The organism is Bradyrhizobium guangxiense (genome assembly GCF_004114915.1).
GTDB lineage: Bacteria > Pseudomonadota > Alphaproteobacteria > Rhizobiales > Xanthobacteraceae > Bradyrhizobium > Bradyrhizobium guangxiense.
The window spans coordinates 1710367-1825709 of record NZ_CP022219.1 but is presented as its reverse complement, the minus strand read 5'-3'; the positions used below and the strand labels follow the sequence as shown (position 1 = coordinate 1825709).

101 protein-coding genes (2 of these 101 only partly in view) are annotated in these 115343 nt (G+C 64.9%); 40 read left to right on the top strand and 61 right to left on the bottom strand.

Annotated elements, in window-relative coordinates:
* From X268_RS08605 to X268_RS08595, 3 genes are all read left to right on the top strand, one after another.
* On the top strand, window positions 1–218 hold the 3' portion of the coding sequence (locus tag X268_RS08605) for a VOC family protein (protein ID WP_128929193.1). It extends 163 nt beyond the left edge of the window; 218 of the gene's 381 nt are visible here — the last part of the coding sequence; its start codon lies off the left edge, out of view; the stop codon is at window positions 216–218.
* 317 nt (window positions 219–535) lie between these two features.
* Window positions 536–1813 carry an acyl-CoA dehydrogenase family protein gene (locus X268_RS08600; RefSeq protein WP_128924533.1) on the top strand — a complete coding sequence of 426 codons (1278 nt, stop codon included), beginning with the start codon at window positions 536–538 and terminating at the stop codon, window positions 1811–1813.
* Window positions 1814–1926: 113 nt separating this feature from the next.
* Window positions 1927–2544 carry a flavin reductase family protein gene (locus X268_RS08595; RefSeq protein ID WP_128924532.1) on the top strand — a complete coding sequence of 206 codons (618 nt, stop codon included), beginning with the start codon at window positions 1927–1929 and terminating at the stop codon, window positions 2542–2544.
* Between the two features lie 188 nt (window positions 2545–2732).
* Here X268_RS08595 and X268_RS08590 read toward each other — a convergent pair whose 3' ends face one another.
* The 3 genes from X268_RS08590 to X268_RS08580 all read right to left on the bottom strand — a co-directional run bounded on the left by X268_RS08590 (window position 2733) and on the right by X268_RS08580 (window position 7078).
* Entirely contained in the window at window positions 2733–3704 is a 972-nt protein-coding gene (locus X268_RS08590) for an IS110 family RNA-guided transposase (protein WP_128923258.1), read from the bottom strand.
* Window positions 3705–4323: 619 nt separating this feature from the next.
* On the bottom strand, window positions 4324–5199 hold the full coding sequence (yghU, locus tag X268_RS08585) for a glutathione-dependent disulfide-bond oxidoreductase (protein WP_128924531.1): 876 nt from the start codon (window positions 5197–5199) through the stop codon (window positions 4324–4326).
* A gap of 223 nt (window positions 5200–5422) precedes the next feature.
* Window positions 5423–7078: a flavin-containing monooxygenase gene (locus X268_RS08580; protein ID WP_128924530.1), complete on the bottom strand. Its 1656-nt coding sequence runs from the start codon at window positions 7076–7078 to the stop codon at window positions 5423–5425.
* A gap of 256 nt (window positions 7079–7334) precedes the next feature.
* On the opposite strand from X268_RS08580, the gene X268_RS08575 reads away from it, so the two are divergent.
* Both X268_RS08575 and X268_RS08570 read left to right on the top strand, forming a co-directional pair.
* A complete protein-coding gene (locus X268_RS08575; protein ID WP_128924529.1) occupies window positions 7335–8468 on the top strand; it encodes a nitronate monooxygenase in 1134 nt (377 codons plus the stop codon).
* A 166-nt stretch (window positions 8469–8634) separates the two neighbouring features.
* The gene (locus tag X268_RS08570) at window positions 8635–10140 is read left to right on the top strand and encodes an acetyl-CoA acetyltransferase (protein ID WP_128924528.1); all 1506 of its coding nucleotides are present in this window, start codon (window positions 8635–8637) and stop codon (window positions 10138–10140) included.
* A gap of 114 nt (window positions 10141–10254) precedes the next feature.
* Here X268_RS08570 and X268_RS08565 read toward each other — a convergent pair whose 3' ends face one another.
* From X268_RS08565 to ltnD, 7 genes are all read right to left on the bottom strand, one after another.
* On the bottom strand, window positions 10255–11457 hold the full coding sequence (locus X268_RS08565; protein ID WP_128924527.1) for an efflux RND transporter periplasmic adaptor subunit: 1203 nt from the start codon (window positions 11455–11457) through the stop codon (window positions 10255–10257).
* A complete protein-coding gene (locus tag X268_RS08560) occupies window positions 11444–14623 on the bottom strand; it encodes an efflux RND transporter permease subunit (RefSeq protein WP_128924526.1) in 3180 nt (1059 codons plus the stop codon). The genes X268_RS08565 and X268_RS08560 overlap by 14 nt, the downstream gene beginning before the upstream one ends.
* A gap of 166 nt (window positions 14624–14789) precedes the next feature.
* Window positions 14790–16484, bottom strand: coding sequence for a methyl-accepting chemotaxis protein (locus tag X268_RS08555; protein WP_128924525.1), 1695 nt, complete (start codon window positions 16482–16484; stop codon window positions 14790–14792).
* Window positions 16485–16712: 228 nt separating this feature from the next.
* Window positions 16713–18404: a methyl-accepting chemotaxis protein gene (locus tag X268_RS08550; protein ID WP_128924524.1), complete on the bottom strand. Its 1692-nt coding sequence runs from the start codon at window positions 18402–18404 to the stop codon at window positions 16713–16715.
* 169 nt (window positions 18405–18573) lie between these two features.
* Window positions 18574–19848, bottom strand: a complete 1275-nt coding sequence (gene otnK / locus X268_RS08545; RefSeq protein ID WP_128924523.1) for a 3-oxo-tetronate kinase — start codon at window positions 19846–19848, stop codon at window positions 18574–18576.
* Complete coding sequence (gene otnI, locus X268_RS08540) at window positions 19845–20627, bottom strand: 2-oxo-tetronate isomerase (protein WP_128924522.1); 783 nt, start codon at window positions 20625–20627, stop codon at window positions 19845–19847. The genes otnK and otnI overlap by 4 nt, the downstream gene beginning before the upstream one ends.
* An 11-nt stretch (window positions 20628–20638) precedes the next feature.
* A complete protein-coding gene (gene ltnD / locus X268_RS08535) occupies window positions 20639–21556 on the bottom strand; it encodes an L-threonate dehydrogenase (RefSeq protein WP_128924521.1) in 918 nt (305 codons plus the stop codon).
* A gap of 104 nt (window positions 21557–21660) precedes the next feature.
* On the opposite strand from ltnD, the gene otnC reads away from it, so the two are divergent.
* A complete protein-coding gene (gene otnC / locus X268_RS08530; RefSeq protein ID WP_164937616.1) occupies window positions 21661–22353 on the top strand; it encodes a 3-oxo-tetronate 4-phosphate decarboxylase in 693 nt (230 codons plus the stop codon).
* 136 nt (window positions 22354–22489) lie between these two features.
* Here otnC and X268_RS08525 read toward each other — a convergent pair whose 3' ends face one another.
* The 6 genes from X268_RS08525 to X268_RS08500 all read right to left on the bottom strand — a co-directional run bounded on the left by X268_RS08525 (window position 22490) and on the right by X268_RS08500 (window position 28068).
* Window positions 22490–23194 carry an ABC transporter ATP-binding protein gene (locus X268_RS08525; protein ID WP_128924519.1) on the bottom strand — a complete coding sequence of 235 codons (705 nt, stop codon included), beginning with the start codon at window positions 23192–23194 and terminating at the stop codon, window positions 22490–22492.
* Window positions 23178–23909 (bottom strand): ABC transporter ATP-binding protein, encoded by a 732-nt coding sequence (locus X268_RS08520; protein ID WP_128924518.1) that lies wholly within the window; start codon window positions 23907–23909, stop codon window positions 23178–23180. The genes X268_RS08525 and X268_RS08520 overlap by 17 nt, the downstream gene beginning before the upstream one ends.
* Window positions 23906–24889, bottom strand: a complete 984-nt coding sequence (locus X268_RS08515; protein WP_128924517.1) for a branched-chain amino acid ABC transporter permease — start codon at window positions 24887–24889, stop codon at window positions 23906–23908. Before X268_RS08515 ends, X268_RS08520 begins: the two co-directional genes overlap by 4 nt.
* Entirely contained in the window at window positions 24889–25722 is an 834-nt protein-coding gene (locus X268_RS08510; RefSeq protein WP_245477937.1) for a branched-chain amino acid ABC transporter permease, read from the bottom strand. The genes X268_RS08515 and X268_RS08510 overlap by 1 nt, the downstream gene beginning before the upstream one ends.
* A gap of 196 nt (window positions 25723–25918) precedes the next feature.
* The gene (locus X268_RS08505; protein WP_128924515.1) at window positions 25919–27163 is read right to left on the bottom strand and encodes an ABC transporter substrate-binding protein; all 1245 of its coding nucleotides are present in this window, start codon (window positions 27161–27163) and stop codon (window positions 25919–25921) included.
* An 89-nt stretch (window positions 27164–27252) separates the two neighbouring features.
* The gene (locus tag X268_RS08500; RefSeq protein WP_128924514.1) at window positions 27253–28068 is read right to left on the bottom strand and encodes a putative hydro-lyase; all 816 of its coding nucleotides are present in this window, start codon (window positions 28066–28068) and stop codon (window positions 27253–27255) included.
* 120 nt (window positions 28069–28188) lie between these two features.
* Between X268_RS08500 and X268_RS08495 the strand changes: the two genes are divergently transcribed.
* From X268_RS08495 to X268_RS08480, 4 genes are all read left to right on the top strand, one after another.
* The gene (locus X268_RS08495) at window positions 28189–29106 is read left to right on the top strand and encodes a LysR family transcriptional regulator (protein ID WP_128924513.1); all 918 of its coding nucleotides are present in this window, start codon (window positions 28189–28191) and stop codon (window positions 29104–29106) included.
* A gap of 120 nt (window positions 29107–29226) precedes the next feature.
* Window positions 29227–30477: a Zn-dependent hydrolase gene (locus tag X268_RS08490; protein WP_128924512.1), complete on the top strand. Its 1251-nt coding sequence runs from the start codon at window positions 29227–29229 to the stop codon at window positions 30475–30477.
* Window positions 30478–30489: 12 nt separating this feature from the next.
* Window positions 30490–31401, top strand: a complete 912-nt coding sequence (locus X268_RS08485; protein WP_128924511.1) for an NAD(P)-dependent oxidoreductase — start codon at window positions 30490–30492, stop codon at window positions 31399–31401.
* 71 nt (window positions 31402–31472) lie between these two features.
* On the top strand, window positions 31473–32546 hold the full coding sequence (locus X268_RS08480; RefSeq protein WP_128924510.1) for a malate/lactate/ureidoglycolate dehydrogenase: 1074 nt from the start codon (window positions 31473–31475) through the stop codon (window positions 32544–32546).
* A 188-nt stretch (window positions 32547–32734) separates the two neighbouring features.
* On the opposite strand, the gene X268_RS08475 is transcribed toward X268_RS08480, so the two are convergent.
* Window positions 32735–33808 carry a tartrate dehydrogenase gene (locus tag X268_RS08475; RefSeq protein ID WP_128924509.1) on the bottom strand — a complete coding sequence of 358 codons (1074 nt, stop codon included), beginning with the start codon at window positions 33806–33808 and terminating at the stop codon, window positions 32735–32737.
* Window positions 33809–33964: 156 nt separating this feature from the next.
* Here X268_RS08475 and X268_RS08470 point away from each other — a divergent pair, with 156 nt between their 5' ends.
* Window positions 33965–34738, top strand: a complete 774-nt coding sequence (locus X268_RS08470) for an SDR family oxidoreductase (RefSeq protein WP_128924508.1) — start codon at window positions 33965–33967, stop codon at window positions 34736–34738.
* Window positions 34739–34871: 133 nt separating this feature from the next.
* The gene (locus tag X268_RS08465; protein WP_245477815.1) at window positions 34872–36287 is read left to right on the top strand and encodes an amidase; all 1416 of its coding nucleotides are present in this window, start codon (window positions 34872–34874) and stop codon (window positions 36285–36287) included.
* A gap of 174 nt (window positions 36288–36461) precedes the next feature.
* Here X268_RS08465 and X268_RS08460 read toward each other — a convergent pair whose 3' ends face one another.
* Entirely contained in the window at window positions 36462–37568 is a 1107-nt protein-coding gene (locus tag X268_RS08460) for an amino acid ABC transporter permease (protein WP_128924506.1), read from the bottom strand.
* A 2-nt stretch (window positions 37569–37570) separates the two neighbouring features.
* Entirely contained in the window at window positions 37571–38755 is a 1185-nt protein-coding gene (locus X268_RS08455) for an amino acid ABC transporter permease (protein WP_128924505.1), read from the bottom strand.
* A gap of 87 nt (window positions 38756–38842) precedes the next feature.
* Here X268_RS08455 and X268_RS08450 point away from each other — a divergent pair, with 87 nt between their 5' ends.
* The 4 genes from X268_RS08450 (at window position 38843) to X268_RS08435 (ending at window position 42809) form a co-directional block, all read left to right on the top strand.
* On the top strand, window positions 38843–39715 hold the full coding sequence (locus X268_RS08450) for a MurR/RpiR family transcriptional regulator (protein ID WP_128924504.1): 873 nt from the start codon (window positions 38843–38845) through the stop codon (window positions 39713–39715).
* Window positions 39716–39718: 3 nt separating this feature from the next.
* Window positions 39719–41068, top strand: coding sequence for an aspartate aminotransferase family protein (locus X268_RS08445; protein ID WP_128924503.1), 1350 nt, complete (start codon window positions 39719–39721; stop codon window positions 41066–41068).
* 10 nt (window positions 41069–41078) lie between these two features.
* A complete protein-coding gene (locus X268_RS08440; protein ID WP_128924502.1) occupies window positions 41079–42092 on the top strand; it encodes an amino acid ABC transporter substrate-binding protein in 1014 nt (337 codons plus the stop codon).
* A 66-nt stretch (window positions 42093–42158) separates the two neighbouring features.
* The gene (locus X268_RS08435; RefSeq protein WP_128924501.1) at window positions 42159–42809 is read left to right on the top strand and encodes an aspartate/glutamate racemase family protein; all 651 of its coding nucleotides are present in this window, start codon (window positions 42159–42161) and stop codon (window positions 42807–42809) included.
* Here X268_RS08435 and X268_RS08430 read toward each other — a convergent pair.
* A complete protein-coding gene (locus tag X268_RS08430) occupies window positions 42806–43453 on the bottom strand; it encodes a TetR/AcrR family transcriptional regulator (protein WP_128924500.1) in 648 nt (215 codons plus the stop codon). The two genes, X268_RS08435 and X268_RS08430, sit on opposite strands and share 4 nt — an antisense overlap.
* 158 nt (window positions 43454–43611) lie before the next feature.
* Between X268_RS08430 and X268_RS08425 the strand changes: the two genes are divergently transcribed.
* The 5 genes from X268_RS08425 to X268_RS08405 are packed head-to-tail and all read left to right on the top strand — an operon-like array spanning window position 43612 to window position 48367.
* A complete protein-coding gene (locus X268_RS08425; RefSeq protein ID WP_100181354.1) occupies window positions 43612–43821 on the top strand; it encodes a ferredoxin in 210 nt (69 codons plus the stop codon).
* Window positions 43822–43879: 58 nt separating this feature from the next.
* Window positions 43880–45100 carry a cytochrome P450 gene (locus tag X268_RS08420; RefSeq protein ID WP_128924499.1) on the top strand — a complete coding sequence of 407 codons (1221 nt, stop codon included), beginning with the start codon at window positions 43880–43882 and terminating at the stop codon, window positions 45098–45100.
* Window positions 45101–45128: 28 nt separating this feature from the next.
* The gene (locus X268_RS08415; RefSeq protein WP_128924498.1) at window positions 45129–46451 is read left to right on the top strand and encodes an MFS transporter; all 1323 of its coding nucleotides are present in this window, start codon (window positions 45129–45131) and stop codon (window positions 46449–46451) included.
* Between the two features lie 3 nt (window positions 46452–46454).
* A complete protein-coding gene (locus X268_RS08410) occupies window positions 46455–47117 on the top strand; it encodes a sulfite oxidase-like oxidoreductase (protein WP_128924497.1) in 663 nt (220 codons plus the stop codon).
* Window positions 47118–47143: 26 nt separating this feature from the next.
* Window positions 47144–48367 (top strand): bifunctional alpha/beta hydrolase/OsmC family protein, encoded by a 1224-nt coding sequence (locus X268_RS08405; protein ID WP_128924496.1) that lies wholly within the window; start codon window positions 47144–47146, stop codon window positions 48365–48367.
* A gap of 82 nt (window positions 48368–48449) precedes the next feature.
* On the opposite strand, the gene pdxR is transcribed toward X268_RS08405, so the two are convergent.
* A complete protein-coding gene (gene pdxR / locus X268_RS08400; RefSeq protein WP_128924495.1) occupies window positions 48450–49898 on the bottom strand; it encodes a MocR-like pyridoxine biosynthesis transcription factor PdxR in 1449 nt (482 codons plus the stop codon).
* 83 nt (window positions 49899–49981) lie between these two features.
* On the opposite strand from pdxR, the gene X268_RS08395 reads away from it, so the two are divergent.
* The gene (locus tag X268_RS08395; RefSeq protein ID WP_128924494.1) at window positions 49982–50896 is read left to right on the top strand and encodes a DMT family transporter; all 915 of its coding nucleotides are present in this window, start codon (window positions 49982–49984) and stop codon (window positions 50894–50896) included.
* Here the strand turns inward: X268_RS08395 and X268_RS08390 are convergent.
* The 16 genes from X268_RS08390 to X268_RS08315 form a co-directional block, all read right to left on the bottom strand.
* Window positions 50875–51933 (bottom strand): YeeE/YedE family protein, encoded by a 1059-nt coding sequence (locus tag X268_RS08390; protein ID WP_164937615.1) that lies wholly within the window; start codon window positions 51931–51933, stop codon window positions 50875–50877. The genes X268_RS08395 and X268_RS08390 overlap by 22 nt on opposite strands.
* Before the next feature lie 2 nt (window positions 51934–51935).
* Complete coding sequence (locus X268_RS08385; protein WP_128924492.1) at window positions 51936–52940, bottom strand: quinone oxidoreductase family protein; 1005 nt, start codon at window positions 52938–52940, stop codon at window positions 51936–51938.
* A gap of 102 nt (window positions 52941–53042) precedes the next feature.
* Window positions 53043–54374 (bottom strand): phenylacetate--CoA ligase PaaK, encoded by a 1332-nt coding sequence (gene paaK / locus X268_RS08380; protein ID WP_128924491.1) that lies wholly within the window; start codon window positions 54372–54374, stop codon window positions 53043–53045.
* 42 nt (window positions 54375–54416) lie between these two features.
* On the bottom strand, window positions 54417–54875 hold the full coding sequence (gene paaI / locus X268_RS08375; protein WP_164937614.1) for a hydroxyphenylacetyl-CoA thioesterase PaaI: 459 nt from the start codon (window positions 54873–54875) through the stop codon (window positions 54417–54419).
* 101 nt (window positions 54876–54976) lie between these two features.
* Window positions 54977–56059 carry a 1,2-phenylacetyl-CoA epoxidase subunit PaaE gene (paaE, locus tag X268_RS08370; protein WP_128924489.1) on the bottom strand — a complete coding sequence of 361 codons (1083 nt, stop codon included), beginning with the start codon at window positions 56057–56059 and terminating at the stop codon, window positions 54977–54979.
* Window positions 56060–56061: 2 nt separating this feature from the next.
* Complete coding sequence (paaD, locus tag X268_RS08365; RefSeq protein WP_128924488.1) at window positions 56062–56565, bottom strand: 1,2-phenylacetyl-CoA epoxidase subunit PaaD; 504 nt, start codon at window positions 56563–56565, stop codon at window positions 56062–56064.
* Complete coding sequence (gene paaC / locus X268_RS08360; RefSeq protein ID WP_164937613.1) at window positions 56559–57335, bottom strand: 1,2-phenylacetyl-CoA epoxidase subunit PaaC; 777 nt, start codon at window positions 57333–57335, stop codon at window positions 56559–56561. Before paaC ends, paaD begins: the two co-directional genes overlap by 7 nt.
* Complete coding sequence (paaB, locus tag X268_RS08355; protein WP_063196222.1) at window positions 57335–57622, bottom strand: 1,2-phenylacetyl-CoA epoxidase subunit PaaB; 288 nt, start codon at window positions 57620–57622, stop codon at window positions 57335–57337. The genes paaC and paaB overlap by 1 nt, the downstream gene beginning before the upstream one ends.
* Before the next feature lie 10 nt (window positions 57623–57632).
* Window positions 57633–58625 (bottom strand): 1,2-phenylacetyl-CoA epoxidase subunit PaaA, encoded by a 993-nt coding sequence (gene paaA, locus X268_RS08350; RefSeq protein WP_128924486.1) that lies wholly within the window; start codon window positions 58623–58625, stop codon window positions 57633–57635.
* 76 nt (window positions 58626–58701) lie between these two features.
* The gene (paaX, locus tag X268_RS08345) at window positions 58702–59568 is read right to left on the bottom strand and encodes a phenylacetic acid degradation operon negative regulatory protein PaaX (RefSeq protein WP_128924485.1); all 867 of its coding nucleotides are present in this window, start codon (window positions 59566–59568) and stop codon (window positions 58702–58704) included.
* An 86-nt stretch (window positions 59569–59654) separates the two neighbouring features.
* Entirely contained in the window at window positions 59655–60425 is a 771-nt protein-coding gene (locus tag X268_RS08340) for an esterase/lipase family protein (protein ID WP_128924484.1), read from the bottom strand.
* 187 nt (window positions 60426–60612) lie between these two features.
* Window positions 60613–61899, bottom strand: coding sequence for a DUF445 domain-containing protein (locus X268_RS08335; RefSeq protein WP_128924483.1), 1287 nt, complete (start codon window positions 61897–61899; stop codon window positions 60613–60615).
* A 192-nt stretch (window positions 61900–62091) separates the two neighbouring features.
* The gene (locus X268_RS08330; RefSeq protein ID WP_128924482.1) at window positions 62092–62547 is read right to left on the bottom strand and encodes a phasin; all 456 of its coding nucleotides are present in this window, start codon (window positions 62545–62547) and stop codon (window positions 62092–62094) included.
* Window positions 62548–62738: 191 nt separating this feature from the next.
* Window positions 62739–63332, bottom strand: a complete 594-nt coding sequence (locus X268_RS08325; protein WP_164937612.1) for a GNAT family N-acetyltransferase — start codon at window positions 63330–63332, stop codon at window positions 62739–62741.
* Window positions 63329–64411, bottom strand: coding sequence for a PHA/PHB synthase family protein (locus X268_RS08320; protein WP_128924480.1), 1083 nt, complete (start codon window positions 64409–64411; stop codon window positions 63329–63331). Before X268_RS08320 ends, X268_RS08325 begins: the two co-directional genes overlap by 4 nt.
* Window positions 64408–64791 carry a hypothetical protein gene (locus X268_RS08315; protein ID WP_128924479.1) on the bottom strand — a complete coding sequence of 128 codons (384 nt, stop codon included), beginning with the start codon at window positions 64789–64791 and terminating at the stop codon, window positions 64408–64410. The genes X268_RS08320 and X268_RS08315 overlap by 4 nt, the downstream gene beginning before the upstream one ends.
* A 164-nt stretch (window positions 64792–64955) precedes the next feature.
* Here X268_RS08315 and X268_RS08310 point away from each other — a divergent pair, with 164 nt between their 5' ends.
* The gene (locus tag X268_RS08310) at window positions 64956–65870 is read left to right on the top strand and encodes an alpha/beta fold hydrolase (protein ID WP_128924478.1); all 915 of its coding nucleotides are present in this window, start codon (window positions 64956–64958) and stop codon (window positions 65868–65870) included.
* Here the strand turns inward: X268_RS08310 and X268_RS08305 are convergent.
* From X268_RS08305 to X268_RS08280, 6 genes are all read right to left on the bottom strand, one after another.
* Complete coding sequence (locus X268_RS08305) at window positions 65867–66541, bottom strand: polyamine aminopropyltransferase (protein ID WP_128924477.1); 675 nt, start codon at window positions 66539–66541, stop codon at window positions 65867–65869. The genes X268_RS08310 and X268_RS08305 overlap by 4 nt on opposite strands.
* A gap of 124 nt (window positions 66542–66665) precedes the next feature.
* Window positions 66666–69905: a bifunctional cytochrome P450/NADPH--P450 reductase gene (locus X268_RS08300; protein WP_128924476.1), complete on the bottom strand. Its 3240-nt coding sequence runs from the start codon at window positions 69903–69905 to the stop codon at window positions 66666–66668.
* 114 nt (window positions 69906–70019) lie between these two features.
* The gene (locus X268_RS08295; protein WP_128924475.1) at window positions 70020–71015 is read right to left on the bottom strand and encodes an alpha/beta fold hydrolase; all 996 of its coding nucleotides are present in this window, start codon (window positions 71013–71015) and stop codon (window positions 70020–70022) included.
* A 10-nt stretch (window positions 71016–71025) separates the two neighbouring features.
* The gene (locus tag X268_RS08290) at window positions 71026–72576 is read right to left on the bottom strand and encodes a WS/DGAT/MGAT family O-acyltransferase (RefSeq protein ID WP_128924474.1); all 1551 of its coding nucleotides are present in this window, start codon (window positions 72574–72576) and stop codon (window positions 71026–71028) included.
* A gap of 46 nt (window positions 72577–72622) precedes the next feature.
* The gene (locus tag X268_RS08285; protein ID WP_128924473.1) at window positions 72623–73423 is read right to left on the bottom strand and encodes an esterase/lipase family protein; all 801 of its coding nucleotides are present in this window, start codon (window positions 73421–73423) and stop codon (window positions 72623–72625) included.
* Window positions 73423–73680 carry a DUF6489 family protein gene (locus tag X268_RS08280; RefSeq protein ID WP_028135213.1) on the bottom strand — a complete coding sequence of 86 codons (258 nt, stop codon included), beginning with the start codon at window positions 73678–73680 and terminating at the stop codon, window positions 73423–73425. Before X268_RS08280 ends, X268_RS08285 begins: the two co-directional genes overlap by 1 nt.
* 375 nt (window positions 73681–74055) lie before the next feature.
* On the opposite strand from X268_RS08280, the gene X268_RS08275 reads away from it, so the two are divergent.
* From X268_RS08275 to X268_RS08220, 12 genes are all read left to right on the top strand, one after another.
* A complete protein-coding gene (locus tag X268_RS08275) occupies window positions 74056–75654 on the top strand; it encodes an ABC transporter substrate-binding protein (RefSeq protein WP_128924472.1) in 1599 nt (532 codons plus the stop codon).
* Between the two features lie 117 nt (window positions 75655–75771).
* Window positions 75772–76752, top strand: coding sequence for an ABC transporter permease (locus X268_RS08270; protein ID WP_128924471.1), 981 nt, complete (start codon window positions 75772–75774; stop codon window positions 76750–76752).
* Window position 76753: 1 nt separating this feature from the next.
* Window positions 76754–77716, top strand: coding sequence for an ABC transporter permease (locus X268_RS08265; RefSeq protein WP_128924470.1), 963 nt, complete (start codon window positions 76754–76756; stop codon window positions 77714–77716).
* A gap of 13 nt (window positions 77717–77729) precedes the next feature.
* Window positions 77730–78716 carry an ABC transporter ATP-binding protein gene (locus X268_RS08260; protein WP_128924469.1) on the top strand — a complete coding sequence of 329 codons (987 nt, stop codon included), beginning with the start codon at window positions 77730–77732 and terminating at the stop codon, window positions 78714–78716.
* Window positions 78713–79702, top strand: coding sequence for an ABC transporter ATP-binding protein (locus X268_RS08255; RefSeq protein ID WP_128924468.1), 990 nt, complete (start codon window positions 78713–78715; stop codon window positions 79700–79702). Before X268_RS08260 ends, X268_RS08255 begins: the two co-directional genes overlap by 4 nt.
* 81 nt (window positions 79703–79783) lie before the next feature.
* Window positions 79784–81589 carry a gamma-glutamyltransferase family protein gene (locus X268_RS08250; protein ID WP_128924467.1) on the top strand — a complete coding sequence of 602 codons (1806 nt, stop codon included), beginning with the start codon at window positions 79784–79786 and terminating at the stop codon, window positions 81587–81589.
* Between the two features lie 10 nt (window positions 81590–81599).
* A complete protein-coding gene (locus tag X268_RS08245; RefSeq protein ID WP_128924466.1) occupies window positions 81600–82310 on the top strand; it encodes a DUF1028 domain-containing protein in 711 nt (236 codons plus the stop codon).
* Window positions 82307–83296 (top strand): ABC transporter ATP-binding protein, encoded by a 990-nt coding sequence (locus tag X268_RS08240; RefSeq protein WP_128924465.1) that lies wholly within the window; start codon window positions 82307–82309, stop codon window positions 83294–83296. Before X268_RS08245 ends, X268_RS08240 begins: the two co-directional genes overlap by 4 nt.
* A complete protein-coding gene (locus X268_RS08235) occupies window positions 83296–84402 on the top strand; it encodes an ABC transporter ATP-binding protein (protein WP_164937611.1) in 1107 nt (368 codons plus the stop codon). The genes X268_RS08240 and X268_RS08235 overlap by 1 nt, the downstream gene beginning before the upstream one ends.
* A 17-nt stretch (window positions 84403–84419) precedes the next feature.
* Window positions 84420–85943: an ABC transporter substrate-binding protein gene (locus X268_RS08230; RefSeq protein WP_128924463.1), complete on the top strand. Its 1524-nt coding sequence runs from the start codon at window positions 84420–84422 to the stop codon at window positions 85941–85943.
* A 31-nt stretch (window positions 85944–85974) separates the two neighbouring features.
* Entirely contained in the window at window positions 85975–86916 is a 942-nt protein-coding gene (locus X268_RS08225; protein WP_128924462.1) for an ABC transporter permease, read from the top strand.
* 4 nt (window positions 86917–86920) lie between these two features.
* Window positions 86921–87805: an ABC transporter permease gene (locus X268_RS08220; protein ID WP_128924461.1), complete on the top strand. Its 885-nt coding sequence runs from the start codon at window positions 86921–86923 to the stop codon at window positions 87803–87805.
* A gap of 63 nt (window positions 87806–87868) precedes the next feature.
* On the opposite strand, the gene cnbZ is transcribed toward X268_RS08220, so the two are convergent.
* The 9 genes from cnbZ to X268_RS08175 form a co-directional block, all read right to left on the bottom strand.
* Entirely contained in the window at window positions 87869–88612 is a 744-nt protein-coding gene (gene cnbZ / locus X268_RS08215; RefSeq protein WP_128924460.1) for a 2-amino-5-chloromuconate deaminase CnbZ, read from the bottom strand.
* A gap of 9 nt (window positions 88613–88621) precedes the next feature.
* On the bottom strand, window positions 88622–89872 hold the full coding sequence (locus X268_RS08210; RefSeq protein ID WP_128924459.1) for an adenylate/guanylate cyclase domain-containing protein: 1251 nt from the start codon (window positions 89870–89872) through the stop codon (window positions 88622–88624).
* Window positions 89869–90258, bottom strand: a complete 390-nt coding sequence (locus X268_RS08205) for a response regulator (RefSeq protein WP_097659480.1) — start codon at window positions 90256–90258, stop codon at window positions 89869–89871. The genes X268_RS08210 and X268_RS08205 overlap by 4 nt, the downstream gene beginning before the upstream one ends.
* Window positions 90255–92837 carry a sensor histidine kinase gene (locus X268_RS08200; protein ID WP_128924458.1) on the bottom strand — a complete coding sequence of 861 codons (2583 nt, stop codon included), beginning with the start codon at window positions 92835–92837 and terminating at the stop codon, window positions 90255–90257. The genes X268_RS08205 and X268_RS08200 overlap by 4 nt, the downstream gene beginning before the upstream one ends.
* Before the next feature lie 158 nt (window positions 92838–92995).
* On the bottom strand, window positions 92996–96091 hold the full coding sequence (locus X268_RS08195) for a MexW/MexI family multidrug efflux RND transporter permease subunit (RefSeq protein ID WP_128924457.1): 3096 nt from the start codon (window positions 96089–96091) through the stop codon (window positions 92996–92998).
* A gap of 68 nt (window positions 96092–96159) precedes the next feature.
* The gene (locus X268_RS08190) at window positions 96160–97353 is read right to left on the bottom strand and encodes an efflux RND transporter periplasmic adaptor subunit (protein ID WP_164937610.1); all 1194 of its coding nucleotides are present in this window, start codon (window positions 97351–97353) and stop codon (window positions 96160–96162) included.
* Between the two features lies 1 nt (window position 97354).
* A complete protein-coding gene (locus X268_RS08185) occupies window positions 97355–98056 on the bottom strand; it encodes a TetR/AcrR family transcriptional regulator (protein WP_128929192.1) in 702 nt (233 codons plus the stop codon).
* Window positions 98057–98203: 147 nt separating this feature from the next.
* Window positions 98204–98794, bottom strand: a complete 591-nt coding sequence (locus X268_RS08180) for a thiamine pyrophosphate-dependent enzyme (RefSeq protein WP_128924455.1) — start codon at window positions 98792–98794, stop codon at window positions 98204–98206.
* Window positions 98791–99333 (bottom strand): phosphonopyruvate decarboxylase, encoded by a 543-nt coding sequence (locus X268_RS08175; protein WP_128924454.1) that lies wholly within the window; start codon window positions 99331–99333, stop codon window positions 98791–98793. Before X268_RS08175 ends, X268_RS08180 begins: the two co-directional genes overlap by 4 nt.
* A 106-nt stretch (window positions 99334–99439) precedes the next feature.
* Here X268_RS08175 and X268_RS08170 point away from each other — a divergent pair, with 106 nt between their 5' ends.
* From X268_RS08170 to X268_RS08160, 3 genes are all read left to right on the top strand, one after another.
* On the top strand, window positions 99440–100660 hold the full coding sequence (locus X268_RS08170) for a cytochrome P450 (protein ID WP_128924453.1): 1221 nt from the start codon (window positions 99440–99442) through the stop codon (window positions 100658–100660).
* A gap of 192 nt (window positions 100661–100852) precedes the next feature.
* Window positions 100853–102067, top strand: a complete 1215-nt coding sequence (gene rocD, locus X268_RS08165; protein ID WP_128924452.1) for an ornithine--oxo-acid transaminase — start codon at window positions 100853–100855, stop codon at window positions 102065–102067.
* A gap of 463 nt (window positions 102068–102530) precedes the next feature.
* Window positions 102531–104018, top strand: a complete 1488-nt coding sequence (locus tag X268_RS08160) for a Spy/CpxP family protein refolding chaperone (protein ID WP_245477813.1) — start codon at window positions 102531–102533, stop codon at window positions 104016–104018.
* 18 nt (window positions 104019–104036) lie between these two features.
* On the opposite strand, the gene X268_RS08155 is transcribed toward X268_RS08160, so the two are convergent.
* The 9 genes from X268_RS08155 to X268_RS08115 all read right to left on the bottom strand — a co-directional run bounded on the left by X268_RS08155 (window position 104037) and on the right by X268_RS08115 (window position 113376).
* Window positions 104037–104900 carry a sugar phosphate isomerase/epimerase family protein gene (locus X268_RS08155; RefSeq protein ID WP_128924450.1) on the bottom strand — a complete coding sequence of 288 codons (864 nt, stop codon included), beginning with the start codon at window positions 104898–104900 and terminating at the stop codon, window positions 104037–104039.
* Window positions 104900–106090 (bottom strand): dihydrodipicolinate synthase family protein, encoded by a 1191-nt coding sequence (locus X268_RS08150; protein ID WP_128924449.1) that lies wholly within the window; start codon window positions 106088–106090, stop codon window positions 104900–104902. Before X268_RS08150 ends, X268_RS08155 begins: the two co-directional genes overlap by 1 nt.
* A 10-nt stretch (window positions 106091–106100) precedes the next feature.
* Window positions 106101–107252 (bottom strand): Gfo/Idh/MocA family protein, encoded by a 1152-nt coding sequence (locus tag X268_RS08145; protein WP_128924448.1) that lies wholly within the window; start codon window positions 107250–107252, stop codon window positions 106101–106103.
* Complete coding sequence (locus X268_RS08140) at window positions 107249–108646, bottom strand: enolase-like domain-containing protein (protein ID WP_128924447.1); 1398 nt, start codon at window positions 108644–108646, stop codon at window positions 107249–107251. Before X268_RS08140 ends, X268_RS08145 begins: the two co-directional genes overlap by 4 nt.
* 4 nt (window positions 108647–108650) lie before the next feature.
* A complete protein-coding gene (locus X268_RS08135; protein WP_128924446.1) occupies window positions 108651–109493 on the bottom strand; it encodes an ABC transporter ATP-binding protein in 843 nt (280 codons plus the stop codon).
* Window positions 109494–109614: 121 nt separating this feature from the next.
* Window positions 109615–110607: an ABC transporter substrate-binding protein gene (locus tag X268_RS08130; RefSeq protein WP_128924445.1), complete on the bottom strand. Its 993-nt coding sequence runs from the start codon at window positions 110605–110607 to the stop codon at window positions 109615–109617.
* A 53-nt stretch (window positions 110608–110660) separates the two neighbouring features.
* The gene (locus tag X268_RS08125; RefSeq protein WP_128924444.1) at window positions 110661–111470 is read right to left on the bottom strand and encodes an ABC transporter permease; all 810 of its coding nucleotides are present in this window, start codon (window positions 111468–111470) and stop codon (window positions 110661–110663) included.
* Window positions 111471–111639: 169 nt separating this feature from the next.
* On the bottom strand, window positions 111640–112347 hold the full coding sequence (locus tag X268_RS08120; RefSeq protein ID WP_208764430.1) for a TetR/AcrR family transcriptional regulator: 708 nt from the start codon (window positions 112345–112347) through the stop codon (window positions 111640–111642).
* Between the two features lie 180 nt (window positions 112348–112527).
* Window positions 112528–113376 carry a VOC family protein gene (locus X268_RS08115; RefSeq protein ID WP_128924443.1) on the bottom strand — a complete coding sequence of 283 codons (849 nt, stop codon included), beginning with the start codon at window positions 113374–113376 and terminating at the stop codon, window positions 112528–112530.
* A 223-nt stretch (window positions 113377–113599) separates the two neighbouring features.
* On the opposite strand from X268_RS08115, the gene X268_RS08110 reads away from it, so the two are divergent.
* Both X268_RS08110 and X268_RS08105 read left to right on the top strand, forming a co-directional pair.
* Entirely contained in the window at window positions 113600–114493 is an 894-nt protein-coding gene (locus tag X268_RS08110) for a sugar kinase (protein WP_128924442.1), read from the top strand.
* An 18-nt stretch (window positions 114494–114511) separates the two neighbouring features.
* Window positions 114512–115343, top strand: the 5' portion of a protein-coding gene (locus X268_RS08105) for a ribokinase (RefSeq protein ID WP_128924441.1). 86 nt of this gene lie beyond the right edge of the window; only the first 832 of its 918 coding nucleotides appear in the window; the start codon lies at window positions 114512–114514; the stop codon falls past the right edge of the window.

Below are 115343 nucleotides of genomic sequence, written 5' to 3'. Positions count from 1 at the left end.
GCGAGCCGGCGACCTGCGCGAATGGCGGCACGATCGGCTTTGCAGCCAATTCTCCGGAGCAGGTTGATGCATGGCACGCGGCGGGCATCGCGGCTGGCGGGAAGTCGATCGAGGATCCACCCGGCGTGCGTCAGGGCCCGGGCGGCAAGCTGTATCTGGCCTATCTGCGCGACCTCGACGGCAACAAGATCTGCGCGATGCATCGGATGGCGAGCTGATTTAGCCGCAACCACAACCGTCATGCCCCGGCTTGACCGGGCCATCCAGTACGCCGCGACTTCTCGGCCCAATCACTCCGGTCTCTGGAATACTGGATCGCCCGATCAAGTCGGGCGATGACAGCGGAGAGTGAGGCGCAAGCTGAGAACGACAGCTGGACGGAGTTTTCCTCTCCCTCCATTCAAACAACATTTCAAACGCTCTCGCGATATTCCATCGCGTGGCATGGCCCACGCGAGAAAATGCGCGCTCGCACTTTGGCCGCGCTGCGACTATTCTCATCCCCAGAACAATCTCAGCGTCTCCGGGAGGAACAATGACAAAACACACCTACATTCCCCGCACCACCAACTACACCCTCAATCCCGGCGACGAGCTCAACGACTTGCGGATGTCGGACCAGGTCCGGCCGCTCTACGATCACGTCAAGAAGTTCATCCGCGACCCCGTCGAGCCGATGTCGATCGAGTTCGCCAAGGCCGGCGAAGGCAAGGAAGATCGCTGGAGCTTCACGCCGAAGCAGCTCGAGGTGCTGGAGAAGGCCAAGAACAAGGCCAAGCAGGAAGGCCTCTGGAACTTCTTCCTGCCCGATGACGAGACCGGCCAGGGCCTGAAGAACCTCGACTACGCCTATATCGCGGCCGAACTCGGCAAGAGCCCGCTGGCGTCGGAAACCATGAACTGCTCGGCGCCGGACACCGGCAACATGGAGGTGCTGGAGCGCGTCGGCACCAAGGAGCAGAAAGAGAAGTGGCTGAAGCCGCTGCTTAACGGCGAGATCCGCTCGGCCTACGTCATGACGGAGCCGAACGTCGCCTCCTCCGACGCCAAGAATATATCGACGACCGCAAAGCTGGTCGGCGACGAATGGGTCATCAACGGCGAGAAGTACTACATCTCCGGTCTCGGCGATCCCCGCTGCAAAATCCTCATCGTGATGGTGAAGACCAATCCGGACGCGGCGCCGAGCAAGCAGCAGTCGCAGATCCTGGTGCCGCGCGACACGCCCGGCGTCGAGGTGCTGGGGCCCATGTACGTCTTCGGCCAGGACCACGCCCCGCGCGGCCATATGCACATGCGCTTCAACAATGTGCGCGTGCCGAAGGAGAACATGCTGCTCGGCGAAGGCCGCGGCTTCGAGATTTCGCAGCTCCGCCTCGGCCCCGGCCGCATCCATCACTGCATGCGCACCATCGGCAAGGCCGAGAAGGCGCTCGACCTGATGGTGCAGCGCGGCCTCACCCGAGAAGCCTTTGGCAAGAAGATCGCCCATCTCGGCGGCAACATGCAGATCATCGCGCAGGCCCGCTGCGAGATCGAGGCGATGCGGCTGATGGTACTGAAGGCGGCCAAGGCGATGGACGTGCTCGGCAACAAGGAGGCCCGTGTCTGGGTCTCCATGGTCAAGGCCATGGTGCCGGAACGCGCCTGCAAGATCATCGACCAGGCCATCCAGATGCACGGCGCCACCGGCATCTCGCACTGGACCCCGCTCGCCGAGATGTATCAGGACGTCCGCCACCTGCGCTTCGCCGACGGTCCGGACGAGGTGCACTGGATGGTGGTGGGACGGCACGAGCTGAGCATGGCGTGACCTCTCCTCGTCATGCGCGGGCTCGACCCGCGCATCCATCGAAGGGAACATTTCTTCGGGATTGATGGATTTCCGGGGCAAGCCCGGCAATGACGACTTGGCAAGGAGCCACCATGGACTATGCCGCCAGCGAGCTGACGCCACGCGAGCGCTACAAGGTGCTGACCTCCTTCATCCTGCCGCGACCGATCGCGTGGGTGACGACAGTCGGACCGACCGGCGTGGTCAACGCCGCCCCGTTCAGCTTCTTCAACGCCTTTTGCGAGGATCCGCCGCTCTGCATGTTCGCGGCCAACCGCAAACCGAATGGCGAGGACAAGGACACCTATCTCAACATCCAGCGCACCGGTGAGTTCGTGGTCAACCTTGCCGACGAACCGCTGGCGCGGGCCATGCACGAGAGCAGCGGCGATTTTCCGCCTGACATCGGCGAGCCCGACTATCTCGGCCTCAAGCTTGCGCCCTCGACGAAGGTCGCAGTGCCGCGGCTCGCCGACACGCCTTGGGCGATGGAGTGCAAGCTCTGGAAGTTGATCGACGTCAACGACGATCGCCGGCTGATCATGGGCGAAGGCCTCCACTTCCACATCCGCGACGAGCTGTGGGACGACACGGCGATGCGGGTGCATATGGATCGTTATCACCCGATCGGCCGCATGTTCGCCGACCGCTACTGCCGCACCGGTGACCGCGTGGTGTTTCCGGCGGCGGAAGGCGTTAAGAAATCGTAGCAACCATTAAAGCGCCCGATTGCCTTGAGCATGACGCCGCGCTTGCGACCGTCAAGGCGTGGCCTAGCGGCAGCGGGTGCTAGGCGAGAGCAGAGCGACGGCCAGCCTTGACGGCCGCCGCGCGCGGCGTCGTTGTGGCGGCAGGTCGGGACGAAGAAACGGTCGCCTGATCGAACAAAGAAACGCGGTCAGGCGGCGGGCAGCTTGGCGAGTTGAGGCACCTGGGCCACCCAGGGAGTTCCGCGGGCGACGACGGCGTTGATCGTGACGAGCAGCTTTCTGGCGCAGGCGACCAGCGCACATTTATGAGGTTTGCCGGCGGCGATCAGCCGACCATAGAGAGCCTTGATCTGCGGGTTCCAGCGGGATGATGCCGGAAGAGCCGCGTTGTAGAGCGCCCAACGCAAGCGCTCACGGCCACCTTCGATGTGACGGGCACCGGAGCGTTTGCCACTATCGTCGTCGTAAGGTGCCAGTCCACTGAGAGCTGAGGCTCGTTCGCGCGTGATGTTGCCGATCTCGGGCATTCTGATCAGGACGGCAGCCGCAGTCGGCAGGCCGCAGCCGGCGACGCTGTAGATCAGATCGAGCCGTGCGGCGAGATCGGAGTGGGTGCGGATCGCCGCCAGAAGCGCCTTGAACTCGGCTCGTTTGGACTTGGCTAGGAGCGCGATCTGCACCTTCCAAACCCCTTGAATCCGCTTGTCGCGGCAACTCTCAAGCCGGTTCTTCAGTCTTGCGATGTCTTCTGTGATCTGGTCGATCATGGTCAGATGCTCGGCAAAGGGCTGCAGCCGCGGATCTGGTGCAGGATGGATCGTCTTGACCGCGGCAGTGCACATCGCAATCAGCGCCGCGTCGATCTTGTCGTTCTTGGCCAGCAGCAGATGAAACGTGCCATAGGCGCGGACCTGCTTTGGCTGAAACAAGATGACGACGAACCGCTTGCGCCGCAGCTCGGCGACGACCGCCTGCTCGTAGCCTCCACTTGCCTCGATCCCGACTCTCTTCACCTTGCGGCACTTCAACCACTCCACCAGCGCCTGGTGGCCTCTTGCCGTGTTATCGACCCGCAACTGCTCGGTGGCGCCATCGACTGCCACGTCGAGCTTCTCTTTGCCGGTATCGATCCCGGCACAGATCGTGATACGCTTGGCCACCTTCCTCGACCCTCCCTTGTTATGCGAACCTGAAGTTCGTTCAACCATGCGGGTCCCGATGAAGTGCCGACCGCGATCTTGCTACGAAACGCAGCCCTAAAGGCTTCGGTGGGCATCGATCCGATCGATCGGCGGCCCAGCTTGGGCGGCCACCCAGGCTGGGCCATTCCTCACGGAACATGACCATCCTAACCCGGCGCGCTAATACAAGGGTGGGCAAAGGCGCGCAGCGCCGTGCCCACGTCTTTCTTGCGCATCAAGCCGATTGGTGGGCGCGCTTCGCTTTGCCCACCCTGCGAGACTGAGATCGCAGTGAGACCTGTACCTGCTCATCCGAATTCGATCTGCGATCGCATTCGACCTCTCCCCGCAAGCAGTAGGACAATCGCATATGACTCTTTGCGCGAGCTGAGCGCGCGCCTCGTCCTTCGAGACGACCGCTTCGCGGTCTCCTCAGGATGAGGCTAAGTGGCATCGGACCCCGTTGAAACCAGCGAAACGCACTCGGTCCTCATCCTGAGGGCCCGCCAACGGCGGGCGTCTCGAAGGATGGCCACAGGCGATATCACTCCCATATGCGATTGCCCTGCCGCAAGCGGGGAGAAGTGAAGAAAGCGCCCTACGCCGCAGGCGCGACCTTGTCCTGGGTCTTCGTTTCGAAATCACTCGCGTCGTGACGCTCGTGGAGCTGGCTGGCGGGATCGCCGGAGATGCGGTTGACCATGCGGCCGCGCTTCACGGCGGGGCGCTGCGCGATCTGGTCGGTCCAGCGCTGCACGTTCTTGTAGTCCTGCACCGAGAGGAATTCGCCGGCGCCGTAGACCAGCCCCTTGGCGAGCGCGCCGTACCAGGGCCACACCGCCATGTCGGCGATCGTATATTCCTTGCCCGCAAGATACTCGTTGTCGGCAAGGCGCCGGTCGAGCACATCGAGCTGGCGCTTGGTCTCCATCGCGAAGCGGTCGATGGCGTATTCGATCTTGAACGGCGCGTAGGCGTAGAAGTGGCCGAAGCCGCCGCCAAGATAGGGGGCGCTGCCCATCTGCCAGAACAGCCAGGACATCGCCTCGGTGCGGGTCTTGATGTCCTTCGGTAGGAAGGCGCCGAACTTCTCGGCGAGGTAGAACAGGATCGAGCCGGATTCGAACACCCGGATCGGCTCAGGTCCGGAGCGGTCCATCAGCGCCGGGATTTTCGAGTTCGGGTTGATGTCGACGAAGCCGCTGCCGAACTGGTCGCCGTTACCGATCTTGATCAGCCAAGCGTCATATTCCGCCCCCTTGTGACCGAGCGCCAGAAGCTCCTCCAGCATCACCGTGACCTTCACCCCGTTCGGCGTCGCCAGCGAATAGAGCTGAAGCGGATGCTTGCCGACCGGGAGCTCCTTGTCGTGGGTGGGGCCGGCAATCGGCCGGTTGATACTGGCGAACTGCCCGCCATTCTCCTTGTTCCAGGTCCAGACTTTCGGCGGCACGTAGGCGGGGGTGTCGGTCATGCGGGGGCTCCGGGAGAAAGATGCGCCTGCATTAATTAGACCCGGGATGGCCGATGACAAGGGCGGCGAATGCATTTCCGGGCGGGGCAGCTCGCCGTTTCGTCATGGCGGCCCCCTCGACCGGCGTCCGGAGGGCGAGCCCCGAATCGATCGGGCCGCAGCAATGCTCGGCAAAATGGATCCGGGTTCTCGCTGACGCGAGCCCCAGAATGACGGCGTCACCCTAGGACGCCGCCGCCATCCCCTGCTCCGCCGGCTCCATCGCAAACCCCTCATACCCCTTCGCCGCGACCTCGTCGCAGATCCGGCGGTAGACGCCGACGCCGCCGATATAGGGCATGAAGATGCGCGGCTTGCCGGGGATGTTGGCGCCCATGTACCAGGAATTGGCCTGCGGATAGAGCGTGCCGTGGGCGACTTCGTTGACATGGGCGACCCATTTGTCCTCGGCCTCCCTGCCCGCTTCCATGGTCGCAAGGCCCTGCTTGCGCATGTGGACGAGGCAATCGGCGATCCAGTCCACATGCTGCTCGATCGACACGATCATGTTGGACAGCACCGACGGGCTACCCGGACCAGTGATGATGAAGAGGTTCGGAAAGCCGGCGCTCATCAGGCCGAGATAGGTCTTCGGCCCCTCCGCCCATTTCCGGTTCAGCGTCTGCCCATTGCGGCCGGCAATATCGATCTTCGCGACCGATCCGGTCATGGCGTCGAAGCCGGTCGCCAGCACCAGCGCGTCGACCTCGTGGTCCTTCCCCGCAACGCGCACGGCGTTCGCGGTGATCTCTTGAATCGGATTGGCTTTGATGTCGACCAGCGAGACATTCGGCCGGTTGAAGGTCGCGAAATAATCGGTGTCGATGCAGATGCGCTTGGTGCCGATCGGATGGCTGCTCGGCTGGAGCAGCTTTGCGGTCTCGGGGTCCTTCACGATCTCGGCGATCTTGCCGCGCACGAAGTCTGCAGCGGTGTCGTTGGCCGTGCGGTCGAGGCCGAGGTTGTTGTAGGCGTACATGAAGGTGAGCCCGCCGCGCGCCCAGCGCTTCTCGTATTTGTCACGCCTGACATCGTCTGTGTCCTCGAGCGCGCCACGATCCGGCTGCTCGGCGTAGATGCCGTTGCGCGCGACCTCGCGGGCGAAGCGGCGGATCTCCGGGTACTTCCTGCGGAACGCATCGCGCTCCTCGTCGCTCAACGCGGCATTGCGCGCGGGAATCGAGAAGTTTGCTGTGCGCTGAAACACCGTGAGATGTTTCGCCTGCTCGGCGATGATCGGTGCCGACTGGATGCCTGACGATCCCGTACCGATCAGGCCGACGCGCAAGCCCGTGAAGTCGACCTCTTCGTGCGGCCAGCTGCCGGTGTGATAGACAGGACCCTCGAAGCTTTCGAGGCCCTTGATGCCGGGCTTGCGCGCATTCGACAGACATCCCGTTGCGAGCACGACGAACTGCGCTTGGACGGTGTCGCCGCCGGAGACCGTCACGCGCCAGCGCTTCGCACGCTCGTCGAACATTGCGCGCTCCACGCGGGTGTCGAACTGGATGTCGCGGCGCAGATCAAAGCGATCGGCGACGTGGTTGGCGTATTTCAAGATCTCTGCTTGCGGCGCGTAGCGCTCGCTCCAGTCCCATTCCTGCTGGAGCTCCTCCGAGAACGAATAGGAATATTGCATGCTCTCGACGTCGCAGCGCGCACCGGGATAGCGATTCCAGTACCAGGTGCCGCCGACACCGCCGCCCTGCTCGTAGACGCGCGCCGAGAAGCCCAGCCCACGCAGGCGATGCAGCATGTACATGCCGGCAAAGCCTGCGCCGACGACGACCACATCGTAGGCTTCCTCGACCTGAGCCGGACTTGGCTGCACTGGCGACATTGGTTGGCGCTCCCTGATTGTTTTCTGTTGTTGTCGGCCAGCATTCTCTCGACCTTGCCAAAGCGCAAGAGGTAAATCGGCGGGCTCTGATCTGCATATTTTGTGAAGCGGAATGGCCCGTGCGCCGCGCGGCGCCTGCACGCAAGATGCACCGCCGAATCCGGCGTGGCATCGACTGCAATGATGGGCTAGCGTCGAGGCGCCTTCGCAGGCAAGACAACAACAGCGACGCGAAGGTTGCCGCCGGGAGAGAGCCATGAAATCGCCGATCTGCGACATGCTGGGAATCGAGTTCCCGCTGCTAGCCTTCAGCCATTGCCGCGATGTCGTCGCTGCCGTCAGCCGCGCCGGCGGCTTCGGTGTGCTGGGTGCCACCGTGCACACGCCCGACACGCTCGAGCGCGAGCTGAAATGGATCGACGATCACGTCGACGGCAAACCCTACGGCATCGACGTGCTGATCCCCGAGAACATCTCGACGGCAGGCGAGAAAGACGTCACCTGGAAGAGCTTAGAGGCGCGCGTGCCGCGGGAGCACCGCACCTATACGCGTGACCTTCTAAAGAAGTACGACATCGAGCTGAAGACCACCGAGGTCGCAGCTGATCAACCCCAGCCGTTCGACGGAAAAACAGCGTTGGAGCTGCTTGAAGTCTCGTTCAATCATCCGATCCGGCTGATCGCCAATGCGCTGGGCGTGCCGCCGAAGGCGATGATCGAGATGGGCAAGAAGCACGGCGTGCCGGTCGCCGCCCTGGTCGGCGCCAAGGAGCACGCCCTGCGCCAGATCGCCGCCGGCGTCGACATCCTCGTGGTGCAGGGCACCGAGGCCGGCGGCCATTGCGGCGAGGTCTCGACCATGGTGCTGGTGCCGGAGGTGATCAAGGCGATCAAGAAGATCCGCGACGTGCCGGTGCTGGCGGCCGGCGGCATCATGACGGGTCGGCAGATGGCGGCCTGCATGGCGATGGGCGCGGCCGGCGCCTGGACCGGCTCGGTGTGGCTTGCGACGGTGGAAGCCGAGACCACGGAGATCTTTCGCGAGAAGATGATCGCGGCGTCCTCGCGCGACGCGGTGCGCTCGAAGGGCCGCACCGGCAAGCCGGCGCGGCAGCTCCGCTCGGTCTGGACCGACGCCTGGGACCGCGCGCCGGAAAGCCCCGGCGCACTGCCGATGCCGCTGCAGAGCATCATCAGCCGTGACGCCTTCAACGCGATCGACCGTGCCGCCGCGAGCGGCAACGCCAAGGCGCGCGATCTCGTCAGCTATTTCGTCGGCCAGGGCGTCGGCCTGATCGACAGCGTGAAGTCGGCGGGCGCGGTGGTGCAGGAATTCAAGGAAGATTTTGCCGAAGCCGTCGAGCACATGAATGCGCTGGTGGCGGAATAATTGCTCGTGGCCCATCCTTCGAGGCTCTTCAAGCGGCGCGATCGCCGCTTGAAGAGCACCTCAGGATGACGCCGTAACCGTAGCCGTCATCCTGAGGTGGCCGCCTCTTCAGCGGCCTTCGAAGGACGACGGCGTGCCCGAAATCTGAAACGTGAAGCAAGAAGAAATGAGCTATACCCCCGAAGACCGCATCCCCGTCATCGTCGGCGTCGGCGAGATCGTTGACCGTCCCAAGGAGATCACCGCAGGCCTCGAGCCGCTCGATCTCCTGGAGCAAGCACTGCAACGCGCCGAGGCGGACGCCGGTGCGAAACTCCTTGGTGAGGTGCAGTCGCTCGACGTCGTCAACTTCCTAAGCTGGCGCTATCGCGATCCGGAGCAGCTGCTGGCGCGGCGGCTCGGGGTTACGCCGGCGCATTGCTATTACGGCCCGGTCGGCGGCGAAAGCCCGATCCGTTACATCCACGAGGCGGCCAAGCGCATCGCGCGCGGCGAATGCACGGTCGCGGCCGTCTGCGGCGCGGAAGCGCAGTCGACCGCGACCAAGGCCGAGCGTGCCGGCGTCAAGCTGCCATGGACACCGTTCGCGCATGACGTCGAGGAGCCCAAGCGCGGCGCGGCGTTCCAAAAGTCCTTGGCGGTGACGCTCGGCGTGTTCCGGCCCGTCACGGTCTATCCGTTCTACGAGGCCGCCTCCTCCGCGCATTGGGGCCAGACGCCGCGCGAGGCCATGGCGGAGTCAGGCACGCTGTGGTCGCGCTATTCGGAGGCTGCCGCTCAGAATCCCAATGCCTGGCTGAAGCGGCGCTATCCGCCGGAGGAGATCACGACTCCGACCGCAGACAATCGCCTGATCGCCTGGCCCTACAACAAGCTCATGGTCGCCAATCCCAGCGTCAACATGGGCGGCGCCCTGCTGCTGACCAGCCTTGCCAAGGCGCGCGCGCTCGGCATCGCCGAGGACAGACTGGTCTATCCGCTCGGCGGCGCCTCGGCCGAGGAGCCGCGCGACTATCTGTTGCGCGATCAGTTCTATGAGAGCCATCCGCAGAACGCGGTGCTGAAAGCGGTGATGGATCTTGCCGGTGGCGGCCAGAAGTTCGATGCGATCGAGCTCTACAGCTGCTTCCCCTGCGTGCCCAAGATGGCGCGACGGACACTCGGTCTCGGCGCCGACGTGCAGCCGACCGTGACCGGCGGCCTCACCTTCTTCGGCGCGCCGCTCAATACCTACATGACGCATGCGGCCTGTGCGATGGTGCGGCGTGTGCGCCGCGGCGCCAGGCTCGGCCTGCTTTACGGCCAGGGCGGCTTCGTCACCAAGCATCACGCGCTGGTGGTGGCGAAGGCGCAGCTGCGCGCGGCGCTGGCGCAGGAGACGAGCGTGCAAGGCGAGGCCGACCGCAACAAGCGCGCCGTGCCGGAGTTCGTTAACGAGGCCTCAGGCAAGGGCAAGGTCGAGAGCTTTACGGTGCTCTACGGCCGCGGCGGCGATGTCGAGCATGGCGTGGTGATGCTGCGGACAGCGGATGACCGGCGCACGCTGGCGCGCATCCCGGCGAGCGACAGCGCGACGCTGGCACATCTGCTGAACATGGATCACACGCCGGTGGGCTCGCTCGGCGAGATCAAGATGGCGACGGATAGCGTGCCGGAGTGGAAGGTTTCATAGGTGGGCAAAGCGAAGCGTCCCACGATCAGCATGCGATCCGGATAGATTGGTGGGCACGGCGCAAAAGCGCCTTTGCCCACCCTAGGAGACCTGCGTCCGAGGCACGACACTGCCCTAGCTCTTCGGCGGCTGCTTCTCCGACGCGGTTGTCGGCTTGCCCTTGGCGCCGGCACCGACGACGCGGACCTGATCGCCGTCCGACAGCCCGTCCGGTGGAGCGGTGATGACGCGATCGTCGGGCGCGATGCCCGAAGCGAGCTCGATCTCACGGCCGAGATCACGCGCGATGGTGACCGGCTTGAACAGCACCTTGTCATCGGCACCGACGGTGGCGACACGCAGGCCGTTGCCGTTGAAGATCAGCGCGCTGGCGGGAATGCTGAGCGGCGCGGAGTCGCGCTGCAGGTTCAGCTTCACGCTAGCGTAGCCGCCGGGCATCAGCTCGCCATTCGAATTGTCCAGCCCTAGCTGCATGCGCGTGGTGCCCGAGGCGACGTCGACGGCCTGCGAGGAGGCCTCCACCGTCGCCTGGAAATTCCGGTTGGGATATTCCGGCAGCGTGATCGTGGCCTTGGCGCCGATCTTGATCGCCGGCACGTAGTTCTGGGGCACGTTGACGTAGACGCGCAGCTTGGTGATGTCCGATATCACGAACATCGCCGGGCCCGAGCCGCCGCCGGCATTGATCAGCGCGCCGACGTCGGTATCGCGTGCCGTCACCACGCCGTCGAACGGAGCGGTGATCTTCTTGTAGCCGGCCAGCGCTTCCAGCCGCTCGACATTGGCCTTGCCCGAATTGACGGCGGCGTTCTTGTTGGAGAGGTCGGCGGTGCGCTCGTCGATCTCCTGCGCGGAGACGAAGTTGGAGGCGACCAGCGTCTTGCGCCGGTTCAGCGTCGCTTCCGACAGCCTGGCGCTCGCCTGCTGGCTGGCGAGGTCGGCTCTAGCCTGCAGCAGCTGCTGATCGAGATCGGGCGCCTCGATCTCGGCGATCACCTGCCCGGCCTTGACGCGAGCACCGATGTCAGCGTTCCAGCTCTTCAGATACCCGGACACGCGCGCGAAGATCGGCGCGCGGTAATAGGCTTCCAGCCGGCCCGGCAGGTCGATGGTGGCGCTCAGCGCCTTGGCGCTCGGCTGCGTCACCGCAACGCTCGGAATGGCCTGGTCGTCGGTCCATTCCCTCAGCTTGGAGCCCTGCTCCTCGCGGGCGCGGATGCCGGTGCCGACGACAAGGCCAGCCGCAATCAGCGCCACCACGCCGAAGATGCCCAGTTTCCGGTGCGAGACCGGGGAGCCGGAGTCAGTGGGCGACATGCGAGGTCTCCAATAGGGCGGCGACTTTGGCGCCTTGTTTCTTGTGTACCATGCTGAACACCACGGGAACGAATACCAGCGTGGCGAACGTTGCAAAGATCAGGCCGCCGATCACGGCGCGACCGAGCGGGGCGTTCTGCTCGCCGCCCTCGCCCAGCCCCAGCGCCATCGGCGTCATGCCGATGATCATGGCGAGCGCGGTCATCAGGACCGGGCGGAACCGGACGAAGCCGGCTTCGAGCGCAGCCGCGATGGGATCGCCGAGCTCGGCGTAACGCTCGCGGGCGAAGGAGATCACGAGCACGCTGTTGGCGGTGGCAACGCCCATGCACATGATGGCGCCGGTGAGCGCGGGGACCGACAGCGTGGTCCCGGTCGCGAACAGCATCCAGACGATGCCGGCGAGCGCGGCCGGCAAGGCCGTGATGATCACGAACGGATCGGACCAGGACTGGAAGTTCACGACGATCAGGAAGTAGATCAGCACGACCGCACCGAGCAGGCCGAACAAGAGGCCGGTGAAGGCGCTGTTCATGGTCTGCACCTGGCCGAGCAGCACCACGGAGGAGCCCTTCGGCACGTCCTTGGCGGTGTCGGCGATCACCTTGCGGATGTCGTTGGACACCGCGCCGAGATCGCGGCCCGAGGTCGTGGCAAAGATCTGCACCATCGACTGGATGTCATATTGTGACACCACGGCACTCGAGGTCGAGCGCTTGATGTCGGCGATGCCGCCGAGGATCGGTGACTGCGCGTTGCCGGCCGCGGTGATCGGCAGCGTCTGCAACGCGCTGAGCGAGTCGATCTGGTATTGCGGCGTCTGCATCACGATCGAATAGGACACGCCGTTGTCGGGGTTGAGGTAGTAGGTCGGCGCCACCTGCGAGGAGCCAGCGAGATTGACCACGAGGCTGTTGGTGACGTCGCGCTCGGTCAGGCCGACATATTGCGCGCGGGTGCGGTCGACATCGATGTTGAAGGTCGGGTTGTTCGGCGATTGCTGGATGCGCGCGTCGGCGACGCCGGGGATCTTGCGCACCTTGGCGAGCAGGCTGTTGGCATAAGCAAAGTTGGCGGCGAGATTAGCACCCCGGATCTGCAGGTCGATCGGCGCCGGCGCGCCGAAATTCAGGATCTGGCTGACGATGTCCGCGGGGAGGAACGCGAAGCTGACGCCGGGGAACAACCGCGGCAACTGCTCGCGCAGCACGCGCACATGCTCCTCCGTCGGCTTGTGGCCCTCCTTCAGCTTGATCTGGATGTCGCCGTCCTGCGGCCCGATCACGCCGGTGTTGTTGTAGGTCATGTTGATGCCGGAGATCGGCATGCCGATGTTGTCGGTCATGGTCTCGATCTCGCCGGGGATCAGCTTGCGGACGGCCTTCTGCACGTCGGCGAGCTGGTTGGCGGCCTCCTCGACGCGGGTGCCGACCTGGGTGCGGACATGCATCAGGATATTGCCGGCATCGACCGCGGGAAAGAAATTGCGCCCCAGGAACGGCACCAGTGCAAATGACGCGCCCACGATACAGAGAAAGCCGATCACGAACACCGCACGGTGGGCGAGCGCCAGGCCGAGAAAGCCGTGATAGAAGCCGCGGACGCGCTCGAACCGCGCCTCGAAGCCGCGCTGGAACCAGACGAGCGGATTGCGCGACTTCGGCGGCGCGCCGTCATGGTGGACATGCGCCTTGAGCAGATAGTTCGCCATAGTCGGCACCAGCGTGCGCGACAGGATGAACGACCAGATCATCGCAAACATCACGGCTTCCGCCATCGGCACGAACAGGAAGCGCGCCACCCCGGAGAGGAAGAACATCGGCACGAACACGATGCAGATGCAGAGCAGCGACACGAAGGCCGGCGTGACGATCTGGTTGGCGCCGTCGAGAATCGACTGCTCGACCGGCTTGCCCTGCTCCAGATGATAGTTGATGTTCTCGATCGTCACCGTGGCATCGTCGACGAGGATGCCGACCGCCAGTGCAAGACCGCCGAGCGTCATGATGTTGAGCGTCTCGCCGATCGCCGACAGCATGATGATGGCGCCCAGCACCGAGAGCGGGATCGAGACCGCAATGATGATGGTCGAGCGCCAGCTGCCGAGGAATAAGAGGATCATGACGCTGGTCAGCAGCGCCGCGATCACGCCTTCGAAGGCGACGCCTTGAATCGCACCGCGGACGAACACCGACTGGTCGCCGATGAAGCCGATCTTGAGCGCGTCAGGCAGCTGGTCCTTGACCTCGATGACCTTCTGCTTGATGCCGGCGATGATGTCGAGCGTCGAGGTCGCGCCCGCCTTCAGCACCATCATCAGCACGGAACGGTTGCCGTCGACGTGGACGATGTTGGTCTGCGGCGGATTGCCGTCGCGCACGGTGGCGACGTCGCGCACATAGACCATGGCACCGTTGACGGTCCTGATCGGCAAATTGCCGAGCTCGTCGATCCGGAGCGGCGAGTTGTTGAGCTGGATATTGTACTCGAACTGGCCGATTTTCTGGGTGCCGACCGGCGTGATCAGGTTCTGGGCCGCGAGCGCATTGGCGACGTCCTGGCCGGACAGGCCGCGGGCCTGCAGCGCGGTGGGATCGAGGTCGATCTGGACCTGGCGCTGCTTGCCGCCAAACGGATAGGGGATCGCCGCGCCCGGCACGGTGACCAGCGGCGTGCGGAGCTGGTTGATGCCGATATCGGCGAGGTTCTGCTCGGTCAGGCCGTCTCCCGACAGCGCCACCTGGATGATCGGCACGGTGGAGGCGGAGTAGTTCAGGATCAAGGGCGGCGTTGCGCCCGGCGGCATCTGCTTGAGCAGCGTCTGCGAGATCGCGGTGACCTGCGCGTTGGCGGTGCGGATGTCGACGTTGGGCTGGAAGAAGATCTTGATGATGCCAAAGCCATTGTAGGAATTGGCGGTGATGTGCTCGATGTCGTTGACCGTCGTCGTCAGCGCACGCTGGAACGGCGTGGTGATGCGGCCCGACATCTGGTCCGGTGGCAGGCCGGTGTACTGCCAGACCACGCCGATGACGGGAATGCGGATGTCCGGGAAGATGTCGGTCGGGGTCCGCAGCGCCGCGAGCGGTCCGATGATCAGCAGCAGAAGCGCGAGCACGACGAACGTATAGGGCCGGCTCAGGGCAATACGGACCAGTGCAATCATGCGCCAGGCAAATCCGTGTCTCGTAAGGAAGGGGATCCGCCCCCACGGGGATCCTCTTCCCTCCTTTACCCGAGCACCGCCTGAAAGGCTAATAACCAGAACTATCCTGCATTCACTTCCCTGCTACCGCACTGCGGAATCGACATCGCAGCTATGCGCATGACCGCTACGCCGCTCGGACTGAATTCAGGAACTTGCCGACCTCGAGCTTGAGACGGTTGGAATCGCGGGACAGCATCTGCGCCGCCGACAGCACCTGCGAAGACGCCGAGCCGGTTTCGGAGGCGCCACGCTGGACGTCGCCGACATTGGACGAGACCTGCTGGGTGCCCTGAGCGGCCTGCTGAACGTTGCGGGCAATCTCCTGGGTTGCAGCGCCCTGCTGCTCCACGGCCGCCGCAATCGCCGAAGCGATCTCCGACAAGCGCGCGATGGTGCCGCTGATCTCGCCGATGGCGCTGACCGAATCCTGCGTCGCCGCCTGAATGCCGCCGACCTGCTGGCCGATCTCGCCGGTGGCCTTGGCCGTCTGCTCGGCGAGGGCCTTGACCTCGGAGGCCACGACGGCGAAGCCCCGTCCGGCCTCGCCCGCACGTGCCGCCTCGATCGTGGCATTGAGCGCCAGCAGATTGGTCTGGCCGGCGATTGCGTTGATGAGTTCGACGACGTCGCCAATCCGCGATGCCGCCCGCGACAATTCGCTGACGCGTTCAGTGGTGGCGTGCGCCTGGCTGACCGCTTCGCTCGCGATCCGGGTGGAGTCCTGCACCTGCCGGCCGATCTCGCGCACCGAGGACGACATCTCCTCGGCGGCAGACGCCACCGAGTGGACGTTGCTGGACGCCGCTTCCGAGCCGCTTGCGACCGCCGTCGCCAATTCCTGCGCCCGACCCGCGGTCGAGGACAGCGTCGAGGCCGACGCCTCGAGCTCGGTTGCAGCCGACGACACGGTCTCGACGATCTCACCGATCGCGGCCTCGAAGCCGTCCGCAAGCTTCGTCATGTCGGCTTTGCGCTGAGCCTCGGCGCGGCGCTGCACCGCCTGCACCTCGTCGCGGCTGAAACGAACGATGGTCTGCACGGTCTGCAGGTTGCGCAGCGCCTCGCCGATCTCGTCGTCGCGCTCGATCACGATGCGGTTGTCGAGCTTGTCCTGCACGAGGTTGAGCAAAGTGTCGTTGAGCTGCTGCATCGGCCCCTGGATCGCACGCAAGGTGGCAAGGCCGGCGAAACCGACGACGGCTGCGCCGACAACGGCCAGCGCCGACAGGATCAGGCTGGCCGAACCGCCGGAGGCGAACGCGCCGCCGATGCCGAGTACGAGCATGAACAGCACCTGGAGTGCCATCGTCGTGACGAGGCGTGCCTTCAGCGTGCCGGTGAAGATGCTGAAGCGGTCGCGCCACGAGCGGCGGCGGATGATGCCGGCGTCGATGCGATAGCTATGCGGCTTCTTCTCGCGGATTGCCGCGTAAACCTCTTCGGCGAGCTTGCGCTGGTCGGACGGCAATTTGGTGCGGATCGAGGTATAGCCCTTGACCTGGCCATTCTCGCGGATCGGAGAGGCCGTCGCCAGCACCCAATAGAAGTCGCCGTTCTTGCGGCGGTTCTTCACTGCGCCAAGCCACGGCTTGCCGGCCTTCAGCGTGTCCCAGAGGTTGTCGAACGCCTCCGGCGGCATGTCGGGGTGACGAACGATGTTGTGCGGCTGGCCCATCAGTTCCGCCGAGGTGAAGCCGGCGGCAGCAATGAAGTCCTCGTTGAAGTAGCTGAGCTTGCCCTTGAGGTCGGTCCGAGAAACGATCAGCGTCTCGTCGCTGACCGGATATTCGACATCGGTGACCGGAAAATTCTTGCGCATTGGAGCCTCCAACGAAGGAATGCAATATGGATTATTCCAATCGGGATCATCTCCAACGCGGAGCCGCCCTCACCTCGATTGTCGTAAATGCGATTTAACCATCGGTGAAACGGCTCGCCCGTAACATTACGGACGCCCTAAGATTGCTACTCGGAAGCGACATCATGTTACCGTGAAACGAAACGAGCGGCGCTTTCGGCGCCGCTCGTCGTTTAATCGGATAAAGGATCAGGCTGCGCGGACGTTGGTCAGGAACTTGCTGACCTCGTTCTTCAACCGGCCCGAATCGTTCGACAGCATTTGCGCCGCCGACAGCACCTGTGAGGAGGCCGTGCCGGTCTCTGTCGCGCCGCGCTGCACGTCGGTGATGTTGGAGGAGACCTGCTGCGTGCCCTGCGCGGCCTGCTGCACGTTGCGGGCGATCTCCTGCGTCGCCGCGCCCTGCTCTTCCACCGCCGCGGCAATCGCCGACGAGATTTCCGACAGACGCTCGATGGTCGAGGAGATCTCCTTGATGGCGCCGACCGAGTCGTTGGTCGCAGCCTGGATGCCGGAGATCTGCTGGCCGATCTCGCCGGTCGCCTTTGCGGTCTGCTCGGCGAGCGCCTTCACCTCGGAGGCCACTACGGCGAAACCGCGGCCCGCTTCGCCGGCACGTGCGGCTTCGATGGTCGCGTTCAGCGCCAGCAGGTTGGTCTGACCGGCAATGGTGTTGATCAGCTCGACGACATCGCCAATCCGGGCCGCTGCCTTCGACAGCTCGCTGACGCGCTCGGTGGTGGCGCGCGCCTGGCCGACGGCATCGCCGGCCATCCGCGCCGATTCCTGCACCTGACGGCTGATCTCGCCGACCGACGAGGCCATCTCCTCGGTGGCAGAGGCCACCGACTGCACGTTGGTCGAGGCTTCCTCCGAAGCGCTGGCAACGGTGGTCGCCAGCCGCTGGGAGCGGTCGGCGGTCGACGTCAGCGTCGAGGCGGAAGCCTCCAGCTGGGTCGAGGCCGACGACACGGTCTGGACGATCTCGCCGATCATGGCTTCGAATTCGCGGGTGATGTTATCGACGCGGCGGCCGCGCTCGATCTTGGCTTCGGCATCCGCGGCCGCAGCCTCGTCCGCGGCCTTCTTGGCGATCAACGCTTCCTTGAAGATCTGGAGCACGTCGGCCATGGCGCCGATCTCCGTCTTCTCGCCGCGATGCGGAACCTCGGCGGAAAGGTCGCCCCGGCCCAGCGCCTGCATCGGCTCGGTGATGGAATTGATGCCGCTGGAGACGTCGCGAACGAGATAGAAGCTGAGGCCGATGCCGATCATGACAGCGAGGCCGAGAATGACCGACACCAGCATGAGGGCGTTGGCGTAGCTGTCGGCTGCGTCCTGCGCGGCCTGCTCGCCGCCCTTGGTGTTGAGCTCGATGTCCTTGTTCAGGACCTCATCCGCCTGAAGCCCGATCTTGTTGACCGTCTTGGAGTTGAGCTCCTGCGCCTCGCGCGGGATCTTGCCGGCCTCCTTGCGCGACAAGGCCATCACCTCGTCGGTTCCCTTCTTGTACTCGTCCCAGAGCTTGGACCACTGGCCGTAGAGTGTCCGCTCCTCCGCAGAACTAATCATCGGCTCGTACTTGCCGCGCGTCTTGGCGAGCGCCTCGGTCACCGTAGCCGCGGTCTTCTCCACCGCGAGCTTGTCTTCCAGGGCATCGGCCAGCATGTGCTGACGCACAACGTTCCGATAGGTGATGACGGCGGCGCGCAGGTCTCCGATCACCCTGACGCTCGGCATCCAGTTCGTGGTGATGTCGACGGTATTGGCGTTCATCGACCGCATCTTCATGACGGCGAGCAGGCCCATGCCGGTCATCGCGATCAAAAGGAACGCCACGACACCGGTGATCTTGGCGCGGATGGAGAGCTTGGCAAACATAATCGGGTCTCGTTGTGCTGGCGCGGGCGCGCGTCGGGAACTCTACGAATCAATCAAAAGGGAGCAGCGCCGACATCAGACAACAGACCATCTGCACAGATGCTAACTACGACTCCGCACGAGTACGGAAATCGAAAGAGATGAACAGGGGACTAAAGATGCTCTGCGTTCAGCGCATGAGCCTAAGCGCATCCGAGAAAAACTCCGGCCCGCCGAAGTTGCCGGACTTCAACGCGAGCAGCATCTCGCCTTCGACACCGACCGCACGCAGCACCGGAACGCCCGCCGCAATTTCCACTCCTACGAGAAAGCCGGGAATTTTCAACCGATCGACCACGGAGCCGGATGTCTCGCCACCGGCAACGACCAAACGCCGGACACCTGATTTTACAAGGCTTTCGGCAATGTCGGCCATCGTCTGCTCGATGGCATGCCCGGCCGCATCACGACCATGACGCGCCTGAAGCGCGGCGACTTGATCGGGTGTCGAGCTCGATGCGATCAGCACCGGACCTTCGGACAGTCGCGGCCTTGCCCAGTCCAGTGCACGCTGCGCCTCGGCCGCACCCGTAAGAATACGGTCCACGTCGAGATGCAACACCGGCATGACACGCTCGGCATTCGCGATCTGCTGAAGCGTGGCCTGCGAGCAGCTTCCGGCAAGACACGCCACCGATCCGCCGACGGCAGCGCCGGCTTCGTTGCTCACCGCAGCCGACTTGACCTTGCCCGTCGATACCAGCGCGCGCGCGAGCCCAAGGCCGATGCCGGAGGCACCGACCGACAGGCGATGTCCGGCGGCCACGAGGCCGATGGTTTCGAGGTCGCGGTCGAACACGGCGTCGATGATGGCGGCACCGATGCCCTTGCCCGCGAGCTCGGCCAGCCGCGCCCGCACGGCATCGGCGCCGCGTGCGACGGTGGCGAGGTCGACGAGACCGATCTGCGTCCGGCTCTGACGCGCGAGCACACGCACCAGGTTGGAATCGTGCATCGGATTGAGCGGATGATCTTTCAGCGGGCTCTCGTTCAGCGGCACGGCGCCGACGAAGAGGTTGCCCTGGTAGACGGTGCGGCCGGTCTCCGGGAACGCCGGCGTCACCAGAACGGCACCTTCGCCGCAATCGGCACGCAGCGCGTCCATCACCGGGCCGATATTGCCGGCGTCGGTGGAATCGAAGGTCGAGCAGATCTTGAACAGCACATGGCGTGCGCCGCGACTGCGCAGCCATTTCTCCGCCGCGCGCGAACGCGACACGGCAAGGCCCGCCTCGATCGAGCGGCTCTTCAGCGACACCACGACGGCATCGACCTCGGGCAGCGCCAGATCATCCGAGGGCACCCCGATGGTCTGCACGGTGCGCAGGCCCGCGCGCGTCAGCGTGTTGGCGAGATCGGAAGCGCCGGTATAGTCGTCGGCGATGCAGCCCAATGCGAGGGTCACGGCTTCACTCCGGCGTAGGGCCTGAACCAGGCGAGGCCGTCGGTGGTCTTGCCGCGCGGATTGTATTCGCAGCCGACGAAGCCGGCATAGCCGAGCCGGTCGAGCTCTTCGAACAGGAATGGGTAATTCAGCTCCTCGCCATCAGGCTCGTTGCGCGAGGGGATGCTGGCGATCTGGATGTGGCCGATGATCGGCATCATCTCGCGCAGGCGCATGGTGACGTCGCCGTGGATGATCTGGCAATGATAGATGTCGAACTGGAGCTTCAGGTTCGGAAGCCGCAGTTCCTGAATCAGGTCACGCGCGAAGCCGAAATCGTTGAGGAAGTAGCCGGGCACGTTGCGCGCATTGATCGGCTCGATCACGACGTCGATGCCGTGGGGCGCGAAGAATTCCGCGGCCCATGCCACCGATTTGTAGAACGCCTCGATCGCGACGCGTTCGCCGCGGTTGGCGATGCCGGCCATCAGATGCAGGCGCTTGACGCCGGTCGCCTTGGCGTAAGGCAGCGCCGTCTCCAGGCTCGCCTTGAGATCGGCGAACCGCGCCGGCAGCGCCGCAAAGCCCTTCTCGCCGGCGTTCCAGTCGCCCGGCGGCAGGTTGAACAGCGCCTGGGTCAGGCCGTTGCGCTTGAGCCGTTCGCCGACGGCCTCGGCGGGATGCTCGTAGGGGAACAGGAACTCGACGGCGGTGAAGCCGGCTTGCGCAGCGGCGTCGAAGCGGTCGAGGAAGGGCACCTCGGTGAACATCATCGAGAGATTGGCGGCGAAACGGGGCATTGGATATCCTCTTACTTGCCGCCGGGCAGCTTGACGCCAGTGACTTGCGCATACATGCGCGCGACCGATGCGTCATCGTCGCGGCCCATGCCGGCGGCCGACGTCATCAGGAACATCTGGAGCGCGGCGGCGGAGACCGGCACCGGGAATCGGGCACTACGCGCCATGTCCTGGATGATGCCGAGGTCCTTGACGAAGATCTCCACCGCGCTTCGCGGTGTGTAGTCGCCGTCGAGCACGTGCGGCATGCGGTTCTCGAACATCCAGGAATTGCCGGCTGAGGCCGTGATCACCTCGTACACCTTGCGAATGTCGAGGCCCTGCTTGGCCGCGAACGCCATCGCTTCGCTGGCGGCGGCGATGTGCACGCCGGCGAGCAGCTGGTTGATCATCTTGAAGGCGGCGCCCTGCCCTGCGGCATCGCCGAGCTCATAGAGCTTGGCGGCCATGGCATCGAGTGCGGGTCGCGCCTTGGCAAACGCGGCAGGACTGCCGGAGGCGAGGATCGTCAGCTCGCCTTGCGCCGCGCGCTGCGCCCCGCCGGAGATCGGGGCGTCCAGGTAATGCCGGCCGGTCGCCTCCAACTGCTTGGCGAGGCGCCGCGCCACGTCGGGGTCCATCGTGGCGGAGGAGATGAAGACGCCGTCCTTCGGCAAGGTCTCGGCAACGCCGTCCTTGCCGAACAGGATCGTCTCGGTCTGTGCCGCATTGACGACGACGCTGACGACGATGTCCGCGCCCTTGGCCGCCTCGGCCGGCGTGCTGGCGCCCGCACCGCCATCCTTCACGAAGCGCGCCACGGCGTCGGCAGAAACGTCGCAACCGATGACGATATGACCGGCGCGCTTCAGCGAGCCCGCCATGCCGTAGCCCATCGAGCCGAGTCCGACGATGGCGATGCGCTGATTTTGTGGCGTAGAGGCGGACATGCAACTGACCCTTGCGAACGTTTCCTGGATGGCCGGCCTTAGCGGCGGCTCGGCGAACCGATATCACGGCTTTGCCGCGCTGCCAAAGCGTGGGACAAGAGGGCATGACTGTTATGAGCAACGAGACAAGGCTGCGCGAGGAGATCTGCCGGTTTGGACGGTCGCTGTTCGAGCGCGGGCTGACGCCGGGCTCCTCCGGCAATATCAGCGTCAGGCTGGACGGCGGCGGCTGGCTGGTGACGCCGACCAACGCCTCGCTTGGCTTCCTCGACCCAGCCAGGCTGTCACGGCTGGACCAGCAGGGGCGCCTGGTCTCGGGCGATGCGCCGACCAAGGAAGTTCCGCTGCACAATGCGCTCTACGACACGCGCGGGAGCGCGCGCGCGATCGTGCATCTGCACTCCACCCATTCGGTCGCGCTGTCGATGCTGCCCGAGATCGATCCGCGCGCCGCGCTGCCGCCGATGACGGCCTATTATCTGATGAAATGCGGCGCCACCGCGCTTGTGCCCTATTACCGCCCCGGCGATCCCGCGGTCGCGGACGCGATCAAGGGCCTCGCCGGGAAATATTCATCCGTGCTGCTCGCCAATCACGGCCCGGTCGTTGCCGGCGACACGCTGGAAGCCGCGGTGTTCGCGACGGAGGAGCTGGAGGAAACGGCGAAGCTGTACCTGCTGCTGCGCGGGATGAACCCGCGGTACTTGTCGCCGGAGCAGGTGAACGATCTGGTCAAGGTGTTCGGGGTGACATTGCCGGAGCATGGGCATGGGCCACATACTCCGCCGTCATCCTGAGGTGCGAGCCTTGCGTTGCAACGCATCGCAAGGTGAAGCCTCGAAGGATGCGCTACAGGCGCTCGCCGCCCATCCTTCGAGGCGCGCGAAGAGCGCGCACCTCAGAATGACGGCTGCGATTGCGGCAGCAGTCTAGCTACAGCCCCAGATACGCCTTCCTCACGTCGGGATTGCCCTTGATCTCCGCGGCCGGGCCCTGCATCAGCACACGGCCGGTTTGCAGGATGTAGGCGCGGTCGGCGATCTCCAGACACTCGGCCATGCGCTGCTCGACGATCAGCACGGTCATGCCGGCGTCGCGGATGCGCTTCACCGCCTGGAAGATTTCGTCCACCAGCTTCGGCATGATGCCCTGCGAGGGCTCGTCCAGCATCAAGAGCCGCGGGCGCGTCATCAGCGCGCGGCCGATCGCGAGCATCTGCTGCTCGCCGCCGGACAGCGTTTCGGCGCGCTGGTCGAGGCGCTCGGAGAGGCGCGGAAACAGGTTGAAGACGAGATCGAGCGGCCCCTCTCGGTTGGCTTCGCCGCGATAGAGATAGCTGCCGAGGCGAAGATTGTCGCGCACCGACAGACGCGGAAACAGGCGGCGGTTCTCCGGCACGTAGGCGATGCCGGCCGCCGTGATGTGGTGCTGCGCCATGCCGTTGAGCAGCTTGCCGTCGAAGGTCACGCTGCCCGAACGCGGGCGTTCGGCACCGGCGATCGACTTCAGCAGGGTCGATTTGCCGGCCCCGTTGGCACCGGCGACACAGACGATCTCGCCCTTGGTGACCTCGATGCTGACCGCGGAGATCGCGACCAGGCCCTGATAGGCGGTCGTGACTTCACGCACCGACAGCATGACGATCTCCCAGATATGCCTTGATCACCTTGGGATCGCGGACCACCTCGGTGGGCTTGCCCTCGACCAGCACCTTGCCGAGGTCGAGCACGATAGCGCGATCGACCAAAGGCATCACGATCTCCATGACATGCTCGACCATCAAGACGGTGATGCCGGCATCGCGCACCTTGCGCACCAGCGCGACGCCGGTCTGTGCCTCAGTGGGCGTCAGGCCGGTGAGGACCTCGTCGAGCAGCAGCAGCTTCGGCTCGGTTGCGAGCGCCCGCGCGACTTCGAGGCGGCGCTTCTCGGCCGGCACGAGGTCGCTGGCGAGCACGTCGGCGCGCGCGGCAAGGCCGGTGAACTCCAAGACCTCACGCGCCTTGCGGCGGGCCTCGCGCATCACGGTGCTGCGCACGAGCGCGCCGACGATGACATTGTCGATGACAGTCATGGTCTCGAAGCTCTTGACGACCTGGAAGGTGCGCCCCACCCCGCGCTGGCAGCGCACGGCCGCCGGCATGCGGGTGACGTCCTCGCCATCGAACCAGATCGAGCCTTGCGTCGGCGGCAGCACGCCGGCGATGAGATTGAACAGTGTCGACTTGCCGGCGCCATTGGGGCCGATCAGGCCGACGATCTCGCCGCGGCCGACCGAGATCGAGACGTCGCTGTTGGCGATGAGACCGCCGAACCGCTGCCAGACACCGCGGGTTTCGAGGAGCGGGGTCATCGTGCGGCTCCCGTCTTCTTCGGGCGTGAAAACAGGCTGAGCAACCCCCGCGGCAAGGCCAGCGAGATCAGGACGATCAGCGAGCCGTAGACGATGAGGTCGACACCGCGCCCCGAGCCGCCGAACTTGAAGCGCGTCAGCTCGGTCAGCGGAATCAGAATGGCAGCGCCGAGCACCGGCCCCCACAGGGTGCCGATACCGCCGAGCACGGCGGGCAGCGCCATCAGCAGCGAAAACTGGAAGCCCATGACGCTTTCGGGATCGATGTAGGAGACGAACTGGGCGTAGAAGCTGCCGCCGACGGCAACCAGGAAGGCGGAGACCGCGGCCGCGCCCATCTTGGAATTGAACACGTCGACGCCGAGGCTCTCGGCCGCATCCGGATTGTCCTTCACCGCGCGCCACCAGAAGCCCCATTTGGAGTCCTCCAGCCACCAGGTGACGAACCAGGCGAGGCAGCACAGCGCCAGCGCGAAATAGAAATACGGCAGCTTGGTCCGCAGGAACTGGAATTTCAGCCAGCTGTCGCCGCGGATTGGAATGGTGATGCCCATCGCGGCGCCCGCCCATTCCCAATTGTGGAACAGCAGCAACCCGATCTCGGCGATGACGATGGTCGCGATCACGAAATAGTGGCCACGCAGGCGGAAGAAGGGATAGCCGAGGCCCATCGCGATCAGCGCCGACACGACGCCGCCTGCCAGCATGCCGAACCAGGGCAGCACGCCGAACTTGGTGAACAGCAGCTCGGTGGTGTAGGCACCCAGGCCGAAATACAGCGCATGGCCGAGCGAGATCTGCCCGCAATAACCGGACAGGATGTTCCAGCTCTGCGACAGTCCCGCATACATCAGCGTCAGGATCAGGATGTTCTGGACGACGACGTCCTTTACGAACAACGGCGTCAGCGCGGCAATCACGGCGAGCACCGCGGCGATGATGAGGTCGCGGCGGCGCCGCGCTGCAAAATCCTTGTCCATCAGATCGATCCGAACAGGCCGCGCGGCCGGATGAAGACGACCAGGAGATAGACCGCGTAGATGCCGACCGATTTCAGCGACGGCGGCAGCACCAGCGCGGTGACGGCTTCGACGAGGCCGACGATGATGCCGCCCGCGAAGGCGCCGAACACGCTGCCGAAGCCGCCGAGCGCCACGGTGACGTAGGCGATCAGGGCAAAGGAGGCGCCGACGTCGGGATAGATGTAGAAGAACACCGCCATGATCGCGCCGGCGAGGCCGACCAGGGCGGCGCCGAGGCCCCAGCCGAAAGCGAACACGCGGTTCTTGTCGATGCCGACCAGCGCGACCGCGCCGGGATCTTCACGCGTGGCTTCCAGTGCGCGACCGAAATCTGTGCGGTGGATGAAGAAATAGAGACCGGCAAAGGCCGCGATCGAGACCAGCGCACCGACCAGCTGCGGTTCCGGCAGGAAGATGCCGGCAACCGAAATGGTTTTGCCGCCGAGCCAGGACTGCGGAATGCTGCGATAGTCTGGCGTGAAGAAGTACTGCGCGAGGCCGCGCATGACGATGGCGAGGCCGAAGGTGGTGAAGATCTGCACCATGCCGGCATTGGCCTTGGCCCGCATGGCGAAACGTACAAGCAGCAGATAGACCACCGCTCCGAAGATGAAGAGCGCGGCGGCGACCAAGGGCGCCGACAGCAAGGGGTCGATCGCGAAGAACGCGAACAGGAAGAAGGACAGGTACATCGCGATCATCAGGAACTCGCCATGGGCGAAGTTCGTGACGTCCATCAGTCCGAAGATCAGCGCGAGGCCGACCGCGATCAGTCCGTAGAGCAGGCCCATGAGCAGACCGCTCGCAAGGCTTTGGATAATGGCTTGGGCTGTCAAAAGTCTGTCCCCCGAAATAGATCCTCATCCTGAGGAGCGCGCACCAGCGCGCGTCTCGAAGGATGGCCCAGCCCTCGCCCTTCGAGATGCGGGCTGCGCCCGCTCCTCAGGATGAGGGCGGGAGCTACATCTGAGCTCCCGCTTCCCACTCTTACTTCATCGGCCAGATCGCCTCGGCGATCGCAGCCTGCGGCGGGAAGATGGTGACGAACTTTCCGCCGACATATTGCAGCAGCACCGGGTCAGCGTCGTTGTTCTGGCCAGCCTCGTCGAACTTGACGCGCTTCCAGGGCATGATGGTCTGCTCGCCCGGGATGTCGGTCGCCGCCAGCGCATCGCGGATCTTCTCGCCGTCGGTCGACTTGGCGCGGCTGATGGCGTCGGCGAGGATGATCAGGCCCATGAACTGGCGCGAGGTGAGGTCGTTGAAGTCCTTGCCCGAGCGCGCCTTGAACATCTCGTTGATCTTGCCGACCATCGGCCGCTTCTGCGCGAGGTCGAGCGAGAAGGTGCCGCGCGAGATCACGCCTTCGAGCTTGTCGCCGACGGCATCATAGAGCGCCTTCTCGGAGAAGCCGGCGTCCTGCGCCACGATCGCATTCGGCTTGTAGCCGAGCTCGGCCATGGTCTTGACCAAGAGGATGCCGTCGGTGGTGTAGCTCGAGGGCATCAGCACGTCGGCGTTCGCAGACTTGAGCTGCTGCACTTCGGCCGAGAGCGAGGGCGAGTTGGCGCGATACTTGATGTCGGTGACGATCTTGTAGCCACGCTCGCCGGCGATTTTGGCCTGGGCGTTGCCGGAATCGGTGCCGAAGATGGTGTCCTCGTGGAACAGCGACAGCGTCTCGATCTTGGTGCCCTTCTTCTTCATGGCATCGAAAAAGTCGAACATGGCGGCCGAGTACATCTCGTCGTGCGGTGCGGCGCGGAAATAGTACTTCAGGCCGCGGCGATGCAGGCTGGGCGAGGAATTGTCGGCCGAGACGAACGGGACCTGATAGCGTTCGCAGATCTGGCTGACAGTGACGGCGACGGCGCTCTGATAGGTGCCGATGATGGCGCAGACCTTCTCCTGCGTGATCAGGCGCTCGGCCTCGGCGCGGCCTTTCTGCGGATCGGCCTGATGGTCGGCGAACACGAGGCGGATCTTGGCGCCGCCGAGACCCGGCAGGCCCTCGCCCTTCGCCAGCGGCAGGGCGAAATCAGCATCCTTGTTGATGACTTCGAGCGCAGTCTCGTAGGCCTTCTGCGCGTCGACGCCCTGCTGGGCGCTGCCGCCGGAGAACGGATAGATCACGCCGATCACGACCTCCGAGGTCTGTGCGCGCGCTGCCAACGGCACGAGAGCGGCAGTGGCGGTGGCACCTAACAGCACGTCGCGGCGAGTGATCGTCATGGCAGAGTCCTCTGTGACTGAATTTCAGATGATCGAATGAAGCGATTGATGGATGCGGTAAAGCTCGAAGAAGCAGCAAATGCTGCCCACTAAATCACGGCCATGGTCCTGTTCTTGAGATCGGTGACCAGCATCAGGCCGGGCGAATGCGTGATCGCGAACGGAACCTTCGCGGCGTTGATCACCGATTGCGGGGTCACGCCACAGGCCCAGAACACCGGGATCTCGTCGTCGGCGACCGGCACCGGATCACCATAGTCGGGCTTGGCGATGTCCTTGATGCCGATCAGGTGCGGATGGCCGAGATGCACGGGAGCGCCGTGCACGGCGGGATAGCGCGAGGTGATCTGCACCGCGCGGATCGCGTCAGCCGGCTTGAACGGACGCATCGACACCACCATCGGACCGGCGAACGGTCCGGCCTCGCTGCAGGCGATATTGGTGCGGTACATCGGCACCCGCACGTTCTGCTCGATGTGGCGGATCGGCATGCCCTCATCCAGCAACGCCTCCTCGAACGAGAACGAGCAGCCGAGCACGAAGGTCACGAGATCGTCGCGCCAGTACTTCGTCACGTCGGTCGGCTCATCTACCACTTCGCCGTCGCGCCAGACGCGGTAGCGCGGCACGTCGGTGCGAATGTCGAGATCGGCGCCGAGCGCCGGGATATGGGGGCTGCCGACATCGGACATGCCGACGATCGGGCACGGTTTCGGATTGAGCTGGCAGAAGCGATGGAAGGCGCCGGCATATTCGGCCGGCAGGATCGCCAGATTGCCCTGGACGAAGCCGGGAGCGACGCCGGCGGTGGAAGCGACCAATCCCTGCCGATAGGCGAGCCGGGCCTTGCGGCTCGGAAGGGCGTCGGGCGTTTCAGTTTGCTGCGCTGCCACCAAAACAGTCATGTAATCGCCCTGCCTATAAACTCGACAAAGACAAGCCAACACCAAGCGTGCTATAAAGTCTAATCGTCGTTTCTAATCAATCTCGATAAATCTGATTTATCGACTGGGAAAATCCTTCCAATGCTGGACTTCAGGTCGATCGAGACGTTCCTCTGGGTTGTGAAGCTCGGCAGCTTTCGCGGCGCCGCGCAACGGCTCAACACCACCCAGCCCGCGATCTCCCAGCGCATCGCCCAGCTCGAGCGCGAGATGGGCGTGAAGCTGCTCAATCGCGATCATCGCGTGGCCTCGCCGACCCCGAGCGGCCGGCAGATGATGGTCTATGCGGAGAAGCTGATCGGCCTGCGGGCGCAGATGATGGCGGAGATCGGCGATGCCTCGGCGATGCGCGGCGTGATGCGGCTCGGCGTCGCCGAGACCATCGTGCACACCTGGCTGCCGCGCCTCGTGAAGAGCGTCAACCAGGTCTACCCGAACCTATCGCTGGAGATCGAAGTCGACATCACGCCAAACCTCACCGCGCGCCTGCTCGCCCAGGAGATCGAGCTCGCGTTCGTGGTGGGACCGCTGTCCGCCTCCGGCGTGCACAATCGCGTGCTCGCCGATTATCCGATCGGATTCCTCGCCAGTCCCTCGCTCGGCCTCGGCAAGGGCCCGGTGACGCCGGCGGAGCTCGCGCGGTTTCCGATCATCACCTTCCCGCGCAAGACCAAGCCTTACGAGGTCGTGCGCGAGGTGTTCGACCGGCCGGAGCTGCCGCCGATCCGCCTGCATGCGTCCGCTTCTCTGGCCACCGTCATCCACATGGCGGTCGAGGGCCTCGGCATCGCCGTGATCCCCGACGCCATCGTCGAGAACGAGCTCGGCGACGGACGGCTGCAACTGCTCGATACCGATCTCGCCATCGCCCCCCTGACCTTCACCGCGAGCTGGCTCGCCTCGCCCGATGTCGTCGCCGTGGAGCGCGTCGCCGAGCTGGCACGGCAGATTGCGCAGAGCAGCCTCGCGGTTGACGCGCCCGCGCTGGCGCGTCATTGAAAAGAGCCGGATTTTCTACCGTCATTCCGGGGCGATGCGACAGCATCGAACCCGGAATCTCGAGATTCCGGGTTCGCCCTGCGGGCGCCCCGGAATGACAGCGATCAATGGAAGAGACGCATGAGCCGAGCCGCCACCAATTTGCAAATCGATTCCGCCCGCCTCTGGGGCTCCATCCACGAGACCGCGCAATTCGGCGCGACGGCAAAGGGCGGCGTGCGGCGGCTGACGCTCAGCAACGAAGACAAGCAGGTGCGTGACTGGTTCCGCAAGGCCTGCGAAGACGCCGGGCTGGAAGTTCACGTCGACGCGCTCGGATCGCAGTTCGGCCTGCGCAAGGGCCGCGACATGTCGAAGCCGCCCGTCGGTATCGGCTCGCATCTCGACACCCAGCCGACCGGCGGCAAGTATGACGGCATTCTGGGAACGCTCGGCGCGCTCGAAGTGATCCGCACGCTGAACGATGCCGGCATCGAGACCGAGGCGCCGATCTGCATCGTCAACTGGACCAACGAGGAAGGCTCGCGCTTCGCGCCCGCAATGATGGCCTCCGCCGCCTATGTCGGCGATTTCACCACCGACGACATTTTGTCGCGCAAGGACGCCGACGGTGTGAGCGTCGGCCAAGCGCTCGACAGCATCGGCTATCGCGGCGACAAGCCGGTCGGCTTCCAGAAGCTCGGCTGCTTCGTTGAATTGCATATCGAGCAAGGTCCGATCCTGGAGGCCGAAGGCAAGACCATCGGCGTGGTCGATTCCGGCCAGGGCGTGCTCTGGTATGACGGCAAGATTTCCGGCTTCGAGAGCCATGCCGGATCGACCCCGATGCCGCTGCGGCGCGATGCGCTCGCAACGCTATCGGAGATCGTGCTGGCGATGGAAGCCATTGCCAAGAAGCATGGGCCGAACGCAGTCGGCACCATCGGCGAGGCCGTGATCGCCAATCCCTCACGCAACGTCATTCCCGGCGAGATCGCCTTCACCGTCGATTGCCGCAGCGCTGATGGTGCGATCATGGACGCGCTCGATCGCGATCTGCGCGCCGCGATTGCCGAGATCGCCGCGCGCCGCAAGGTCGACGTCAAGATCGACCTGGTCTGGCGCAAGCCGCCGACGCATTTCGATCCCAAGCTCATTGCGGCGGTCGAGAACGCGGCCAAGACGCTCGGCTATTCCTCGCGCCGCATCACCTCCGGCGCCGGCCACGACGCCTGCAACCTCAACACCAAGATGCCGGCGGCAATGGTGTTTGTGCCATGCAAGGACGGCATCAGCCACAACGAGCTGGAAGATGCGACGCAACCCGACTGCGCCGCAGGCACCAACGTCCTCATGCATACCGTGCTGGCGATCGCCGGCGTCGTATCCTGACCGGAGAGAGCCATGCGCGGAGTTTTCGTCGACGCCAACGAAGCCCTCGCCGTAATCATGGAACGGCTCATGAAGCCCGGCGACCCCAAGGTGCGCATCCACCGGGATCCCGACATCAAGCCCGAGCAATACCCTGAAATCCTCGACGGCGCCGAGATCGCGATCGTCGATCACACGGCTCTTCCGACCGAGGTCGCGAAGAAATGCGCAGGCCTGAAGCACGTCGTGTTCCTCGGCACCGGCGCGCGCAGCTACATGAACCCGGAGGAGCTCGCCGAGCTCGGCATCTCCGTGCATCTGATCAAGGGCTATGGTGATACGGCGGTCGCCGAATCCGCGATCGCGCTGATGTGGGCCTCGGCCCGCGTCATCGCGATGATGGACCGCGAGATGCGCGCCGGCAGCTGGCTGCGCGAGGACGGCATGCAGCTCACCGGCAAAACCCTCGGCCTGATCGGCTTCGGCGGCATCGCCGCGGAGGTCGCGCGCATTGCCTCGGGCAGCGGCATGAAGGTGATCGCCTGGAACCGCTCGTCCAAAAGCCATCCGGGCGTGACGTTCACCGATCTCGACACGGTTCTGGCGAATAGCGACGTCGTGTCGCTGCACCTGCTGCTCAACGACGAGACGCGCGGCATGATCTCGCGCGAGAAGATCGCGAAGATGAAACCGGGCGTCATCTTCGTCAACACCGCGCGCGCCGCGATCGTCGACGAGCAAGCGATGATCGACGCGCTGAAGTCGGGCCACATCCGCCATGCCGGCCTCGACGTCTTCAACATCGAGCCTCTGCCGGCGGACCATCCGCTGACCAAGATTCCGAACGTGACGCTCTCGGCGCATTCGGCCTTCCGCACGCCCGAGGCCAGCGAGAACCTCATTGAAGCGGCATTGGTTCATTGCCGCCGGATCGTAAGTTCGTAAGGTAGGTTACGCCTTCGGCTAACCTACCCCTACGCTCCCCGCCAAATCGTGAAAGGACAAGAGCAACAACAATGGCCGACTATCGCACCATCAAGGCAGAGCCGCTCACCAACGCCATCCGCGCCATCGTCAAGGCCGGCGGCTCCTCGGACCGCGAGGCCGAGCTCGTCTCCATTAACCTCGTCGAGGCCAATCTGAAGGGACACGACTCCCACGGCGTCGGCATGATCCCCCGCTATGTTCAGAGCGTCACGACAGGCGGCCTCGCGGTGAACCAGCACGTCAAGATCGTGCTCGACACCGGTCCGCTGCTCACCCTCGACGGCCTGACCGGCTACGGCCAGGTGATCGGCCATGAGGCGATGGAGCTGGCTGCCGAGCGCGCCAAGAAAAATGGCGTGTGCCTCGTCGGCCTCTCCAACTCGCACCATATCGGCCGCATCGGCCACTGGGCCGAGCAGTGCATCGACCATGGACTGGTCTCGATCCACTTCGTCAACGTGATCTCGCGCCCGATCGTGGCGCCCGGGGGCGGCAGCGATGCCCGCCACGGCACCAACCCGTTCTGCGTCGGCATCCCGCGCCGGGGCAAGGACCCCATCGTGCTCGACTTCGCGACCAGCAGAATCGCGCAGGGCAAGACCCGCGTCGCCCACAACAAGGGCGTCGCGCTCGAGCCCGGCACCATCATCGACGACGAAGGCAAGCCCACGGTCAATCCGCGCTACCCCGTGACCCCGCCATACGGCGCGATCCTGCCGTTCGGCGAGCACAAGGGGTCGGGGCTCGCCCTGGTGTGCGAAATCCTCGGCGGCGCGCTCTCCGGCGGGCAGGTGGTCAAGGGCCCGTCCGACGGCAAGTACAACGTCCTCAACGGCATGCTCTCGATCGTCATCGACCCGGGCAAGCTCGGCACTGGCGAGAACCTCGCGCGCGAAGTCGAGAGTTTTGTCGCCTGGCACACCGGCTCACCGCCCGGCGCCGGCGTCGACAAGGTCAAAATCGCCGGCGAGCCCGAGCGTGAGACCAAGAAGAAGCGCCTCGCCGAAGGCATTCCGGTCGATCCGACCACCTGGCAGGAGATTCTCGAGGCCGGGAAGAAGTTCGGGCTGGATCAGGCGGCGATCGAGAAGATCGCAGGGTAGTCTGGGACTAAGCAATCACAATCGGTGTCGTCCCGGACGAGCGCAGCGAAGCGAAGTGCTGATCCGGGATCCATACCCACGGGATTGAGTTTGGCGAAGACTCACGGTTTTCCAGTTCGCGCTGTAACCACCCCCTGGGGTATGGGTCCCGGCTTCCGCCGGGACGACCCTGTGGTTGGTAGCCCGCGCTAATCCACCATATCCGCAACCGCCTTGCCGCAGGCGGTCGTATCCGCATTGCCCCCGAGGTCCTTGGTGCGCAACGTGCGCTCGGCGAGCGTGCGCTCGATCGCTTCGACGATCGACTTGCCCGCGACCTTCTCGCCGAGATGCTCCAGCATCATCGCGCCCGACCAGATTGCCCCAATCGGGTTGGCAATGCCCTGGCCGGCGATGTCAGGCGCCGAGCCGTGCACCGGCTCGAACACCGAGGGAAAGTCGCCTTCGGGATTGATGTTGCCTGACGGCGCGATGCCGATGGTGCCGGTGCAGGCCGGGCCGAGGTCGGAGAGGATATCGCCGAATAGGTTGGAGCCGACCACGACGTCGAACCAATCCGGGTGCAGCACGAAGTTCGCGGTCAGGATGTCGATGTGGTACTTGTCCCACTTCACGCCCGGATACTTCTTCGCCATCGCCTCCACGCGCTCGTCCCAATAGGGCATGGTGATGGAGATGCCGTTGGACTTGGTCGCCGAGGTCAGGTGCTTCTTCGGCCGCGACTGCGCGAGCTCGAAGGCGAACTTCAGGATGCGGTCGACACCCGTGCGGGTCATCACCGTCTGCTGCGTCACGAACTCGCGGTCGGTGTCCGGGAACATGCGACCGCCGACGGACGAATACTCACCTTCGGTGTTCTCGCGCACCACCCAGAAATCGATGTCGCCGGGCTTGCGACCCGCCAGCGGCGACGGCACGCCCGGCATCAGCCGCACCGGGCGCAGGTTCACATACTGGTCGAACTCGCGACGGAACTTGATCAGCGAGCCCCACAGCGAGACGTGGTCCGGAATCTTGGCCGGCCAGCCGACTGCGCCGAAATAGATGGCGTCGTGCTTGCCGATCTTCTCCTTCCAGTCATCGGGCATCATCTGACCGTGCTTCTCGTAATAGTCCCACGACGAGAAGTCGAAATGGTCGAAATGCAGGGAAACGCCGTGCTTCTTCGCCGCAGCCTCCAGGACGCGCAGGCCCTCTGGCATCACTTCCTTGCCGATGCCGTCGCCGGGAATGACCGCGATCCGGTATTGCTTCTTGCTCATCGAGAACGTCCTTGGTTGGTCCGGCAGCCGCCGCCTTTTTGACCGCACTGCAATGGACCAAACGCGGCGGCAGTGCAACGCTGCACTGCAATGTTGACGATGGCGCGGCCGAGCGCCTACTGATTTTATCCTGTTCCTGTCCTGCGAGTACCCGTCATGGATCTGCATCTGCGTGGCAAGCGCGTCCTGATCACGGGCGCGTCCAAGGGTATTGGCGCTGCCGCGGCCGAGGCGTTTGCCGAGGAAGGCGCACATCTGCTGCTCGCCGCCCGCAGCGGCGACCAGCTCAAGGCGTTGGCGGATCGCCTGCGCACCGCGCACCAGATCGACGCCACGACAAGCATTGTCGACCTGCGCAAGGAACAGGACGTGGCGCGGCTCGCCAAGGAAGCCGCCGACATCGACATCCTCGTCAACAATGCCGGCGACATCCCCGGCGGCTCGATCGACAAGATCGACGAGGCGGCCTGGCGACACGCCTGGGAATTGAAGGTGTTCGGCTATATCAACCTGACGCGGTACATCTACGCCCAGATGAAAGCGAAGGGTGGCGGCGTCATCATCAACGACATCGGCGCAGCCGGCGAGAAATTCGACGCCAACTACATCTGCGGCAGTGCCGGCAATGCCGCGCTAATGGCCTTCACCCGCGCGCTCGGGGGAAGTCTTGCCGACAACATCCGCGTGGTCGGCATCAATCCGGGCCCCGTCGGCACCGACCGCCACGTCACCCTGCTCAAGACGCGGGCCAAGCACCAGTTCGGCGATGAGAGCCGCTACAAGGAATTCCAGAAAAGCCTGCCGCTCGGTCGTCCCGCGCATGCGCGCGAGATTGGCGACCTCATGGCGTTCCTGGCCTCGGACCGCGCCGGGTATACGTCGGGTGTGATCTATACGGTCGACGGCGGCATCAGCGCCGGGTGGGGTTGAGTGGCTCGTTGCTATCGCGCCAAGGCGCAGTCATTCCGGGGCGCCCGAAGGGCGAACCCGGAATCTCGAGATTCCGGGTTCGATGCTGCGCATCGCCCCGGAATGACGAATGCTACAATGGGGAGTTAGAGAGTTGTCCGATCTGATCCGCGAAACCGCTTGCGCCGTCGTCGACAAGCTGCGCTCCGGCGACGTTTCGCCGCTCGAAGTGCTCGATGTGCTGGAGAAGCGCGTCACGGAGGTCGACGGCAAGGTGAACGCGCTGCCAATACTGTGCTTCGAACGCGCGCGGACCAATGCGAAAGCAATGATGCAGAAGCCGGCCGGTGCGCGCGGACTGCTCGCAGGCCTGCCGGTGCCGATCAAGGACCTCACCGACGTTGCGGGCGTCCTTAACACGCAGGGCTCGCCGATCTTCAAGGACAACATCCCGGCGAAGTCCGACCTCATGGTCGAGAACCTCGAGGCCAACGGTGGAGTGGTCTACGCCAAGTCCAACACGCCGGAATTCGGTGCCGGCGCCAACACCTTCAACGAGGTGTTCGGCGCGACGCTCAACCCCTGGGATACGACGAAATCGGCAGCGGGCTCGTCCGGCGGCGCCGCAGTGGCGCTGGCGACCGGCATGGCCTGGCTGGCGCAGGGCTCCGACATGGGCGGCAGCTTGCGCAGCCCGGCGGCGTTCTGCGGCGTTGTCGGCATGCGGCCGAGCATCGGCCGCGTGGCACATACCCCCAAATCGGGGATCGATCGCAATCTCGGCGTCGTGGGCCCGATGGCGCGTAACGTCGAGGATCTCGCTCTGCTGCTGGATGCCATGAGCGGCGACTATGCGGACGATCCGCTGTCACTACCCGCTCCTGCGACCTCGTTCCTGTCAGCGGCGCAAGCAGGCAAGAAGCCGAAGCGCATCGCCTATTCGCCCGATCTCGGCATCACTCCGGTCGATCCCGAAGTGAAGGCGATCACGCGCAAGGCCGCCGAGCGTTTCGCGGAAGCCGGCGCCATCGTCGAGGAGGCGCATCCGGACTGGCGCGAGGCGCATGAATGTTTCCACGTGCTGCGCGCCTTCGACTTCGCGATCACCAAGGCCAATCTGCTGCGCACCAAGCGCGACCTGCTCAAGCCGGAGGTGATCTGGAACATCGAGGAAGGTCTCAAGCTGAGCGTCGAGCAGCTCGCGCGCGCCGAGGCGCAGCGCGTCAGCATGACCGCCCGCGCGGTCGAGTTCTTCAAGACCTACGATCTGCTGCTGACGCCCACCACGATCGTGCCGCCCTTCCCGATCGAGCACCGCTATGTCGCCGAATGTGCCGGCGAGCGGTTCGAGAACTATATCGAATGGCTCGGCATCGTCTACGCCATCACGCTCGCCTGCTGCCCGTCGCTGTCGCTGCCCTGCGGCTTCACGGCGTCCGGCCTGCCGGTCGGCGTGCAGGTCGTCGGTGCCCCGCGCGCCGACGCACAGGCGATCGCCGGCGCGAAGGTACTGGAGGATATTCTGGGCCTGCGCGGAACGACGCCGATCGATCCGAGGGTGAAGAAGTAACCACTCTACACCGCGCGCTCCGTAGCGCCCTCTCCCCTTGTGGGAGAGGGTGGCTCGCCGCAAAGCGGCGAGACGGGGGAGGGGGATCTCTCCACGAGGGACTCCCTCACCGTCTGAATTCGACGATAGAACCCCTCATCCGGCGCTTCGCGCCACCTTCTCCCACAAGGAAGATCACCTTCGACTCGTCGCCTCAAGACTGCGGCTGTAGCGCGACATCGCGAAGCAGAAGACGAAATAGATCGCGGCGACGAAAATGTAGACCTCGACAGAAAATTGCTGCCACGCCGGATCGATGATCGCGGTCTTCGCCGTCGTCAGCAGATCGAAGATGCCGATGATGAGGACGAGGCTGGTGTCCTTGAAGAAGGCGATGAAAGTGTTGACCAGCGGCGGGATGACGTGGCGGATCGCCTGCGGCAGGATGATCAGGCGATTCTTGCGCCAGTAGGACAGCCCGAGCGCATCGGCGGCTTCGTATTGACCCCGCGGCACGGCCTGAAGGCCGCCGCGGATGACCTCGGCGAGATAGGCGCCCGCGAACAGGATGATCGCGATCTGCGCGCGCAGCAGCTTGTCGATGTTGAATCCGCTCGGCATGAACAGCGGAAACATCACGCTCGCCATGAACAACAGGCTCACCAGCGGCACGCCGCGGATCAGCTCGACATAGAGCACGCTGAGCGAGCGGATCGCCGGCAGCTTCGAGCGCCGGCCGAGCGCTACGAGGATGCCGAGCGGGAAGCCGAATGCCAATCCGAACGTCGCGAGGATCAGCGTGACCGGGAGTCCGCCCCATCGGTCCTGCGAGACGAAGGAGAGCCCCAGCACCCCGCCCCACATCAGCACGCTGATCAGCGCGAGCACCCCGATCCAGAGGAAGACGAGCTCGCGCCGCCACAGGGCGCGACGGGTCGACAGATAGAACAACGCGATGAACAGCAGCACCGACAGCGCCGGCCGCCACTGCTCGTCGAACGGATAGGTGCCGAACAGGATGAAGCGGTACTTTTCGGGAATGATGGCCCAGCAGGCGCCGACGCCACGCAACGCGCGGCAGGCGCTGGAATCGGTCGCCGGCGTCAACCACACCGCATTGGTGATGCCCCATTGCACGAAGCTGAAGATGCCCTTGGCGAGCAATGCCAGCAGCACGACCGTAAGGATGCCGTTCGGGATCGACGAGAACAAATTGGCGCGCAGCCAGCGCAGCACCGGATTGCCGGCCTGCGGGCGGCGTGCAGCGCGCGGTGCCTCGGGAATATCGGCGATGACGGTCATGCTCAGCGCTCCACCAGCGCAATGCGCGCATTGTACCAGTTCATGAAGAAGCTGATGGAAAGGCTGATCGTCAGGAACACCGCCATGATCAGCGCAATGGCTTCGATCGCCTGCCCGGTCTGGTTCAGCGTGGTGTTGGCAATCGAGACCACGTCCTGGTAGCCGATCGCCACTGCGAGCGAGGAATTCTTGGTCAGGTTGAGATACTGGCTCGTCATCGGCGGCACGATCACGCGCAGCGCCTGCGGCAGGATGATCTGGCGCAGCATGAAACTGCGGCGCAGCCCGAGCGCGTTAGCAGCATCCCATTGCCCGCGCGGCACGGACTGGATGCCGCTGCGCACGATCTCGGCAATGAAGGCCGAGGTGTAAGTGACGAGCGCAATGAGCAGCGCGAAATATTCCGGGGCGAGCGTCAGCCCGCCGACGAAATTGAAACCGCGCAGCTGCGGCCATTCGATTGTCCAGGACACGCCCAGCAGCACGGACACCGTCGCGGGCAGCGCGAGGATGAGGCCAACAGCAAAGGGCCAGGTTACCCTCGGCCTGCCGTCGCGCATCTGCTGCGCGATCAGCCATCGCCGGATGGCGTAGAACACGACGAGCCCGAGCACTGCCGTGCCGAGCATCCAGAGCTGCGGCGTACCGACCGGGATCGCCGGCAAGATCAGGCCGCGGTTGGACAGGAACACGCCCTCGAACGGCCGCCATGCCGCGCGCGCGGCCGGCAGTGCCTGCATCAGCACGTACCAGAACAGGAGTTGAAGCAGCAGTGGGATGTCGCGGAGGGTTTCGACATAAACCGCGGCAAGGCGTGACAGCAGCCAGTTGGCCGACAGCCGCGAGATACCGATCAGCGTGCCCAGGATGGTCGCGAGCACGATGCCGATCACGGCAACGCGCAGTGTGTTGGCGACGCCGACAATGAAGGCCCAGAGATACGTGTCTCTCGGATTATAGGCCAGCAGGCTGTCGGCGATCGGCATGCCGGCCTCGCGGCCGAGGAAGGCAAAGCCGGTCGTGATGCGGCGAGCCGAGAGGTTGGTGACGGTGTTGGACCAGAGGAAGCCAACGACCGCGACTGCGATCCCCACCACCAGCACCTGCCAGAACAGGCCTTGCAGCTCACGGCGTCCCCATGTGCCGAACAGGCGGCGCGGCGGCGGTCTCCGAGCGTCCGTGGTCACAGCGCAAAAATCCTTCTTAGAAGCGACGATTTCCGGCAGCGCACGTCAACTGTTGCACCAATATCAAATTCATGCAACAAATGTTTCATGGCCGAGCCCGCGAAATCCTCGCCGCTGAGCGAACTGCGCATCGCATTGCCTTCGCTGCCGATGCGTCTGCAGGAAGTCGGACGCTTCGTCGCCGCCAATGATTACGACGCCACCACCCGTTCGATGCGCGACCTCGCGGCGGAAGCCGGCGCCGATCCCGCCGCGTTCACGCGGCTCGCCAAGGCGATCGGCTATTCTGGCTGGGACGAATTGCGCGCGGCGCTGACCGAGGCGCGGCGACCGTCGCAGCCCTCGCCCTTCTCCGGCCGCGCCAGAAGCCGCAGGCCCGGCCCGAACGCCGATGTCGCGCTCGTCAGCGACAAGCTCGAGGCCGAGGCCGCCGGTCTTCCGCGGATCCCGGCCCAGCCGATCGCGGAGGCGGCCCGTGCGCTGCACGAGGCCAAGCGGATCTGGATCGCGGGCTATCGTAGCTGTCGCAGCGTTGCGGAGCTGCTGAACTATGAGCTGCGGCTATTCCGCCCCGAGCAGGTGCGACTGGTCGGAACGTCCGGCCCCGACGATCTCGACCTCGGCGCTATCAGGCCCGGCGAAGCCGTCGTCGTCATCGGCTTCCTGCCCTATACCCATGCGAGCGTCGGCGTCGCGCAGGCCGCCTATCGCGCCGGCGCGACGCTGATCGCGATCGCAGATAGCGCTTCGGCACCGATGGCCGAGGGCGCCGACCACGTGCTGCTGTTCGAGGCGGCCTCCTCTCCCGGCTTCTTCCCGAGCCTCACCGGCGCGATCGCGATCGCGCAGTCGCTGGCTGCAGTGACGTTCTCGCTCGGCGGCGCCGCCGCGAAGAAGCGCCTGGAGAATACCGAGGCGCGACTTGCCGCAGCCTCCACCTACGTTTCAGAGAGAGGTTGACCCATGGCCGCTCGCACCAGCCGCGTGCTGCACCGCTCGTTGCGCGAGACCCCGCCCAAGGCGATCGGCGGCGAAGGCGTCTATCTGTTCGCAGAGGACGGACGGCGCGTGCTCGACGCATCCGGTGGCGCGGCGGTCTCCTGCCTCGGCCATCAGCATCCCCGCGTGATCGCGGCGTTGGCAAAGCAGGCCTCGACGCTGGCCTATGCCCACACCGCGTTCTTCTCGTCAGAGCCCGCCGAAGCCCTCGCCGAGACGCTGGTCGGGCACGAGCCCGGCGGCCTCGCTTATGCCTATTTCGTCAGCGGCGGGGCGGAAGCGATCGAAGCCAGCATCAAGCTCGCGCGGCAATATTTCATCGAGCGCGGCGAGCCACAGCGGCAGCATTTCATCGCGCGGCGACAGAGCTACCACGGCAACACGCTGGGTGCGCTCGCCGCCGGCGGCAATGCCTGGCGACGCGCGCCTTATGCGCCGCTGCTTTCCGGCGCCTTCAGTCACGTGACGCCGGCCTTTGCCTATCACGAGAAGCGCGACGGCGAGTCGGATGCGCAGTTCGTGGCGCGGCTGGCGGCCGAGCTGGAATCCGAATTCCAGCGGCTTTGCCCTGATCCCGTTGCGGCCTTCCTTGCCGAGCCGGTCGTCGGCGCCACCGCCGGCGCCGTGACGGCACCAGACGGCTATTTCAGGGCGGTGCGCGAGATCTGCGACCGCCACGGCGCGCTGCTCATCCTCGACGAGGTCATGTGCGGCATGGGCCGCACCGGCACCACGCACGCCTGGGAGCAGGAAGGCGTCGCGCCTGATATCCAGGCCATCGCGAAGGGGCTTGGCGGCGGCTATCAGCCAATCGGAGCGATGCTCGCGAGCGGCGGGATCATCGACACCATCCGCGCCGGCTCCGGCGCGTTCCAGCATGGCCACACTTATCTCGCACATCCCCTCGCCTGCGCGGCCGCGCTCGCAGTGCAGGACGTCATTCGCGAAGACGGTCTGCTCGCGCAGGTCAAGGAGCGCGGCCGGCAGCTCGAACAGCGGCTGACCGAGCGCTTCGGCAATCACCGCCATGTCGGCGACATCAGGGGCCGCGGCCTGTTCTGGGCGATCGAGCTGGTGGCTGATCGCGCCAGCCGCAGCTCGTTCGATCCCGCGCTCAAGCTGAACCAGAAGGTCAAGGCCGAAGCATTCGCCAATGGGCTCGGCTGCTATCCCGGCGGCGGCACCGTGGACGGCGCGCGCGGCGACCATGTGCTGCTGGCGCCGCCCTACATCGCCTCCGCCGACGAAATCGACCTGATCGTCGACAAGCTCGGCGCGGCCGTCGACAACGTGTTGCGTAGTGTCAATCACTGAGGGGAGTAGCATGATGAGGAAAGTGGTTATCGCGGCGAGTGTGCTCGCCGCATCGACAATTGTCGCATCCGCCGCGACGCTCGACACGGTGAAGAGCCGCGGCACGCTGGTGTGCGGCGTCAGTGCCGGCTTTGCCGGTTTCTCCGCGCCGGACTCGCAAGGCAATTACAAAGGTCTTGACGTCGACTATTGCCGCGCACTCGCCGCCGGCGTGCTGGGCGATGCTAGCAAGGTGCGTTACGTCTCTTTGACCGCACAGAACCGCTTCACGGCCCTGCAATCGGGCGAGATCGACGTGCTCTACCGCAACTCGACGCAGACCTATCTGCGCGGCGTGACCCTTGGCCTGCGGCAGGGTCCGATCAACTTCTACGACGGCCAGGGTTTCGTCGTGAAGAAGGATCTCGGCGTAAAGGACATCAAGGATCTCAAGGGCGCCACCGTCTGCGTGGCTCAGGGCACCACGCACGAGGTTACGCTCGGCGATTACGGCCGCGCCAACGGCATCGACTGGAAGCCGTTGGTGTTCGACCGCGTCGACACCATGTACCAGACCTTCTTCGGCGGCCGCTGCGATGCGATGACCCAGGACGCCTCCGCGCTCGCCGGCGCGGTCACCACCGCGGCGCCGAACCCAGCCGATTACGTCGTGCTGCCGCAGACCATCAGCAAGGAGCCGCTCGGCCCCTTCACCCGCAACGGCGACGAGGTCTGGAGCGACATCATCACCTGGCTGCATTACGGCCTGATCGAGGCCGAGGAGCTCGGCGTCACGCAAGCCAATGTCGAGGAGATGACGAAGTCGCAGACACCCGCGATCCAGCGCCTGTTAGGTGCCTCCGGCGATCTCGGCTCGCGACTCGGGCTCGACAACAAATGGCTGGTGACCGCGATCAAGGCCACCGGCAATTACGGCGAGATCTACGAGCGCAACGTCGGCAAGGCGAGCCCGCTCAAGCTCGATCGCGGCCTCAACGGTCTCTGGAGCAAGGGCGGCTTGATGTACGCGGTGCCGTTCAAGTAGATGTCTCCAGTGTCCCGGACGCGTAGCGGCGTCCAGGGCACGAGACCTGTCAGGTAGTCACCTTCAATGACGACGCCCCCGCGCATCGCGCTGATCCACGCCCTCAAGCACTCCATCGCGCCGATCGAGGCAGCGTTCGCGACCGCGTGGCCGGAGGCGCGGCTGATGAATCTGCTCGACGACAGCCTGTCGGCGGATCTGGCCCGCGACGGCGCGCTCAACGAGGCCATGACCGAGCGCTTCCTCGCGCTCGGCGATTATGCGGCGGCGACCGGGGCGAATGGGATTCTGTTCACCTGCTCGGCCTTCGGCCCCTGTATCGAGGCGGTCGCGCGCGCGCATGCGCCAATGCCCGTGCTCAAGCCGAACGAGGCGATGATCGAGCGCGCGGTGACGATGGGCAGGCGCATCGGCCTGCTGTCCACCTTCCCGCCGACCCTGGTGTCGATGCCGCCGGAGTTTCCCGCCGCGGTCCAGGTCGTGCCGAAACTTGCCGAGGGCGCGCTGGCGGCGCTCGACCGCGGCGACCGTGTCACGCACGACCGGCTGATCGTCGAAGCGTCGAAGGACCTGCGCCATTGCGACGTCATCGCGCTGGCGCAGTTCAGCATCGCAGCGACGGCACCACTGGTCGCGGAAGCCACCGGCCGTCCCGTGGTGACCACGCCTGACAGCGCCGTCGACAAGCTGATGACGCTGCTGGGGGCGAAAGCTTAGAGAGCGGTCGTCTTCCGGCGCCGCGCGTCCTTGATCGCGACCGCGAGCGCGGCCTTCGTCTCGCGGACGAAATCCTCGACCAGTTCCTCGCGCGTGGCATGGGCCGCTTCGCCGGTGAACAGACCCTGCTCGGCCAGCATCACGACGCCGTGCAGCGCCGCCCAGATCTTGAGCGCTTGCCGCTCGCGCAAATAGCCGACCGCGGGCGCTTCCAGCGCTTCGATCACGAGCGCAAACGTCTCGCGCGTGGCCTCGTGCAGCTCGCTGCCTTTGGCCGCGCATGAGACGGTGCGCGAGGCGAACATCAGGCGGTAGATGCCGTTGCGGCGCAGACCGAAATCCAGGGTCGCCTGAGCCAGCCGCGACAGCTTTGATTGCTTCGATGGCTTTGCCATTGCCTCGCGCAGCATTGCGCTGAGCTGGCGAAACGCCTCCGCCGTCACCGCCGCAAGCAGCGCCTCGCGATCGGCAAAGTGCCGATACGGCGCCGGCTGCGAGACGCCGAGCTGCTTCGCCAGTGCCTTGATGCTGATCGCCTCGGCACCGCCCTGCTCCGCTTCGCGCAGCGCGGCCTTGATCAAGGCGTCGCGGAGATCGCCATGATGATAGGTGTTGTCGGGCTTGCGGGCGAGTTGGGAGCGCATGTTATGGCCAAGCCTATAAGTTTGCGCTTGACAGGGAAAGCCTGCCGCGAATGTAATAGCATATAACTTAAAGCCCGCGGTAAATGCCGCGGATAAGATTGACATGAGGAACGCGCCGCCCTGCGGGGCCACGCGCGCATACGACCAAGGATGCCGCCATGACAGAGCGACTGAGGGTTCACGTCGATCCCGACAAATGCCAGGGCCACGCGCGCTGCAAGGCACTCGCGCCGGAGCTTTTCGAGCTCGACGAATTTGGCAACGCGCACGAAGCCGGCGACGGCACGGTCCCGCCCGGGCTCGAAGACAAGGCCTGGCTCGCCAAATCCAACTGCCCGGAAATCGCAATCGATGTGATCGAGGAGTAGCGCGGCCTTCCCCCGCCCGCGTGCGCTATTCGACCACCAGCCCGAGGATTCCCCCGACATGTCCGACGTCAGCCAGCCTGTCGCCCACCCGCCCGTCATCGACTGGGTCAACGATTTCGACCACACCGATCCGCAGTGGACGGAAGACCCGTTCCCGATCTGGGATGAGCTGCGCGCCGCAAGCCCAGTCGTGCACACCGAGCGCTTCCTCGGCTGCTACATGCCGACGACCTATGAGGCCGTTCGCGAAATAGCCAACGACACCGAGCATTTCTCCTCGCGCCGCATCATCGTCCGCGACGTGCGGCCGGAGATCGCCAGGAACGCACCCCCGCCGATCCCCTCGGACCCGCCCGTGCATAAGCCGGCCAAGCAGCTGCTGCTGCCGCCGTTCACGCCGGATGCGATGAAGAAGCTGGAACCGCGGATGCGCGCGATCTGCAACGAGCTGATCGACGGGTTCATCGCCGACGGCAAGGTCGACGCCGCAGGGCGCTACAGCAAGTACATCCCGGTGCGAGCCATCGCGCATATGCTCGGCATTCCCGAGAGCGACAGCGATCTCTTCATCAACTGGATTCACATGATCCTCGAGCTCGGCATCAAGGACGAGACCAAGCTGGTCCAGGCCGTGCAGGAGATGAGCGCCTATTTCAGGACCCACATCGAAGAGCGCAGATCGAGGCCCACCGACGATCTGATTTCCTACCTGATGAACGCCAAGGACAAGGAGGGCCAGCCGCTGGAAGAGTCCCACGTGCTGGGCTCGCTGCGCCTGCTGCTGATTGCGGGCATCGACACCACCTGGAGCGCGATCGGTTCCTCGCTGTGGCATCTCGCAAAGACGCCGGCCGATCGCGAGCGTCTGATCGCCGAGCCCGCGCTGATCCCGACCGCGGTGGAGGAACTGCTGCGTGCCTATTCGCCGGTGACGATGGCGCGCGAGGTAGTCAAGGAGACGACAATCTCGGGCTGCCCGGTCAAGGCGGGCAACATGGTGCTGTTGTCCTTCCCGGCCGCCAATCGCGATCCCAAGGTGTTTCCGGATGCTGACAAAGTCGTGATCGACCGGCGCGAAAATCGCCACGCCGCCTTCGGTCTCGGCATCCATCGCTGCGTCGGTTCCAACCTCGCGCGCATGGAGATGCAGGTTGCGCTGGAGGAATGGCTGACACGCATTCCGGACTTCCGGCTCGATCCGGCAGGCACGGTGACCTGGTCGCAGGGCACGGTGCGAGGCCCCCGCCAGTTGCCATTTCTGCTCGGAAAGGCGATGTAGGCCTTTCCAGACAGTGGAGAGGCCGGACGTGACTGAGCTAACAACCCAACCGGCCTCTGACAACATCGACCTCGCCGACGCCAAGCGGCGGATCAAGGCGATCTTCATCGGCTCCATCGGCAATCTCGTCGAGTGGTACGATTTCTACGCCTACACGGCATTCGCGCTCTATTTCGCGCCAGCCTTCTTTCCAGGCAACGACCCCGTCGTCCAGCAATTGAACGTCGCCGTCGTTTTCGCGGCGACCTTCCTGATGCGGCCCTTGGGCGGCTGGTTCTTCGGCTACCTCGCCGACCATTTCGGCCGACGCATCTCGCTGACCCTGTCGGTCGTCTTCATGTGCTTCGGCTCGCTGATCATCGCGCTGACGCCGACTTATGCCACGATCGGCTTTGCCGCGCCGGTGATCTTGGCGGTCGCCCGCATCATCGAGGGCCTGAGCCTCGGCGGCGAATATGGCGCCAGCGCGACCTATCTCAGCGAGGTCGCCGACCCCAGGCACCGCGGCTTCTATTCCAGCTTTCAGTACGTGACGCTGATCGGGGGCCAGCTCACCGCGATCATCGTGCTGCTACTCCTGCAGAAGGTGTTCCTCACGCCAGAGGAGCTGAAAGCCTGGGGCTGGCGCATCCCGTTCGCGATCGGCGCGATGCTCGCGATCGTGGCTGCCGTGATGCGGCGCGGCTTGCACGAGACTGAGGCGTTCGAGGAGGCCAAGAAGGTGGTGAAGCCCACCGGCTCGATCACCAACCTGCTGCGCTATCCGCGCGAGCTCCTGCTGGTGGTCGGGCTCACCGCCGGCGGCACCGCGGCGTTCTACACCTTCACCACCTACATGCAGACCTTCGTCAAGCTGTCGGTGGGCTTGACGGAAGACCAGACCACGCTGGTCATCTTCGGCACCTTGATCTTCGCGACCATCCTGCAGCCGATCTATGGTGCCATCTCGGACAAGATCGGACGTAAGCCGCTCCTGATCTTCTTCGGTGTCGCCGGCACGCTTGCGACGGTTCCGCTGTTGATGACGCTGAAGGAGACCAAGTCGCCCTTCATCGCCTTCATCCTGATCTGCGCCGCCTGGCTGTTCGTCGCCGGCTACACCTCGATCAATGCGGTGGTGAAGGCCGAGCTGTTCCCGACCAATGTCCGCGCGCTCGGCGTTGGCCTGCCCTATGCCATCACGGTTTCGATCTTCGGCGGCACGGCACCGGCGATCGCGCTCTATTTCAAGAGCATCGGGCACGAAGACTGGTTCTACTTCTATCTCAGTGGCATCATCTGCCTGTCGCTGATCATCTATTCCACCATGCGCGACACCAAGCACGCTTCCGCGATGCACCGCCACGAGTAGCCAATGCCCGACGACAATGAGCCGCCCGATAGCAAGCTGACCCGCACCAAGGAGAAATGGGCGCGCGAAGGCCGCTTCCTCACCGGCAAGATCACGCGCCCGGAAGACCAGCGCCTGCCGCCGGGCCAGCATCTTACCAAGGACTGGCCGGTGCTCGATCTCGGGGTCACGCCGCCGGTGTCGCGCGAGCGTTGGCGACTGGACGTCTACGGCGCGGTCGAGACCCCCGTGTTCTGGACCTTTGCGGAGTTCGCCGCGCAAAAGCAGGCCCGGTTCATTTCCGACATTCATTGCGTGACGACCTGGTCGCGCTACGACAATGAATGGGAGGGGCTCGCCACGCGCGACCTGCTCGCAGCCTGCCAGCCGCACGAGGATGCGCGCTTCGTGGTGCTGCATTCCTATGACGGCTACACCACCAACCTCGCGCTGGAAGACTTTGCCGCCGAGGATGCGCTGCTCGCCCATAGCTGGTCTGGCCAGCCGCTGACGGAAGAGCATGGCGGCCCAGTGCGCCTGGTGGTGCCGCATCTCTATTTCTGGAAGAGCGCGAAATGGCTCCAGGCCATCGAATTCCTGATCGAGGACGCGCCGGGCTTCTGGGAAGTCCGCGGCTATCATAACCGCGGCGACCCCTGGGCCGAGCAGCGCTATTCGGACGATTAGAATTCGAGCAAGAACGGGGGAAGCCCATGCCGACGGAACGCTTTCAATTCACCGGCGAAGGCGGTCACCAGCTTTCGGCCGCACTCGAGCTGCCCGACGGCGATCCCGCCGCTTTCGCGCTGTTTGCGCACTGCTTCACCTGCGGCAAGGATACGCTGGCGGCCAAGCGCATCTCGGTGGCGCTCGCCGCCAAGGGCATCGCGGTGCTGCGCTTCGACTTCACCGGGCTCGGCTCGAGCGAAGGCGATTTTGCCAATTCGACCTTCTCCTCCAACGTTGCCGATCTCGTCCGCGCGGCCGATCATCTGCGCAGCGCCCGCAAGGCGCCGTCGATCCTGATCGGCCACAGCCTCGGCGGCGCCGCGATCCTGGCCGCCGCCGGAAAGATCCCGGAAGCCAGCGCAGTCGTGACCATCGCGGCGCCATCTGATCCGGCACACGTGACCGGTCTCTTCAAGGAGCATATCGAGAACATCCGCGCGCAGGGCGAGGTCGAGGTCACGCTGGCGGGGCGCCCGTTCCGCATCAGGCGCGAATTCCTCGACGATATCGCCGAGCACGAGCTGATGAAGGATGTCACCGGTCTGCACAAGGCGCTGCTGGTGATGCACTCGCCTGTCGACGACACCGTCGGCATCGACAACGCGACCAAGATCTTCGTTGCGGCCAGGCACCCCAAGAGCTTCGTCTCGCTCGACCATGCGGATCATCTGCTGACCAAGCCGGCCGACGCGCTCTACGCGGCCGACGTGATCGCGGCCTGGGCCAGCCGCTACATCGACACGGCAAAACCTGCGAGAGTGATGGATCTTCCGGAGGAGCCGCGGAAGGTCGTGGTCCAGGAGACGCGCAAGAGCAAATTCAACCAGATCATCACCGTCGGCCCCCATCGGCTTGTCGCGGACGAGCCTGTTGCGGCCGGTGGCGAGGATGCCGGCCCTGGGCCCTACGACTTCCTGCTCGCTGGCCTAGGCGCCTGCACGTCCATGACCATGCGCCTCTACGCCGACCGCAAGTCGCTGCCGCTCGACCGCGTCACGGTCACGCTGAAACATTCCAAGATCTACGCCAAGGACTGCGCGGAGTGCGAGACGCGCGAAGGTATGCTCGACCAGATCGAGCGCGACATCGCGATCGACGGCGCGCTCGACGCCGAACAGCGCAGGAAGCTGATGGAGATCGCCGACAAGTGTCCGGTGCACCGCACGCTGACATCGGAGATCCGGATCGTGACGAAGGCCGTGGATTGAAGCGTTATTGTTTGAGCACGATCTTCCCGGAAAACCACTTCGCACTTTGCGCTAACGCGGCCCTTCGGGTCCGGATTATGCTTTAGAAGCACGAGGCCATCGTCCGCAATGCCGCGCTGATCTCGCTCTCGCGCCACGCCGCGAAGCCGAGCAGCAGGCCGTGATCACGCGGCTGGCCGAGCGCCAGGCTGGATATGGCGCGCGTGACAACGCCCGCCTCAACGAGTCGCTTCGCCACCGCCTGATCGGCGCGGCCGCGCTTGAGACGCGCCACGAGCTGGATGCCGCCCGAGGGAACCTCGACCGAGAGCACGTCGCCGAGATGGCGCTGCAGCCCCCCGACGAGATGATCGCGCCGCGCGTGAGAGAGCCGGCGCATCCGCCGCAGATGTGCGAGGAAATGCCCGTCGGCAATGAACTCAGCCAGGGCTTCCTGGACAGGGCTGGCGGCGATCAGCCCGATATGCCGCTGCGCGATCTCCAGCGTGCTCACCAATGCCGGGGGCGCGACGAGATAGCCGAGCCGGATGTCCGGCGTCATCGCCTTGGAGAAGGTGCCGACGTAGAACACGCGGCCGTGGACATCCAACCCCTGCAACGCCGGCACCGGCCGGCTGTCGTAGTGGAATTCGCCGTCATAGTCGTCCTCCACGATCCAGGTCTTGCCGGGCCTGCTCAGCTTCAGAAATTCGGTGCGACGGGCGAGTGACATGAGTCGCCCGGTCGGATGCTGGTGCGAAGGCGTCATGAAGATCAGCGTTGGCGGCGCCAGGCCCGCAACCCGCTGCATCCCCTGTTCGTCCAGACCGATGCCGGTGACGCGCGCACCGGAGGCACGGAAGGCGGCTGCGGCACCGGGATAGCCGGGGTCCTCGACCCAGACCTCATCGCCCGGCGTGATGACGGCAGCCGCAATCAAGGTGAGCGCAGCCTGCGCGCTCGGCAGGATCAGGATCTGCTCCGCGCCGGCGCGAACGCCTCTGTTGGTCGCGAGGTAATGCGCCAGCGCCGCGCACAAGCGCGGCCGGTTGACCGGGCCGAGCTCGCGCTTGGCTGCCCCTACGGCGGTCCGGCGCAGGCAACGTCCCCAGATCTCGTATGGAAATTCTCTTGCGTCGCAATGGCCCGGACGCAACGGCTTGAGCGGTGCCAGATAGGACATCGGCCAGTCCGTCTGCTTGAGCTGTGAAGCCCAGGGCGAGAGCCGCGGCTGACCGGAGCGCGGACGCGGTGTAGCCGCCTCCGCCGCATCGAGCCGCTCCGCACCGTCGACGGTCACCACCGCGCGCCGCCCGTGCGATGCAGCCAGATAACCCTCCGCGGCGAGCTGCTCGAACGCGTAGGTGACGGTGTTGCGGGACACGCCAAGATCGCGCGCGAGCCGGCGGCTCGACGGCAGCACATGGCCCTTACCGAGGCGACCGCTCGCAATCAGGCTTCGGAGCTGACCGGTCAGCCGCGCCGTCAACCCCTCGTCGCCGGCGCGATCGAGGTCGATCAGGCCCGCGATCATGCTCTCGGAAACTGGCATTTCATTCTTCTCAAATCTGGCACTTTTTCAGGTGCCAGACGGGATGCTATCCGCGGCGCTGGACTGTTTCAAGGATCATCGCAATGAACGCCCTTTCCCCTCGCGCAGCCGTCGGCCTGTTCCTCATCGTTGTGCTGGCCTGGGGCGTGAACTGGTCGGTGACGAAACAGCTCGTCCAGTTTCTTCCGCCGCTTTGGACTTCGGCGATCCGCAGCTGGATCGCGCTGGCCGGATTGTTCGTGATCCTCGGGCTCAGCAACAACCTGGTGATCCCGGAGCGGCGCGACATTCCGGTGGTCCTGAGCGTGGCGCTGCTGCACATGACGTTGTTCTCGGTCCTGGTTGCGGCCGGTGTGCGCTTCCTGCCCGCGAGCAAGGCCATCGTGCTGGGCTACACCACGCCGCTCTGGGTCGCCATCGCCGCTCCTTTGCTGGGGAAGGATACGCTGACCGTGGCAAAGCTCGCCGGCGCCCTGCTTGGATTGATCGGCCTTGCCGTGATCCTGAACCCGTCCTCGATCGACTGGACCAATGCGAACGTCGTGCTCGGCGCCGGCATGGTCATCCTGGCTGCGATCTCGTGGGCGGCCAACATCATCTATATCCGCGCGCACCGCTGGATCGCGTCGCCGCTCCAGCTCCTGATCTGGCAGGTGCTCGTCGCGACGATCGTGCTGACAGGGTCGGCGCTGGTGACGGACGGCCTGCCGCACGCGGAATGGTCATGGAGGCTCGTCCTGCTGTTTGTGTACTCCGGCCTGATCGGGACGGCGCTGGCCTATTGGGCGATGTCGATGGTCAACAAGAGCATCTCGGCGCTGACGACGGCACTCGGCACCACGGGAACGCCGCTCGTCGGCATCGCCAGCGCCGCGATCCTGCTCGGCGAGCCCATCGACGTCAGTCTCGCCGTTGCGGCCGGGCTGATCATCAGCGGCATCGCCCTTGCGACGCTAGGCGACCGCTTGCTGCGAACTCAGGCCACAGCGAGAGGCTGAACCCGCAAGCGTCCGCGCAGGCCCGCCGTGGTTCCGAGCAGAATTCCGGCAACCGCGACGAACGAGCCCAGCGCGAGGGTGGAGACGCCGGTGAGCCCCTGCCCGATCGAGCAGCCGAACGCCATCACGCCGCCGATCCCCATCAGCGCGGCACCGGTACCTGAGCGCAGCATGTGGCGTGGCGACGAATAGCCTTCGAGCTTGAAGCGGCCAGTTGCGAGTGCCGTCACCAGACTTCCGGCGAAGACGCCGGCAACCGTCGCGATGCCGAAGTTCAGCGTCAGGCCGGTCGAGAGCATGACGTATTGCAGGCTATCGGCGATCGGCGCGATGAAGGTGAGCGAGGTCACCGGGATGGGATTGAAGTCGTCGGCGCCGAGATAACCGGTTACGTACCAGCCGCCGGCGACGAGGAGGCCCACGATGATGCCCGCGGCGATCTGGCCGGGCGAACGGCGGAACGCCGGATGCGCGAAAGCAAACAGGATCAACGCGACGACGACCATGACGGCAGCGAGCACGCGCGAAAACGCCTCCGGGAGACCGAGCGTCGCCAGCAAGGACGGCAGCGAATTTGCAGTGACCGTGACCTGCGAGGCCTGGACCAGCGCAATGCGCGCCGGCGCGATCAGGCCCTTGAGCGTCATCTGCGCGGCGATGGCAAGCACGATCACGACGACGAAGGAGCGGAGATTGCCGCGGCCGAGCAGCACCAGCGCGCGGGAGCCGCAGCCGTTCGACAGCACCATGCCGTAGCCGAAGAGCAGGCCGCCCAGGAACAGCACCGGCGCCGAGAATGATGGTTGCAGGTAGATCGACTTGCCGAGATCGATCGTGCCATTACCGGCAAGACACTGGCTTGCGGCGATCGCAGTCGCGATCGCCAGCGCATAGGTCCGCACCAGCCGCCCGTCCCCCTCGGTCAGCCAGCCGCGCATGCTGCTCATCAGGCAGAAGCCGCTGAGCAGGCCCACGGCGCCGTAGACAAGACCGATGCCGAGACCGGCGAGGACGACGAGTTGCGCGGACGCTTCCATGATCACGGCTTGAGGATCACCCGGTCGCGCGAGGAGCCCGCGACTGCGACATAGGCCTCCCTGGCGCGCTCGAGCGGATAGACGGCATTCGCCTTGATCGGAAACGGTTTCAGGCGGCCGCTCGCAAAGCCTGGGCCGAGGTCCCGCAGCACCGCGCCGGTTGCTGTCGACGACAGGCCGAGCGTGTCGATGCCGACATAGGTGTGCTGGCCCCGATAGAATTCGAGAATGTTGAACTGCACGATGCGGTCGATCGCGGCAATCAGGATCTGGCGACCGCGCAACGCGAGCGACTTGTGCGCTGCCTGGAAATAGGGATCGCCCACCGTGTTGAAGACAATGTCGGCGCCCTTGCCGCCGGTCAATTCGCGCACGCGTGCGGCAACGTCCGTCGCGGAGGCGTCGATCACCTCGATCGGCGCGTTGCTGTGGCCTTCGTAAGCTTCGGCCTTGCGTACCACGCCGATGACGTTCGCGCCCTGCCATGTCGCGATCTGCACCGCAGCCTGACCGACCTTGCCGTTGACGCCGAACACCAGCACGGTGTCGCCGCTCTTCGGCACACCCGCGCGACGAAAGCCTTCCATTGCGGTGACGAAGGGAACACCGATGCCGGCCGCCTCCTCCCACGATACCGTGCTCGGCTTCTCAACCACGGCATCGGCCTCGACCACGAGATGGCTCGCGTGGGTGCCGTCGCGGCGGATGCCGAGATCGCCGGAGGAGCCAAACACCTCGCGGCCGACCGTGCCGGCCGGTCCGTCGATGACCACGCCGGAATAATCGCGGCCCGGCGTGCGCGGGAACACGGCATAGGGCATCAACCCGGTCGCAGCCTTCACGTCGGAGGGATTGACGGCCGCAGCCTTCACCTCGATCAGGAGATCGTCCGGCCCGCGCGTCAGCGTGTGGCGTTCGACCACCGGCGCAAGCGCGGCGGCGTTCTCCGCCTTGGCCCGGAGGCGTACGCAGCGCGCTTCGACGGATTTGGCATCGACTGACGACATAAAAAGACCCGCGATTTCTCGCGGGCCTTGTCGCCTTTGGGGCCGGTCAAGTCAACCGCCTCGCGGCCCCGGTGGCGCCTCCTCACCATGAGGAGCGAGAGATCAATCCTTGGGCCGCTTGTCGTAGAGCCGCTTGGCCTTGCCGAGCGAGCGTTCCAGCGTCGCCGGTGCCACCACCCGCACCTTGGAGCTGATCCCGATCGTATTCTTGATGTGCGTCGAGATCCGGTCGGCATGGTCGACGAGACCCCTTCCGTCCCAGCTTTCCGACCGCGCCTCGGCAATGATGGTCAGCTCGTCCATGCGACCTTCGCGGGTGAGTTCCAGGATGAAGTGCCCGCCGCACCAGTCGGTCGCGAGCAGCACCTCCTCGATCTGGGTCGGGAACAGGTTGACGCCGCGCAGGATGATCATGTCGTCGGAACGGCCCGTCACTTTCTCCATGCGCCGCATGCCCGGCCGCGCCGTGCCCGGCAGCAGCCGCGTCAGGTCGCGGGTACGATAGCGGATCACCGGGAAGGCCTCCTTGGTGAGCGAGGTGAAGACCAGCTCGCCCTTCTCGCCATCGGGCAGCACTGCGCCTGTCTCGGGGTCGATCACTTCGGGATAGAAATGGTCCTCCCAGATATGAAGGCCATCCTTGGTCTCGATGCATTCCTGCGCGACCCGGGGGCCGATCACCTCGGAGAGACCGTAAATGTCGGTCGCATCCATGTCGAAGGCTTCCTCGATCTCGGCGCGCATCGCGTTGGTCCAGGGCTCGGCGCCGAAAATGCCGATCTTGAGCGAACACTGGCGCGGATCGAGCCTCTGGCGCTTGAACTCGTCGAGAATTGCCAGCATGTAGCTCGGCGTCACCGTGATGATGTCGGGACGGAAGTCGTTGATGAGCTGCCCCTGCCGCTCGGTCATGCCGCCGGAGATCGGCACCACGGTGCAACCGAGCTTCTCGGCGCCATAGTGGACACCAAGCCCGCCGGTGAAGAGACCGTAGCCATAGGCATTGTGGATGATCATGCCGGTGCGGCCGCCGGCGGCGCGGATCGAGCGCGCCATCACGTCCGACCATGTGTCGATATCTCGTTGCGTATAACCAACGACGATCGGCTTGCCGGTTGTGCCGGAGGAGGCATGCACGCGCACCAGGTTCTCGCGCGGCACGGCGAACATGTTGAAGGGATAATTGTCGCGCAAATCCGTCTTCACGGTGAACGGAAATTTCGCGAGATCGGACAGCTCGCGAAAGTCGGACGGGTGCACACCGGCCTCGTCGAAGGACTTGCGATAATGCCCGACATTGTCATAGGCGTGCTTCAGCGACCAGGCCAGCCGCTGCTTCTGCAGCGCCATGATCTCGTCGCGCGAGGCGCGCTCATGCGCATCCATCTCGGGGCTATAGGCGCTGCCACCTTGCTTCAGCCTCGTCAGGTTCATCTTGGCTTCCCCACATCATCGGTTTTCTTTTTATGTTGGTCTTTATTTGTCTTGCGGTTCCTGGGTCGGCAGCCAAGTTCCGGCAATGACCCGCGAATGCCCGCGGAATTCCGCGATCACGGTGTCGCCGGCGGTGACCCGCACGTCATAGATGCCGGAGCGTCCACCGCGCGTGACCTCCCGCGCCCTCGCGACGAGGCGATCTCCGAGCCTGCCCGGCTTGATGAACGTGATCTGTCCCTGCGCGGCAACGACGCGGTCGTTATGCGAGTTGCAGGCGAAGGCAAAGGCGGAATCGGCGAGCGTGAAGATGAAGCCGCCATGGGCAATGCGCTGGCCATTGACCATGTCCGGCCGCACGGTCATTGCGAGCGTCGCGAAGCCCGGGCCGATCTCGACGATCTCCATGCCGAGGCCCTTGGAGGCATCGTCCTCGGCCCACATCGCATCGGCGCAGGCGCGGGCAACATTCTCAGGCGACAAAGCGGCTTTGAGGTTCACGCGCCTCTCCCGGTCAAATGCTTGCACATGATGTTCTGCTGGTTGGCCAAAACTGTCAAATAATGCGACGCATTTGCATCGCCGGCGTCTGATGCGGCTGCTCAGACATGGTCATAATCGACCACGACGCGCTCCGACGACGGCTTGGCCTGGCAGGTCAGGACGAAGCCCGCCTTCAACTCCCACGGCTCCAGCGAATAGTTGATGTCCATCGGCGCCTCGCCTTCGACCAGCTTGGCGCGGCAGGTCGAGCACATGCCGCCCTTGCAGGCGAAGGGCAGATCGACGCCGGCCCGCAGCGCGGCATCGAGGATCGCCTCGTCCTCGGCGACCGGGACGTCACGCCGCTTGCCGTCGATGATCAGCGAGGCGATTGCCTTCGGCGGGGCGTCGGGAGCAACCGGCTTCTTCGGCCGCGGTTTGCCACCAAATTCGGAGACGAAGCGCTCGACATGGATGCGATCTTCCGCAATCCCGAGGTTACGGCAAGTCGCTTCGATCTCCTCGCTCATGCCTGAAGGGCCGCAGATGAAGACGTGATCGACGCTTCCCGCCGGCACCAGCGAGCGGAGCAGCACCCTCACCTTGGCGCCGTCGAGCCGGCCATGCAGGATCGGAATATCCTGCTCCTCGCCGGAGATGACGTGGAAGATCGAGAGGCGATCGATAAAGCGGTCCTTGAGCTCCTCCAGCGCTTCGAGGAACATGATGTTGTCGGTGGTGCGGTTGCCGTAGAACAGGAAGAAACGGCCATCCGGCTCACGCGCGAGCGTCCCCTTGACGATCGACAGGATCGGCGTGATGCCGGAACCTGCGGCGAAGCCGACATGAATGCGCGCGCGATCTGCCGGTGGGACCACGCCGAAGCGGCCGGTCGGCGTCATCACGTCGAGCTCGTCGCCGCATTTGAGATCCTCGGCCGCCCAGCTCGAAAACGCGCCGCCGTCGACCTTCTTCACGGCGATACGGATCTCGCCGTCGTCCGGACCCGAGCAGATCGAATATGAGCGGCGCACCTCCTCTCCATCCAGCGTGGTGCGGAGCGTGAGGTACTGGCCGGGCGTAAAGGCGTAGTCGCGCGCGAGCTCGGCGGGAATCGCGAAGGTCATCGAGACGGCATCGATCGCCTCGCGGCGGAGGTCGTTGACGGCCAGGCGGTGGAAGCGGGGTGCGGCGGCTGACATGGTCAATGGCACTTGAAATAATCGAAAGGTTCGCGGCAGGACTTGCAGCGCCACAGCGCCTTGCAGGAGGTCGAGCCGAATTCGGAGAGCAGCTCGGTGTTCTCCGAGCCGCATTGCGGGCATGTGACGGCCTGCGCACCGAACAGCGCGCGGCGCGAGCTTGAAGCCTGCGGCGGCGCGATGCCGTAGGCACGCAGCTTTTGGCGACCCTCCTCGCTCATCCAGTCGGTGGTCCAGGCCGGCGACAGTACGGTGTGGACTGTTGACTGGTGAAAACCGGCACGCTCCAGCGCCAGCTCGATTTCGAGCGCGATCATGTTCATCGCCGGGCAACCGGAATAGGTCGGGGTGATCGCGACCTCGACATGGTCGCCGGCTACGGCGACATCGCGGAGCACGCCGAGATCGGCAATGGTCAGCACCGGAATCTCCGGGTCGACCACGCTCGCCGCAGCGTCCCAGGCGCGCCGGCGCAGCTCGCTATCGCGCTCCAGCACGCTCACCATGTCAACCCCGGAAAGGTGCGCTGCATCGATTGCAGCTCGGACAGGAGATGGCCGAGATGTTCACTGTGCCGGCCCGCACGGCCGCCCTGCTGCATCCAGTCGTTCTGCGGCAGGACCAGCGTGGCTTCGCTGACGACATCGGAGATCGTCTGCAGCCAGCGGCCGCGCACTGGCCCGGGATCAACGGCGATACCGGCATGGATCAGGCCACGCTCGCCGTCGTCGACGGCAAACATCTCGCCAGTGAAGGCCCAGAGCTGATCGATCGCGGCTTGCGCGCGGGCATGGCTCTCGTCGGTGCCGTCGCCGAGCCGGATGAGCCATTCCGAGGCGTGGCGCAAATGATAGGCGCTCTCCTTCTCCGACTTGGCCGCAATCGCCGCCAGCGTCGTGTCGCGCGAGGTCATCATGGCGCGCCAATAGAGGTCGGCAAACGCGGAATAGAAGAACTGCCGCACCAGCGTCTGGGCAAAATCGCCATTCGGCTGCTCGACCAGCAACAGGTTGCGGTACTGTCTGACGTCGCGCAAGTAAGCGAGCTTGTCCTCGTCGTTGTCCTTGTCCTCGACCTTGGCTGCGTAGCTATAGAGCTCGCGGGCCTGGCCGATGAGATCAAGCGCGATGTTGGAGAGCGCCATGTCCTCCTCCAGCATCGGCGCGTGCCCGCACCATTCCGATAGCCTGTGGCCGAGGATCAGCGCATCGTCCGCGCGGCGCAGCGTAAAGAGCACCAGGGGCGTTTCGCAGACCTGGATGTTGGCGACCGCCATCACATATGCCCCACTTCTTCGGGCACCTCATAGAACGTCGGATGCCGGTAGATCTTCGATTCCGCCGGCTCGAACATCATGGCCTTCTCGGCGGGATCGCTCGCCGTGATCGCGCTCGACGGCACGACCCAGATCGACAGACCCTCGCCGCGACGAGTGTAGATGTCGCGGGCGGCCTGCAGGGCCATGGTGGCATCGCTCGCATGCAGCGAGCCGACATGCTTGTGCGCGAGCCCGTTGCGGCTGCGAATGAAGACTTCCCATAGCGGCGTGTTCGGCGTGGCCATCTTGGTCTCCCTATTCCGCGGCTTGCGCGGTCTGACGCTGCGCGCGCTTCGCCGCATAGGCTGCGGCCGCCTCGCGCACCCATGCGCCCTTCTCATGCGCCTTGCGGCGTGCGGCCATGCGGTCGCGATTGCACGGGCCGTTTCCGGCGAGCACCTGCTTGAACTCGGCCCAGTCGATCTCGCCGTAGCGCCAGTGCCCGTCGGCATCCTGAATCATGCCGGGATCTGGAATCGTGAGGCCGAGATATTGCGCCTGCGGCACGGTAGCATCGACGAATTTCTGGCGCAGCTCATCATTGGAGAAGCGCTTGATCTTCCACTTCGTCGAGGTGTCGCTGTGCTGGCTCGTGGCATCGGGCGGGCCGAACATCATCAGCACCGGCCACCACCATCTGTTCAGCGCATCCTGCGCCATCGCCTTCTGCTCGTCGGAGCCGCGGCACAGCGTCAGCATGATCTCGTAACCCTGGCGCTGATGGAACGACTCTTCCTTGCAGACCCTGATCATCGCGCGCGCATAGGGGCCATAGGAGCAGCGGCACAGCGGGATCTGGTTCATGATCGCGGCACCGTCGACCAGCCAGCCGATCGTGCCGATGTCGGCCCAGGTCAGCGTCGGATAGTTAAAAATCGAGGAGTACTTGGCTTTGCCGGCGAGCATGGCATCGACCAGCTCCTCGCGCGAGGATCCGAGTGTCTCGGCGGCAGCGTAGAGATAGAGGCCGTGGCCACACTCGTCCTGCACCTTGGCCAGCAGCGCGGCCTTGCGGCGCAGCGTCGGCGCGCGCGTGATCCAGTTGCCTTCCGGCAGCATGCCAACGATTTCGGAATGGGCGTGCTGGGAGATCTGGCGAGTCAGCGTCTTGCGATAGGCCGCCGGCATCCAGTCGTTCGGCTCGATGCGCTCCTCGGCATCGATGCGGGCCTGGAATTGCGCGGCTCGGCTAGCGTCCTCCAGACCGCGATCGTCGGTCTCGGCCGTGTTTAGCGCCTGAGTATACATGCGCGTCCTCCCGATTTATTGGGAGGCAATATATAACAAAAATTTCCTCATGCAAGATATTTCTGTAACGTAATGGTCAGGCACCGAACCTCCGTTCCAGCAGCTTCCGCGCGGGCGGCAGCGGCCCTTTTTCATTGGTTCCATGGCCGTCAAGCCACTGCTCGGACGGAGCGAGCAGCGCGCGATAGATGTCGCCGCAGAGCTCCCGTGCCGCCCGGCCCGGCCAGTCCGCCGGCAACAGGCTCTCGGGCAGCAGCGGATCGCGCAGCACGACACGGCGATAATGATGGATCAAGAGGATGCGAGCGGTGAAGGCGTCGGCCTCGGACAGATCGGTGCCGCGCGCGATCGCGGCACGGATCGGCTCGAATGTCTTCATGAATTTCAGATAGGCGTCCGCGGTGCGATCCAGCGGCCAGCTCGCGCTGAGCAGGCGGCGGCCGCTGTCATCCTCTGCCGCAACTTCGAGTCGGATGGCGCCCGCAGCTTCGTCCGGGATGGGCACGCCCGACGGCGCAACCCAGACACCGGGCAGCGGGCTGCCGAAGCCGGCATTGCGCAGCGCCTCGCGCGAGGCGTCGCGGTCCTCGCCATTGCCGATCAGCAGCAGCTCGAAGCGTCCGGTCCAGTCGGATGGCGGCGGATCGTAGATGTGCCGCGTCGCGGCCTCGAAGGTCTGGCGTCCCTTGTCGGAAAGCCGATAGAAACTGTTGCGACCGACCTTCTCCCGTGTGAGCCAGCCATCTGCCGCAAGGCGCGACATCGCGGTACGGACGACGCCGCTGTCGATGTCCAGGCTTTCGAAGAATTCCAGCAGCGTGCGGAGCCACACCGAACCGCCGCGCGGCACGATGGCATCGCCGAACACGGTGATGACGATGGAGCCGGTGCGCGACGGTTCGCGCTTGAGCTGGTCGATGATGCGAGAGAGCGGATGCGCCATGCGCGAGGCATAGCGCGTTTGGTGCGGGCGCGACAATGGACGGGAGCGACCGCTCCTTCTCCCCGCACGCGGGGAGAAGCGAAGACCTACCGATGCGGATCGGGATAGGCGAGGCTGCGCCAGCCGCTGCGGTCGAACGGGCGCCACTGGCCTTCCTTCTGTGCGAGCCGGTCGGCGACTGCGTAGACCACCGCAGGATGGTGGCCCATGCCGCAATGACTGCTCTCGACCTCGATGCTCTCGGTCTGGCCCCCCGTCTTCTCCATGCAGCCCTGCCAGGCGCAGACGCCATCGGTGCGGCTGAAGATGGCGGTGGTCGGCACCGGCGGCGGGACGGCGAGCTCACCGCCAAACCGCGGATCGACCTCGTCGGCCTTGCGGCCGCTTGCCCATTCATAGACGCGCCAGGCGTTGGTCGAACGCGGGTCACCCGCAAACGGGCTACCGAGCGTAATCACCTGACGCACCCGATCGGGCATCATCTTCGCGAGCTGACGGGCATAGAGACCGCCCAGACTCCAGCCAACCAGGCTGATCTTGCGGCCATGCGTGTCGTTGAGCTCCCGGACCAGGTCCACCATCGCATCCTGCACGCCCTCGCGCAGGCCGTAATTGCGACCCTGGCGCCAACCGCTCACCGCATAACCCTTGCTGGTCAGAAACGCTCGCAGCGCGCGCGTAGAGGCATCGGAGGCCACGAGGCCCGGCAGCACCAGCACCGGATGCCCATCGCCGCGCGGCGCGAGGCTCAGCAGCGGCAGCGCGCCGAGGAATGCGCCGAACTCGTGGATCGCGCGCCCCTCCAAAAACATCAGGGTACGGGACGGCGGACGCAACGTCTGGGCAGTAGCGGTCATCAATGTTTCCCTGAAATGGCGCCGGCTTCGATGTCGGCAAATGGGCATGAATTCCAATACGCCGGCTTCTTGATCGTTCCGCAGCGCAACATGAATCAGCTAGGCGGCCGGTTCCCGACATTCAAGCGGGAGAGATGCGGGGCGACAATAGGCCCGCACGTTAATGCTAACGGGCGTGACGCAAAAGTCACAGCAATCGAAGCAGGACTTCTACGGAGTAGAGCGCAAGGCCGGCGAGCCCGCCGATCAGCGAGCCGTTGAAGCGGATGTATTGCAGGTCGCGCCCGATGTTGATTTCGATCAGCGAAATCAGCTGCGTCATATTCCACGCCTTGACCTGGTCGGAGATGAAGGTGGAGACGCCGCTCTTCTGGTCGGCGACGAAGCTGCGCAGCACCGTCACCACGCCCTTGTTGATCTCGCCACGCAGCTCGGCATCGCCGGCGAGCGCCTCACCCGCCGAAACGAACATGCCGGCGAGATGATGCTGCAGCACCTGCGTCTCGCCACTCGCGCTGCGCTCGATGAAGGAGCGCGTGTTGGCCCAGACGGTGCGCGCCAGATCGGCGAGCTCGGGCCGCGCCAGGAGATCGCGCTTCAAGCCGTCGATGCGATCGATATAGGCCTGATCGGTGCCCAGCCGGTCGACGAAGCTCAGCACCATGCGGTCGAACTCGCCGCGGAACGGATGCTTGGGATCGCTGCGCACCTCGTTGAAGAAGGCGGTGGCGGAGGCGACGATCTTGTTCACCAGAAACTTGTCGGCGCGATAGAGCTTGAGCAGGGTCGGCAATTCCGCGCGCACCTTCTCGCGGATCATCGCCATCGTCTCTGTCTGGTTTAAGGTCTCGTGCATCACGCGCAGGAGATCGTCGAACAGGATCTGGTGCCGCCCTTCCGCCACGAAGCCACGCAGGGTGCCGGCCGCGAGCGGCGCAAGGTCGATCGCCTGGAGCTGTGATGACATGCGGCGGATGATGAACGTCATCAAGCCCGAGCTCTCCGTCGCCGAGACCGCCTCGGGCAATAGCCGCAGCGCGAAGCGCGCAAGATCGTCGCTGCGCTTGCGGTCGCGCAGCCAGTCGGCGACGAAGGAGCCGAAGTCGATCTCCTTCAGCTTGGCCTCGACTGGGCCGGCCTCGAGAAAATGCACCTGGATGAATTCGCCGAGCTTGTCGGCGATGCGGGCCTGGTTGCTCTGGATGATCGCAGTATGCGGGATCGGCAGGCCGACTGGCCTTTTGAACAGCGCCACCACGGCATACCAGTCGGCGAGGCCGCCGATGGTCGCGGCTTCCGCGAAGGCGGCGATGAAGCCGAACATTGGATGCACCGGCAGCAGCCATTTCGCGATGATGAACAGCGCCAGCGTCGAGGCCAGCACGAGCGTCGCCAGCGCCTTGACGCGGCGCAGCTCGGCCGCGCGCTCGGCGTCGCCGGGAGTGTCGAGGGAAAAGGTGGCGGGTGCGTTCATTGTGAATTGGAGACTACGTCATTCCGGGGCGATGCAAAGCATCGAACCCGGAATCTCGAGATTCTCAGGTGCGCAAAGGCGCTCCATAGTTCGCCCTTCGGACACCCCGGAATGATTGGGATGATGACGGCGGCGCCAAACAAAAGGCCCGCCGAAGCGGGCCTCAAATTCAGTTTCTGCTCAGGCGCCAGATCAGGCGGTCTTGTTGTAGACCTTGGCGAAATTGTCGTGAGCGGACTTCGCACCGTTGGCGGCGAGCTTGCCGAAATAGTCGGCCGTCGCCTTGGCGCGCGAGACGAACGCTTCGCCGCGCGAGCGGAGCAGGCCCGACTGGATCTCGACGGCCTCGCTGAACGACTTGGCGGACGCGAGCTTGTCGATGCCCGAGAAGAACGCCTCGGCGTCCTCGTAGATCGCCTGCTGGATGTTGCGGCTGATCTTGCCGGCCTCGGCGACGGATTCGGTCACCGCGTTCTCGACGGCGGCAGTCACGCGCTCGGAGCCTGCGAAAGCCTCGGCAGCACGATCCTTGGCGGTGTTGGCGGTCTTCTTGACGAACTCGCGGGCGGCCTCGGGAACTTCCAGATTCTGGATGTTCTTGAAAGCGTCCTTGAAGCCTTCGAAAGCGCCGTTGGTTTCAGTGGTCATGGGGTTCTCTCCATCCTCATTGATCTGAGCTATGGGCTCACCCCGTCCACATTGGCCCGGGGCACGACCTATATGGCACAGCTAATTGTGCATCGCAATATTCATATTGCACTGCGATATCACGAAATCGTGATTAAGCCTAATATGAGGCACCCCGATGCCTCCTTGGCCACCCGTCCGCCGGGCAATCGCTAGTGCTGCACCGCGCCGGGCAGCCCATAGGCGTCCATCTGGGCCTGGACCTGCGCGATGTTGTGGCCGAGCACGACCATGTCGTGGGTCTTGCCCTCGACGTCCCGGACATGGTCGCGCAGCAACGCTTCGGCCCTGAAGCCGAGGCTCTCGAACAGAGCGATCGCGGCCTGCTGGTCGACCGTCATCTGGACCGAGAGCTTTTCCAGGCCCGCGCCGAGCGCGAGTGCAAAGGTTTCCTGCGACAAAGTCCGCCCTACCCCTTTCCCACGCACATCGAGCGAGACCACCATCCGGATCTCGCCGACATGGGGCGACCAGGAGTGGGGATCGCGCACCAGCGTGCCGCAGCCGACGACCTTGCCGTCCTTGACCGCGAGCAGGCTCGTGATCGCGCCCCGCTCGATCTCCTTGACCCAGGCGGACAGCACCTTCGGCTCGCTGATATTGCGCGGCAGGAACAACAAATCGTGGGTCGGCAGGCCCTTGCCGAAGGCCAGCACCGCAGCTTCGTCCGCCGGCGCCATCAGGCGAATCTCGATATCGCCGGCGTCGGTCTTGACGTGACGCGGATAGGAACGCTGCTCGCTCATGTCGATCTCTTTCCCAGCCAGGAATCCAGTTTCGGCCACAGCCGCTTCACGGCATTGGCACCCGCGACGAGCGAGACGTGACCGCCTTTCAGCATCACCTCCTCCTTGTCCGCAGATCCAATCTTCGCGATCAGGTGCCTGGCGGCCTCATACGGCACGATGTGATCGTGCTCGGCGACGGCATGCAGGATCGGCACCTTGATGTTCTCGAGCTTCGCAGGCCGGCCGCCGACCGACATGGTGCCGTTGAACAGCTTGTTGTCCCACATCAGGTCCTTGGTGATGGTGCGGAAATATTCGCCAGCGAGCGGCAGCGTGTCGGTCGCCCAGCGGTCGAACATGCGATACGACTTGACGAACTCGTCATTCCAGATGTTCTCCCAGAGCTGGATCTGGCTCACCGTGCGCGAGGCCGGACGCAGCATCTCGAACGAGGACAGGATCATCTCCGGCGGCACATTGCCGACGCTGTCGACGAGATGGTCGACGTCGAAATAGCGGCGGTCGGAGAAGTTCGAGAACAGCTTCATCTCGCGAAAGTCGATCGGCGTCGTGAAGCAGATCAGGTTCTTCATCGGCCCGTCCGCATGGATCGAGCCGTAGAGCAGCGACAGCACGCCGCCGAAACAATAGCCGATGACGGAGACATCCTGCTCGCCTGAATCGGCTTGCACGCGGCGGGCGCAGTCCGGGATGAAGTCGAGGACATAGTCCTCCATCCGCAGGCTCTTTTCCTCCGGCCGCGGCGCGCTCCAGTCGAGCATATAGACGTCGTAACCGCGCTTGAGCAGGAACTCGATGAAGCTCTGCCCGGGGACGAGATCGAGAATATAGCCGCGGTTGGTGGTCGCCATCACGATCAGCACCGGCACGCGATAGATCTCGTCCGACATCGGCCGGTAGTGATAAAGGTTCATCGTGCCGCGCGAGTGCAGCACGTCCTTCGGCGTCGAGCCGAGCGAAGGGCCCGAGGTCGAGAAATATTCGACGCCCTTGATGCTGCGCTGGATGGCGCGCTGCACCTCGGACTGGATACGCTCCGGGATGGACGCGAAATCAAGTGCAGCCGGCGCATTCATGTCTGCTCTCCGCTCTCCGACGGCGGACGTTTCGTCCGCGGCGGCCGCGGCGCGCTGTTGAAGCTTTGCGATATCCCGGAACTTGCCGCCATCTGGCTCAGCATCGACTTGATCTCGCCGATCTGGACCTCGACCGACTGCAGCCGTTCCGCAAGTCCGATGACCTGCTCGCGGCTCGGCAGGTTCATTGCGACGAGATATTTCTCCATGAGCTCGCCGAGCTGCTTCTGAGCTCCTGCAGCAACTCCGCCCGCTCGGTTCATCGCCTGCGAAAATTCCGGCGACGCCATGGCCTGGTTGGCGAAAGAGTTGAATCCCTTCTCCATCTCGCCGACCATCTTGTGCCACATGGCAACGGGATCGTTGGTCTTGTCGGTCATCGGCGTCCTCCTCAAATCGAGAGCTGCGATGCCCTTCTTTTCCCGCCATACCACACCGTTGCGCGGTGCCGGTCAACCGGCAAGCGCACCCGCTGCTCGGCACGCCGCTTCTTTGTGGCGGGGAACCGTGCGATACAGCATCGATCAGCAGGAGGGACCGCGCCGTGACCGCCCATCAGCCGCCCCAGACCGTCCGCGCCAATGGCATCGACATCTGCTACGAGATCTTTGGCAACGACAATGCCGAGCCGCTGCTGCTGATCATGGGGCTCGGGGCCCAGATGATCCACTGGGACGATGCGTTCTGCGGGCAACTCGCCGCCCGCGGCTTCCGCGTGATCCGCTTCGACAATCGCGATATCGGCAAGTCCAGCCATCTCACGGGCGGCAAGCGGCTGACGCCGCTCGAACTGCTCAAGCTGCGCTTCCTCAGGATTCCCGTCGCCGCGACCTACAAGCTGATCGACATGGCAAAGGATACAGTCGGGCTGATGGACGCGCTCGGCATCAAGTCGGCGCATCTGGTCGGCGCCTCCATGGGCGGCATGATCGCACAGGAGGTGACGCTGTCATTCCCGCATCGCGTCCGCTCGCTGACCTCGATCATGTCAACGACGGGCAATCCGCGCGTGCCGCCGCCAACGCGCGAGGCGGCCGCGATGCTGATGGCACCACCGCCGCGCAGCAAGGAGGAGTTCATCGTCCGCTACGGCCAGACCTGGAAGGTGTTGCGCGCCGGACATTTTCCGGAGGAGGAAGCGCTCGACCCTGAACGTGCCGAGCGCGTGTTCGCGCGCGGGCTCAATCCGGCCGGCGTCGGCCGCCAACTCCGCGCCGTGCTCGCCTCCGGCAGCCGCAAGGAGCGGCTGCACGCCGTGCAGGCGCCGACACTGGTCATTCACGGCACAGTCGATCCCCTGGTGCGCCCCGAAGGCGGCAAGGACACGGCAGCGTCAATCCCGAACGCGAAACTGTTGATGATCGAAGGCATGGGGCACGCGCTGCCGATGCGGTTCTGGCCCGAGATCATCGGCGCCATCGACAAGCACGCGCATGGCGCAGCGGCGCGGGCCGCTTAACCCTTCTTCGCGATCCAGATCACGTGGCGCGCACCGCCGCCTCTGCCGGTGGCGCGAACGTTGACTTCGTTGACGTCGAAGCCGGCGCGCTTGAGACGCCCCGTGAACGGCGGATTGGGTCCCGACGACCAGACGGCCAGCACGCCTCCCGGCCGCAGCGCCGTTCTCGCCGACGAGAGCCCGCTCGCATCGTAGAGCGCGTCATTACCCTTCCGGGTCAGTCCCTCGGGCCCGTTGTCGACGTCGAGCAGGATGGCGTCGAACGCCGAACGATTCGCCCGGATGACTTCACCAACATCGATCTCGCGAATGCTCACCCTGGCATCATCGAGGCTATCGCCGAAGACCTCGGCCATCGGGCCTCGCGCCCAGGCCACGACCGACGGGACCAACTCGGAGACCACGATCTTGGCCTGGGCGCCGAGCACGGCCAGCGCCGCGCGGAGCGTAAAACCCATGCCGAGACCGCCGATGAGAACAACGGGCTTTGCGACTTTCTCGATCTGCTTTGCCGCGAGCGTTGCCAGCGCAGCCTCGGAGCCGGACAAACGGCTATTCATCAGCTCGTTAGTGCCGAGCTTGATGGAAAACTCCTTGCCCCGCCGCATCAGGCGGAGCTCCTCGTCGGAGCCGGGGATCTTGGCGGTGTCGATTTTTTCCCAGGGAATCATGGGCGACGTTTAGCACGATGAAAATTCGTAGGGTGGGTTAGCCGAAGGCGTAACCCACCTCTTTACTTTCCGCTGGAGCAGAAGTGGTGGGTTACGCTTCGCTAACCCACCTACGATCCGCGCCCTACCCGCCCGCCCAGACGTCCAGCACATATCGGTTGTTCGTCCCCATCTCCTCGATCCAGCGGGCACTGGCGGCCGCATCGCCGCCGCTCTTCTCGCGGTGGATCGCAACGAGGGCCGCCTTCACATCGGGCTCCATCTTGCTACCGTCGCCGCAGACATAGACGATCGCGCCCTGCTCGATCAACGCCCAGACCTTGTCCTTCTGTGCGGCGAGCACATGCTGCACATAGGTCTTCGGTCCGTCTGCGCGCGAGAACGCCGTGAACAGCTCAGCGATGCCGCTTGCCGCCAGCGCCTTCAGCTCCTCGGCATAGAGAAAATCCTGATCGGGATGGCGGCAGCCGAAGAACAGCATCGCCGGACCGAGCGTAGCCCCCTTCGCCTTGCGTGCGGCGCGCTCCTGCAGGAAGCCGCGGAACGGTGCGAGGCCCGTACCGGGGCCGATCATGATGATCGGCACGGATGGGTCATCCGACAGGCGGAAGCCGGCCTTGGTCTCGCGCACGGTAGCGTAGATGACGTCGCCCGCACGCCGGTTGGCGAGATAGTTCGAGCAGATGCCCTTGTAGACCCCGCGGCCGGAGGCGGCGGGCCCCTCGACGACGCCGACCGTGACGCTGCAGCGCGCCGGATCGACCGACGGCGAAGACGAGATCGAGTAATAGCGCGGTGCGAGCAGCGAGAGCATCTCCAGGTAGGCGTGGAACGGCAACTCGCAGGCTGGATATTCGAGCAGCAGGTCGAACACCGATTTTCGCTTGGCAAGGATCTCGCTGCGATAGCGCTCGAGCGGCTCCGCCTCCTCGCCAACGAAACCCAGCAGCTTCGGCTTGGTGACGGGGCAGCGGGTGTGCTCGGCCATGATCTGGATCTGCTTGCGGGTCGCAACCTGCTGCAGCTCGACGAACTCGCTGAGCAAGCGGCCGACCGAGACGGCCTCGCCCACCGGCAATTGCGCGCGGCGGCCCTCGGTGACCCGAAGCCTGATCTGGTCGGCCGGCAGGAAGCCGAAACGGCGCGCAACCGAATCCACCAGCGTCGGGTCGTTGCGCGGGACGACGCTCAGATGGTCGCCGACGCGGTAGCTGACATTGCCCGGCAGCTGCACCTCGATGTGGCGCGTCGAGCGCTCGGACGGATTTGGCCCAGCCTTGTTCTGGAGCTCGTCATTGGCCAGCACCTTCATCGCCACCGCACCGCCCTGGGTGACGATGGTGTTGACCGCGGTCACCGCCACCGGCTCGATCGCGTAGAGCGGATCATCCTCCGCGGTGCGGGGAAAATTCCAGTCGATGCCGAATTCCTTGGTCGCAACCTGTGCGGCAGCCGGGAACCATTTCTGGAACTGGCCGTCGAGATCGCTGCGCGCATCGCCCTCGCCGCGCGGATAGACCGCGCGGGCACCGTGCGCCGACAATTGCTCGTCGATCAGGCGCGGCACCGATTGATAGGTCGCGGCCCAGTCGCTATTACCGCAGCCGAACACGGCGTACCGGACGCCGGCAAAGGCATCCTTCGGCAAATCGCCGCCAAGCCATTTGACGAATTGCGTCGCGTTGTCGGGCGGCGCGCCGTTGTAGGAGGCGCAGATGATCAGCACGCCGCCCTCCTGCGGCAGCTTGCCGACATAGTCGTCGAGCGGACCAAGATGCACGGCAAAGCCGTTGATCTCCGCAAGATCTGCCATGCGCGTCGCGAGCTCCTCGGCAGTGCCGAGATTGGAGCCGTAAAGCACCAGCATCGGCGTGTTGTGGCCGGGCCGGGCCGTCGGCTGGCGCGGCACCTTCGGCGCCGAGCCGGCGGCCGCGACAGGCCCGCCATAGGCGCCCCGCTCACGATCGGCGCGCGGCCGCACCTTGATCTTGAAGCCTTCCGGCTTGATCGTCAGCGTCTCCTTCAGGTGCATCTGGTAGCGCTGGTGATCGATCAGCCTGAAGCGCTGCAGGATCATGCCGAGCGCCAGCGCGGCCTCGTGCATGGCGAAGCCGCGGCCGATGCAGGCGCGCTGGCCGTTGCCGAACGGCTTCCAGGCATTGATTGGCCGCTTCGCTTCCGCCTCGCGGCTGAAATTCTCGGGATCGAAGGCATCGGGGTTGGGTCCCCAGACCGAGGGATCGCGATGCAGCGCGGTCACCAGGATGGTGGTGAAGGTGCCCTTCCTGAGCTTGTACTTGCCGCCGCCGATGGCCTCGTCGTTCAGCGGCGAGATGCCGTAGGCCGGCGCCGGCGGCCACAGCCGCAGCGCCTCCTTCAGGATCTGCGTGATGTAGGTGAGCTGCGTCACCTGCTGGTAGGTCGGCTTGGCATTGACGTCGGGGCCGAAGACACGGTCGACCTCGTCATAGGCCTTCTTGAGGATCTCCGGGTGCTTGAGCAGCGCATACAGCGTGTAGGACAGCAGGCCGCTGGTGGTCTCGTGCCCCGCGATCAGGAACGTATTGATCTGGTAGCGGATGTTGACGTCGTCGAGCTGCTCGCCGGTCGTACGATCGACGCCGGTCATCATCGCCGCCAGCATGTCCTTCTTGTCGTCGATGCCTTCGGCGCTCTTGCGGCGCTCGGCGATGATCTCGTCGACCATCTTGTTCATGAAGGCGACGTCCTCAGCGAGCGTCTTGCGCCGCTTCTGCATCCAGAGCTGCTCGAACGGCAGGCCGCGCGTCATCATGATGGTTTCGAGCGAGCGCACCAGCGACTCCACGAAGGGATGGTAGTCGCGCCGGTAGAACGAATTGAAGCGGTACTCGAAGCCGCACAGGCCGATCGTATCCAGCGTCAGCGCAGTCATGTCGTGCACGACGTCGATCTCGTCGTCGGCGTTGAGCCGCTCCCATTTGTGGACGAGCTGCTCGGCGATGTCGACCATGCTCGGGTGGTAGGACTGCATGGCGCGGTTGCCGAAGGGCTGGAGCAGGATGTTGTGCGCCTTGCTCCAGTTCGGCTCCTTGGTATCCGCCGTGAACAGGCCGTCGCCGCCGACCGCACGCACGCGCCGCAGCGCGCCGCGCACCGTCTTGTCGAACCGCTTCTCATCGGAAAGCTCGTCGACGAGATCGTGGCCCGAGACGACCACGATCGGCGAGCCCATCATGTCGAGCCAGAAGATCGGACCGAGCTGCTTGGCGAGCCGCGTCAGATGCTGCACGGGAGCGGCCGAATCCAGCGACAGCATGTTGCCGACCACGGGCTTGGTCGGCGGATGCGGGATCGGGTCCAGACGGTTCTTGGATGACGACATTAACTGCGCTTCCCCCTGCCTTGCGTCATTCCGGGATGGTGCGAAGGACCAGACCCGGAATCTCGAGATCCCGGGTTCGATGCTACGCATCGCCCCGGGACGACGACTGCGTCGTCAACCAAACCGCCTTCTACGCCATTCGATCAGCTTGGCGCTGACCTCTTCCGGCTTCTCCTGCTGCGTCCAATGGCCGCTGTCCTTCACCAGATACTTCTCGAGATCGCCGATCAGCCTCTCCATGCCGTCGGCCGCCGAGGGCGGCAGCACCGCGTCGTTCTCGGCCATGATCATCAACGACGGCACATGGATGTTGTGGTCCAGGCCCTTCGACCGCTCCCAGTTACGGGAGAAATTGCGATACCAGTTGATGCCGCCGGTGAATCCGGTCTTCGTGAAGGTGTCGACGAACACCTTCTTCTCGTCAGCCGACAGGATCGGCGTGCGCGGATCGACCTTGGCATCGTACGCCGCGATCATTTGCGGGAAGGCCAGATTGGTCTTTGCCGAGGCGCCGACGCCTGCGATCGGCGGCCCGTCCGGCTTCGCCGCCGGCTTTGCCAGCGGCTTGCGCATGAAGGCGTCGAAGGTCTGCTCGACCCGGCTGCCGAAGATCTTGTCCGGCTCCCGCGCGGGATCCTGGAACTGGACAATGTACATCTGGTCGCCGTAACGCTGGCGGAACATCGCGATGGGGTCGATCGGCATGCGGTCCCAATGCGGGGTGTTGACGCCCACCACACCGGCGACGCGCGAAGGATGCCGCAACGGCATCTGCCAGACGACGAAGCCGCCCCAGTCATGACCGACGAAGATCGCCTTCTCGATCCCGAGATGATCGAGCAGACCGACGAGATCACCCGTCAAATGCTCCATGTCGTAGTCCTCGACCGGCTCTGGCCGGTCGGTCGCGCCATAGCCGCGCTGGTCCGGAGCAATCACCCGGATGCCGGCCTCGCTCAGCGCCTTGATCTGGTGGCGCCAGGAGAAGGCGAGCTCGGGCCAGCCGTGGCACAGCACGACCGGCGGCTTGTCATCGGCCGGACCCGCCTCGTAATAGCCCATGCGGATTCCGTTCGTCTGCGCGAACTTGAGCGGCGGCATTTCGATCATTGCGACATTCCTACTCGGCAGCGCCCTTGACGCCCGCCGCCCGCGGGGCGTAGGCCGCCTCCAGCGCGGCGAACTCCTCCGGCAGCATGTCGCACATCACCTGCACGTGCGGAATGATGTTGGCGCCGACGATGAAGCCGAAATCGAGCTGATCGCGGTAGCTCTGCACGGTGATGTTGAGCGCCTGCCCGTGCGTTGAGATCGACACCGGGAAGATGTGCAGCAGCTCCGCGCCGGCAGCGTAAAGCGTCTGCCGCGGTCCGGGCACGTTGGACACGGTGATATTCGCGGCCGGCGGCAGCACGTCCGACAGGTTGGAGCGGCTGTAGAGCAGCGCCAGAATCTGCACCATGATCGGCGCGCCCAGCATCGAGATGTTGGAGACCTGCGGCATCAGCGCGCGGAGGGGATGCGACATCTCCTTGGACTTGGTCGACTGCGCGATGATGGCCTGGAGCCGCGCCTTGGGATCGTCGATGTTGGTCGCGATCGAGCAGATCATGCCGAAGACCTGGTTGTTGGCCTCGGTGTTGCCCTCCTCGCGCAGCGAGATTGGCACCGCCGCGGTCAAGGACTTCGCCGGCAGCGTGCCGTATTGCAGGAGATAGCGGCGAACCACGCCGGAGGCGAGCGCCAGCACCACGTCGTTGAGCTTGCCGCCGGCCTGCTTGGCCAGCGCCTTCGCCCGCGACAGCGGGATCGACACGCCGGCAAAGCTCCGCTCCGAGGAGATGGTCTTGTTGAGCATGGTCGGCGGCGACACCATGCTGGCGAGACTCTCGCGCGACTTCGGATCGGTGATCTTGCCGAGCACCTCGGACACGCTCTTGAGCACGGCCGGGATGTTGCCGGCAAAGCGCACCGCGCTCTCGATCTGGTACATAGCGTTGTCGAACAGGATGGAGCCGATGTCGCTCTTGCCGGTGCGCGGCAGCTGCAGGTTCTTCGCCGCCGCCGAGGCATCGAGCGGCTGGCTGAACAGCTGCTGATAGGAATCGAGCAGGTTGGCGGCGATGTCGCGCGGCTCCTGTCCGGGCTTGCTTCCAGCCGTCGGCGGCTCGACCTTCCGTGGGATCGGCGAGATGTCGTAGATCATGTTGGTCAGCGCCGCACCGGCGCCGCCGTCAATCGCGGCATGGTGCATCTTGGAGTAGAGCCCGACCTCGTTGTCCTTCATGCCCTCGAACACGTAGAACTCCCAGAGCGGACGTGCGCGGTTCAAGAGCTTGGCATGCATCCAGCCGACGATGCGCTCGAGCGTGGCGCGGTCGCGCGGCCGCGGCAGGCTGGCGCGGAAGATGTGACGATCGATGTCGAATTGGTCGTCCTCGACCCAGGAGGGGTGGTCGATGTCGAGCGGCGCCTTCTCCAGCCGCGCTTTGAGGATCGGTGCGATATGCAGACGCGAGACGATCATCGCCTTGAAGTCTTCGAAGAAGTCGCCCTTGTAGTCGTCGGGCAGGCGGAAGATCGCCATGCTGCCGACATGCATCGGCATTTCCGGCGTTTCGAGATACAGAAACGACGCGTCCAGCGACGACAGCTTCTTACCGTCAGCCATGGTTCCCTCCCGCAGGATTTGACGGGCGCCTTGGCGGCGCTTCTCGTCAGGCCGATACTGCCTGTTCCGGCGGGGCATATGCAATGGCAAACGGCCCTGCCCGGTCAAATGGCGAGAATTCCCCTTCTGGCTGGGCCAGGCGGTCGGCCACGGCCCACAGCGCTGCAGGGTTCACCCCGAGCCCGATATGGCTCCCCAGATGCACCTCGATGTTCTCGGCACGGTCAGAGGGGCGCAGCAGGCAGGTCCGCCAGTTAACCACACCGTCGGCGCGCGAATAGATCGAGGTTGTCGGCACCGGCAGATCGCCGGCGATCGCCTCGCGAGCTTCCGCAAAATCTTCGACCCGCTCGCCGGACAGCGCCTCGTAGAGCCGCGTGGCGTTGGTCGCCCGCACGTCATTGGCGAACGGACTGCCGAGCGTAACGACGTAGCGGACCTTGTCGGGTGCCCAAAGCGCGAGATCACGGGCATAGACGCCGCCGAGACTCCATCCGACCAGGCTGACTTTGCGTCCGCTCGCGGCATGAACCTCGCCAAGACGGGCGCGCAGCGCATCCCGCATCCGCTCCAGCCCGCCGAGATTGCGGCCCATCCGCCAGGCATGTGCCTGATAGCCGAGCTCGCTGAGATAGCGCCGCATCGGCACCATCGAGAGATCGCTGGCGAGAAAGCCCGGCAGCGCCAGCACCGGATGGCCGTCCCCCTTCGGCGCCCGCATCAGGAGTGGCGACAGCAGCAGGCTCGCATTGAGCTCGAACAGGCCGCGGGCTTCGGCGAGCAGCAGGCCGAGACCCGGCGGACGCAGCCGGCCTTTCTCCCGCGCGCCCTCCGGCCCGGACGACACTATTTTTTCTTGTCGCTGCTGCGCGTGCCGCCGAGGCCGGCCATCGTGACAAACATGTCCTGAAACCGCTCGGCGATCTTCGGATCGAAGGTGAACCAGCTCTGGATCAGCGATTCCGGCGAGACCTTCTCGATGTTGCTGAGCACCTGCTGCTGCAGCTTGTCCATCACCGCCGTTTGCATCGGCCCCACGTCGGGCAAACCGAAGAACTGGCGAGCCTCGAGGGGGGTGCAGTCGATTTCGATGTTTACTTTCATGTCCCCCTCCAGATGAGATTCGAGCGGCCTGGTGGAGTATCGCCGCGACACGGTGTGCAACGCAAGCGACCTGAGGCGGACGGCGGGGCCGCCGGCTTCCGCAATCGAGGGGTATGGTCCATCACCCCCCGTCGCGACCACCGCGGCGGAGGCACCACCGCCCTGATCCGGGGGAATTCACAGCTCAAAAGTCGGATATCTCCCACCAGGCCTTCACCCCCAAATTGCTGGTCAGCATTGCTGCACAGCGGCGCAACTTGGCGCGTTCCTTGCTGGAATGGCGCTTGCACGGGTCGAGAACTCTGGGCAACATGGATCGATCGGCCCCGCCGAACAATCAAAAATGACGGTCGGGGCGAGTGGAGAGGGTCAAGAATGTCAGTCGGACGAAGTCTGTTTGCGGCGACGCTCGCCGGTGCGCTTGCGTTGGCGGTCTCGCCGGCGTCCAGTCAGACGCTGCGCTATGCCAACCAGGGTGAGCTCAAATCGCTCGATCCCTACACGCTGAACGAGTCGACCACCAGTGCACATCTCGGCCATGTCTATGAAGGCTTGGTCGCCCGGGACAAGGATTTGAAGATCATCCCGGCACTCGCCGAAAGCTGGGAGACGCCCGAGCCGACGCGCTGGCGCTTTCACCTGCGCAAGGGTGTCAAGTTCCACAACGGTGACCCTTTCACCGCCGATGACGTGGTGTTCTCGGCCGAGCGCGTGCGAGCCAAAGGTTCGAATTTTCAGAGCCGCGTTCCCGCTGATGCAAAGGTCGTCAAGATCGACGACTACACTGTCGATTTCGTCCTGACCTCGCCCAATCCCATCCTGACGGCGTTGTGGGCGACGTGGTTCATCATGGACAAAAAATGGGCAGAGGCGAACGATGCGGTGGCACCGACCCCCGCCGCTGCGACGACCCCGAGCTATGCCTCGCTCCATGAAAACGGCACCGGCGCCTTCACCATCGAGAGCCATCAGCCCGGTGTGAAGACCGTCTTCAAGGCCAACCCGAACTGGTGGCGCAAGCCGGAGCATAATCTGAAGGAGATTGTCTTCACGCCGATCGCAAACCCGGCCACGCGTGTCGCGGCGCTGTTGTCGGGCGAGGTCGACGTGATCGAGCCGGTTCCGGTCCAGGACATCGAGCGCGTCAAAGCGAGCCCCAACGCCACCGTGCTGACCGGACCTGAACTCCGCACCATTTTCGTCGGCATGGATCAGGCGCGCGATGAACTCCTGTACTCCAACATCAAGGGCAAGAACCCGTTCAAGGACGTTCGCGTCCGCGAAGCCGTCTACCGGGCGATCGACGTCGACCTGATCAAGAATCGCGTCATGCGCGGGCTGTCCACGCCGTCCGCATTGATGGTCGCACCGGAGATCTTTCCCGCGAAGGGCTTCACCCGGCCGAAGTTCGACCCCGACGCCGCGAAGAAACTTCTGGCCGACGCCGGCTATGCGGACGGTTTCGAAGTGACGATGGACTGCCCGAACGACCGCTACGTCAATGACGCAGCCATCTGCCAGGCAATCGTCGGTATGCTTGCCCGCATCAACATCAAGGTGGACCTGCTGGCGCAGCCGAAGGCCCAGTATTTCGCCAAGGTGCTGAAGCCCGGCGGCTACAAAACCTCGCTGTTCATGCTGGGCTGGACCCCGGATACGCTCGACTCCCAGAACGTGCTGCACGACATCATGGGCTGCCGGGATGACCCGAAGGATCCCAACCGCGGCGAAGCCAACCTCGCCGGCTATTGCAACAAGGAGTTCGACGAGCTCGCCGACAAGGTTCTCCTCGAGTCTGATACGGCCAAGCGTGATCAACTGATCAAGCAGGCTTTCGAGGTCTCGATGAAGGATTGGGCCTATGTCCCGCTGCACCAGCAGGCGCTCGCCTGGGGCGTGTCGAAGAAAGTAAAACTGACCCAGCGCGCGGACAACCAGGTCCTGCTCTACTGGGCGACCAAGCAGGACGAGTAGGTGTCGACACGTTGTGAAGTCCCGGAAGCCATGGCTTCCGGGACTTGCTGTTTAGAAGGCTTGCCCTCCCGCGCTGACGCGATGATGCATGCCGCTGAAGAGATGTGAAAGGAACAGATGCTCGCTTTCACGCTGCGCCGGGCCATCCAGGCCATCGGCGTCATGATCGCCGTCGGAATCATCGCGTTCTCGATGTTTCGCTTCGCAGGCGATCCCGTGAACCAGATGGTCGGGATGGATACGTCGGGCGCCGAGCGCGCCGCGATCCGCAAATCGCTCGGCCTCGACGATCCCTTCATCGTGCAGTTCGGCCGTTATGTCGGCAACGCCGCGCAATTCAAGTTCGGCGTGTCTTACCAGTTCCGCCTGCCGGTCACCAACCTGCTGATGGAACGAATGCCGGCGACGCTGGAGCTCGCGATCTGCGCCACCATCTTCGCGATGGTTAGCGGCATCCTGATGGGGGTCTATTCGGCGTTGCGCCGTGACAGCTGGCTCGCACATATCTTCCAGGCCGTATCGCTGATCGGCATCTCGCTGCCGACCTTCCTGATCGGCATTCTCATGATCTACCTGTTCTCGGTGACGCTCGGCTGGCTGCCTTCGTTCGGCCGCGGCGAGGTCGTGCGCATCGGTTGGTGGACGACCGGCCTTCTGACGCTGTCGGGCCTGAAGGCGCTGATCATGCCCTCGATCACGCTCGGCCTGTTCCAGATGACGCTGATCATGCGTCTGGTCCGCGCCGAGATGCTGGAGGTGATGCGGACCGACTACATCCGCTTCGCCCGCGCCCGTGGCCTGACCACCCGCGCGATCCATTTCGGACACGCCCTGCGCAACACGCTGGTTCCCGTCATCACCGTGGCGGGCCTGCAATTTGGCTCGGTCATTGCATTCGCGATCATCACCGAAACCGTGTTCCAGTGGCCGGGCATGGGTCTCCTGTTCGTGCAGGCCGTCCAGAACGTCGATATCCCGATCATGGCGGCCTATCTGATGATGGTGTCCCTGATCTTCGTCACCATCAATCTCGTGGTTGATATCCTCTACACCATCGTCGATCCGCGGCTGCGCTCGACGGTCAGCCGGGCGCATTGAGATGAGCGAGGCCGTTGTTCCGCACAGTGCCGAGAAGCGCGCCGCTGCCGCACCCGGCTGGTTCAGGCGCGCGCTCGACAGCGACCTGTTCTATTCGTTCCGCCGCTCCAAGATCACCATGATCGCGGCGGGGGTGACGCTGCTGTTCTTTCTGCTCGCGATCTTCGCCTCGATGCTGTCGGTACAGAATCCATTCGATCCCGCGCAGCTCCAGCTGATGAATTCGCGCATCTCGCCGCTCTGGACCGCCGACGGCCAGAGCCCTTTCCTGCTCGGCACCGACGAGCAGGGCCGCGACGTGCTGTCCGCGATCCTCTACGGCCTGCGCATCTCGCTTCTCGTCGGTGTGCTCGGCGTCGTCCTGTCCGGCGCGCTCGGCATTCTGCTCGGGCTGACGGCCGGCTATTTCGGCGGCGCCGTGGACGGCCTGATCATGCGCATCGCCGACGTGCAGCTTTCTTTTCCAGCGATCCTGATCGCGCTGCTGATCAACGGCATCGCCAAATCGGTGTTTGGCAACAAGCTCGACGAGATGAGCATGCTGGCCGTCCTGGTCTTCGCGATCGGTCTGAGTTTCTGGGTGCAATACGCGCGCACGGTGCGCGGCTCGGTCCTGGTCGAGAAGAACAAGGATTATGTCGCAGCCGCGCAATTGATCGGCCTGCCTGCCCCCGTGATCATGCTGCGCCACGTGCTGCCAAACACCACGGGCCCGATCCTCGTGATCGCCACAATCAACCTCGCGCTCGCCATCATCACCGAGGCAACGCTGTCGTTCCTCGGCTCAGGCATGCCCGAGACCATGCCATCGCTCGGCACGCTGATCCGCATCGGCAACGGCTATCTTTTTGCCGGCGAATGGTGGATCGTCGCCTTCCCCGGTGTCGCGCTCGCCGTGCTGATCCTGTCGATTAACCTGCTTGGCGACTGGCTGCGCGACGCACTCAACCCGAAACTTCGATGAGTATGTTGCGTCCATGACCGAACCCGTTCTCTCAGTCCGCAACCTCCAGGTCGAGTTCGCTTCCCGCCGCGGCACGTTGCGCGCCATCGACGGCGTCTCCTTCGACATCGCCAAGGGCGAAGTGCTGGGCGTGGTCGGCGAATCCGGCGCCGGCAAATCCGTCACCGGCCTCTCCGTGATCGGCCTGATCGACCCTCCCGGCCGCATCGCCGGCGGTGAGATTCATCTTGCCGGCCTGCGCATCGACAATCTGCCGCCCGAAGATATGCGCCGCATCCGCGGAAAGCGGATCGGCATGATCTTCCAGGACCCCCTCACCTCGCTCAATCCGCTCTACCGGGTCGGCGACCAGATCATCGAGACGATCCGAACCCACCTGAACCTGTCGGAGACGGCTGCGCGCCGCCGTGCCATCGACCTGCTCGCCGAGGTCGGCATTCCCGCGCCGGACAAGCGCATCGACGGCTATCCGCACGAATTCTCCGGCGGCATGCGCCAGCGCGTCGTGATTGCGCTCGCCATCTGCGCCGAGCCCGAGCTGATCATCGCCGACGAGCCGACCACCGCGCTCGACGTCTCCGTGCAGGCGCAGATCATCTCGCTGATCAAGCGGCTCGGCCGCGACCACGGCACCGCCGTGATGCTGGTGACGCACGATATGGGCGTGATCGCGGAGACCTCGGACCGTGTCGCGGTGATGTATGCCGGCCGCGTCGCCGAGATCGGTCCGGTCCAGGATGTCGTCAGAAATCCTCTGCACCCTTACGCCAAGGGCCTGATGGGCGCGATCCCGACGCTTGCCGGCGACGACAAGCGCCTTCAGCAGATTCCCGGTTCGATGCCGCGCCTCTCGGCGATCCCACGCGGCTGTTCGTTCAATCCGCGCTGCGCGTTCGCCTTCGACCGCTGCCGGGTCGAGCGGCCGGAGCCGCTGCCGCGGGGCGCACAATCCGTCGCGTGTCATCTCTATGACAGCGTGCCGGCGGAGAGCGCGGCATGAGCGCCCCCTTCGTCCAGGCCACGAATCTCCGCCGGGTGTTCGACGTCTCGAAACCCTGGCTCAACCGTGTGCTCGAAGGCGGGCACCTCGAATATCTCAAGGCAGTCGATCACGTCACCTTCGACATCAGGAAGGGTGAGACGTTTGCGCTGGTCGGCGAGTCCGGCTCGGGCAAGACCACGGTGGCGCGGATGGTCGTCGGCCTGTTGCCGCCGAGCTCCGGCGACGTGCTGATCGACGGCGTCTCCATGACGGACCCGCGGCAGGCGCCGGCGCGGCGGAAGCTGCGCCGCCGCATCCAGATGATCTTCCAGGATCCCTATGCGAGCCTGAACCCCCGCTTCCGCGTCGATGCCATCATCTCCGAGCCGATCCGCGCCTTCGACCTGATCCAGGGCGAGCGCGACATCCAAGCCCGTGTCGGCGAGCTGCTCAGCCTCGTCGGCCTGCATCCGGACGACCGGCTGAAATTCCCGCACGAATTCTCCGGCGGCCAGCGCCAGCGCATCGCGATCGCCAGGGCGCTCGCGTCCGATGCCGAGTTCATCGTTTGCGACGAGCCGACCTCGGCGCTCGACGTCTCCGTGCAGGCGCAGATCCTCAACCTGATGCGCGACCTCCAGGACAAGTTCGGCCTGACCTACATGTTCATCAGCCACAACCTCGCCGTGGTCCGCCATATGGCGACCCGCGTCGGCGTGATGTATCTCGGCCGCATCGTCGAGATCGCGGAGGGGCGCGAGCTGTTCGCCCGTCCCCGCATGCCCTACACCAAGATGCTGCTGGGCGCCGTGCCTGATCTTGCCATAAGCGGCCGCCAGCGCATTCCGGTGAAGGGCGAGATCCCGAACCCGATCAACCCGCCCTCTGGCTGCGCCTTCAATCCGCGCTGCCCGCTGGCGTTCGATCTCTGCCGCAAGGAGACGCCGGAGCTGATCGACGGCGTCGCCTGCCACGCGGTTAACACCGCGCCGGTCCCGGCGTGACGCCCGCGTGCCATGCAGCCTGCGCATTTGGCGGCGGCTTGCCCCTGTGATCAATTGCGCGCGCCGCAAATGAGGTAGCCCATGACCAGCAAGATCAATCCCGATCCGTTCACGACGCGCCCCGAGATCGAGGGCACGTTCGGGGTCGTCGCCACCACGCATTGGATCGCGACCGCTGTCGGCATGGCCGCCCTCGAAAAGGGCGGCAACGCCTTCGACGCCGGCGTCGCCACCGCCTTTACGCTCCAGGTGGTCGAGCCGCATCTGAACGGCCCCGGCGGCGACGTGCCCGTCATCGTGCACGACGTGAAGCGCGGCCGCACCGAGGTGATTTGCGGCCAGGGTCCGGCGCCGGCGCGCGCCACCATCGCGCACTACAAGAGCGAGGGCCTGGACATGGTGCCAGGCACCGGCCTGTTGGCGGCATGCGTCCCCGGCACCTTCGAATCCTGGATGATGCTGCTGCGCGACTACGGCACGATGCGCGTGCGCGACGTGCTCGAGCCCGCAATCTCCTATGCGCGCGACGGCTATCCGCTGGTCGAGCGCGCCTGCGCCACGATCCAGACCGTCGAGCAGCTGTTCCGCAAGCACTGGCCGACGTCTGCCGCCGTCTACCTGCCGAACGGCGAAGTGCCGAAGCCGGGCACGCTGTTCACCAACAAGACACTGGCCGCGACCTACGCCCGCATTCTCAGCGAGGCCGAGAGCGGCGGCGGAGGCCGCGACGCCGAGATCGAGCGCGCCCGCAAGGCCTGGTCGCAAGGCTTCGTCGCCGAGGCCATCGACAAGTTCTGCCGCACCCAGGAGGTGATGGACGTTAGCGGCTCGCCGCATCGCGGGGTGCTTTCCGCCGACGACATGGCGCGCTGGCAGCCGACGATCGAGGCGCCACTCACCTACGACTATGGCCGCTACACCGTTTGCAAAGCCGGCGTCTGGAGCCAGGGACCGGTGACGCTCCAGCAGCTCGCGCTGTTGAAGGGCTTTGCGCTCGACGGCCTCGACCCGACGGGGCCCGAATTCATCCATCTCCAGATCGAATGCGCCAAGCTCGCTTTTGCCGATCGCGAAAAGTTCTACGGCGATCCCAAGTTCAGCGAGATCCCGATCGCGACGCTGCTGTCGGATGCCTACAACGACGAACGCCGCAAGCTGGTGACCGAGAAAGCTTCGCTCGACCTTCGGCCCGGCGCGGTCGAGGGTTTTGGCGGGGTGATCAAGCTGCGCCGCGCCGAAGGCCAGCGCGAGGCCGTCGGCGCTCTCGGCGCCGGCGAACCGACCGTGGGGCGCTTCGGCGAGGTGCGTGGCGACACCGTGCATTTCGACATCATCGACAAGGCCGGCAACATGGTGTCCTCGACACCGTCGGGCGGCTGGCTGCAATCCTCGCCGATCATTCCAGAGCTCGGTTTTTGCCTCGGCAGCCGTGCACAAATGTTCGATTTGGAGGAGAACCAACCGAGTTCGCTCGCGCCGGGCAAGCGGCCGCGCACGACCTTGTCGCCGACCATGGCACTGCGCGATGGCGAGCCTTATCTGGCCTGGGGCTCGCCCGGCGGCGACCAGCAGGATCAGTGGATCACGCAGTTCTTCCTGCGCCACGTCCATTGCAATCTCAACCTGCAGGAAGCGATCGACGCGCCGGCCTGGCATTCCGAGCATTTCCCGATCTCGTTCTGGCCGCGCACCGCGCGGCCCGGCGTGCTCGTGGTCGAGAACCGCGTGCCGAAGGCGACGATCGAAAATCTCCGTGATCGGGGGCATATCGTCGAGGTCGGTCCCGACTGGTCCGAAGGCCGCCTCACCGCGGCCTCTCGCACGGGTCCGCGCCGGCGCGCCGCCGCCAATCCGCGCGGCATGCAGGGCTACGCCGCGGGACGGTGATAGGCAGCACATGACCTGGTCGATCATCGCGCGAGATCCTGCCACCGGCCAGTTCGGCATCGCGGTCGCAACCCGGTTCTTCGCCGTCGGCGCACGCGTCCCGTATATTGCGGCCGGTCTCGGCGCCATCGCGACACAAGCCTTCGTCAATCCCTATTACGGCATCGACGGGGTCAAGCTCCTGCGCGAGGGGCTGAACGCGCAGGACGTGCTCGCCGCGACGCTCGCGGCGGACGACGGACGCGAGAGCCGGCAGGTCCATATCATGGATGGGAGCGGCGCAATCGCCGCGCATACCGGACGCGACTGCGTCGACTGGTGCGGTCACATTGCCGGCAGCGGGTTTTCGATCGCCGGCAACATGCTGGCGGGCGCCGAGGTGCTCGACGAGACCGCGAAGACCTACATCGCCAGCGACAGCCTGCCCTTCCCGCGCCGCCTCCTCGCGGCGATGCGTGCAGGGGAAGCCGCCGGTGGCGACAAACGCGGCAAGCAGTCTGCCGCACTTTTGATCCACGGCGATGAGGAATGGCCGGCGCTGGATATTCGCGCCGACGACCATCCCGATCCGATCGGTGAGCTCGAACGGCTCGAGCGGGTCAGCCAGCAGCTCTGGGTGCACTTCCGCGCGTCCATGCCGACGCGGCAGAACCCTGCCGGCAACACTGATCGCGGCGTCATCGATGCCAGCATCGAAGCCGCGAGCGCAAGGCAATCATGAGCGCGCGCCCCCTCATCGAGATCACGGATCTCCGCATCCGCTTTCATGGCGACGATGGCCGCGTCACCCACGCCGTCGAAAGTGTCGATCTCAGCGTCGCCAACGGCGCGACGCTCGGCCTCGTCGGAGAATCCGGCTGCGGCAAGAGCGTGACGTCGCTGGCGATCATGGGCCTGCTGCCGAAGCAGAGCGCGGAGGTCACTGGCGCGATCCGTTTTGACGGTTTCGACCTGCTGAAGACTCCTGACCAGACGTTGCGCGACCTGCGCGGCAACCGGCTGGCGATGATCTTCCAGGAGCCGATGACTTCGCTCAATCCGAGCTTCACCATCGGCGACCAGATCATCGAGACCATCTTGCGCCATCGCGGCGGCTCGCGGAAAAGTGCGCGCGAGCGGACGATCGAGCTGCTGAGCCGGGTCCACATCCCCTCGCCCGAGCGGCGCATCGACGAATATCCGCACAAGCTCTCTGGCGGCATGCGCCAGCGCGTGATGATCGCGATGGCGCTGGCCTGCGATCCACGCCTCCTGATCGCCGACGAGCCGACCACGGCGCTCGACGTCACCCTGCAGGCGCAGATCCTGGAGCTGATGCGCGAATTGAAGGCGGCAAGCGGCGCCGCCATCATCCTGATCACCCACGACCTCGGTGTTGTCGCCGAGGTCTGCGACGAGGTCGCGGTGATGTATGCCGGCGAGATCGTCGAGCGCGCGCCGGTCGACGACTTGTTCTCGACGCCGCAGCACCCTTACACGGTCGGCCTGCTCGGCTCGATCCCCCGGCTCGACCATCGCGCCGAGCAGCTCGCAACCATCGAAGGCATGGTGCCGAACATGGCGCAGCCGCCAGCCGGCTGCCGCTTCGCCGCGCGCTGCCCCTTCGTGCTCGACGCCTGCACCAAGGCGCCGCCGCCACTCGTCGAAGTCAGCCCCAGTCATCTCTCGCGCTGCATCCGCGCGCCGCTCGAACGGCTGGTGTCGTGATGGCGTTGCTCGAGGTCAACGGCCTGGTCAAGCATTTCGTCGCCGAGCGCTCGCTGTTCGGCCGGCCGCTGGCGCACGTCAAGGCGGTCGAGGGCGTTTCCTTCTCGCTCGAAGCCGGCAAGACGCTGGCTCTGGTCGGCGAATCCGGCTGCGGCAAATCCACCGTCAGCCGCCTCGTGCTGCGGCTGATCGAGGCGGATGCGGGCACGATCCGCTTCGACGGCCGCGACCTGCTCGCGCTCGATGCCGGCGGCTTGCGCGCCTTCCGCCGCGAGGCGCAGATCATCTTTCAGGACCCCTACGCCTCGCTCAATCCGCGCATGACGGTGGGCCAGATCCTGACCGAGCCGCTGGCGCTGCACGATCTCGTGCCGCCGGCACAGCGGCGCGCGCGCGTTGCCGAGCTCTTGCGGCTGGTCGGGCTGGAGCCGCGGCTGGCGCGGCGCTATCCGCACGAATTCTCCGGCGGCCAGCGCCAGCGCATCGCCATCGCCCGTGCGCTCGCGGTCGAGCCGAAGCTGATCATCTGCGACGAGCCGGTCTCGGCGCTCGACGTCTCGATCCGCTCGCAGATCCTGAACCTGCTGCGCGAGCTGCAGGATCGGCTCCGCCTCGCCTATATCTTCGTCTCGCACGACCTCGCCGTGGTCAAGCACATCGCCGACCACGTCGCGGTGATGAATCTCGGCCAGATCGTCGAGACCGCGGAGGCCGACGCGTTGTTCGCCGCGCCGCGTCATCCCTATAGCCGCGCATTGTTGTCCGCGATCCCCGTGCCCAAACCGCGGGCAAAGAGCAGCCGGATTGTGCTGCAGGGAGAGATCCCCAGCGCCCTCAATCCGCCGCCGGGATGCCGCTTTCACACCCGCTGCCCCTATGTGGTCGACCGCTGCCGCAGCGAAATGCCCCGGCTCGTGGCGGATGGCATCGGACATGCAACGGCCTGCCACCGAACGTCCGAGCTGCCGTCCTCGGCGGCGATCGTTCCCATGGATGGCGGCTTCTCGCCAGTCCTGGAAAAATTGGTCGCGGCCTTCAGCGGCGGGCCGGAAGCAGCACGCGGCGGCGGGGGTAGTTCAGTTGGGACGCCTCCCGCAAAAAGGTAGAACAGAGGTTGAGAGCGATGAGCTTTATGCGTTTGACAATCCTGGCGTCGGCCCTGCTGGCGTCGCTCGTCGGCACGGCGCAAAGCCAAGCCCAGGCCGAGACCACGCTTCGCATCGGGATCGCCGAAGATCCTGATATTCTCGATCCCAGCATCGGCCGCACCTATGTCGGCCGCATCGTGTTCTCCGCCTTCTGCGACAAGCTGTTCGACATCGACGAGAAGCTCAACATCGTGCCGCAGCTGGCGCTGTCCCACGAAACCTCGGCCGACGGCAAGGAGATGACGATCAAGCTCCGGCCGGGCGTCAAATTCCACGACGGCGAGCCGCTGGACGCGGAGGCGGCAAAATTCTCGATCGAGCGTCACATGACGCTGCCGACTTCGTTCCGGAAATCCGAGCTTGCCAGCGTCGACCACGTCGAGGTGGTCGATCCCCTTACCATCAAGCTGGTGCTGAAGACGCCCTACTCGCCGCTGATCGCCCAGCTCACCGACCGCTCCGGCATGATGGTGTCGCCGAAGGCGGCGAAGGAAGCCGGCGACAAGTTCGGCCTGCATCCGGTCTGCGCCGGCCCCTACAAGTTCCTCGAGCGCGTCCAGCAGGACCGGATGGTGTTCGAGAAGTTCGCCGACTACTGGAACAAGGACAACGTTCACATCGACCGCGTCGTGTTCTTGCCGATCATCGATTCGACCGTGCGGCTCGCCAATTTGAAATCCGGCGCGCTCGACCTGATCGAACGCGTGCTCGCGACGGACATCAAGGATGTCCGCGCCGATCCCAAGCTGGTGCTGACGACGGCCCCCGAGCTCGGCTATCAAGGCCTGACCATCAACATCGCCAACGACAAGGCCAAGGGGCCGCTCAGCCAGTCGGCGAAGGTGCGCCAGGCGCTCAGCCTGTCGATCGATCGTGAGGCCATCAACCAGGTGGTCTTCAACGGCGAGTTCACGGCGGGCAATCAGTGGGTCAGCCCGACGCACCCCTATTACCAGAAGGCGTTTCCCATTCCGGGCCGCGACATCGCCAAGGCCAAAGCGCTGTTGAAGGAAGCAGGCGTCAGCCTCCCCGTCACCGTCGACTACATGGTCCCCAAGGGGACCGAATACGAGGCCGTCGCCCAGGTGGTGCAGTCCATGGCCGCCGAAGCCGGCTTCGACATCAGGATCCGCGCCGTCGAATTCGCGACCACCTTCAAACAGGCCCAGGCCGGCGAATTCCAGGTGTTCCAGATCAACTGGAGCGGCCGCATCGATCCCGACGGCAATTCCTACATCTTCATGCGCAGCAAAGCGCCGCAGAACGATGGAGGCTATTCCAACCCCGAGGCCGACAAGCTGCTGGAAGAGGGCCGGGCCACATCCAACGTCGACGAGCGCAAGGCGATCTATGCCAAGCTGACCAAGGTCCTGCTCGACGATCTGCCGATCATCTACATCTATCACCGTACGCTGCTGATCGCGCACACGAAGAAGCTCGAAGGCTACCGGCAGATGCCCGACGGGCTGGTACGCGTGGTCGGGCTGAAGTTCAAGTGATCGTCACAGCCCCCACGACGCGATCGGCCTCATGCTGAACTTCCTGGCCCGCCGCATCGCGCAGATCGTACCGACACTGTTCTTCGTGTCGGTGTTGATCTTCTCGTTGCAACAATTGCTGCCGGGCGATCCTGCCCTGGTGATGGCCGGCGAGGAGCGCGACCCCGCCGTGATCGAGCAGATTCGCCAGCAGTACAAGCTCGATCAGCCGATTCCCGTGCAATACGTCTATTGGCTCAGGGGCGTGCTGACAGGCAATTTCGGCGAGTCCCTGCGCAACAAGATGCCGGTGCGCGAGCTGATCGCGCAGAAGCTGCCGGTGACGCTGCAGCTCGGCTCGATGGCGATCCTGATCGCGTTCTTCATCGGCATTCCCGCCGGCATCGTCTCGGCCGTCAAGAAGGGCACGGTCTGGGACTACGGCGCCAATCTGTTCGCTTTGTGGGGCATCTCGACACCGAATTTCTGGCTTGGAATCCTGTTGATCTTCCTGTTCTCGATCGAGCTCGGCTGGCTTCCGGCCTCGGGCTACGTGCCGCTCACCGAGAACTGGCGCGCCAGTCTCGCAGCAACCATCATGCCGGCCTTCGTGCTCGGCAACGCAATCTCCGCGGTGCTGATGCGGCATACCCGCAGCGCCATGCTCCAGGTGCTGGAAAGCGACTATGTTCGCACCGCGCGCGCCAAAGGCCTGTCGGAGCGCTCCGTCATTCTCAAGCACGCCATGCGCAATGCCCTGACGCCCGTCATCACCCTCGGCGCGCTCGAGCTCGGCACGCTGCTCTCGGGCGCGGTCCTGACCGAGCAGATCTTCTCGATTCCCGGCTTCGGCAAGCTGATCGTGGATGCCGTCTTCAACCGCGATTATGCCGTGGTGCAGGGCGTCGTGCTGGTGACGGCCACGGTCTACATCACGCTGAATCTCGTCGCCGACATCGCCTATATCCTCGTCAACCCGCGGCTTCGGGGCTAGATCCATGACCGACGCCGCGCTGCCGAGCCCTCTCACGCACGCCGACGAGCTGGACAGCCCGGCCCGCCGCGCACGTCGCCGGCTGTTCAAGCGCAAGGCGGCGGTGTTCGGGCTCGTCGTGCTCACGATGTTCATCGTGCTTGCCGCGCTGGCCCCGCTGATCGTGCCCTATGATCCCATCGCGACGAGCTGGAGCCTGGTGCGCAAGCCGCCGACCGCGGCGCACTGGTTCGGCACCGACGAGCTCGGCCGCGATATCCTGAGCCGCGTCGTCTACGGTGCGCGGGCCTCCCTGCTCGCAGGCCTCATCTCGGTTGCGATCGCACTCGGCATCGGCGTGCCGCTCGGTCTCCTCGCCGGTTATCGCGGCGGCTTCGTCGATGCGCTGATCAGCCGGATCACCGACGCGATGCTGGCGTGCCCATTCCTGATCCTGGCGATCGCGCTCGCGGCGTTCCTCGGTCCGAGCCTCGGCAATGCCATGATCGCGATCGGTATCTCGGCGACGCCGATCTTCGTCCGCCTGACCCGCGGCCAAGTGCTTGTCGTCAAGGCCGAGGACTATGTCGAGGCTGCGCGCGCGCTCGGCAATCCGCCGTGGCGGATCGCACTCTCGCATATCCTGCCGAACATCCTGCCCGCGCTGCTGGTGCAGGCGACGCTTTCGATCGCCGCCGCCATCATCGCCGAGGCCGCGCTGTCGTTCCTCGGCCTCGGCCAACAACCGCCGGCGCCGTCCTGGGGCAGCATGCTCAACGCCGCGCAGCGCTTCCTGACCCAGGCGCCGTGGATGGCGATCTGGCCGGGGCTCGCCATCTTCCTCGTGGTGCTGTCGCTGAACCTGCTCGGCGACGGCCTGCGCGATGCGCTCGACCCAAGGCAGCGCTGAAGCAGTGTCGAAGTCGCCCTTCACCTCTCCCGCAGGGAGAGGTGAAGAACGAGTGTCGACCACTCAGATCACCGCTTCCCGCATCACGCGGCGGCAATCCATCTCGTATTCGAGATCGACCACCGGCGGCCGGGCGAAATGCCAGGTCAGGCCGGAGCGCAACGCGCCGGGGCGGACCAGTTCGTCGGCGAGCGCGTGGTGGAAGTCGTGCACGGAATAGGCCTGCACGCCTGTCGTGTCCTTCCAGCCGAAGCCCAGCGCCGCCATCCGGTGCTCCATCTGCGAGGTGGTGAAGCGCACTTTCTCCCGCAGCCCCTCCGGACTGAGATCACGATAACGCACGGTGCGCTCGACATAGGTCCCGTCGCCTTCGCGCGCCTCGGCGCCGCCGGCGATCACGAAAGACGTGGCTTTGGACCGGGTCGGACGGGTGAAGGAGAACGCATAGAACGATGGCTCGGACGGCGGATCGATCTCGGGACAGACATTGCTGCGAGCCACCGGATTGGTGGTACCGTCGAAGATGCCCCATTCCGACAGCGTCTTCACATAGTGCAGGTTGAACGCGCGAAAGCCTTCCTCGCTGAAGGCTGCTGGTGAACGCAGTTCGCAGGCGCAGAAGGCAGTCAGCGGGCGACCTGCCTCCTGAATGAACTTTGCAGCCAGCGCAAACCCCTCCGCGAGCGGCACCAGCCGGTCGAAGCGGACGCGTTCGATCTCGTAGCCGTCATCCGCGGCAGCCCCCGCTGAATATTGAAACACGGACGGAATGAAGCGGTAGTTGCCGGCAGAGAACTCGCGCGTCATGACGAACTCCTATTCAAGCTGCATGCGAATGCCTTTGGCACCGTTGAGCAGACGCTTCAGGTGAAAGCCGGCCAGGGAATCGTCGGCGTGCATGCCGACCAGCGCGGCGAAGGCCGGCATGGCCGCGGCATCGCCGGCCTCCATCTTGGCGAAGGCCTCGGAATATTGTGCCGTCGCCGGTGCTTCGAATTTCGCCTGCGGCAGCGGTTCGTACGCACGTAGCGGCTCGCTGCGCCCACGCAGCATCAGATCGCCCACGGGACGGCCATGGAAGTTTGCGGCCCCCTTGGCCACACTGGCACTGACGCAGATGCGTGTACCCAGATGCTTGTTGGCGGCCTCCAGCCGCGCCGCAATATTGATGGTGTCGCCATAGGCCGTGTAGTCGAAGAAACGGTTGCCGCCGAAATTGCCGACCAGCGCCGGGCCGGCATGGGCGCCGATGCGGGTGGTCCCGAAATTCACGCCTCTTGCCTTCCAGCGCAAGGAAAAGTCCTCCGCCCAGGCGTCGAGATCATGGGCACAGGCGACCGCACGCGTGGCATAGTCCGGCTGGTCGCCGGGAGCATTGAACAGCACCTGAATCGCATCGCCGATGATCTTGGCGACCGTCCCTTCGTGCGCGAACACGATCTCGGTCATTCCACCGACATATTCGTTGAGGAGCTCGCCCAGCGTCTGCGGGGGCGCGGTCTCGACCAGCGAGGTGAAGCCGGTGATGTCGGTGAAGAGGGTGGCGACATCGCGCCACTGCACCTCCATGCCGTCGCCGTCGACATCCGCCGCCAGCCGCCTTGCGATCTCGGGCGAGAAGAAGCGCGACAGCGCGGCGTGGGCGCGCTCGGCTTCCGCCTGGCGCCGCCGCACCTCGCGCAGCATCTCGACATGGCGGATGGTCTTCTGGATCGTCGTTTCCAGATCGGCGAAGTCGATCGGCTTGGTCAGGAAGTCGAATGCGCCGCGGTTCATGGCGGTGCGGATATTGCTCATGTCGCCATAGGCGGAGACGATGATGGTCGACTTCTTGTCCTCGGCCTCCTGCAGCCTGGCGAGCAGCGACAGGCCGTCCATCCTGGGCATGTTGATGTCGGAGATGACCATGTCGACCTGCGGATTCTGCTCGAGCGAGGCCAGCGCCTCGATGCCGTCGCGCGCGAACATGATCGTGACCTCTCCGTCACGAATCTGCCTGCGGAACTTTTGCAGGACCAGCGCCTCGAGATCCGGCTCGTCGTCGACGAAGAGGATGGTCGCGCTCATGCGGCTTGCTCGAGCCTCGTGTCGATTTCCTGCCGCAGCAGCGCAAAATCGATCGGCTTGGTCAGGAGCCCGACGGCGCCGCGCTCGATCGCCTTGCGGCGCGTCTCGGCGTCGCCATAGGCCGTGATCATGATGACGGGGACGTCCGGATGAGCGGCGCGCACCTTCGGCAGCATGTCGAGCCCGCTCATGCCGGGCATGTTGATGTCGGACAGGATCAGGATCAACGAGGGGTCGCGGACCTCTGCGGCGCGCTTGAGCGCATCGGGCGCAGACGCGGCGAACTCCATCTGGAAGCGGCCGGCGCGCAGCTCGCGCCGGAATTGCTGGCGGAACAGTGCCTCGACGTCAGGCTCGTCGTCGACGACCAGGATGTAAACGTTCAAGTCTTGCCTCCGGAAGTGCCAGTCGCTGCCATCGTCCGCGGCAGCGTGATGATGAATTCGGTGAATACACCGGGCTCTGTGTTCACGTCGATGGTGCCGCCATGCTGTTTCACGACGATGTCATGGCTCATGGACAGGCCGAGCCCGGTGCCTTCGCCGGCCGGCTTGGTGGTGAAGAAGGGATTGAACATCCTCTGCTTCACCTCGGCCGGAATCCCCGTGCCATTGTCGCGGATCCGAATTTCCACCCTGCCGCCGAGGTCCTTGGTTGCCGCACTCAAGGTAGGCTCGAACGCCTCCCCCGCGCTCTCCTTGCGTTTGGCGGTGGCATAGAAGCCGTTCGAGATCAGGTTGAGGAAGACGCGCGTGATCTCCTGCGGATAGATGTCAACCATGCCGGCAGCCGGATCGAGCGCGCGCTGGAGCGTGACGTTGAAGGAGGGCCGTTCGGCGCGCGCGCCGTGATAAGCCAGATTGAGGCTTTCCTCGACGACGGCATTGATGTCGACGGCGCGGTGCTCGCCGGAGCCCTCGCGCGAGTGCAACAGCATGTTCCTGACGATGGAATCGGCGCGCTTGCCGTGCTGCACGACCTTTTCGAGGTTGCCCTTGAGCATCTGGGTGAGCTCGTCGACCTCTTCCTTGGTCTTGCCGTCGAGGCTAGCCGCCTCGAGCACCTCGTTGAGCTCGTCGATCAGCTCCGTCGACAGAGCGGAAAAATTGTTGACGAAGTTGAGCGGGTTCTTGATCTCGTGCGCGATGCCCGCAGTGAGCTGGCCGAGAGAGGCGAGCTTCTCGGTCTGGACCAGGCGGTCCTGCGCGGTGCGCAACTCGTCGAGCGATTGCGACAAATCTCTGGTGCGGTCCTGGACCTCCTCAAACAATCGGACGTTCTCGATCGCGATGAGGGCCTGGTCCGCAAAGGTCGTGGCGAGTTCGATTTGCTTTTCGCTGAACGGCCGCACCATGTGCCGCGTCAGGACGAATACGCCGATCGGCGTCCCTTCTCGAAGCAGGGGAACACCAAGCATCGTGCGTACGTTGGATCGCCTTCGCGCCGACGAGGGGGCATAGTCCGGATCGGCCTGCACATCCGGAACGTGGACGGTCTTGCCATCGAGCAGCGTGCGCCCGACCACACTTCCGTGCTCCGGCACGGAGGCGAAGGTCCGAAGCTTGCTCTCCTGCTCCGCGTCGAGCCCGCAGCTTGCCGCCAGATAGAAGGCGCCATTGCGAGGCCGAAAGATCGTTCCCTCGTCGGCGTCACACAAGCGCGCGGCTGATCCAACCAGCGTGTTCAGGACGGTCTGCAGGTCGAACGCCGAACGGCTGATGACCTTCAGCACATCGGCAGTCGCGGTCTGCTGCTGCAAGGACTCGCTCAATTCCGCAGTTCGCCGTTCGACCTTGTTTTCGAGGTCCGCATAGGATTCCTGCAGGCGGGCGCCCATGTCGTTGAACTGGTCAGCCAACCCCTCGAGCTCGTCTCCGGTCTTAATCGAGATGCGTTGCGAGAAGTCACCGCCGCCCATTCGCTCGGCACCGCTGCGCAGCGCCTGGATCGGCCCGACCATGCGGCGCGCCAGGAATATCCCCGCAAGCACCGCGAAGATCGACGCCGCGAGCAGCACGATCGCGAGTCGCTGCAGCGAGGCGTAGAGCGATGCATAGGCCTCCTCGACCGGCAGCTCGACGAACATGGTCCAGTGCAGCGGCTCGATTGGAGCCGATGCCGTCAAGACTTTCTGGCCCTGGATGTTATGCGCCTCCTCGAGCGCATCCGGCATGATGCCGCCGGCAGCCTGCGCGGCACGCACCTGCGCGAGGCCCGACATGTCGGTGTTGCGCAGCACGAGACTGATGTCGGGGTGGGCGATCAGGCGGCCCTCCGGGCCGACGACATAAGCATGTCCGCGCCGACCGACCTTGATCTGCGAGACCACGTCCCAGATCAGCTTGAGATTGACCTCGGCGATGCTGACGCCGGCGTCCTTGCGTGCGCCCGCCAATGACAGTGTCATGTAGGGTTCGGACTCCCGGCGGAAATAGACCGGGCCGTAATAGACCTTGTGCGCGACCGCCTCGGTGAACTTCGGATCACCGGACAGGTCGATCCCGCTCTCGATCGCGTCCATCGCCAGCCGCGAGACCCGCAATCGTTCCTTGCCGGTCGAATCCACCTGGGCAAGCTCGGTGATGGCTGGCACCTGCCGCAGCAGCCGCAGCGCGTCGAACCGGCGCTGCTCGATCGAACCCGCCGACCACGGCAGCTGCGTGGTCCAGCCGAGCTGGCTTTCGATCTCCTTGACGAATTGACCGATCTTGGCCGCGGCCGCCTCGGCCTGCTCGTGCTGGACCCGGATCAGCGAAGCCTTGTGTTCGCGATAATAGAAGAAGACCTCGAACAGGCCGTTGGCGAGCAGCGCAATGGCAACGACGGCCACGAACAACGCGACATATTTAGTGAACAGCCGGGTCCGGATTCCCCGCCCCGCAACCGCACCGGAGGCAGCACCGGCTGGAGCCGTGCTCGGCAACGTCCTGGCTTGCGGTGTGTCGGGGTGGAGGGAGAGGCTCATCCCCCGGAACCTAGCAAGAAGAGCGGACCTTGTCTCTCGCAGCCGCGAGAAGCCCACGGCCCGATAGCCGCGGCGCGAAATCGCCGATGCGATGGCAGAACGAAAAAGGGCGGCAACGGTCTGGCCGCTGCCGCCCTCTGGTTCGCTTGCGAGCCGCCTCAGGTCGGCCGCAGGGCCTTGGTGCCGAGATCGAGCTCGTTGACCTGCTTGTTCCGGTCGGAATCGGCCGCCGCGCGGTGGTCGGTCGCCAGTACGACGTACACCGCCGGCAGCACGAACAGCGTGAACAGCGTGCCGATCGACATGCCGGCCACAACGACCAGGCCGATCGAGAAGCGGCTGGCCGCGCCCGCGCCGGTCGCGGTCAGGAGCGGGATCAGGCCGGTCACCATCGCAGCCGTCGTCATCAGGATCGGCCGCAGGCGGATCCGGGCCGACATTTCGATGGCCGAGCGGCGGTCGAGCCGCTCGTTGACCTGAAGCTCGTTGGCGAACTCCACCATCAGGATGCCGTGCTTGGTGATCAGGCCGACCAGGGTCAGAAGACCGACCTGCGTGTAGATGTTCATGGTGGCGACGCCGAAGAACAGCGGGATCAGCGCGCCGACGATCGCCATCGGCACCGAGATCATGATTACCAGCGGATCGCGCAAGCTCTCGAACTGCGCCGCCAGCACCAGGAAGATGATGATCAGCGCGAAGCCGAAGGTGATCGCGAGCTGGTTGCCTTCCTGAACATATTGCCGGCTGTCCGCCAGATAATCGTGGCTGAAGCCCTGCGGCAGCTTCTTGGCCTCGCCTTCGAGGAAGTCGACCGCCGCGCCGACGGTCACGCCGGGCATCGGCACCGCCGAGAACGTCGCGGAATTGAGCTGATTATAATGCGTCAGCGAATTCGGATCGGTCCTGGTTTCGATCGACACCACCGTCGACAGCGGAAGCTGCTGGCCGGTGTTGGTCGTCACGTAGTAACCGCCGAGCGATTCCGGCGACAGCCGCTTAGCGCGCGGCACCTGCGGAATCACCTGGTAGGAGCGCCCCTCCAAATTGAAGCGGTTGATGTAGTTGCCGCCGAGCAAGACCGCGAGCGTGGCACCGAGGTTCTGCATGTTGACGCCAAGGTCCTGCGCCTTGCTGCGGTCGATCGTCACCTTCACGTTGGGCTGGTTGTAGTTGAGGTCGCTGTCGGAGACGATGAACATGCCGCTCTTGCGCGCAGCGTCCTTCAGCTTCTCCATCTGCTCATAGACCGTCTGGAAGCCGGCGGTGGAGTTGATCACCATCTGCACCGGCAGGCCACCCGGCCCGCCCGGCAGCGGCGGCAGGTTGAACGCGAAGGCCTGCACGCCCTCGATCTTGGAGAGCTCGGCCTGCACCAGCGGCTTCAGCTGGATCGACGAGCGCTTCCGCTCCTCCCAGGGCTTGAGCAGCATGCCGGCGATGCCGCCCTGCGGGCCGTTGATGCCGTTGAGCACGAAGCGCAGATCGGTCTCGGGAAACTTTGCGAATTCCTTGTCGAGCTTTTCGCCGTAGAAATCGACATAGTCGATGTTGGCGTATTTCGGCGCCTTGGTCACCGCGAACACGATGCCCTGGTCCTCCTCGGGTGCCAGCTCCTTCGACGTATGCATGTAGAGGAAGCCGACGAGCCCGAGAATGGTTATCGCGAACAGGCCGGTGATCGCCTTGTAGTCGAGCGAGCGGTCGAGCCTGCGGCCATACCAGCGCGTGAGCGCGCCGAACACCCGGTTGACGAGCTTGGCGAAGCGGCCCTCTTCGGTGTTCTTCAGCAGCACCGAGCACATCATCGGCGACAAGGTCAGCGCGATCACGCCCGACACGATCACCGAGCCCGCCAGCGTGAAGGCGAATTCGCGGAACAGCGAACCGGTCAGGCCGCCAAGAAAGCCGATCGGCGCGTACACCGCCGCGAGCGTGATGGTCATCGAGATGACCGGACCCACGATTTCACGCGCGCCTTGCAGTGCCGCCTGGACCGGCGTCTTGCCCTCCTCCAGATGGCGATGGATGTTCTCCACCACGACGATGGCGTCGTCGACCACGAGGCCGATCGCCAGCACCATCGCGAGCAGGGTCAAAAGGTTGAAGCTGAAGCCCAGCGCCAGCATCAGGGTGCAGACGCCGATCATCGACAAGGGAATCGTGACGACCGGAATGATGACCGAGCGCAGCGAGGCCAGGAACAGGAAGATGACCACGATCACGATGATCACGGCTTCGCCCAGCGTCTTCTCCACCTCGTCGATCGAGGATTGGATGAACTTGGTCGAGTCGTAGGCGACCTTCATCTTCATCGACGGCGGCAGATTGCGCTCGAGCTCGGGGAACAATGCGCGCACGCCCTTGACAAGTGTCAGCGGGTTGCCTTGCGGCGTCGCCTGCACACCGATGAAGATCGCGTGCTCGCCGTTGAAGGCGACGCTCGCATCCGTGCTCTGGGCGGCAAGCTCGACGGTGGCGATGTCCTCCATCCGCACGAAGCCGCCGTCCTTGGCCTTGACGATCATCTTCTTGAACTGGTTGACGTCGGTCAGGCCCGTATTCGTCGAGACGTTCGAGACGATCAGATAGCCCTTGGTCTGGCCCGCCGCGGACTGGAAATTGTTGGCGGTGATCGCCGCGGCGACGTCACCCGGCGAGACGTTGCGGCCGGCCATCTTCTCCGGATCGAGCCACAGCCGCATCGCGAAAGTCTGCCCGCCGAGGATGTCGGCGGAAGCCACGCCATCGACGGTCGACAGCACCGGCTGCACCACGCGCGTCAGATAATCCGAGATCGCCGAGCCCGAGAGCTCCTCGGACGAGAAGCCGAGATACATCACGGCCGTGGTCTGGCCGGTGGTCTTGGTGACGATCGGGTCGTTGGATTCCTTCGGGATCAGGTATTTGACCGAATTGGTCTTCGCCAGCACCTCGGTCAGCGCCTGGTTCGGATCGAAATTCAGCTTGATGTAGACCTGGATCGTCGAGGTCCCGAGCACCGAGGACGAGGTGATGTAGTCGACGCCCTCGGCGGAGGCGACCGCCTGCTCTATCGGCGTCGTAATGAAGCCCTGGATCAGGTCCGCGGACGCACCGGGATAGACGGTCGTGATGTTGATGACCGTATTTGACAGCTTGGGATATTGCCGGATCGGCAGCACCATCGCCGCGCGCAGGCCGATCAGCAGGATCAACAGGCTGACGACGACCGACAGGACCGGGCGTTTGATGAAGATGTCGGTAAAGCGCATCGCGGCGATCTCGATTTCCTTGTCTCAAGAAGCGTGATCCGGCCGGGCCGGATCACGTGAGGATGTTGTCAGTAGCGCGGCGGCTGCGCCGGGATCGGCGGAGCCGGATCAGTCGAGATCGCCACCGCCGCACCGGATTGCAGCTTGAGCTGGCCGACGGCGACGACCTTATCGCCTGCCTTCAGGCCCTTGACGATTTCGACCCGACCTTCGACCCGATTGCCGGTCTGCACGAAAGTGCGCACCGCGGAGAGGCTGGTCTTGCCGTCCGCTTCCTTCTTCTCGGTGATCACGAACACCGAGTCGCCGTACAGCGTGTAGTCAACCGCCGTCTCCGGAACGGTGATCACGGCCGGTTTCTCCGGCAGCACCACCGTGGTGGTGACGAACATGCCGGGCTTCAGGATCTTCTCAGGATTGGCGATCGTCGCCTGCACGCGAATGTTGCGGGTGTCGGCGGCGATCTGCGGCTCGATGGTGGTAATCTTGCCTTCGAAGGTACGGCCTGGATAGGCGTCGACCTTCAGCCGGACCGTCTGGCCGACCTTGAGGCTGCCAGAATCCTTTTCGGTCACCGTGAAGTTGGCCCACAGCTCCGACAGATCGGTCAGCGAGACGATGGCGGTGCCGGCCGTGAGGTACTGGCCGACCTCGACCTTGCGCATGCCGAGCTCGCCGGCGAAAGGCGCACGCACCAGCTTCTGCGAGATCAAGGCTTCGGTCTTGGAGATGCCCGCCTGCGCCTGGTCGTAAGCGGCCTGCGCCTGGTCGACGGTCCCCTGCGGGCCGAATTGGCGCGAAGCCAGCTGCTTGGCGCGGTCGAGCGACAGCTGCGCGACGGTTGCCTGGGCCTTGTAATTGGCGAGGTCGCCCTGCTCCGGCGCATCGAACAGCTGCACCAGGGGTGTGCCGGCTTCGATGCGCGTGCCTGGCTCGAACTTGATGTCGGTGACGCGGCCGTTGACGTCGGCACTGACGTCGACCTGATGCACAGCGACGAGGCTGCCGACCGCGGTGAGCAGGTTCGGCACCACCTCAGACTTCGCCTCGGCCGCGCTGACGGAGGTCGGCGGCGGCTTGTTGTTGGCGAAGAACTGCTTGATCATCTGGCCGCGGAAATAATTGAACCAGACCAGACCGCCCACCAACGCGGCCAGAAGCGTGCCGACGATGATGAACCAGAGCACCGGCCGGACCGGACGCTTGGGAGCCTTGTTGTCGATTGGTTCGCCCGAAATCTTGTGTTCGGCTACGATGTTCATGTCATGCACTTTCTGCAATCGCCGTTCTGCCGGCATCCGCGGCCTGATTGTGGCTCAGATGCGAAGCAATTGCGGCGTCGTTAAGTCCGATACCCCTCAGGAGAAATTCACACAGCTGCCGCTCGAGGTCTTCCGCCCTGCCGTAGACGAGGCAGGGCGTGGCCGGCAGCCTGGTCAGCGCGGCAGTCATCACCGTGTGATGCGCAAACCAGAACAGGTTGAGCGGTTCGCCGCCGTATGGACGCGCGTCACCGCTGGCAACGGCACGTTCGAGCGAGGCGACGAAGATCGACCCGATCAGCGTCTCGATCTTTGCATACAGCAAACGGGCGAATTCGCCATCATCCAAATGGCTCGTGGCCATCAGTCGCAGGCGCTGCGCCTCTTCCTGATCCGGACCATCTGCGATGTGCAGGAAATGCTGGACCATGCCGCGGATCACTTCGACCAGCGTCGCGGTCGAAGGCTCGCGTTCGAGCAGCTCGGTGAGCGCCGGGTCGGCTTCGCATTCGTCGCTGAGGATCTCGGCGTAGAGCGCCGCCTTGGACGGGAAATGCTTGAACAGCAGCGCCTCGGAAATGGCCGCGGCAGCCGCCACGCTCTTCGTCGTGGTGCCGTTATAGCCATGTCGGGCAAAGCAGCGTTTCGCGGCACCGAGGATCAATTGACGCCTCAGGTCGCTCGTCATACGCAATGAGCTCATGCTTAGTGAGTAAGCACTCACCCACGCAAAAGTCAAGCACTATGTTGCATCGCAACCTAAGTGCGTTGTAATTTCAGTAGAAATTGGACCCTCCTGCACGGGTCACGTGCAGGACTGGGCGCCCCAAGGAATGGGTAGCCTCCACACCTAGATCGGCTGGAATCCGAGATCGCCGCGGATCCGGTTGAGGATATAAGTCCCATCCCGCGTTGGCAAAATCCGCTCGAGGCCCGCGCTGTCGATCTTCACATTGGCAAAGCGCGGACCCGCGGAAACGTCGTGGACGGCTTTGGCGAAGGCCTCGACTTCGGCCATGGTCGTGACAGCCCGGCTGTCCTTGATGCCGCAGGCCTTGGCGACGCCGACGAGATCGGCGGCGGTCGAGGTGTGGCTGGTCTGGCCGCCGGTCTCGCCATAGGCCTCATTGTCGAGCACTGCGATCGAGAGGTTGGACGGCTTCTGCAGGCCGATCGTGGCAAGGCTGCCCATGCCCATCAGCATCTCGCCGTCGCCGGTGATGACCAATACCGGCAGCTTCGGCTGCGCCAGCGCCAGGCCGAGGCCGATCATCGCGGCCCCGCCCATGCCGCCCCAGAGATAGAAGTTGCGGGCGTGGTCGCCGGCCGCGCACATGTCGTTGGTGGAGGCCCCGAGGCCGCCGATCGCGACTGCGTCCTTGCGGTGCGCCAGCAGCGTGGACACCACCTGCCGGCGGTCGAGGAGATTGGCCTTGCTCATTTGGTGAAAACCTTGGCGCCGATCAGGCGCTGCGACAGAAGGACGGCGGTGGGCGTCAGCGCGTTGTAGGCCTGCGATGCAGCCGCTTGCAGCACGGCCGGCACCTCGGCCGCGTTGGAGGCGCGCAGCACCTGGACACCGGAGAGCTCGAACACGCCCTGCGTGGTCGATCCCATCGGCACCTGCCACGGGTTGAACTCGCCCCACTCGCCGCGCATGGTCACGAGGGTGAGGAACGGAAAGCGCAGGATCGGGATCAGCGACAGCATGTTGATGCAATTGCCGACGCCGCTCGACTGCATCAGCAGCACGCCGCGCTGTCCGCCGGCCCAGGCGCCCGCAAGCAGCGCCACGCCCTCCTCCTCCGTGGTCAGGGGAATGCCGCGCATGGTGGACGAGGCCAACACGCAATTGATCAGCTTGGCATGGCCGGCATCGGGCACGTAAGGCACCTGCCGGACGTCGAAGCGTTGCAGGGTCGCAAAAATATCGTCGGGCCAATTCGGGGCCGTCTCGGCAGCATCAGCGTGGGCGTGCATTTTCCTGTCCGGTCGGCTAGCAAATACGCCACGACTGTAGACGCATGCTTGCGTCCACCAGAACAACAAAAAAGGCATAACGGATTTAACCGGCGAGTATAGCGGGATGAACGCAAATGCGAAGGAGTTGGCGGCAAGCTTCGATCTCGAGAAGCTGACGCCCGAGTTCTACGACGACCCCTATCCGACCTATCGTGCACTGCGGGAGAACGAGCCGGTCAAGCGCCTGCGCAGCGGCACCGTGTTCCTGACCCGCTATGACGATCTCGTCACCACCTACAAGAACACCAAGGCGTTCAGCTCGGACAAGAAGCGCGAGTTCGCGCCGAAATACGGCGACACGCCGCTCTACGAGCATCACACCACGAGCCTCGTCTTCAACGATCCGCCCGTCCATACCCGCGTGCGGCGCCTGATCATGGGCGCGCTGTCGCCGAGAGCGATCGCCGGAATGGAAGGCGATCTCGTCAAGCTCATCGACGGCCTGCTCGACGCCATCGCGGCCAAGGGCCATTGCGAGCTGATCGAGGATTTCGCCGCGTCCATCCCCATCGAGGTGATCGGCAATCTGCTCGACGTTCCCCATGACGAGCGCGGGCCGCTGCGCGACTGGTCGCTGGCGATCCTCGGCGCGCTCGAACCCGTGGTGTCGCCTGAAGCCGCCGCGCGCGGCAACGACGCGGTGCAGGATTTCCTCGCCTATCTGGAAACGCTGGTTGCGCGCAGGCGCCAGAAGCCGGGCAATCCCGAGCGCGACGTGCTGACGCGTTTGATCCAGGGGGAAGAGAACGGCGAGCGGCTGACCGAGAAGGAGCTGCTGCACAATTGCATCTTCCTGCTCAATGCCGGCCACGAGACCACCACCAATCTGATCGGCAACGGCCTCGTGGCCTTGGATCGGCATCCCGACCAGAAGCAGCGCCTGATCGACAGTCCGGATCTGATCAAGACTGCCGTCGAGGAGATGCTGCGCTACGAGAGTTCCAACCAGCTCGGCAACCGCATGACCACCGAGAAGGTTGAGCTCGGCGGCGTCATGCTCGATGCCGGCACCTCGGTGACGCTGTGCATTGGCGCGGCCAACCGCGATCCCGCGCAGTTTCCCGACCCCGAACGCTTCGACATCGCGCGCACGCCGAACCGGCATCTCGCCTTCGCCACCGGCGCGCATCAATGCGCCGGCATGGCGCTGGCGCGGCTCGAAGGCGCAATTGCGATCTCGCGCTTCCTGGCCCGCTTCCCCAATTATGCCGTGAGCGGCCAGCCGGTGCGCGGCGGACGGGTGCGCTTCCGCGGCTTTCTGAGCGTGCCCTGCGCGATTGGCTGAGGGCTCGACACCAAAAATTGCGAAAACAACCCCATGCACAGTAGATAACCCTCTGATACTTTTGACAAATCAGATAGGCTCCACCATCGGACGCATGAAGACTTCCAAGGCGGCAAGTTGATACCCAGATCAAGCTGAGCGCCGGCGGTGCAGTCGTTGACGCCGCCGTGTGCGGCCATGGAGTGACGACAGATGAGTTCGTCGGTCATTGATTTCATCGCAACAGAAGCACGCTTCGGCGCCCGCAATTACGAGCCGATCGGGGTCGTCCTGTCGCGCGGCGAAGGTGTCTGGGTCTGGGATACCGAAGGCAAGCGTTATCTGGATTGCCTCTCGGCCTATTCGGCGGTCAGCCAGGGCCACTGCCACCCCAAGATCCTGGCCGCGATGGTCGAACAGGCGCACAGGCTGACGCTCACCTCGCGCGCCTTCCACAACGACCAACTCGCCTTGTTCTATGAGGAGATCGCGGCGCTCACCGGTTCCCACAAGGTGCTGCCGATGAACAGCGGCGCCGAGGCGGTCGAAAGCGCGATCAAGGCGGTCCGCAAATGGGGCTACGAGGTGAAGGGCGTGCCGGACGGCCAGGCCGAGATCATCGTCTGTGCCAACAATTTCCACGGACGCACGCTGGGCGTCGTCGGCTTTTCAACCGATCCCGAGACACGCGGACACTTTGGGCCGTTCGCGCCAGGCTTCAAGATCATCCCGTTCGGCGACGCTGCGGCGTTTGAGGCAGCTATCAACCCAAATACGGTCGCCTTTCTGGTCGAGCCGATTCAGGGCGAAGCCGGTGTCGTCATTCCTCCCGCCGGCTATTTCACCGCGGTCCGGGAGCTCTGCACCGCCAACAACGTGATGCTGGTGCTCGACGAGATCCAGACCGGGCTCGGCCGCACCGGCAAGCTGCTCGCCGAACAGCACGAGGGAATTGAGGCGGACGTGACGCTGCTCGGCAAGGCCCTGTCCGGTGGCTTCTATCCGGTGTCGGCCGTGCTCTCGAACAACGACGTGCTCGGGACTTTGCGACCTGGGCAGCATGGCTCGACCTTCGGCGGCAACCCGCTTGCCTGCGCCGTGGCGCGCGCGGCGATGCGCGTCCTGGTCGAGGAAGGCATGATCGAGAACGCAGCCATCCAGGGCGCGCGCTTTCTCGAGGGCTTGAAGGACATTCGCGCCAATACGATCCGCGAGGTGCGCGGGCGCGGCCTGATGCTGGCGGTCGAGCTGCATCCCGAGGCCGGCCGCGCTCGCCGCTACTGCGAGGCGCTCCAGGCCAAGGGTATCCTCGCCAAGGATACCCATGAGCATACGATCCGTATCGCCCCACCGCTGGTGATCACAAGCGACCAGGTCGACTGGGCACTGGAGCGGCTCGCCACCACCCTGACGCAGGATCTCTCGTGAGGCTGCCTGCGTCGGAAGATCGCAATGCCGACGGCGGCCAAGGACGAACGATTCCGCCAGCTGTGCGTTAAAGATCGTGGGCGATTACGAGCTGGGAGCTACGATCATGCTTCCGCGTGGCGTTTGCCTAAGGGCCGTTTTGGTTGGTGTCTCGATGCTGGGAGCCAGCGTCGGCACTTTCGCTCAGGGACCTCCAGGACATGGAAGGGGCGGACCACCAGGTCCCGCCCCAGCACCGGCAGCGCGGCCAGCAGCACCACCGGCCATGGCCCGCCCGGCTGCGCCGCCAGCCATGGCGCGCCCCGCCGCGCCGGCCTTCCATCCACCTTCCATGCCGCAGCGACCGGCAATGGCGCCACGTCCGGCGCCGCATATGGCCTCACCTCCACCGCGTCCGACCCCGCACTTCGCTGCACCGCGGCCCCAATTTCATCGGGCGCCGGCAGCACCGCAACGCCCGGCGATGGCACCGCGGCCGACGCCGCACATCGCCGCCCCCTCGGCCGTTCCCTCGCGGCCCAGCGGACCGCCGGCCGCGAGCGAGCGGCTGTCGCGGCGGGGTCAGATCGAACAGCGCGCACAACAGCGCCAGCAGCAAATTCAGCAGCGCCACCAGATGGTGCAGCAGCACCAGCGCGAGATGCTGTCGCGCCAAACTACGGAACGCCAGACCCGCATTGATCGCCTGCAGCAGCGCGTGCAGCAACTCCAGTCGCAGAAGCCGGAAGGCGCAAGGGCGCTGCGCGAGCAGCAACGGATGCTCCAGACGCAGAACCGCTTGCTCGCGCGTGAGCAGCGCGCGCAGCAAAGCGACCTGGCGCGCCAGCAGCGGCTTGGAGTGCAAGCTCCGGCCGGGCGGGCGCCAGCGACCACTGCCGCTGCCGCGGCCGCCGCGCAGGCCGGCCAGCGCGGGCGGTTTGCGGAGCGCTTCCGCGAGCAGGCCCCCGCGCAACAAGCTCAGGCCGCGCTCACCACCCGCCAGAGCGGGTGGGCTCCCCGGCAGGCGTGGCGACATCGGCATCCCGCGGTGTTCGTGGCTTGGCTTGGGCCCGTGTTCTGGCCTTATGCCTACTCGGACATTTTCGACTACACATTCTGGTCCTACGCTTACGAGCCCGGCTATTGGGCGTACGCCTACGACGACTTCGTCGACACCGTATTCTGGGGTGGCGACGACCCTTACTCCGCTTATGCCAGCACCAATCCTTATGACTACCCGCAAGCCGGCGGCAGCTACCGCGCGCGCCAGCGTGCCAGCGTGAGCCCGCAGACGGTTCAGCAATTGTGCGCCACACCGGATAGGGGCGTGACGGCCTGGCCGCTTGCCGATATCGCACGGGCGGTGCGGCCGACGCCGGAGCAACGCGGATTATTGGACGAGCTCAAGACGGCGGCGGCCAACGCTGCCGGTGTGTTCAAGGACTCCTGCACGGAGACTTATGCACTGACCCCGCCCGGCCGCCTGCGCGCGATGGTGAACCGCATCAGCGCGACGCTGGAAGCTGTCAGGATCGTGCGGCCGGCGCTGGAGAATTTCTACAACTCGCTCAGTGACGAACAGCAGGCCCACTTCAACGCGCTTGGCCCCAATGTCGGCGAACGCTCTCCGCAGCAGCAAGCCAACGCCGAAGGCTGTGGCGATCCGAAATCCGGCCTGACCCAGCTGCCGATCGAAAGGATCCAGGCTGTGCTCCACCCGGCCGGCAAGCAGAAGGAGGCGCTCGACCGGCTCAGCGAGGCCACGGCGAAGGGCGTTGAGAGCCTCCAGGCGGCCTGTCCGAACGATGCGCCGCTGACGCCTATTGGACGGCTTGAGACGATGCAACACCGGCTCGAGGCCATGTTGACGGCCGCCAAGCTGGTCGAACCCGCCCTGGACGAATTTTATGCGACGCTGAGCAGCGAGCAGAAGGCGCGGTTCAACAGGTTGCAACAGGTCGCAGGCCCGTGAGGACGTGAGGCGGGAGCTCTACACCACCGTCTGATGGCGCGCGATGCAGGTGCGCAGCACCTCGTCCATCGGTTTGCCCCACCAGTCGTTGGAGAAGATCTCGATCTCGGAATAGCCGGCAAAGCCCTGCGCCTCGACGGCCGCACGCACCGATTTGATGTCGATGACGCCATCGCCCATCATGCCGCGGTCGTTGAGGATGTCTCTTGTCGGCCCCAGCCAGTCGCAGACGTGGAAGGCCAGCAGGCGATCCTGGCCAGCGCGCGCGATCTGGCCCATCAGCTCCGGATCCCACCAGATGTGATAGACATCGAGCGCGACGCCGAGCATGCCGCTACGATCAGGGTCGAGCCGGTCGCAGATGTCGAGCGCCTGCTTCGTCGTGTTCACGCAGGCACGGTCGGCCGCGTAAGCCGGATGCAGCGGCTCGATCGCCAGCGGGAGCTTGGCCTGCCTGGCATAATCGAGCATGTCGGCAAGGGCTTCTTCGACCTGCCCGCGCGCGGCTACAAGATCCTTTGAGGCCTCGCTGCCCGGCCGCGAATATTGCGGCAGGCCGCCGACGACGAGGACGATGCAGGGCGCGCCCAGCGCCTTGGCCTCGTCCACACAGCGGCGGTTGTCGTCGCGAACCTCGCCACGGCGCGAGGCGTCTGAGGTGAACATGCCGCCGCGGCAATAACCCGACAGATCGAGGCCGGCGTCGCGCACTGCACGCACGGCGCGGTCGAGACCGACGCCGGCAACCTGGTCGCGCCAAGGATCGATGGCGCGGATGCCGTGCTTCGCGCAGGCCTCGATGATCTCGACGAGATCACCCTGCTTGCGGACGGTTGCCGTGTTCAGCGACAGCCAGCGATGGTCGGACGAAAAGTCACGCATCAGGATTCGATACCGTGGGTGGCGAGCACGGTCTTCATCCGCTGCGTCGCGAGTTCAGGATTGGCGAGCAGGCCGGCCTTGTCGGCGAGCCGGAACAGTTCGGCCAGATGCAGCGTGGAGCGCGTGCTCTCCTGTCCGCCGACCATGGTGAAATGATCCTGGTGGCCATTGAGATAGGCCATGAACACGACGCCGGTCTTGTAGAACCGCGTCGGCGCCTTGAAGATGTGCCGCGACAGCGGCACCGTCGGCCCGAGCACGTCGTGAAAGCCGGCCTCGTCGCCGGCCGCAAGCCGCGACAGCGCGTAGGACGCCGCCGGCGCGATCGCATCGAAGATGCCGAGCAGCGCATGCGAGAAGCCTTCGCTGTCGCCGGCGATCAGCTCCGCGTAGTTGAAGTCGTCGCCGGTGTACATCTTGATGCGCTTGTCGAGGCGACGGCGCATGTCGATCTCGCGCTGCTTGTCGAGCAGCGAGACCTTCACGCCGTCGACCTTGGCGGCATTGCCGTTGATGATGGCGACAGCCGTGTCCATCGCCTTGTCGAGATCTTTCGTGCCCCAATAGCCGGCCAGCGCGGGATCGAACATGTCGCCGAGCCAGTGGATGATGACGGGCTCGCGAACCTGCGACAGCACGTGATTGTAGACCTTCGCGTAGTCGTCGGCATTGCGGCCGAGCCTTGCCAGCGCGCGCGACGCCATCAGGATGATGCGGCCGCCGACCTTCTCGACCGCCGAAACCTGCTCCTCATAGGCACGGATCACGTCGTCGAGGCTCCTGGCGTCCTCGACCGCGAGATGATCGGTGCCGGCGCCCGAAAACACCAGCGCGTTGCGCCGCTTCGCTGCGGCGACCGACCGCGTGATCAGCTCCAGCGAGGTCGGCCAGTCCAGGCCCATGCCGCGCTGCGCAGTGTCCATCGCTTCGGCAACGCCGAGACCGAGATCCCAGACATGCTCGCGGAAGGCGATGGTCTTGTCCCAGTCGACGGCAACCGACAGCCAGGGATCGTTGTCGGCGAAGGGATCGGCCACGGTGTGCACGGCCGAGAAGGCGATGCGGTTCAGCGGCCCCTCGAGCTTTGCGGGAAACGTGCGCGAGGCCGCGAGCCGATAGGTCTCGATCGAGCGATCGGCCTTCGGCAGCTTCAGCGACAGTGACGACATCGTTTGCACGGGCTTGTTCATGCGCCCCTCCTCAGACCTTGATCGGGGCGACGTCGATCCAGCGCCGCTCCTTCCAGCTCTTCAGCGCGCATTCAGCGAGCTGCACGCCCTTGGCACCTTCGAGCAGTGTGAACTTGTAGGGCGCATCCTCGTAGACGTGGCGGATGAACATCTCCCACTGCTCCTTGAAGCCGTTGTCATAGGTAACGTTGTCGGGCAGCTTCTGCCAGTCGCCGTAGAAATCGTGCAACCGCTTCTCGTCGGGATTCCACACAGGCCTCGGGGTGGCTTGCCGTGCCTGGATCATGCAGTCGGAGAGACCCGCGACCGCCGAGCCGAGCGTGCCGTCAACCTGGAAGGTGACGAGATCGTCGCGATAGACGCGCGTCACCCAGGACATGTTGATATGGGCGATGATGCCGCCTTCGAGCTGGAAGGTCGCGTAGGCGGAATCGTCGGCGGTCGCCTTGTACTTCCTGCCCTGTTCGTCAAACCGTTCGGGGATATCGGTGTTGCCGATGCAGACCACGCTCTGGACATTGCCGAAGAGGTTGTCGAGCACGTAGCGCCAGTGGCAGACCATGTCGAGGATGATGCCGCCGCCGTCCTCGTCGCGGTAGTTCCAGGACGGCCGCTGCGCCTCCTGCCAGCCGCCCTCGAACACCCAATAGCCGAACTCGCCGCGGACCGAGAGGATGCGGCCGAAGAAGCCGGAATCGCGCAGGAAGGCGATCTTCTTCAACCCGGGCAGGAACAGCTTGTCCTGCACTGTGCCGTGCTTGACGCCCTTGGCATTGGCGAGCTTCACGACCTCGACGGCGTCCTCGAAATTGGTCGCGATCGGCTTCTCGCAATAGACATGCTTGCCGGCGTTGATGGCCTGGGTCAGAAGACCGGGACGCGCCTGTGTGGTCGCGGCGTCGAAGAACATGGTGTCGTTCTTGTCAGCGAGCGCCGCGTCGAGGTCGGTGGTCCACCGCGTGATGTTGTAGCGCTTGGCAAGCGCCTCGACCTTCTCGGCGCTGCGGCCGACCAGGATCGGATCGGGCATGACGCAGTCGCCGTTCTTCAGGCGGACGCCGCCCTGGTCGCGGATCGCGACGATCGAGCGAATCAGATGCTGATTGAGCCCCATGCGGCCGGTGACGCCGTTCATGATGAGACCGAGACGTTGGGTGGTCATGCCGATTGCTCCCAGAGTGAATTTAGCTGTTCGAGCGGGCGAAGCGCCGACCAGTCCGGATGGACCGACGTCGCAAAGCCCACTGTGTTGAGCGATCCCGTCAGGAGGTCGCCGTCGTGAATGGAGAGCCGGATGCCCTGCCCGGCATCGGCATAGAGATCGGGATGCGCGGCCGCGAAGGCCTGCGCTTCCGCGGAGGGCGCGTCGCCAAAACCGTCGACATAGTGATGGCCGTTGCGTTCGGCATGGGTGACGCCGATGAAGGCGCCGAGCGCAAGATCCTGCTGCACGGCAAGACCCGCCTGGCAGGTGAGGTCCTCGCCGGTGATGAAGAACCGCCCGCCTTCCGCGCTCCATTTCGCCACGCGTGTGGCGTTGACGATGGACTTGTAGAGCCCCTTGCAGGATTTCGAGGAAATGCCGCGATAGCCGAGCGCCCGCGCCGCCGCAAAGGCATCGTAGGAATCATCGGCCTCGTCGATGATGAAGTCGCGCGCGGCCAGCGCGCCGAGCGCCGACTGCCGCGTGACGTCGCGCGGCATCGGTTGTTCGACATAGAGCAGGCGCGTGGCGATCGGACGCAGCGCGGCGTCATGATCGAGCCGGTCCATCAGCGCCTGCAAAGCGGCGAGATCCGCATATTGCTCGTTGGCATCGAGCGTCACCCGATAGTCGCGCCCGAGCGTATCGAGTTCCTTGCCGATCCGCACCAGCCGCGCTGCATCGGCGACAGGATCACCCGACAGCTTGAGCTTGAAGTACCGCGCCCCGGCGTTCTCGCGCGGATCGGCGACGCCGCCCTCGCCTTCAACGACACCATCAAGGCCGACCGTGTGCCTGATGGCAACACGCTGCAGCGGCACCCGGCCGGCGAGGAACGTCCTGATGTCGTTCTCGCTCAAGTCAGGACAAAGCCGCGCATCGATGCCGGCGATGTTGGCAGCCATTCCGTCGAAGAAGCTGGTCTCGACGGCGCGGAGCAGCGCATCGAGGATCGCCTTGTCGATTTCCGCCGGGCCGTAAGCCGCGGCAAGCGGCGGAATGTTCTTCTTCGCACAGGTCGCGATCTGGGCACCGATGCACGAAGCCTGCAGATCGAACGCGGTCTGATATCCGGTGCGTGCCAGATAAAGCCCACGCGCAATCTCGAGCGATCGTCGCAGGCCGTCGATCGTCTGCGCCGGCGACAGCTCCGGCCGCTTGTCGAACCATTTCGGCACCAGCAGCTCGGCGCTGGCGCCGATCGCAACGCCCCTGCCCTCGACCTCGATCTCGACCCGCAAGAACAGCTGCGGCGTCGCATTGATCGTGATCGCGCCAAAGCGGAACGGTCGCGCGAACTGCACGGGACGCTCGAAGAAGGCGATGTCTCGCAGCTTCAGGCGGGGCGCCATGGTCTTAATCCAATGCACCTTGCGAGAAGAAATGCTTGCGGATGCGTTGCACGATTTCGGTGAAGACTGGGTCGGCCATCACGTCGAGCGAGCGCGGGCGAGGCAGCGGCACGTCGTAGATCGCGGCGACCGCGCCGGGGCGCTCGGTCATGACCAGCACGCGGTCGGCGAGGAACACGGCTTCCGGAATCGAATGCGTGATCAGCAGCACCGTCTTCCTGGTCTCGCGCTGGATCCGCATCAACTCGACATTCATGCGCTCGCGCGTCAGCGCATCGAGCGCGCCGAACGGCTCGTCCATCAGCATGATCCTGGGATCATGCACCAGCGCGCGGCAGATCGAGGCACGCTGCTGCATGCCGCCGGAAAGCTGCCAGGGCAGCTTCTTCTCGAAGCCTTCGAGCCCGACCAGCTTCAGCAGCGACTTGGCGCGGTCGAGATATTCCTGCCGCGGCAGCCGCTTCATGTCGATCGGCAGCATCACGTTGCCCAGGATGTTGCGCCACGGCAGGAGCAACGCGTTCTGGAAGACGATGCCGACATTGCCGTGCGGCGTCATCACCTTCTCGCCCTCGACCAGGATCTCGCCCGTGGTTGGCGGCAGCAGACCGGAGATCAGCTTGAGCAGCGTGGACTTGCCGCAGCCGGAAGGGCCGACCACGACGAAGAACTCGCCGTCATTGATGTGGAAGTCGAGCGGCCGCAGCGACGGCACGTCGCCGTCGCGCGTCCGGTAGGTCTTCGACACGCCCGACAGCTTGATGCCCGACGCATCGCCGGCCCGGTCTGACACCAGGCGCAGATGCCCGGCAGGCTGCAAGGGAGATATCGCTTCTGCTGCTTTCATTCGATCAAGTCCGCTCGACGATACGAACCGTCATTCCGGGATGGTCCGAAGGACCAGACCCGGAATCTCGAGATTCCGGGTTCGCCCTTCGGGCGCCCCGGAATGACAGTGTATGTTGCAATCACGAGCCGCTCTTCGGCAGGTAATCGTTGGTGTAGAAGGCCTTCGGGTTCTCCTTGGCCTTGGCGTCGACCCCGCCATATTCGACCAGCAGATTGACGGTCTCGGTCATGTTCTGGTCGGTGACCTGAAATGGCCGCTTGCTCTTGGTCTCCGCGGTCCGATACAGCGGAATGGTCAGCTCAAAGCCCTGCGTCAGCGTGTCGATCTTGCCGCCCTTCGGGTTGGCATCGAGGATCGACTGCGCGGCGGCCTTCGGCTCCTTCTCGGCTGCCTCGACCGCCTTCGTGGTCGCCGACATGAAGCGGCGGACGAGATCGACATTGGCCTTCACATAGTCGGTATTGGCGATGATGCCTGACGAGACCATGTTGATGCCGTAGTCGGCGAACTTGATCGGATAGACGTCCTTGCCGGTGGCGTCCTTGATCTTCATCGACTGGTCCATGACGTAACCGAGCAGCAGATCGGCCTGGCCGTTGATGACGGCGTTGAGCTTGGTCTGGCCGTCGCCGGCGACGGTCTTGAAGTCGCTCTCCTTCAAGCCGGTCTTCTTGAGGAACAACGGCCAGATCTGCGTCATCGAATCCGCCGGTGTGATCGCCACGGTCTTGCCCTTGATGTCCTCGGGCTTCCTAATGTTCTTGTCGACGAAGCCCATGGCGGACATCGGTGAGGTCTGCAGCAGGACGCCGGTCGCGACCACGGGCGCGCCCTTGATCGCGGCGCGCATCATGGTGGGAACATCGACATAGCCGAAGTCCGCGGTCTTGGCAGCGACGGCCTGCGTGGTCGCAGCCGAGCCGCGGCCTTCCTGAATCTCGAGGTCGATGCCCTCAGCGGCATAAATGCCCTTGGCCTTGCCGTAGTAGAACGGCGCGTGCTCGCCATAGACGTACCAGTTCAGCATCAGCACGACCTTGTCGGCTGCCTGCGCCGGCACGGTTGCGAACGCCATCAGTGCCACGGATGCAACCCCAATCCACCGCTTCATCGTTACTCTCCCTGCGTCGTTATGTTTCGGCCGTTAACGGCCGTTGCTTGAGTTTAAGATGCGAGAATCACGTCCTCGCGCTGGCTGACATGCCAGGGAATGATCAGCTTCTCGATCCGGTCGACGATCCAGAACAGGACCACGCCGAGCAGCGCCAGGATCACCAGCGCGGCGAACATCGTCGGCAGGTCGAAGGTGCCGATCGAGCGCTGCATGACATAGCCGATGCCGGAATTGGAGCCGACGAACTCGCCGACGACGGCGCCGACCACGGCGAGCGTCACCGACACTTTGAGGCCCGAGAAGATCGCCGGCAGCGCATGCGGCAGGTTTACGGCGCGGAACACCTGCAGGCGGCTGCCTTGCATGGCGCGGGCGAGATCGACCATATCCGGGTCGACCGATTTGAAGCCCTGCACCGCGGAGACCACCACCGGGAAGAAGCCGAGCAGGAACGCCGAGATCACCTTCGGAACGATACCGAAGCCGAACCAGACCACGAACAGCGGCGCGATCGCGATCTTCGGCACGGATTGCGAGAACACCAGCAGCGGATAGACGTAGCTCTCCACCGTCTTCGAGCCCGCAATCAGCATCGCGACCGGAATGCCGAACAGCGCCGACAGCAGGAAGCCGCAAACGGTCGCATAGGTGGTCGGCCAGGACTGGCGCAGCAATTCCGGCCATTCGGTCCGCAGCACGGCGACGACATCCAGCGGCGACGGGATCTGGTAGGCGGGGATCTTGAACAGGCGGATCGCCAGATCCCAAGCGACGACGATGAAGACCAGGAACAAGAACGGCCGAACCCAGGCCGCATTCAGCATCCTGGAGATGGCACTTTGTGGCTTCGGCTCGGCCAATTTTCACTCCCGGCAGTCTTCTTCGTTATGGGGAGAAATTAACCCGTTGGATAAATACTGTCCAGAGCTTTCCCTGTGACGTTTTGTGCGGGGGGTTCCGGTACACCAACGTCGTCATTCCGGGGCGATGCGAAGCATCGAACCCGGAATGACAGCAGAGAATGGAGCGCTACACCGTCTGCGCCACCGCGGTGCGCGACTTCGGCGCCTTCGCAATCTCGAACAGCGCGACCGATTGCCCCGTCAATGCCGCCAGCACGAGGCCGACCATGTGCGCCAGCCGCTCGTCCTTGGCCTTCTTGTCCAGCAAATCGCGGCCGAAGATCACGCTCAGTGTTGCCGAGTTCGAGAGGTAGAAGAAGCTGAGTGCCGCGATCGAGATGTAAAGCTGCACCGGATCGACGGCGACCTGGAAATCGCCGGACTCGACGCCGCGCCGCACCACGGCGCGGATCATCTCGACGAAAGGCGAGTGCATCGACTTGACCTTTGTCGATTTCTTCAGGTGCTTCGCGCGCGCGAGGTTCTCGGTCTGGAGCAGCGACAGGAATTCCGGATTGCGCAGGAAGTAATTCCAGGTGAACTCGATCAGGCGCCTGATCGCCTCGGGCGGATCGAGATGTTCGAGATCGAGCCCCCGCTCCTCGCTGCGGATCTTGTCATAGGCGCCTTCGAGCACCGCGAGATAGAGCTGGTCCTTGTTGCCGACGTGGTAATACAGCATGCGCTTGTTGGCGCCGGCCTTGGCCGCAATGCGATCGACGCGCGCGCCGGCGAGGCCATGGGCGGAAAACTCCTGCTTGGCAGCTTCGAGAATGCGCAGCCGCATCCCCTCGGGATCGCGCTGCCATTTCAGAGTTCGCTTTGCCTTCGCCAAACCGGGTGCTCGCTGGGTAGTCTGGATATGGCGTGTAACACGCGCGGGGGCCTTTGAGAACGCTAGGATGTTAGCTCCGTCATTCCGGGGCGCGCCCTCTTGGGTGCGAGCCCGGAATCCATCGGGGCGCAGATGAATGGATTCCGGGCTCGTCGCTTCGCAACGCCCGGAATGACAGAATCACTCCACCGGCTTGGGCGAGCGCTCCAGCAACACCGTCTGGACACCGCAGGTGCCGCTCCGCACCGTCATGATCCGCGTGCCCGGCTTGCGGCCATTGCGGACCTCGGTGACGTCGAGGCCGGCAGCGATCAGGCGGGCGCGCGTGGCATCGATGTCGGCGACCCGCCAGCTCAGGCCCCAGAGCCGGTCATGCATTGGATCGCCGCCGGCGACCGGCCGGCGCACCACCTCGACGATGAGGTCACCGCAGCGGAAGAACAACAGCTGGCCCCAATCCTGGTGCGAGCGGTCGAGCGCCAAATCGAGGCCGAGCCGCGCGCCGTAGAGCGCGGCGGCGCGCTCGGAATCCTCGGTGGTGACCACGACGTGGTCGAGCGCGTCGATCGGCGCGATGTCGGTGGCGACCGAGAGCGGGCGCTCGTCGGCGAGCTCGAGGAAGAACATGCGCACGCCACGCGTGAGTTCCGTGGCGGCTCGCGTGCGCTTCCAGTGCAGCACGTTGCCCGTATCCGTATCGCTGCTTTCGACCTCGGCGACCGGGTCGGGGCTCAAGGCCACCCGCTCCAGCCGCCGGCGCATCCTGCTCACGTCTGCGACACGAAAGCACAGGCTGGCGAGCATGCCCTCCTGGTCATCGAGCAGGGCCCGCATGCGATCCGCAGTGACGCTGAAGCCGCTCGGCGCCATCAGCTCGATCGTCATGTTCGCGAGGGTGAACAGCACGCGGTCGGCGCCCTCGCCCGAATTTTGCCAGGCGGGTGCGCGGGCGAGCAGCGTCTGGTAGGCCGCCTTGGCCGCCCCGATATCTCTTACCAGAACGACGACGTGATCGAGGCCGGTGATCATCTGTCCCCCATTGATCGCGCCTGTCATTGCCCTGGAACCCATGGGCCGAAACACGGCGTTTGTCCGGGCTTGGCATCGCCCGGTGATGGTCGTATTCCCTGGCCATGCTGACCTCAAGCGCTTCGGGCGGCAGTTTTGCGAATAATTTCAGCGTCCCGCCGAAGCGGAACCGGTGCTACAGTAAGTGCCCGGCCGGGACCACAAAGCGCATGACGGACAAGCAATGCAGGCTCTCTTCATCGGACAGACCTATATCGACGTCGTCTTCATCACCGACCACGTGCCGACCGGCGACGAGAAACACGTCGCCTCGGACTACGCCGTTTCGTTCGGCGGCAACGCGGTGACGGCGGCGTTCTGCTGCGCCAAGCTCGGCATCGTGCCGGATCTCATCGCCACCGCGGCCAATGACTGGCTGGGACGCATGTTCCAGGACATGTGCGCGAAATACGCGATCTCGCTGCACGGGCGGAAGGTCAACCAGTCCTCGCTCTCCTTCATCATGCCCAAGGACGGCAAGCGCGCCATCGTCCGCTGCCGGGACGACGAGCACATCCATCCCTTCCCGATGCTCAATCTCGGCGGCTGCCGCGCGCTGCATGTCGACGGCCACCAGCCGGATGCGGCGATCCACTACGCCAAGGTGTGCCGCGAGGCCGGCATCCTGACCTCGCTCGACGGCGGCGGCCTGCGCACCAACACCCATGAGCTGCTCGAATATATCGACGTCGCTATCGTCGCCGAGCGCTTGTGCGAGCAGATGGATCTGACGCCGGAGAAAATGCTCGACTACCTCAAGAGCCGCGGCTGCAAGATCGGCGGCGTCACCATGGGCGAGAAGGGCCTGTTGTGGTACGACGAGACGGGAACGGTCCAGGTGATGCCGGCGATGCCGATCCCGCGCGAGCGCGTGATCGACACCAACGGCGCCGGCGACGTCTTTCACGGCGCCTATGTCTATTCCTACCTCGCCCATCCCGGCAAAAGCTGGCGGGAGCATTTCGACTTCGCCCGCGCCGCCTCCACCTTCAAGATCCAGCGTCTCGGCAACGAGGCCGGATTGCCGACGCTGGTCGACATCGCCAAGGTCAGGCACGAGTTCGAGGTCAGGGTGTAGACTCGCTTGAGGTTTCCTATGGGGCGCGTCTTCGTCGCCGGCAGCATCAACATGGATGTGGTGGCGACGGCCGATCGCCATCCACGCATCGGCGAGACCGTCGCGGGTCGGCAGGGGCTGTATTTTCCGGGTGGCAAGGGCGCGAACCAGGCGGTGGCGGCGTCACGGCTTGGCGCGCGGACCACGCTGATCGGGCGGCTGGGGACGGATTCGTTCGGGGCCGAGCTGAGGACGTTCCTCGGCGACCAGGGCATCGATCTCGGCTATGTCCAGGAGATGGCCGAGGCACACACCGGCACCGCCATCATCACGGTGGCGGAAGCCGACAACACCATCGTCGTCATTCCCGGGGCGAACGGGCTGGTCGGCGCCGACGACGTCGAGATCGTGCCGCTGCTGGCGGGCGACGTCGCGGTCAGCCAGTTCGAGATTCCGCTGCCGGCCATCGCCGCGTTCTTCCGGCGCGGCCGTGCCGCCGGAGCCACGACGCTGCTCAACCCGGCGCCGGCGCAAAAGATGTCCGATGAACTGCTGGCGCTCGTCGACATCCTCGTGCTGAACGAGACCGAGCTCGGCTTCCTCGCCGGCGCCGAGGTCTCGGACGGTGACGAGGCCGCGGAGATCATCGACGTGGCGCGACAGCTCCAGGCGCGCCACGACCAGACCATCTGCGTCACGCTCGGCAAGCGCGGCGTGCTCGCGCTCGCGGGCCGCGAGGAGATTGCGGTGCAGGGGCGCACGGTGAAAGCGATCGACACGACAGGCGCGGGCGACTGCTTTGTCGGCGCGCTCGCCGCGCAACTCGCCGACGGGGCGCCCTTGCGCGCCGCCCTCGCCTTCGCCAACGCCG

What these genes read in the sequence shown, in the direction of transcription:
- X268_RS08600 (WP_128924533.1), top strand. Translation starts at nt 536, where the DNA reads ATGACAAAACACACCTACATTCCCCGCACCACCAACTACACCCTCAAT.
- X268_RS08595 (WP_128924532.1), top strand. Translation starts at nt 1,927, where the DNA reads ATGGACTATGCCGCCAGCGAGCTGACGCCACGCGAGCGCTACAAGGTG.
- yghU (WP_128924531.1), bottom strand. Translation starts at nt 5,199, where the DNA reads ATGACCGACACCCCCGCCTACGTGCCGCCGAAAGTCTGGACCTGGAAC.
- X268_RS08580 (WP_128924530.1), bottom strand. Translation starts at nt 7,078, where the DNA reads ATGTCGCCAGTGCAGCCAAGTCCGGCTCAGGTCGAGGAAGCCTACGAT.
- X268_RS08575 (WP_128924529.1), top strand. Translation starts at nt 7,335, where the DNA reads ATGAAATCGCCGATCTGCGACATGCTGGGAATCGAGTTCCCGCTGCTA.
- X268_RS08570 (WP_128924528.1), top strand. Translation starts at nt 8,635, where the DNA reads ATGAGCTATACCCCCGAAGACCGCATCCCCGTCATCGTCGGCGTCGGC.
- X268_RS08565 (WP_128924527.1), bottom strand. Translation starts at nt 11,457, where the DNA reads ATGTCGCCCACTGACTCCGGCTCCCCGGTCTCGCACCGGAAACTGGGC.
- X268_RS08560 (WP_128924526.1), bottom strand. Translation starts at nt 14,623, where the DNA reads ATGATTGCACTGGTCCGTATTGCCCTGAGCCGGCCCTATACGTTCGTC.
- X268_RS08555 (WP_128924525.1), bottom strand. Translation starts at nt 16,484, where the DNA reads ATGCGCAAGAATTTTCCGGTCACCGATGTCGAATATCCGGTCAGCGAC.
- X268_RS08550 (WP_128924524.1), bottom strand. Translation starts at nt 18,404, where the DNA reads ATGTTTGCCAAGCTCTCCATCCGCGCCAAGATCACCGGTGTCGTGGCG.
- otnI (WP_128924522.1), bottom strand. Translation starts at nt 20,627, where the DNA reads ATGCCCCGTTTCGCCGCCAATCTCTCGATGATGTTCACCGAGGTGCCC.
- ltnD (WP_128924521.1), bottom strand. Translation starts at nt 21,556, where the DNA reads ATGTCCGCCTCTACGCCACAAAATCAGCGCATCGCCATCGTCGGACTC.
- otnC (WP_164937616.1), top strand. Translation starts at nt 21,661, where the DNA reads ATGACTGTTATGAGCAACGAGACAAGGCTGCGCGAGGAGATCTGCCGG.
- X268_RS08525 (WP_128924519.1), bottom strand. Translation starts at nt 23,194, where the DNA reads ATGCTGTCGGTGCGTGAAGTCACGACCGCCTATCAGGGCCTGGTCGCG.
- X268_RS08520 (WP_128924518.1), bottom strand. Translation starts at nt 23,909, where the DNA reads ATGACCCCGCTCCTCGAAACCCGCGGTGTCTGGCAGCGGTTCGGCGGT.
- X268_RS08515 (WP_128924517.1), bottom strand. Translation starts at nt 24,889, where the DNA reads ATGGACAAGGATTTTGCAGCGCGGCGCCGCCGCGACCTCATCATCGCC.
- X268_RS08510 (WP_245477937.1), bottom strand. Translation starts at nt 25,722, where the DNA reads ATGGGCCTGCTCTACGGACTGATCGCGGTCGGCCTCGCGCTGATCTTC.
- X268_RS08505 (WP_128924515.1), bottom strand. Translation starts at nt 27,163, where the DNA reads ATGACGATCACTCGCCGCGACGTGCTGTTAGGTGCCACCGCCACTGCC.
- X268_RS08500 (WP_128924514.1), bottom strand. Translation starts at nt 28,068, where the DNA reads ATGACTGTTTTGGTGGCAGCGCAGCAAACTGAAACGCCCGACGCCCTT.
- X268_RS08495 (WP_128924513.1), top strand. Translation starts at nt 28,189, where the DNA reads ATGCTGGACTTCAGGTCGATCGAGACGTTCCTCTGGGTTGTGAAGCTC.
- X268_RS08490 (WP_128924512.1), top strand. Translation starts at nt 29,227, where the DNA reads ATGAGCCGAGCCGCCACCAATTTGCAAATCGATTCCGCCCGCCTCTGG.
- X268_RS08485 (WP_128924511.1), top strand. Translation starts at nt 30,490, where the DNA reads ATGCGCGGAGTTTTCGTCGACGCCAACGAAGCCCTCGCCGTAATCATG.
- X268_RS08480 (WP_128924510.1), top strand. Translation starts at nt 31,473, where the DNA reads ATGGCCGACTATCGCACCATCAAGGCAGAGCCGCTCACCAACGCCATC.
- X268_RS08475 (WP_128924509.1), bottom strand. Translation starts at nt 33,808, where the DNA reads ATGAGCAAGAAGCAATACCGGATCGCGGTCATTCCCGGCGACGGCATC.
- X268_RS08470 (WP_128924508.1), top strand. Translation starts at nt 33,965, where the DNA reads ATGGATCTGCATCTGCGTGGCAAGCGCGTCCTGATCACGGGCGCGTCC.
- X268_RS08460 (WP_128924506.1), bottom strand. Translation starts at nt 37,568, where the DNA reads ATGACCGTCATCGCCGATATTCCCGAGGCACCGCGCGCTGCACGCCGC.
- X268_RS08450 (WP_128924504.1), top strand. Translation starts at nt 38,843, where the DNA reads ATGGCCGAGCCCGCGAAATCCTCGCCGCTGAGCGAACTGCGCATCGCA.
- X268_RS08445 (WP_128924503.1), top strand. Translation starts at nt 39,719, where the DNA reads ATGGCCGCTCGCACCAGCCGCGTGCTGCACCGCTCGTTGCGCGAGACC.
- X268_RS08440 (WP_128924502.1), top strand. Translation starts at nt 41,079, where the DNA reads ATGATGAGGAAAGTGGTTATCGCGGCGAGTGTGCTCGCCGCATCGACA.
- X268_RS08435 (WP_128924501.1), top strand. Translation starts at nt 42,159, where the DNA reads ATGACGACGCCCCCGCGCATCGCGCTGATCCACGCCCTCAAGCACTCC.
- X268_RS08430 (WP_128924500.1), bottom strand. Translation starts at nt 43,453, where the DNA reads ATGCGCTCCCAACTCGCCCGCAAGCCCGACAACACCTATCATCATGGC.
- X268_RS08425 (WP_100181354.1), top strand. Translation starts at nt 43,612, where the DNA reads ATGACAGAGCGACTGAGGGTTCACGTCGATCCCGACAAATGCCAGGGC.
- X268_RS08420 (WP_128924499.1), top strand. Translation starts at nt 43,880, where the DNA reads ATGTCCGACGTCAGCCAGCCTGTCGCCCACCCGCCCGTCATCGACTGG.
- X268_RS08410 (WP_128924497.1), top strand. Translation starts at nt 46,455, where the DNA reads ATGCCCGACGACAATGAGCCGCCCGATAGCAAGCTGACCCGCACCAAG.
- X268_RS08405 (WP_128924496.1), top strand. Translation starts at nt 47,144, where the DNA reads ATGCCGACGGAACGCTTTCAATTCACCGGCGAAGGCGGTCACCAGCTT.
- pdxR (WP_128924495.1), bottom strand. Translation starts at nt 49,898, where the DNA reads ATGCCAGTTTCCGAGAGCATGATCGCGGGCCTGATCGACCTCGATCGC.
- X268_RS08395 (WP_128924494.1), top strand. Translation starts at nt 49,982, where the DNA reads ATGAACGCCCTTTCCCCTCGCGCAGCCGTCGGCCTGTTCCTCATCGTT.
- X268_RS08390 (WP_164937615.1), bottom strand. Translation starts at nt 51,933, where the DNA reads ATGGAAGCGTCCGCGCAACTCGTCGTCCTCGCCGGTCTCGGCATCGGT.
- X268_RS08385 (WP_128924492.1), bottom strand. Translation starts at nt 52,940, where the DNA reads ATGTCGTCAGTCGATGCCAAATCCGTCGAAGCGCGCTGCGTACGCCTC.
- paaK (WP_128924491.1), bottom strand. Translation starts at nt 54,374, where the DNA reads ATGAACCTGACGAGGCTGAAGCAAGGTGGCAGCGCCTATAGCCCCGAG.
- paaE (WP_128924489.1), bottom strand. Translation starts at nt 56,059, where the DNA reads ATGTCAGCCGCCGCACCCCGCTTCCACCGCCTGGCCGTCAACGACCTC.
- paaD (WP_128924488.1), bottom strand. Translation starts at nt 56,565, where the DNA reads ATGGTGAGCGTGCTGGAGCGCGATAGCGAGCTGCGCCGGCGCGCCTGG.
- paaC (WP_164937613.1), bottom strand. Translation starts at nt 57,335, where the DNA reads ATGGCGGTCGCCAACATCCAGGTCTGCGAAACGCCCCTGGTGCTCTTT.
- paaB (WP_063196222.1), bottom strand. Translation starts at nt 57,622, where the DNA reads ATGGCCACGCCGAACACGCCGCTATGGGAAGTCTTCATTCGCAGCCGC.
- paaA (WP_128924486.1), bottom strand. Translation starts at nt 58,625, where the DNA reads ATGTATACTCAGGCGCTAAACACGGCCGAGACCGACGATCGCGGTCTG.
- paaX (WP_128924485.1), bottom strand. Translation starts at nt 59,568, where the DNA reads ATGGCGCATCCGCTCTCTCGCATCATCGACCAGCTCAAGCGCGAACCG.
- X268_RS08340 (WP_128924484.1), bottom strand. Translation starts at nt 60,425, where the DNA reads ATGACCGCTACTGCCCAGACGTTGCGTCCGCCGTCCCGTACCCTGATG.
- X268_RS08335 (WP_128924483.1), bottom strand. Translation starts at nt 61,899, where the DNA reads ATGAACGCACCCGCCACCTTTTCCCTCGACACTCCCGGCGACGCCGAG.
- X268_RS08330 (WP_128924482.1), bottom strand. Translation starts at nt 62,547, where the DNA reads ATGACCACTGAAACCAACGGCGCTTTCGAAGGCTTCAAGGACGCTTTC.
- X268_RS08325 (WP_164937612.1), bottom strand. Translation starts at nt 63,332, where the DNA reads ATGAGCGAGCAGCGTTCCTATCCGCGTCACGTCAAGACCGACGCCGGC.
- X268_RS08320 (WP_128924480.1), bottom strand. Translation starts at nt 64,411, where the DNA reads ATGAATGCGCCGGCTGCACTTGATTTCGCGTCCATCCCGGAGCGTATC.
- X268_RS08315 (WP_128924479.1), bottom strand. Translation starts at nt 64,791, where the DNA reads ATGACCGACAAGACCAACGATCCCGTTGCCATGTGGCACAAGATGGTC.
- X268_RS08305 (WP_128924477.1), bottom strand. Translation starts at nt 66,541, where the DNA reads ATGATTCCCTGGGAAAAAATCGACACCGCCAAGATCCCCGGCTCCGAC.
- X268_RS08300 (WP_128924476.1), bottom strand. Translation starts at nt 69,905, where the DNA reads ATGTCGTCATCCAAGAACCGTCTGGACCCGATCCCGCATCCGCCGACC.
- X268_RS08295 (WP_128924475.1), bottom strand. Translation starts at nt 71,015, where the DNA reads ATGATCGAAATGCCGCCGCTCAAGTTCGCGCAGACGAACGGAATCCGC.
- X268_RS08290 (WP_128924474.1), bottom strand. Translation starts at nt 72,576, where the DNA reads ATGGCTGACGGTAAGAAGCTGTCGTCGCTGGACGCGTCGTTTCTGTAT.
- X268_RS08280 (WP_028135213.1), bottom strand. Translation starts at nt 73,680, where the DNA reads ATGAAAGTAAACATCGAAATCGACTGCACCCCCCTCGAGGCTCGCCAG.
- X268_RS08275 (WP_128924472.1), top strand. Translation starts at nt 74,056, where the DNA reads ATGTCAGTCGGACGAAGTCTGTTTGCGGCGACGCTCGCCGGTGCGCTT.
- X268_RS08270 (WP_128924471.1), top strand. Translation starts at nt 75,772, where the DNA reads ATGCTCGCTTTCACGCTGCGCCGGGCCATCCAGGCCATCGGCGTCATG.
- X268_RS08265 (WP_128924470.1), top strand. Translation starts at nt 76,754, where the DNA reads ATGAGCGAGGCCGTTGTTCCGCACAGTGCCGAGAAGCGCGCCGCTGCC.
- X268_RS08260 (WP_128924469.1), top strand. Translation starts at nt 77,730, where the DNA reads ATGACCGAACCCGTTCTCTCAGTCCGCAACCTCCAGGTCGAGTTCGCT.
- X268_RS08255 (WP_128924468.1), top strand. Translation starts at nt 78,713, where the DNA reads ATGAGCGCCCCCTTCGTCCAGGCCACGAATCTCCGCCGGGTGTTCGAC.
- X268_RS08250 (WP_128924467.1), top strand. Translation starts at nt 79,784, where the DNA reads ATGACCAGCAAGATCAATCCCGATCCGTTCACGACGCGCCCCGAGATC.
- X268_RS08245 (WP_128924466.1), top strand. Translation starts at nt 81,600, where the DNA reads ATGACCTGGTCGATCATCGCGCGAGATCCTGCCACCGGCCAGTTCGGC.
- X268_RS08240 (WP_128924465.1), top strand. Translation starts at nt 82,307, where the DNA reads ATGAGCGCGCGCCCCCTCATCGAGATCACGGATCTCCGCATCCGCTTT.
- X268_RS08235 (WP_164937611.1), top strand. Translation starts at nt 83,296, where the DNA reads ATGGCGTTGCTCGAGGTCAACGGCCTGGTCAAGCATTTCGTCGCCGAG.
- X268_RS08230 (WP_128924463.1), top strand. Translation starts at nt 84,420, where the DNA reads ATGAGCTTTATGCGTTTGACAATCCTGGCGTCGGCCCTGCTGGCGTCG.
- X268_RS08225 (WP_128924462.1), top strand. Translation starts at nt 85,975, where the DNA reads ATGCTGAACTTCCTGGCCCGCCGCATCGCGCAGATCGTACCGACACTG.
- X268_RS08220 (WP_128924461.1), top strand. Translation starts at nt 86,921, where the DNA reads ATGACCGACGCCGCGCTGCCGAGCCCTCTCACGCACGCCGACGAGCTG.
- cnbZ (WP_128924460.1), bottom strand. Translation starts at nt 88,612, where the DNA reads ATGACGCGCGAGTTCTCTGCCGGCAACTACCGCTTCATTCCGTCCGTG.
- X268_RS08210 (WP_128924459.1), bottom strand. Translation starts at nt 89,872, where the DNA reads ATGAGCGCGACCATCCTCTTCGTCGACGACGAGCCGGATCTCGAGGCG.
- X268_RS08200 (WP_128924458.1), bottom strand. Translation starts at nt 92,837, where the DNA reads ATGAGCCTCTCCCTCCACCCCGACACACCGCAAGCCAGGACGTTGCCG.
- X268_RS08195 (WP_128924457.1), bottom strand. Translation starts at nt 96,091, where the DNA reads ATGCGCTTTACCGACATCTTCATCAAACGCCCGGTCCTGTCGGTCGTC.
- X268_RS08190 (WP_164937610.1), bottom strand. Translation starts at nt 97,353, where the DNA reads ATGAACATCGTAGCCGAACACAAGATTTCGGGCGAACCAATCGACAAC.
- X268_RS08185 (WP_128929192.1), bottom strand. Translation starts at nt 98,056, where the DNA reads ATGAGCTCATTGCGTATGACGAGCGACCTGAGGCGTCAATTGATCCTC.
- X268_RS08180 (WP_128924455.1), bottom strand. Translation starts at nt 98,794, where the DNA reads ATGAGCAAGGCCAATCTCCTCGACCGCCGGCAGGTGGTGTCCACGCTG.
- X268_RS08175 (WP_128924454.1), bottom strand. Translation starts at nt 99,333, where the DNA reads ATGCACGCCCACGCTGATGCTGCCGAGACGGCCCCGAATTGGCCCGAC.
- X268_RS08170 (WP_128924453.1), top strand. Translation starts at nt 99,440, where the DNA reads ATGAACGCAAATGCGAAGGAGTTGGCGGCAAGCTTCGATCTCGAGAAG.
- rocD (WP_128924452.1), top strand. Translation starts at nt 100,853, where the DNA reads ATGAGTTCGTCGGTCATTGATTTCATCGCAACAGAAGCACGCTTCGGC.
- X268_RS08160 (WP_245477813.1), top strand. Translation starts at nt 102,531, where the DNA reads ATGGCACCGCGGCCGACGCCGCACATCGCCGCCCCCTCGGCCGTTCCC.
- X268_RS08155 (WP_128924450.1), bottom strand. Translation starts at nt 104,900, where the DNA reads ATGCGTGACTTTTCGTCCGACCATCGCTGGCTGTCGCTGAACACGGCA.
- X268_RS08150 (WP_128924449.1), bottom strand. Translation starts at nt 106,090, where the DNA reads ATGAACAAGCCCGTGCAAACGATGTCGTCACTGTCGCTGAAGCTGCCG.
- X268_RS08145 (WP_128924448.1), bottom strand. Translation starts at nt 107,252, where the DNA reads ATGACCACCCAACGTCTCGGTCTCATCATGAACGGCGTCACCGGCCGC.
- X268_RS08140 (WP_128924447.1), bottom strand. Translation starts at nt 108,646, where the DNA reads ATGGCGCCCCGCCTGAAGCTGCGAGACATCGCCTTCTTCGAGCGTCCC.
- X268_RS08135 (WP_128924446.1), bottom strand. Translation starts at nt 109,493, where the DNA reads ATGAAAGCAGCAGAAGCGATATCTCCCTTGCAGCCTGCCGGGCATCTG.
- X268_RS08130 (WP_128924445.1), bottom strand. Translation starts at nt 110,607, where the DNA reads ATGAAGCGGTGGATTGGGGTTGCATCCGTGGCACTGATGGCGTTCGCA.
- X268_RS08115 (WP_128924443.1), bottom strand. Translation starts at nt 113,376, where the DNA reads ATGATCACCGGCCTCGATCACGTCGTCGTTCTGGTAAGAGATATCGGG.
- X268_RS08110 (WP_128924442.1), top strand. Translation starts at nt 113,600, where the DNA reads ATGCAGGCTCTCTTCATCGGACAGACCTATATCGACGTCGTCTTCATC.